The 115,343-nt window shown below is 59.5% G+C and carries 103 protein-coding genes, 4 pseudogenes and 1 riboswitch (2 of these 108 only partly in view); of the genes and pseudogenes, 67 read left to right on the top strand and 40 right to left on the bottom strand.

The features are described 5' to 3' along the window. From rfbD to IPP88_05425, 5 genes are all read right to left on the bottom strand, one after another. A protein-coding gene (gene rfbD, locus IPP88_05445) for a dTDP-4-dehydrorhamnose reductase (GenBank protein ID MBL0122183.1) crosses the window boundary here: on the bottom strand, window positions 1-525 show its 5' portion. The gene continues 384 nt to the left of window position 1, outside the view; 525 of the gene's 909 nt are visible here — the first part of the coding sequence; it begins with the start codon at window positions 523-525; the stop codon falls past the left edge of the window. After that, complete coding sequence (rfbC, locus tag IPP88_05440) at window positions 525-1,076, bottom strand: dTDP-4-dehydrorhamnose 3,5-epimerase (GenBank protein MBL0122182.1); 552 nt, start codon at window positions 1,074-1,076, stop codon at window positions 525-527. The genes rfbD and rfbC overlap by 1 nt, the downstream gene beginning before the upstream one ends. Window positions 1,077-1,085: 9 nt before the next feature. Further along, complete coding sequence (gene rfbA, locus IPP88_05435) at window positions 1,086-1,967, bottom strand: glucose-1-phosphate thymidylyltransferase RfbA (GenBank protein MBL0122181.1); 882 nt, start codon at window positions 1,965-1,967, stop codon at window positions 1,086-1,088. Beyond that, window positions 1,964-3,034 carry a dTDP-glucose 4,6-dehydratase gene (rfbB, locus tag IPP88_05430; protein ID MBL0122180.1) on the bottom strand — a complete coding sequence of 357 codons (1,071 nt, stop codon included), beginning with the start codon at window positions 3,032-3,034 and terminating at the stop codon, window positions 1,964-1,966. The genes rfbA and rfbB overlap by 4 nt, the downstream gene beginning before the upstream one ends. A 110-nt stretch (window positions 3,035-3,144) precedes the next feature. Continuing rightward, window positions 3,145-3,915, bottom strand: a complete 771-nt coding sequence (locus tag IPP88_05425) for a glycosyltransferase family 2 protein (GenBank protein ID MBL0122179.1) — start codon at window positions 3,913-3,915, stop codon at window positions 3,145-3,147. Between the two features lie 100 nt (window positions 3,916-4,015). Here IPP88_05425 and waaC point away from each other — a divergent pair, with 100 nt between their 5' ends. Beyond that, a complete protein-coding gene (gene waaC, locus IPP88_05420; protein ID MBL0122178.1) occupies window positions 4,016-4,996 on the top strand; it encodes a lipopolysaccharide heptosyltransferase I in 981 nt (326 codons plus the stop codon). A 4-nt stretch (window positions 4,997-5,000) separates the two neighbouring features. Further along, entirely contained in the window at window positions 5,001-6,284 is a 1,284-nt protein-coding gene (locus tag IPP88_05415) for a 3-deoxy-D-manno-octulosonic acid transferase (protein MBL0122177.1), read from the top strand. A gap of 6 nt (window positions 6,285-6,290) precedes the next feature. Here the strand turns inward: IPP88_05415 and IPP88_05410 are convergent, their stop codons facing one another. The 7 genes and pseudogenes from IPP88_05410 to IPP88_05380 form a co-directional block, all read right to left on the bottom strand. Then, window positions 6,291-7,616 carry a TolC family outer membrane protein gene (locus IPP88_05410; GenBank protein MBL0122176.1) on the bottom strand — a complete coding sequence of 442 codons (1,326 nt, stop codon included), beginning with the start codon at window positions 7,614-7,616 and terminating at the stop codon, window positions 6,291-6,293. A 106-nt stretch (window positions 7,617-7,722) separates the two neighbouring features. After that, window positions 7,723-8,040: a sulfurtransferase gene (locus IPP88_05405; protein ID MBL0122175.1), complete on the bottom strand. Its 318-nt coding sequence runs from the start codon at window positions 8,038-8,040 to the stop codon at window positions 7,723-7,725. A gap of 20 nt (window positions 8,041-8,060) precedes the next feature. Beyond that, entirely contained in the window at window positions 8,061-8,726 is a 666-nt protein-coding gene (locus tag IPP88_05400; protein ID MBL0122174.1) for a protein-L-isoaspartate O-methyltransferase, read from the bottom strand. 96 nt (window positions 8,727-8,822) lie between these two features. After that, window positions 8,823-9,467: a TetR/AcrR family transcriptional regulator gene (locus IPP88_05395; GenBank protein ID MBL0122173.1), complete on the bottom strand. Its 645-nt coding sequence runs from the start codon at window positions 9,465-9,467 to the stop codon at window positions 8,823-8,825. 107 nt (window positions 9,468-9,574) lie between these two features. Then, window positions 9,575-10,681: an ABC transporter permease gene (locus tag IPP88_05390; protein MBL0122172.1), complete on the bottom strand. Its 1,107-nt coding sequence runs from the start codon at window positions 10,679-10,681 to the stop codon at window positions 9,575-9,577. Then, window positions 10,572-11,638: pseudogene (locus IPP88_05385) on the bottom strand (ABC transporter ATP-binding protein). Before IPP88_05385 ends, IPP88_05390 begins: the two are co-directional and overlap by 110 nt. Then, window positions 11,635-12,579: an HlyD family efflux transporter periplasmic adaptor subunit gene (locus IPP88_05380; GenBank protein ID MBL0122171.1), complete on the bottom strand. Its 945-nt coding sequence runs from the start codon at window positions 12,577-12,579 to the stop codon at window positions 11,635-11,637. The pseudogene IPP88_05385 and the gene IPP88_05380 overlap by 4 nt, the downstream one beginning before the upstream one ends. A 136-nt stretch (window positions 12,580-12,715) precedes the next feature. Next, window positions 12,716-12,818, top strand: a riboswitch (TPP riboswitch). Window positions 12,819-12,864: 46 nt separating this feature from the next. Between IPP88_05380 and thiC the strand changes: the two genes are divergently transcribed. The 9 genes and pseudogenes from thiC (at window position 12,865) to metW (ending at window position 22,585) form a co-directional block, all read left to right on the top strand. Next, window positions 12,865-14,760: a phosphomethylpyrimidine synthase ThiC gene (gene thiC, locus IPP88_05375; GenBank protein MBL0122170.1), complete on the top strand. Its 1,896-nt coding sequence runs from the start codon at window positions 12,865-12,867 to the stop codon at window positions 14,758-14,760. 146 nt (window positions 14,761-14,906) lie between these two features. Continuing rightward, window positions 14,907-15,722: a hypothetical protein gene (locus tag IPP88_05370; protein MBL0122169.1), complete on the top strand. Its 816-nt coding sequence runs from the start codon at window positions 14,907-14,909 to the stop codon at window positions 15,720-15,722. 269 nt (window positions 15,723-15,991) lie between these two features. Then, window positions 15,992-16,609 carry a bifunctional phosphoserine phosphatase/homoserine phosphotransferase ThrH gene (thrH, locus tag IPP88_05365; protein ID MBL0122168.1) on the top strand — a complete coding sequence of 206 codons (618 nt, stop codon included), beginning with the start codon at window positions 15,992-15,994 and terminating at the stop codon, window positions 16,607-16,609. 149 nt (window positions 16,610-16,758) lie between these two features. After that, the gene (locus IPP88_05360; GenBank protein ID MBL0122167.1) at window positions 16,759-18,000 is read left to right on the top strand and encodes a GTP cyclohydrolase II; all 1,242 of its coding nucleotides are present in this window, start codon (window positions 16,759-16,761) and stop codon (window positions 17,998-18,000) included. A 24-nt stretch (window positions 18,001-18,024) separates the two neighbouring features. Continuing rightward, a pseudogene (locus IPP88_05355) lies at window positions 18,025-19,276 on the top strand (URC4/urg3 family protein). A gap of 32 nt (window positions 19,277-19,308) precedes the next feature. Then, window positions 19,309-19,950: a uracil phosphoribosyltransferase gene (gene upp, locus IPP88_05350; protein MBL0122166.1), complete on the top strand. Its 642-nt coding sequence runs from the start codon at window positions 19,309-19,311 to the stop codon at window positions 19,948-19,950. Beyond that, complete coding sequence (locus IPP88_05345) at window positions 19,874-20,605, top strand: TetR family transcriptional regulator C-terminal domain-containing protein (GenBank protein ID MBL0122165.1); 732 nt, start codon at window positions 19,874-19,876, stop codon at window positions 20,603-20,605. Before upp ends, IPP88_05345 begins: the two co-directional genes overlap by 77 nt. 298 nt (window positions 20,606-20,903) lie before the next feature. After that, the gene (locus tag IPP88_05340; protein ID MBL0122164.1) at window positions 20,904-22,007 is read left to right on the top strand and encodes a homoserine O-acetyltransferase; all 1,104 of its coding nucleotides are present in this window, start codon (window positions 20,904-20,906) and stop codon (window positions 22,005-22,007) included. Further along, the gene (gene metW, locus IPP88_05335; GenBank protein ID MBL0122163.1) at window positions 22,004-22,585 is read left to right on the top strand and encodes a methionine biosynthesis protein MetW; all 582 of its coding nucleotides are present in this window, start codon (window positions 22,004-22,006) and stop codon (window positions 22,583-22,585) included. Before IPP88_05340 ends, metW begins: the two co-directional genes overlap by 4 nt. Window positions 22,586-22,822: 237 nt before the next feature. Here the strand turns inward: metW and IPP88_05330 are convergent, their stop codons facing one another. Together IPP88_05330 and xth (IPP88_05325) are read right to left on the bottom strand one after the other, a co-directional pair. Next, window positions 22,823-24,775, bottom strand: a complete 1,953-nt coding sequence (locus IPP88_05330; GenBank protein MBL0122162.1) for an ATP-binding cassette domain-containing protein — start codon at window positions 24,773-24,775, stop codon at window positions 22,823-22,825. Window positions 24,776-24,799: 24 nt separating this feature from the next. Continuing rightward, window positions 24,800-25,573 (bottom strand): exodeoxyribonuclease III, encoded by a 774-nt coding sequence (xth, locus tag IPP88_05325; protein MBL0122161.1) that lies wholly within the window; start codon window positions 25,571-25,573, stop codon window positions 24,800-24,802. Window positions 25,574-25,634: 61 nt separating this feature from the next. On the opposite strand from xth (IPP88_05325), the gene pyrE reads away from it, so the two are divergent. From pyrE to IPP88_05310, 3 genes are all read left to right on the top strand, one after another. Then, window positions 25,635-26,297, top strand: a complete 663-nt coding sequence (gene pyrE, locus IPP88_05320) for an orotate phosphoribosyltransferase (protein MBL0122160.1) — start codon at window positions 25,635-25,637, stop codon at window positions 26,295-26,297. An 18-nt stretch (window positions 26,298-26,315) separates the two neighbouring features. Beyond that, a complete protein-coding gene (locus tag IPP88_05315) occupies window positions 26,316-27,179 on the top strand; it encodes a DUF4124 domain-containing protein (GenBank protein MBL0122159.1) in 864 nt (287 codons plus the stop codon). Between the two features lie 63 nt (window positions 27,180-27,242). Next, window positions 27,243-27,884, top strand: coding sequence for an FMN-binding negative transcriptional regulator (locus IPP88_05310; protein MBL0122158.1), 642 nt, complete (start codon window positions 27,243-27,245; stop codon window positions 27,882-27,884). A 70-nt stretch (window positions 27,885-27,954) separates the two neighbouring features. Here the strand turns inward: IPP88_05310 and gatB are convergent. The 3 genes and pseudogenes from gatB to gatC form a co-directional block, all read right to left on the bottom strand. Further along, window positions 27,955-29,424: pseudogene (gatB, locus tag IPP88_05305) on the bottom strand (Asp-tRNA(Asn)/Glu-tRNA(Gln) amidotransferase subunit GatB). After that, complete coding sequence (gene gatA, locus IPP88_05300) at window positions 29,421-30,941, bottom strand: Asp-tRNA(Asn)/Glu-tRNA(Gln) amidotransferase subunit GatA (protein MBL0122157.1); 1,521 nt, start codon at window positions 30,939-30,941, stop codon at window positions 29,421-29,423. Before gatA ends, gatB begins: the two are co-directional and overlap by 4 nt. A gap of 7 nt (window positions 30,942-30,948) precedes the next feature. Further along, entirely contained in the window at window positions 30,949-31,248 is a 300-nt protein-coding gene (gatC, locus tag IPP88_05295; protein MBL0122156.1) for an Asp-tRNA(Asn)/Glu-tRNA(Gln) amidotransferase subunit GatC, read from the bottom strand. 417 nt (window positions 31,249-31,665) lie between these two features. Between gatC and IPP88_05290 the strand changes: the two genes are divergently transcribed. From IPP88_05290 to lipA, 12 genes are all read left to right on the top strand, one after another. Further along, entirely contained in the window at window positions 31,666-32,712 is a 1,047-nt protein-coding gene (locus IPP88_05290) for a rod shape-determining protein (protein ID MBL0122155.1), read from the top strand. Window positions 32,713-32,823: 111 nt separating this feature from the next. Then, entirely contained in the window at window positions 32,824-33,756 is a 933-nt protein-coding gene (mreC, locus tag IPP88_05285) for a rod shape-determining protein MreC (GenBank protein ID MBL0122154.1), read from the top strand. Continuing rightward, window positions 33,756-34,286, top strand: a complete 531-nt coding sequence (mreD, locus tag IPP88_05280; protein ID MBL0122153.1) for a rod shape-determining protein MreD — start codon at window positions 33,756-33,758, stop codon at window positions 34,284-34,286. The genes mreC and mreD overlap by 1 nt, the downstream gene beginning before the upstream one ends. 21 nt (window positions 34,287-34,307) lie before the next feature. Continuing rightward, on the top strand, window positions 34,308-36,227 hold the full coding sequence (gene mrdA / locus IPP88_05275; GenBank protein MBL0122152.1) for a penicillin-binding protein 2: 1,920 nt from the start codon (window positions 34,308-34,310) through the stop codon (window positions 36,225-36,227). Then, window positions 36,205-37,314, top strand: coding sequence for a rod shape-determining protein RodA (rodA, locus tag IPP88_05270; protein ID MBL0122151.1), 1,110 nt, complete (start codon window positions 36,205-36,207; stop codon window positions 37,312-37,314). Before mrdA ends, rodA begins: the two co-directional genes overlap by 23 nt. Window positions 37,315-37,814: 500 nt before the next feature. Continuing rightward, window positions 37,815-38,696 (top strand): septal ring lytic transglycosylase RlpA family protein, encoded by an 882-nt coding sequence (locus IPP88_05265; protein ID MBL0122150.1) that lies wholly within the window; start codon window positions 37,815-37,817, stop codon window positions 38,694-38,696. A gap of 21 nt (window positions 38,697-38,717) precedes the next feature. Continuing rightward, window positions 38,718-39,911 (top strand): D-alanyl-D-alanine carboxypeptidase, encoded by a 1,194-nt coding sequence (locus IPP88_05260; protein ID MBL0122149.1) that lies wholly within the window; start codon window positions 38,718-38,720, stop codon window positions 39,909-39,911. 127 nt (window positions 39,912-40,038) lie between these two features. Then, entirely contained in the window at window positions 40,039-40,278 is a 240-nt protein-coding gene (locus IPP88_05255) for a hypothetical protein (GenBank protein ID MBL0122148.1), read from the top strand. Further along, window positions 40,224-40,943 (top strand): aminotransferase class IV, encoded by a 720-nt coding sequence (locus tag IPP88_05250; protein MBL0122147.1) that lies wholly within the window; start codon window positions 40,224-40,226, stop codon window positions 40,941-40,943. Before IPP88_05255 ends, IPP88_05250 begins: the two co-directional genes overlap by 55 nt. 27 nt (window positions 40,944-40,970) lie before the next feature. Next, window positions 40,971-41,273, top strand: a complete 303-nt coding sequence (locus IPP88_05245; GenBank protein MBL0122146.1) for a DUF493 domain-containing protein — start codon at window positions 40,971-40,973, stop codon at window positions 41,271-41,273. Between the two features lie 28 nt (window positions 41,274-41,301). Then, window positions 41,302-41,937, top strand: coding sequence for a lipoyl(octanoyl) transferase LipB (gene lipB, locus IPP88_05240; protein MBL0122145.1), 636 nt, complete (start codon window positions 41,302-41,304; stop codon window positions 41,935-41,937). Between the two features lie 70 nt (window positions 41,938-42,007). Next, a complete protein-coding gene (gene lipA, locus IPP88_05235; protein MBL0122144.1) occupies window positions 42,008-42,970 on the top strand; it encodes a lipoyl synthase in 963 nt (320 codons plus the stop codon). A 443-nt stretch (window positions 42,971-43,413) separates the two neighbouring features. Here the strand turns inward: lipA and IPP88_05230 are convergent, their stop codons facing one another. Both IPP88_05230 and IPP88_05225 read right to left on the bottom strand, forming a co-directional pair. After that, a complete protein-coding gene (locus IPP88_05230; GenBank protein ID MBL0122143.1) occupies window positions 43,414-43,932 on the bottom strand; it encodes a hypothetical protein in 519 nt (172 codons plus the stop codon). Between the two features lie 50 nt (window positions 43,933-43,982). Next, window positions 43,983-45,014 carry a cyclic nucleotide-binding domain-containing protein gene (locus tag IPP88_05225; protein ID MBL0122142.1) on the bottom strand — a complete coding sequence of 344 codons (1,032 nt, stop codon included), beginning with the start codon at window positions 45,012-45,014 and terminating at the stop codon, window positions 43,983-43,985. Between the two features lie 76 nt (window positions 45,015-45,090). On the opposite strand from IPP88_05225, the gene IPP88_05220 reads away from it, so the two are divergent. Beyond that, complete coding sequence (locus tag IPP88_05220; GenBank protein MBL0122141.1) at window positions 45,091-45,840, top strand: class II glutamine amidotransferase; 750 nt, start codon at window positions 45,091-45,093, stop codon at window positions 45,838-45,840. After that, on the top strand, window positions 45,837-46,013 hold the full coding sequence (locus IPP88_05215; protein ID MBL0122140.1) for a hypothetical protein: 177 nt from the start codon (window positions 45,837-45,839) through the stop codon (window positions 46,011-46,013). The genes IPP88_05220 and IPP88_05215 overlap by 4 nt, the downstream gene beginning before the upstream one ends. 94 nt (window positions 46,014-46,107) lie before the next feature. On the opposite strand, the gene IPP88_05210 is transcribed toward IPP88_05215, so the two are convergent. After that, window positions 46,108-46,446 (bottom strand): NIPSNAP family protein, encoded by a 339-nt coding sequence (locus tag IPP88_05210; protein MBL0122139.1) that lies wholly within the window; start codon window positions 46,444-46,446, stop codon window positions 46,108-46,110. A 6-nt stretch (window positions 46,447-46,452) separates the two neighbouring features. After that, on the bottom strand, window positions 46,453-47,355 hold the full coding sequence (locus IPP88_05205; GenBank protein ID MBL0122138.1) for a hypothetical protein: 903 nt from the start codon (window positions 47,353-47,355) through the stop codon (window positions 46,453-46,455). Between the two features lie 5,139 nt (window positions 47,356-52,494). Here IPP88_05205 and IPP88_05200 point away from each other — a divergent pair. Both IPP88_05200 and IPP88_05195 read left to right on the top strand, forming a co-directional pair. Then, window positions 52,495-53,001, top strand: coding sequence for a (2Fe-2S)-binding protein (locus IPP88_05200; protein MBL0122137.1), 507 nt, complete (start codon window positions 52,495-52,497; stop codon window positions 52,999-53,001). Then, window positions 52,998-55,184, top strand: coding sequence for a xanthine dehydrogenase family protein molybdopterin-binding subunit (locus IPP88_05195; protein ID MBL0122136.1), 2,187 nt, complete (start codon window positions 52,998-53,000; stop codon window positions 55,182-55,184). Before IPP88_05200 ends, IPP88_05195 begins: the two co-directional genes overlap by 4 nt. A gap of 72 nt (window positions 55,185-55,256) precedes the next feature. On the opposite strand, the gene IPP88_05190 is transcribed toward IPP88_05195, so the two are convergent. Beyond that, entirely contained in the window at window positions 55,257-55,580 is a 324-nt protein-coding gene (locus tag IPP88_05190) for a hypothetical protein (GenBank protein MBL0122135.1), read from the bottom strand. 320 nt (window positions 55,581-55,900) lie between these two features. Here IPP88_05190 and pepF point away from each other — a divergent pair, with 320 nt between their 5' ends. The 10 genes from pepF to IPP88_05140 all read left to right on the top strand — a co-directional run bounded on the left by pepF (window position 55,901) and on the right by IPP88_05140 (window position 66,402). Then, window positions 55,901-57,727 carry an oligoendopeptidase F gene (gene pepF, locus IPP88_05185; protein ID MBL0122134.1) on the top strand — a complete coding sequence of 609 codons (1,827 nt, stop codon included), beginning with the start codon at window positions 55,901-55,903 and terminating at the stop codon, window positions 57,725-57,727. Window positions 57,728-58,024: 297 nt separating this feature from the next. Then, window positions 58,025-60,091: a ribonucleoside triphosphate reductase gene (locus IPP88_05180; GenBank protein MBL0122133.1), complete on the top strand. Its 2,067-nt coding sequence runs from the start codon at window positions 58,025-58,027 to the stop codon at window positions 60,089-60,091. Further along, the gene (locus IPP88_05175; protein MBL0122132.1) at window positions 60,088-60,276 is read left to right on the top strand and encodes a hypothetical protein; all 189 of its coding nucleotides are present in this window, start codon (window positions 60,088-60,090) and stop codon (window positions 60,274-60,276) included. The genes IPP88_05180 and IPP88_05175 overlap by 4 nt, the downstream gene beginning before the upstream one ends. A 1-nt stretch (window position 60,277) precedes the next feature. Next, window positions 60,278-60,976, top strand: a complete 699-nt coding sequence (locus IPP88_05170) for an anaerobic ribonucleoside-triphosphate reductase activating protein (protein ID MBL0122131.1) — start codon at window positions 60,278-60,280, stop codon at window positions 60,974-60,976. A 269-nt stretch (window positions 60,977-61,245) separates the two neighbouring features. Further along, window positions 61,246-62,250 (top strand): U32 family peptidase, encoded by a 1,005-nt coding sequence (locus tag IPP88_05165; protein MBL0122130.1) that lies wholly within the window; start codon window positions 61,246-61,248, stop codon window positions 62,248-62,250. 20 nt (window positions 62,251-62,270) lie between these two features. Continuing rightward, window positions 62,271-63,188, top strand: coding sequence for a U32 family peptidase (locus IPP88_05160; protein MBL0122129.1), 918 nt, complete (start codon window positions 62,271-62,273; stop codon window positions 63,186-63,188). After that, window positions 63,185-63,706, top strand: a complete 522-nt coding sequence (locus IPP88_05155; GenBank protein ID MBL0122128.1) for an SCP2 sterol-binding domain-containing protein — start codon at window positions 63,185-63,187, stop codon at window positions 63,704-63,706. Before IPP88_05160 ends, IPP88_05155 begins: the two co-directional genes overlap by 4 nt. Before the next feature lie 459 nt (window positions 63,707-64,165). Further along, window positions 64,166-64,906 (top strand): cyclic nucleotide-binding domain-containing protein, encoded by a 741-nt coding sequence (locus IPP88_05150; GenBank protein MBL0122127.1) that lies wholly within the window; start codon window positions 64,166-64,168, stop codon window positions 64,904-64,906. 262 nt (window positions 64,907-65,168) lie between these two features. Further along, a complete protein-coding gene (locus tag IPP88_05145) occupies window positions 65,169-65,912 on the top strand; it encodes a hypothetical protein (protein MBL0122126.1) in 744 nt (247 codons plus the stop codon). A 181-nt stretch (window positions 65,913-66,093) separates the two neighbouring features. After that, the gene (locus IPP88_05140) at window positions 66,094-66,402 is read left to right on the top strand and encodes a hypothetical protein (GenBank protein ID MBL0122125.1); all 309 of its coding nucleotides are present in this window, start codon (window positions 66,094-66,096) and stop codon (window positions 66,400-66,402) included. A 200-nt stretch (window positions 66,403-66,602) separates the two neighbouring features. Here the strand turns inward: IPP88_05140 and IPP88_05135 are convergent, their stop codons facing one another. From IPP88_05135 to IPP88_05125, 3 genes are all read right to left on the bottom strand, one after another. Then, a complete protein-coding gene (locus IPP88_05135) occupies window positions 66,603-68,369 on the bottom strand; it encodes an MFS transporter (GenBank protein MBL0122124.1) in 1,767 nt (588 codons plus the stop codon). A gap of 166 nt (window positions 68,370-68,535) precedes the next feature. Then, window positions 68,536-68,901, bottom strand: a complete 366-nt coding sequence (locus IPP88_05130) for an HNH nuclease family protein (GenBank protein ID MBL0122123.1) — start codon at window positions 68,899-68,901, stop codon at window positions 68,536-68,538. Between the two features lie 116 nt (window positions 68,902-69,017). Next, window positions 69,018-70,463, bottom strand: coding sequence for a deoxyribodipyrimidine photo-lyase (locus IPP88_05125; GenBank protein ID MBL0122122.1), 1,446 nt, complete (start codon window positions 70,461-70,463; stop codon window positions 69,018-69,020). Between the two features lie 38 nt (window positions 70,464-70,501). On the opposite strand from IPP88_05125, the gene IPP88_05120 reads away from it, so the two are divergent. From IPP88_05120 to IPP88_05080, 9 genes and pseudogenes are all read left to right on the top strand, one after another. After that, on the top strand, window positions 70,502-71,062 hold the full coding sequence (locus IPP88_05120; GenBank protein MBL0122121.1) for a YqgE/AlgH family protein: 561 nt from the start codon (window positions 70,502-70,504) through the stop codon (window positions 71,060-71,062). Then, window positions 71,055-71,498, top strand: coding sequence for a Holliday junction resolvase RuvX (ruvX, locus tag IPP88_05115; protein MBL0122120.1), 444 nt, complete (start codon window positions 71,055-71,057; stop codon window positions 71,496-71,498). The genes IPP88_05120 and ruvX overlap by 8 nt, the downstream gene beginning before the upstream one ends. Further along, entirely contained in the window at window positions 71,488-71,976 is a 489-nt protein-coding gene (pyrR, locus tag IPP88_05110) for a bifunctional pyr operon transcriptional regulator/uracil phosphoribosyltransferase PyrR (GenBank protein ID MBL0122119.1), read from the top strand. The genes ruvX and pyrR overlap by 11 nt, the downstream gene beginning before the upstream one ends. Window position 71,977: 1 nt before the next feature. Next, window positions 71,978-72,928 (top strand): aspartate carbamoyltransferase catalytic subunit, encoded by a 951-nt coding sequence (locus IPP88_05105; GenBank protein MBL0122118.1) that lies wholly within the window; start codon window positions 71,978-71,980, stop codon window positions 72,926-72,928. Between the two features lie 8 nt (window positions 72,929-72,936). Then, on the top strand, window positions 72,937-74,211 hold the full coding sequence (locus IPP88_05100; GenBank protein ID MBL0122117.1) for a dihydroorotase: 1,275 nt from the start codon (window positions 72,937-72,939) through the stop codon (window positions 74,209-74,211). 76 nt (window positions 74,212-74,287) lie between these two features. Next, window positions 74,288-76,348: a M3 family metallopeptidase gene (locus tag IPP88_05095; protein ID MBL0122116.1), complete on the top strand. Its 2,061-nt coding sequence runs from the start codon at window positions 74,288-74,290 to the stop codon at window positions 76,346-76,348. A gap of 44 nt (window positions 76,349-76,392) precedes the next feature. After that, window positions 76,393-76,935 carry a glutaredoxin family protein gene (locus IPP88_05090; protein MBL0122115.1) on the top strand — a complete coding sequence of 181 codons (543 nt, stop codon included), beginning with the start codon at window positions 76,393-76,395 and terminating at the stop codon, window positions 76,933-76,935. A gap of 23 nt (window positions 76,936-76,958) precedes the next feature. Next, window positions 76,959-77,729: pseudogene (gene xth / locus IPP88_05085) on the top strand (exodeoxyribonuclease III). A gap of 41 nt (window positions 77,730-77,770) precedes the next feature. Next, on the top strand, window positions 77,771-80,632 hold the full coding sequence (locus tag IPP88_05080) for an EAL domain-containing protein (GenBank protein ID MBL0122114.1): 2,862 nt from the start codon (window positions 77,771-77,773) through the stop codon (window positions 80,630-80,632). A 102-nt stretch (window positions 80,633-80,734) separates the two neighbouring features. Here IPP88_05080 and IPP88_05075 read toward each other — a convergent pair whose 3' ends face one another. Continuing rightward, window positions 80,735-81,931 carry an oxygen-independent coproporphyrinogen III oxidase-like protein gene (locus IPP88_05075; protein MBL0122113.1) on the bottom strand — a complete coding sequence of 399 codons (1,197 nt, stop codon included), beginning with the start codon at window positions 81,929-81,931 and terminating at the stop codon, window positions 80,735-80,737. Beyond that, the gene (gene rdgB, locus IPP88_05070) at window positions 81,931-82,521 is read right to left on the bottom strand and encodes an RdgB/HAM1 family non-canonical purine NTP pyrophosphatase (GenBank protein MBL0122112.1); all 591 of its coding nucleotides are present in this window, start codon (window positions 82,519-82,521) and stop codon (window positions 81,931-81,933) included. The genes IPP88_05075 and rdgB overlap by 1 nt, the downstream gene beginning before the upstream one ends. Window positions 82,522-82,662: 141 nt before the next feature. Between rdgB and gap the strand changes: the two genes are divergently transcribed. The 9 genes from gap to IPP88_05025 all read left to right on the top strand — a co-directional run bounded on the left by gap (window position 82,663) and on the right by IPP88_05025 (window position 92,267). Beyond that, window positions 82,663-83,676 (top strand): type I glyceraldehyde-3-phosphate dehydrogenase, encoded by a 1,014-nt coding sequence (gene gap, locus IPP88_05065; GenBank protein MBL0122111.1) that lies wholly within the window; start codon window positions 82,663-82,665, stop codon window positions 83,674-83,676. Between the two features lie 215 nt (window positions 83,677-83,891). Next, a complete protein-coding gene (locus tag IPP88_05060) occupies window positions 83,892-84,425 on the top strand; it encodes a hypothetical protein (protein MBL0122110.1) in 534 nt (177 codons plus the stop codon). 31 nt (window positions 84,426-84,456) lie between these two features. After that, window positions 84,457-85,638, top strand: coding sequence for a phosphoglycerate kinase (locus IPP88_05055; protein ID MBL0122109.1), 1,182 nt, complete (start codon window positions 84,457-84,459; stop codon window positions 85,636-85,638). 79 nt (window positions 85,639-85,717) lie between these two features. Then, window positions 85,718-87,157: a pyruvate kinase gene (gene pyk / locus IPP88_05050; GenBank protein ID MBL0122108.1), complete on the top strand. Its 1,440-nt coding sequence runs from the start codon at window positions 85,718-85,720 to the stop codon at window positions 87,155-87,157. Window positions 87,158-87,254: 97 nt separating this feature from the next. Next, a complete protein-coding gene (locus IPP88_05045) occupies window positions 87,255-88,556 on the top strand; it encodes a glycerate kinase (GenBank protein MBL0122107.1) in 1,302 nt (433 codons plus the stop codon). Window positions 88,557-88,736: 180 nt separating this feature from the next. Then, window positions 88,737-89,801: a fructose-bisphosphate aldolase class II gene (locus IPP88_05040; GenBank protein MBL0122106.1), complete on the top strand. Its 1,065-nt coding sequence runs from the start codon at window positions 88,737-88,739 to the stop codon at window positions 89,799-89,801. A 9-nt stretch (window positions 89,802-89,810) separates the two neighbouring features. Next, on the top strand, window positions 89,811-90,752 hold the full coding sequence (locus tag IPP88_05035) for a DUF3667 domain-containing protein (protein ID MBL0122105.1): 942 nt from the start codon (window positions 89,811-89,813) through the stop codon (window positions 90,750-90,752). A 19-nt stretch (window positions 90,753-90,771) separates the two neighbouring features. Further along, the gene (locus IPP88_05030; GenBank protein ID MBL0122104.1) at window positions 90,772-91,641 is read left to right on the top strand and encodes a phosphoribosylaminoimidazolesuccinocarboxamide synthase; all 870 of its coding nucleotides are present in this window, start codon (window positions 90,772-90,774) and stop codon (window positions 91,639-91,641) included. Further along, window positions 91,638-92,267: an HAD family phosphatase gene (locus tag IPP88_05025; GenBank protein MBL0122103.1), complete on the top strand. Its 630-nt coding sequence runs from the start codon at window positions 91,638-91,640 to the stop codon at window positions 92,265-92,267. Before IPP88_05030 ends, IPP88_05025 begins: the two co-directional genes overlap by 4 nt. 444 nt (window positions 92,268-92,711) lie before the next feature. Here the strand turns inward: IPP88_05025 and IPP88_05020 are convergent, their stop codons facing one another. Further along, window positions 92,712-93,710, bottom strand: a complete 999-nt coding sequence (locus IPP88_05020) for an NAD(P)H-quinone oxidoreductase (GenBank protein ID MBL0122102.1) — start codon at window positions 93,708-93,710, stop codon at window positions 92,712-92,714. Window positions 93,711-93,713: 3 nt separating this feature from the next. Next, the gene (locus tag IPP88_05015) at window positions 93,714-94,643 is read right to left on the bottom strand and encodes an ROK family protein (GenBank protein MBL0122101.1); all 930 of its coding nucleotides are present in this window, start codon (window positions 94,641-94,643) and stop codon (window positions 93,714-93,716) included. A gap of 96 nt (window positions 94,644-94,739) precedes the next feature. Here IPP88_05015 and IPP88_05010 point away from each other — a divergent pair, with 96 nt between their 5' ends. The 3 genes from IPP88_05010 to aspS all read left to right on the top strand — a co-directional run bounded on the left by IPP88_05010 (window position 94,740) and on the right by aspS (window position 98,669). Next, the gene (locus tag IPP88_05010) at window positions 94,740-95,573 is read left to right on the top strand and encodes a polyphosphate kinase 2 family protein (GenBank protein ID MBL0122100.1); all 834 of its coding nucleotides are present in this window, start codon (window positions 94,740-94,742) and stop codon (window positions 95,571-95,573) included. A gap of 135 nt (window positions 95,574-95,708) precedes the next feature. After that, window positions 95,709-96,776 carry a DUF502 domain-containing protein gene (locus IPP88_05005; GenBank protein MBL0122099.1) on the top strand — a complete coding sequence of 356 codons (1,068 nt, stop codon included), beginning with the start codon at window positions 95,709-95,711 and terminating at the stop codon, window positions 96,774-96,776. A gap of 120 nt (window positions 96,777-96,896) precedes the next feature. Beyond that, window positions 96,897-98,669 carry an aspartate--tRNA ligase gene (gene aspS / locus IPP88_05000; GenBank protein ID MBL0122098.1) on the top strand — a complete coding sequence of 591 codons (1,773 nt, stop codon included), beginning with the start codon at window positions 96,897-96,899 and terminating at the stop codon, window positions 98,667-98,669. A 148-nt stretch (window positions 98,670-98,817) separates the two neighbouring features. Here the strand turns inward: aspS and IPP88_04995 are convergent, their stop codons facing one another. Both IPP88_04995 and IPP88_04990 read right to left on the bottom strand, forming a co-directional pair. Beyond that, window positions 98,818-99,093 carry a hypothetical protein gene (locus IPP88_04995; protein ID MBL0122097.1) on the bottom strand — a complete coding sequence of 92 codons (276 nt, stop codon included), beginning with the start codon at window positions 99,091-99,093 and terminating at the stop codon, window positions 98,818-98,820. Window positions 99,094-99,103: 10 nt separating this feature from the next. Continuing rightward, a complete protein-coding gene (locus tag IPP88_04990) occupies window positions 99,104-100,174 on the bottom strand; it encodes a hypothetical protein (protein MBL0122096.1) in 1,071 nt (356 codons plus the stop codon). A gap of 316 nt (window positions 100,175-100,490) precedes the next feature. Here IPP88_04990 and IPP88_04985 point away from each other — a divergent pair, with 316 nt between their 5' ends. Further along, window positions 100,491-101,423 carry an isoaspartyl peptidase/L-asparaginase gene (locus tag IPP88_04985; GenBank protein MBL0122095.1) on the top strand — a complete coding sequence of 311 codons (933 nt, stop codon included), beginning with the start codon at window positions 100,491-100,493 and terminating at the stop codon, window positions 101,421-101,423. 38 nt (window positions 101,424-101,461) lie between these two features. After that, window positions 101,462-102,058 (top strand): GNAT family N-acetyltransferase, encoded by a 597-nt coding sequence (locus IPP88_04980; protein ID MBL0122094.1) that lies wholly within the window; start codon window positions 101,462-101,464, stop codon window positions 102,056-102,058. Here the strand turns inward: IPP88_04980 and IPP88_04975 are convergent. Then, entirely contained in the window at window positions 102,007-102,969 is a 963-nt protein-coding gene (locus IPP88_04975; GenBank protein ID MBL0122093.1) for a DMT family transporter, read from the bottom strand. The genes IPP88_04980 and IPP88_04975 overlap by 52 nt on opposite strands. An 84-nt stretch (window positions 102,970-103,053) precedes the next feature. Here IPP88_04975 and nudB point away from each other — a divergent pair, with 84 nt between their 5' ends. Genes nudB through clsB form a run of 3 tightly spaced genes read left to right on the top strand, consistent with a single transcriptional unit; the run spans window position 103,054 to window position 105,468 of the window. Then, window positions 103,054-103,515, top strand: a complete 462-nt coding sequence (nudB, locus tag IPP88_04970; protein ID MBL0122092.1) for a dihydroneopterin triphosphate diphosphatase — start codon at window positions 103,054-103,056, stop codon at window positions 103,513-103,515. Window positions 103,516-103,522: 7 nt separating this feature from the next. Then, window positions 103,523-104,314 (top strand): endonuclease/exonuclease/phosphatase family protein, encoded by a 792-nt coding sequence (locus IPP88_04965; GenBank protein MBL0122091.1) that lies wholly within the window; start codon window positions 103,523-103,525, stop codon window positions 104,312-104,314. Beyond that, on the top strand, window positions 104,311-105,468 hold the full coding sequence (clsB, locus tag IPP88_04960; GenBank protein ID MBL0122090.1) for a cardiolipin synthase ClsB: 1,158 nt from the start codon (window positions 104,311-104,313) through the stop codon (window positions 105,466-105,468). Before IPP88_04965 ends, clsB begins: the two co-directional genes overlap by 4 nt. A gap of 14 nt (window positions 105,469-105,482) precedes the next feature. On the opposite strand, the gene IPP88_04955 is transcribed toward clsB, so the two are convergent. From IPP88_04955 to ubiB, 8 genes are all read right to left on the bottom strand, one after another. Further along, window positions 105,483-106,265 carry a response regulator transcription factor gene (locus tag IPP88_04955; protein MBL0122089.1) on the bottom strand — a complete coding sequence of 261 codons (783 nt, stop codon included), beginning with the start codon at window positions 106,263-106,265 and terminating at the stop codon, window positions 105,483-105,485. Between the two features lie 73 nt (window positions 106,266-106,338). Next, window positions 106,339-108,618, bottom strand: a complete 2,280-nt coding sequence (locus IPP88_04950) for a histidine kinase (GenBank protein ID MBL0122088.1) — start codon at window positions 108,616-108,618, stop codon at window positions 106,339-106,341. A gap of 352 nt (window positions 108,619-108,970) precedes the next feature. Next, a complete protein-coding gene (locus IPP88_04945) occupies window positions 108,971-109,759 on the bottom strand; it encodes a response regulator transcription factor (protein ID MBL0122087.1) in 789 nt (262 codons plus the stop codon). 1 nt (window position 109,760) lies between these two features. After that, window positions 109,761-110,831, bottom strand: a complete 1,071-nt coding sequence (locus tag IPP88_04940; GenBank protein MBL0122086.1) for a histidine kinase — start codon at window positions 110,829-110,831, stop codon at window positions 109,761-109,763. Window positions 110,832-111,000: 169 nt separating this feature from the next. Beyond that, window positions 111,001-111,291 carry a hypothetical protein gene (locus IPP88_04935; GenBank protein ID MBL0122085.1) on the bottom strand — a complete coding sequence of 97 codons (291 nt, stop codon included), beginning with the start codon at window positions 111,289-111,291 and terminating at the stop codon, window positions 111,001-111,003. 177 nt (window positions 111,292-111,468) lie between these two features. Next, window positions 111,469-111,702, bottom strand: coding sequence for a hypothetical protein (locus IPP88_04930; GenBank protein ID MBL0122084.1), 234 nt, complete (start codon window positions 111,700-111,702; stop codon window positions 111,469-111,471). 233 nt (window positions 111,703-111,935) lie between these two features. Beyond that, complete coding sequence (locus IPP88_04925; protein ID MBL0122083.1) at window positions 111,936-113,417, bottom strand: sodium:solute symporter family protein; 1,482 nt, start codon at window positions 113,415-113,417, stop codon at window positions 111,936-111,938. Between the two features lie 80 nt (window positions 113,418-113,497). Next, complete coding sequence (gene ubiB, locus IPP88_04920; GenBank protein ID MBL0122082.1) at window positions 113,498-115,048, bottom strand: ubiquinone biosynthesis regulatory protein kinase UbiB; 1,551 nt, start codon at window positions 115,046-115,048, stop codon at window positions 113,498-113,500. A gap of 214 nt (window positions 115,049-115,262) precedes the next feature. On the opposite strand from ubiB, the gene IPP88_04915 reads away from it, so the two are divergent. After that, on the top strand, window positions 115,263-115,343 hold the 5' end (the start) of the coding sequence (locus tag IPP88_04915; protein MBL0122081.1) for a ribonucleoside-diphosphate reductase, adenosylcobalamin-dependent. The gene runs 3,900 nt beyond the window's last position; only the first 81 of its 3,981 coding nucleotides appear in the window; it begins with the start codon at window positions 115,263-115,265; its stop codon lies beyond the right edge, outside the window.

Genomic DNA, 115,343 nt, shown 5'->3' with positions numbered 1-115,343 from the left:
CTCGTGTGCGAGACGCAACATGGTCAAAAAAAAATTCTGCCGGCGATTGCCGTAGAGCCAGCTCGTACGGAGTACCAGATGCGATTTCGCCACCGCAGTCACGGCTTGTTCGCCGGCCAACTTGGTGCGTCCATAGACACTTTGCGGGGCGGTCGCATCATCCTCTTGGTAAGGTATCGTTGCGTTACCATCGAAAACGTAGTCAGTCGAATAGTGAATCAAGGGCGCGCCCAGGCGGTTGGCTTCTTCGGCGAGGATACCCGGCGCATCACCATTGATAAGTCTCGCAAGTTCGGGCTCGCTCTCCGCTTTGTCAACGGCAGTATAGCCGCCAGCATTCAGGATCAGCGATGGACTGACTTCCCGGCAACGCGCGCGTATGGCATCCGGCATTGACAGGTCCAGGCCCACTCGATCAAATGCGAACACCTCGCCCAGTGGCGCAAAGGCACGCGCGAGTTCCCAGCCCAATTGTCCCTCGCGACCGGTAATGAGGATTCGGGGCCGACCGACGGAGACTGTCATCACGCAAATACGTCGGCGTCGGCAAGCCGCTTGCCGCCCAGGTCTGCCGGCTTGAGTTGCGGCGGGCCGACTTCATCAAGCGGCCACTGAATACCAAGCGCCGGGTCATTCCAGAGTAGACACCGGTCGTGTTGCGGCGCGTAGTAATCGGTCGTTTTATACAAAAACTCGGCGTTGTCAGACGTGACGAGAAATCCATGCGCGAAGCCTGCTGGCACCCAGAGCATGCGTTTGTTTTCAGCCGACAAACGCACAGAGACATGCTTGCCAAACGTGGGCGACAGCCGGCGCATGTCGACGGCCACATCGAAAACCTCGCCCCCCACCACCCTCACCAATTTGCCTTGTGGCTGCTGAATCTGATAATGCAATCCCCGCAGTACGCCCTTTGCCGACTTGGAGTGATTATCCTGAACAAAGCCGACGTTCACGCCGGTGGCATCCCGAAACGCGCGTTCGTTGTAACTTTCGAAAAAGAACCCGCGCGCGTCGCCATGGACTCGGGGCTCAATGATCTTCACGTCGGCGATGGCGGTATCGATAATGTTCATCAGCCCCCCTTAAAACACGCGCTCGGTGAGCATTTGCATCAGGTACTGGCCGTAGCCGTTCTTGAGCATTGGCTTGGCGAGGACTTCAATATCGGCGGTTGAAATCCAGCCGCGGCGATAGGCGATTTCTTCGGGGCAGGCGACCTTGAGGCCCTGACGGCGCTCGATAGTGGCGATGTACTGCGACGCCTCCAGCAGCGACTCGTGGGTGCCGGTGTCCAGCCAGGCCATGCCGCGGCCCATTACCTCGCAGGTCAGTGCTCCCTGCTGCAAATACAGGCGATTCAGATCGGTAATTTCAAGCTCCCCGCGTGCGGATGGCTTCAATGTGGCCGCCAGTTCACAGACTTGACTGTCGTAGAAATAGAGACCCGTCACGGCATAGCGCGATTTGGGACGCGCGGGCTTTTCTTCCAGTGAAATCACCTTGCCATCCGCGTCAAATTCCGCCACGCCGTAACGTTCGGGGTCATTGACTGGATACGCAAATACCGTCGCACCACTGGATTTATCGCGCGCTCGTTGCAGCGAGAGCGAGAGATCGTGTCCGTAGAAAATGTTGTCGCCAAGAATCAGCGCTGAGTCATCATCCGCCAGGAACTCCTTCCCGATGAGGAACGCCTGTGCCAATCCGTCTGGCGAAGGCTGGACGGCGTAGGAAAGCGACATGCCCCACCTCTTTCCGTCGCCCAGCAATTCCTGAAAATGCGGGGTATCGTGCGGCGTGGAAATGATGAGGATGTCTTGAATGCCCGCCAGCATCAAGGTTGACAGCGGGTAATAGACCATCGGCTTGTCGTAGATCGGCAACAACTGCTTGGATACCACCTGCGTGACCGGATAGAGACGCGTGCCGCTTCCACCCGCGAGAATTATTCCCTTTCGCTTCATGCGCTGACTTTCGTTCCATATTGTTGTTGCATCCACTGCCGGTAGTCGCCGCGGGTCACGGCTTGCGTCCAAGCTTGATTGGCGAGATACCATTGCACGGTCTTGCGTATGCCGCTGTCAAAGGTCTCTTTGGCGCGCCAGCCGAGTTCCCGCTCAAGTTTGCTTGCATCGATGGCGTAACGCCGGTCATGACCGGGACGGTCGGCGACGAAAGCAATTTGGGTTGCGTAACGCTGTCCGTCGGATCGGGGTGCCAATTCATCCAGCAACGTGCAAATGGTGTTCACCACCTCCAGGTTGGTGCGTTCATTGCGCCCGCCGACATTGTAGGTCTCGCCCGGGCGTCCATTTGCCAATACCTGTTCAATGGCAGCGCAATGGTCGGTCACGTAGAGCCAGTCACGCACGTTCTTGCCATCCCCATAGACAGGCAGCGTTTTCCCCGCCAAAGCATTCAGGATAATGAGCGGAATCAGCTTTTCCGGAAAATGATATGGGCCGTAATTGTTCGAGCAGTTCGTCGTCAACACCGGCAGGTGGTAGGTGTGGTGGTAAGCGCGCACCAGATGATCAGAAGCAGCTTTTGACGCCGAGTACGGACTGTTGGGCTCGTACTTGTGTTGCTCGGTGAAAGCCGCGTCCGCCATCCCGAGCGAACCGTAGACTTCGTCGGTCGAGACGTGCAAAAACCGGAACGATGCTTGTTCAATTTGAGGCAGCGTTTCCCAATAGCCGCGAACTTCTTCGAGCAGGTTGAACGTACAGACCACATTGGTCTGGATGAATTCGCCGGCACTGTGGATCGAACGGTCGACGTGACTTTCGGCGGCGAAATTGACGATGGCTTTTGGTCGTACTTCGCGCAATAGCGCATTCAACAACGCCCTGTCACCGATGTCGCCTTGGACAAATCGATAGCCGGGATCATCCGCCACGTCGGCCAGCGACATCAGATTGCCCGCGTAGGTTAGCTTATCGAGGTTCAATACCGGCCCGGCATCGTTGGCCAGCCAGGCGTGAATAAAGTTCGAACCGATGAAACCGGCACCGCCTGTAACGATAATCATGAAGTTTCCCGAATGCCCGAGTACTTTTCGACGCCGCGACAAATGTCTGCATCTGATGTCAGACGGCCATTTTAGCAGTGCCCCCGCACCTGGCCAGAGGCTGAATCGCCTCAGGACGCCTTGTTTCGAAGCTCTATCAGCTTGGCATACTTTGCGAAAGCCGCGAAACAGCCCACAGCCACATGGGCGAATCCCGGTCCGCCGTCAAGGAATCCCAGGCGCAGGAAGTAGAACTTGATGAAGCGCGCCAGCGGACTGAGGAACAATTTTAGATACCCGGCGCGCACGCCCTGCTGAAACAGCGCTTCCGCATGCAACGATGAATAGCGGTTCTGTTTTTGCAGGTAGGTGGTGACATCTTCGGCCGAGTCGTGCAAAAGATCACCTTGTAACTCGCCGACATCGGCCGTCGTGATCACCGCTTCGTGCACCGGGTCGTTACTCCAGCTCGCGTGCTGCCGGTGAAACAACCGCAACGACCAGTCAGGATAACCTTCACCGTGCGTGAGCCACTTGCCCAGGAAACGATTGCGTCGCGGCATACGAAACGCCTTGTGTGCCGCCGCCGTCGATGTCACCAGGGCGGCACGAATACTGGACTCGAGTTCGGGGGTGACGCGTTCGTCGACGTCCAGGCATAGCACCCAGTCGTGCTTCGCCTGCGTCACGGCAAACTGTTTTTGCTGGCCGAAGCCCAGCCATTCTTTTTCGATTACCCGCGCCCCCATCACATCCGCAATCGCGCGAGTCTCATCCTCTGAGCCCGAATCCACAACTAGTACTTCCTGGGCAAAACCGACGCTTTCCAGACACGCGCCAATCAGCGAAGCAGCGTTCTTGGCGATGATAACGACAGAAAGTGGTATTTTTTGTGCGGGCACGGTATCGGAAGATCAAAAAGTACGTCAGAAAGTCCATCAGGTCGGTTGTCGCGTTGAGACGAATTGTAATCGACCGCAGCGGCTCCGTTACAATCGGGCGATGCGTGTATTGCTGGTCAAGCTTTCGTCATTAGGCGACGTGATCCACAACCTGCCGGTTGTCAGCGATCTGGCCCGCGCACGTCCGGATGCCGAAATTGACTGGGCGGTTGAGTCACCCTATGCGGAAATTGTCGCCATGCATCCGGCAGTAAAGAACATACTGCCGATCCCAATGCGCGCACTCAAGAAGCATTGGTGGTCTGCCGCGGCATGGCGCGATTTTTTGGCCAGCCGCTCGTGTCTCACCGGACAGCGCTACGAGCAGATTCTGGATACGCAGGGCCTTATCAAAAGCGCCTGGGTGGCCCGCTGGGCGGACGGACCCGTCGCCGGCTACTCGGCAAGCTCGGTACGTGAGCCAATGGCGGCGCGCTTGTACGACCAACGCATTGGTATTCCCCGGGAACAACACGCAGTCACGCGCAATCGCATGCTGGCGAGCAGCGCGTTCGGCTATGCGCTTTCCGAGCCGGTCGATTACGGACTTTCCGCACCGGCAATGTCACCCGCGTGGTTGCCGGTGACGCCTTACGTGGTTTTCTTGCATGCCACCAGCCGCACCGACAAAATGTGGCCCGACCGCGCATGGGTTGAGCTTGGTACGCGCCTGCTGGCGCGCGGGTTCAGCATATTGTTGCCGTGGGGAAACGACCAAGAACGGCAAACCGGCCAGCGAATTGCCCAAGCGCTTCCGCACGCAATTGTGCCGCCGCGCATGACGCTGACTGAGGCCGCCGCCATGCTGGCGCATGCCACCATTGTGATCGGAGTGGACACAGGCCTCGCACATTTGGCCGTCGCGTTGGGGCGGCCAACGATTGGCATTTACATTTCCACCCAGCCGCGACTGACGGGATTACTTGGCGGCGATATGGCGATCAATCTCGGCGGAGGCAGCCAAAAGGCACCTTTGATGCCGGATGTCGACGCCGTCTGGCAGGCGCTACTGCCTTGCTTGAATTCGCCGGAGCAGAGATAAATCCATGCTGCGCCTCGTCTACTCTCTGCTGCTACTACTGTTGATACCCCTGATACTTCTGCGCTTGCTTGTGCGTGGTTTCCGGCAGCGCGGTTATTGGGAAAACATGGGCGAACGCTGGGGGCGATATAGTCAAGCGCCACGCCGCACCAGCCTCTGGATTCATGCGGTGTCAGTTGGCGAAATGCGTGCCGCACAGCCCTTGATCAATCGCCTGCGATTGACCTATCCCGGTCGCCCGATAGTCATCAGTTGCATGACCGTCACGGGTCGCGAAACCGCGCGCGAGCTATATGCCGATACCGTCGAGTGCATTTATCTGTCTTACGATTTCTTCCGCTTGCATCGGCGATTCATTGCTCACTTCAGGCCCTCGGTCTTGATGATCATGGAAACCGAAATCTGGCCGAACTTGCTGGCCGCATGTCACGCCGAAAATGTGCCTGCTGCCCTTGTAAACGGGCGCCTTAGCGAGAGATCCAGGCGTGGGTACGCGCGCTTTGCGCCGGTCCGTGCACTGATTCGCGACGCACTGCAGTCGCTCCGCGCGGTGGGGGCGCAATCAACTGCGGACGCCGAGCGTCTGGCGTCACTTGGCGCGACTAATCCGTTTGTCACCGGCAACATCAAATTTGACATGCCAGTCGATCCTTCGCTCGCTACGCGTGGTCGCCAGTGGCGCGATGGCCTTGACGAGAAAAAGCGCGTGCTGCTGGCGGCCAGCACCCGTGAAGGCGAAGAGAAGTTGCTGCTCGATGCTTACCGGAATGTTTTTTCTGTCGTGGAGCGCAAGCATCTCCTGCTGGTGCTGGTGCCACGTCATCCTCAGCGATTTGATGCGGTGTACAAGTTGATATTGCTGGCTGAGCTCAGTGCCGGGCGCCGAAGTCTGGTTGACCGCCTACCTGCCGATGTCGAGGTCTGGCTTGGTGACTCGATGGGTGAGATGGCCGCCTACATTGCCTTGTGCGATGTTGCGTTCATCGGCGGTAGCCTGCTGCCGTTGGGCGGGCAGAATCTCATTGAGGCCTGCGCACAAGGCAAGCCGGTCATCATGGGGCCATCCACCTTCAATTTTTCGGACGCTGCACGGCTGGCGAGCGAGGCGGGCGCAATGCGGCAGGCCAGCGACGCATATGCCGTCATGCGCGCGGCCAGGGAGTTGCTTCTGCACGAGGATATTTGCGAGACGGCATCGCAGGCCGCCTTTGCTTTTGCTGGCGCACACGCGGGCGCGACTGAAAAAACAATGGGGCTGATCGCCCCATTGTTGAATGCAAAGATCTGACAGGGACTACTTCGCCAACAGCCGATTTACTTCAGCCAAATCGTCTTCTTTTAGGCGGCCTGCCGCGGACTTCAGGCGCAATTGCGAAATAATAGTGTTGTACCGCGCCTGCTGAAGATCGCGCTGCGCCTGGAACAGTTGCTGCTGCGCGTTCAGGACATCCACATTGGTGCGCACGCCGACTTCCTTGCCCAGGACCGTGGCATCAAGCGACGATTTGTTTGACACCAGTGCGGCTTCCAGTGCCTTGACCTGCGACACGCCATTGGTGACGCCAAGATAGCTCTGACGAACGTTTTGTGCGACCACGCGCTTCGTGTTCTCCAGATCCTGTTCAGCCCGGTCCTTGTTGGACAGGGCCTGACGAATCCTCGACTGTGTGCCGCCTCCTTGATAGAGAGGAATATTGAGGGTCAACCCGATCACGCCGGTTTTGGTGTCAACCAAGGAGTTCAGTGAACCCGTCGCGGTCGTGAGTGGGGAATTACCGTTTGAGTAGCTGCCGGTCAAATCCACCGTCGGCCAATGTCCCATCTTGTTTCGGGAAACTTCCTTTGTGGCGATTTCATGGGCCAGACGCAGTTGGGCAATAACGGGGCTGGCTTCTTCGGCGGCTTTGACCCATTGCTCCATTTCGTTCGGTTGTGGCAGTGCCAACCCGGGGTTGTCTCGCAATGGCGCCAAAGTGGCGGGCATCTTGCCGATCAACTGCTGAAGAGCGCGCTTTTTGATTTCCAGATCATTCAAATCGGAGATTTCCTTGGCCACGCCCAGATCAAATTTCGCCTGCGCCTCGTAGGTGTCGGTGATGGTCGCGGTACCGACTTCGAAATTGCGTTTTGCCTGCGCGAGTTGCTCGCTGATCGCGGTTTTCTGTGCGCCGGAAAGAGAAACGTTGTCCTGCGCAAGCAGGGCGTCGAAATAGGCCTGCGCGGCTCGCACGATCAAATTTTGGCTGGCATCGGCAAACACGGCTTCGGATTGTTTGACCTGCAATCCGGCCTGGTCCACGGCGATCCAGTTCTGCATGCGAAACAGTGGCTGTGAGAGCGACAAAGTGTAGCTGTGTGCATTGTAATCCAGGTTGGGGAATCCTTCCGTTTCGCGGTGATTGCGGTTCATCCCCGCCGCAAGGCTGATGGATGGCAGCACGCCGGCGCGAGCCTGCGGCAATGCCTCTTTGCCGGATTCATAGGCATAGCGGGCAGAGGAGTAGACGGGATCCTGTGAGAGCGCGTCGCGGTAGACGTCGATCAGATCAGCGGCAAATAGTGGTGTGGTCGCAAAGAGTGCCGCGGAGAGTGTTACGCGGAATTTTGCCTGGCGCGTCATGGAAGGTATGATTTTCATTGTTGGCTTTCTGGGTGCCCTGGAATTCATTCGCCAAAGTTCGCAATGGCAAGAATGTGTTGGACGTTTTTGGAGTTGGCAACGGATTTCAGTAAACAGGCACGGCCGGGTCGATATTGCGTGCCCACGCGTCGATACCACCGTGCAGATTATGCAGGTTCGCGAAGCCTTGGCGCTGCAAGAATGCGATGACTTGCAGACTTCGCACCCCGTGATGACAAATTACGACCGTGGGATGCGACTTGTCGAGATCATCGACCCGCGTCGGGATCTCGCGCATGGGCAGATGCTGGCTGCCGTCGATCCTTGCCAAATGCCATTCCCAAGGCTCGCGGACATCGAGCAACAAGGGCCGTTCATTGGTATCGGCAGTCGTCAGCGCAGTCTTCAGCTCCTGAACGGTCATTTGTTGTAGGGGTATCCGGGCTAGAAATTGAAGCGCGATGGCTGCGCCGCGTTGATCAGCGGCGGTATCACGGTTTCGAATATTTCCACTGACGCAAACTGGTTCTCAACGGTTTTGGTGATCAGCGTGGCCTTCATTGCCGGTGCATCACCGACCACGGCGAAAAAACGCCCACCCACATTCAGCCTCTGAAGATACGCTTGAGGTACCGTCGGAACCGAGCCGGTCAGGACGATGACATCGAATCTGGCTTGCGCGTCGAGGAGCGTGTCCGGAGACTGCGCGGCGTCACCGATTTTGAGCACGACATTGGTGATATTTGCTGCATGGAGCCGGGTAGCCGCACTCTTGCTGAGATCTTCAAAATACTCGATGCTTGTGACGTGTTTGGCGCACTTGGCCAGCAAAGCGGTAAGGTATCCGCTGCCTGTGCCGATTTCCAACACGGTTTCACCCGATTTCGGCGCCACTTCCTGCAAGAGACGCGCCTCAATTTTGGGCGGCATCATGGCCTGATCATGGCCAAGCGGGATTTCCATGTCGGTGAACGCAATGGCGCGATAAGCCATTGGCACGAAATCTTCACGCTTGACGGTGAAGAGCAAATTGAGCACATCCTGATCCAGCACCTCCCACGGGCGAATCTGCTGCTCGACCATATTGAAACGCGCTTTCTCGAAATCCATGGATGTCATTTGAGGTGCCTGCCGGTTGTCGTGATGGTTGTTTTCGGTGCGATATCTTAACAAAACTGGGCCGACATTCGTGACGGTCTGCAAGGGCTAGGTTTTTTCGGCGGCCAGTGCATGCAGCAACATGTCGGTGTGAGCGTCGAGAAATGCGGTGGAATCCATTTGGTGCGTGCCGCACAAATCAAAGGAATTCCGCCACAGCATCAACATGATGACGGGCGCACACGCGACGATTGGCGCGTAGTCCAGCGCGACCTTGCGAAACTCACCCGATGCAATACCGCGCTGGATAGCGGCGGCGAAAAGCCCTGTACCGCGTACGACGACTTCGTCGTGATAGAAATTGGCCAAATCGGGAAAATTTCCCGCTTCCGACATCATCAACTTCGTGATGCCCGCCAGTTTTGTGGCCCCTATTTGCGTCCACCAACTATTGACCAGTTCGCGTATCAGGTCCGCGCTGCTTCCCTGGAAGTGCTCCATTTTTTCAGCAAATTCGGTAATGCGTGAGACATAACCTTCGCGGATGACCGCTTTGAAAAGATCTTCCTTGCTATCAAAATAGAGATACAGCGTGCCCTTGGATACGCCTGCGCGACGGGCCACATCGTCAAGTCGGGTCGCGGCAAATCCACGCTCGACAAACAGATCCAGTGCGGCGGCAGCGAGTTCGCCCGGCCTTGCATCTTTGCGGCGCTCCCAGCGCGGTTCAAGTATTTTTGCAGCGGATGACATGAAGTTTCATAACTGACCAATTGGTCATTAAGATACTCGCGCGCGCTAGCGTCGTCAAGTTTCTCTCGATGTGCGCCAGCGGAACAGTGGCCTTCAATACTCGTGGACTAGTCCAACGTCTGTCGGTAGCGCTTTAGCGCCACAGCGCCGGCTACGGCCATGAACACCGCAATCGGCCATAGTTCCGGCAGCACTTCAGCTAGCCCGTTACCTTTCAATAATATCCCGCGCACAATTCGCAAAAAATGGGTCAGCGGCAACGCCTCACCGATTACCTGTGCCCAGTCCGGCATCCCGCGAAACGGGAACATGAACCCGGACAAAAGCATCGAAGGCAGGAAGAAAAAGAAAGTCATCTGCATCGCCTGCAACTGGTTTCTCGCAACAGTGGAAAAGGTAAACCCAACCGCTAGGTTGGCAGCAATGAACACGACCAAGGCTACGCTCAACAGCACGAGGCTACCCACCATCGGCACGCCGAATAACAACTTGGCCGCCATCAGAATCAGGCTCACCTGCAGGTAGCCGACAATAATGAACGGCGCGATCTTGCCGACCATCACCTCAAGCGGCCGCACCGGTGTGGCCAGCAGGTTTTCCATGGTGCCGCGCTCCCGCTCACGCGTCATGGCCAATGCAGTCATCATGATCATGGTCATGGTGAGAATCACTCCCATCAGGCCGGGCACGATGTTATAGCGCGTGATTCCTTCCGGGTTGTAGCGGCGCTGAACGCGCAGGTCCACCGGCAACTCAGCGGTCTGCAAAGATTGCAGCGGTCCGGTCAATTCGCGGTTGAGCGACTGGCGCACAATCTGGGTTAGCGCCGCCAGCGCATTGCCGGTGGCCGAGGGATCAGTGGCATCAGCCGCCAATAGTAGTTGCGGATGTTCGCCGCGCTGCAGTTTCCGCGAGAAGTCGGGCGGGATGACCAGCGCGAATTGCACCTCGCCGCGCTTGAGCAAGTCCTCCGCTTCGGCTTCGCTCGCGACCCGATGGGTAAACTTGAAATATTGCGAGTTTTCGAGTCCGCCGACCAACGAGCGCGTGAAGGGACTCTCATCGGCGGCCACCAGCGCAGCCGGCAGGCCCTTGGGATCGGTATTAATGGCAAACCCGAACAACACCAACTGAAGAATCGGCACGCCAACGATCATGGCGAAGGTGAGCCGGTCGCGCTTCATTTGCACGAACTCCTTCATCAAGACCGCCATGAAACGTCGCCAGGAAAAGAACCCACTCACTGGAAATTATCCTGGCAGTACTCATCAGGCCGATGAATACGTCTTCGAGCCTGGCGCGATTTCCGTCCACACCAAACCGGGCCTGCGTGCGAAGTGGCGCCAGCGACTGTTTCAGCGTCGCCGCGTCACCGCCGCTGACATGCAGCGTGGTGCCAAAGGGCACCACCATGTCCACTCCGGGCAGGGGCCGCAATGCCCGCGCCAGCGCATACAAGCCCTTCTCCAGTCACCGCCCACGTGGAAAGGCCAGACTGCGCGACCACTTCGGCGGCGGTGCCCTTGGCGAGTAAGTTTTCCGTATGCGATATACGCGAGTTCGTGGCAACGCTCGGCTTCGTCCATGTAGTGCGTCGACACCAATACCGTCAACCCTTCGGCGGCAAGGTCATGGATCTGGTCCCAGAATTCGCGCCGCGCCTTCGGATCAACGCCGGCCGTGGGTTCATCCAACAGCAGCAATTTCGGCGTGTGCATGAGGCAGGCGGCGAGCGCCAGGCGCTGCTTCCATCCTCCAGACAGCGCGCCGGCCAATTGATCTTTACGCGCGGCAAGGCCAAGTCGATTGAGGGTTTTGTCCACTGCGCCTTTGCGATCTTTGACCCCATATACGCGGGCGATAAAGTCGAGGTTTTCGCGAATGCTCAGATCTTCGTAAAGCGAGAAACGCTGCGTCATGTATCCGACCTCGCGCTTGATTTTCAGCGCGTCGCGGCGAATGTCAAAACCCAGGCATTGCCCTTCACCGGCGTCCGGCGTGAGAAGGCCGCAAAGCATACGAATCGTGGTGGTCTTGCCACTTCCGTTCGGACCAAGAAAACCATAAATCTGCCCGCGCTCGACCTTGATGGAAAAATTGTCCACCACTGCGCGGTCGCCATAGCGCTTGGTCAAGCCCTTCACATCAATTACAGCGGGCCGTGTGTTCACAGCTTCACTTCAACCGGTTGTCCGGGGTGCAGCTTGACCGCGTCTTCAGCTTTTGGCCGCGCCTCGACCAGAAACACCAATGTCGCGCGATTTTCTTTGCTATAAATGAGCGGCGCGGTGTATTCCGCCTGCGGCGAAATAAAGCTAACCGACGCCGAAACCGGTGCGGCGCAGCCATCGCAGGTGACTTGTACGGCTTGCCCGACCTTGATGGTACTGAGCAGTTTTTCCGGAATGAAGAATCGCAGCTTGATATTTTCCGGCGGCAGCAGTGACACCACCGGCGCGCCGGCCTGTACCCATTCACCGCGCGTGTACAACGTGTCCACGACAGTGGCGGCCATCGGTGCGCGTTGCGACTTTTGTGAAAGTTTCCAGTCGGCCTGCACCAGAAATTCGCTCGCTGCCTTTACCTCTGCGGCAGCCGCAGCAAGTTCGGCGGGCCTGCCGGCGAGCTGTGCGACTTTGAGTTGTGAATTCAATTCCGCGACGCGCGCGCGGTCGCGTTCGAGGGCAGACCGCGCCTCATCGAGTTTTGTCGGAGACAGGAACTTGGCCGCGACCAGCGGCTCGGTGCGCGCGAGTTCAGATGCGGAAAGTTTCTGCGCGGCATCGGCCTGGGCAAGTTGGGCACGTACCGCCGCGATTTCATCCGGGCGCTTGCCGGTGCCGATATTGCTCATCAGCGCTTCCGCACGTTTGAGCCGCGCGGCCGCCTCGTCCCGTGCGGCGCGCTCGTTCTCCTGTTCCAACGCGAACAGCGGTGCGTTAGCCGCGACCTGATCGCCGCGCTTGACGTTCAGCACTGCGAGGCTGCCGGCGAAGGGCGCCGCCAGGCGGACATATTCGCCTTCGGCGTAGCCGGGATACACATCGGTGGTGCTTTTTTGACAGCCCAACAAGAGGACCGCAAAAACGCCCATGAAAAATACATGCTTCATTTGCTTGCTCCCTGATGGGATTGGGGATTCGCAGGAATATGGCAGCCCAATAACCGCGACGTTTGTCATTATGCGGCCATGGCAATGATTCTTGATGAACGCGGTTTGCGCGCCGTGGAGCGTTCGCGTATCGTATGCGGATCGCTAGGGGTTCCGTGTCGCCAACTGGCACACGGATGAGAGACACCCTCGAACCTGAACCGGCTGATACCGGCGTAGGAAAGCGAAGCAGATAGGCTTGATTTCTATCACTTCGCGCTTCCGCAATTGTTTATGGAGCGCAACATGAATGCTGTAGTTTCCACTTCCGTTTCCACATCCGCGAAATTCCTCGAGTCCACGGCTCATGTCGACGAAGCAGCGGTTCAACCCCTGCCCAATTCGCGCAAAATCTACGTTGAAGGCTCGCGCCCCGACATCCGCGTGCCAATGCGCGAAATCTCGCAAAGCGACACACCTACCGGTATGGGCGGGGAGAAGAATCCGCCAATCTTCGTCTACGACACGTCCGGTCCATATACCGATCCGAAGGTGAAGATCGACGTCCGCTCGGGCTTGTCCCCTTTGCGCGAAAGGTGGATCGTAGAACGCAACGACACCGAACAACTCACCAGCATCACTTCACAATACGGTCTTGCGCGCCTGCACGACCCGAAGCTTGCCGACATGCGCTTCAACCTGAAGCGCCATCCGCGACGCGCCAAGTCCGGCATGAACGTCTCGCAGATGCATTACGCACGCAAGGGCATCATCACGCCGGAAATGGAATTCATCGCCATCCGCGAAAACCAGCGGCGCGATGGACTGTCGGAGCTGCTCACCAAACAGCATCCCGGCGAATCTTTCGGTGCCTCGATTCCAAAATTGATGACGCCCGAATTCGTCCGCGACGAAATCGCCCGTGGCCGCGCGATCATTCCCGCCAATATCAATCATCCGGAATCGGAACCGATGATCATCGGCCGCAATTTTCTGGTGAAGATCAACGCCAATATCGGCAATTCGGCACTCTCCTCGTCCATTCACGAGGAAGTGGAAAAAATGACCTGGTCCACCCGCTGGGGAGGCGACACAGTGATGGACTTGAGCACTGGCAAGAACATCCACGAAACCCGCGAGTGGATCATCCGCAATTCGCCCGTGCCGATTGGCACGGTGCCGATCTACCAGGCGCTGGAGAAAGTCGATGGCAAGGCGGAGGAACTGACCTGGGAAATCTTCAAGGACACGTTGATCGAGCAGGCCGAGCAAGGCGTGGATTACTTCACCATCCATGCCGGCGTGCTGCTGCGCTACATCCCGATGACCGCAACGCGCATGACCGGCATCGTTTCTCGCGGCGGCTCGATCATGGCCAAGTGGTGCCTCGCGCATCACCAGGAATCGTTCCTCTACACACACTTTGAGGACATCTGCGAAATCATGAAAGCGTACGACGTGTCGTTCTCGCTGGGCGATGGATTGCGCCCCGGTTCCGGCTATGACGCAAACGATGAGGCGCAGATCGGTGAGCTGAAAACGCTGGGTGAACTCACGCAGGTGGCGTGGAAGCACGACGTGCAGACCATGATCGAAGGTCCCGGCCACGTGCCGATGCACCTCATCAAGGAGAATATGGACCTGCAATTGAAATATTGCCACGAAGCGCCCTTTTACACGCTCGGCCCGTTGACCACCGATATCGCGCCCGGCTACGACCACATCACGTCGGCCATCGGCGCGGCGATGATCGGTTGGTATGGCACCGCAATGCTTTGCTACGTGACACCCAAGGAACACCTCGGTCTGCCGGACAAGAGTGACGTGAAGGACGGCATCATGGCCTACAAGATCGCCGCCCACGCCGCCGATCTCGCCAAGGGTCATCCGGGCGCGCAGATCCGCGACAACGCACTCTCCAAAGCCCGCTTTGAATTTCGCTGGGATGATCAATTCAATCTCGGCCTCGATCCGGAAAAAGCCAAGGAATTCCACGATGAAACCTTGCCGCAGGAAGGCGCCAAGCTCGCGCATTTCTGCTCGATGTGCGGCCCGCATTTCTGTTCGATGAAGATTTCGCAAGACGTGCGCGATTTCGCGAAAGCCGAAGGACTGAGCGATGAAGCGGCGCTAAAGAAGGGGATGGAAGTAAAGGCGGTCGAGTTTGTAAAGAAGGGCGCGGAGATTTATCACAAGGCTTAGTAAACAGGCGCAACAAGCAGGAAAACCCCACCCGCGTGACAAGCCATAGTATTCGGCCGGCGCGCATCTCACGGCTGTATGATGCGGCGTTCGGGTTTGAACTCAATTCAAGACAATTCTTACGGCAACCTCAAGACAGGACTCCCATGAAGATTCGCTCAACTTTATTCGCACTCGCAAGCGTTGCAATACTCTCAGCCTGTACGACTGCCCAGGTCAGTACACCACCCCTGACAGTCTCGACCGAGGTCAAATCCCTGCTCTGGGTCGGCAACAGTTTTTTCTATTACAACAATTCCATGCATGGCCATGTCGGACAGCTCTTGTCGGCCAGCGGCGCAAAGGGCCTGCGCGCGAGTTCGGCAACCATCAGCGGTTCCGGCATCAACTGGCATGACGTCGAGGCGCACTTCAAGCCGGGCGGCGTCGCGAGCTACTCTTTTGTCGGTGACAATGAAGTCAAGTTCAATACGTTTGACAAGCCCTTTGACGGCGTGATGATGATGGATTGCAGCCAGTGTCCGATTCACCCGAAGCTGCAGTCGATCTTTTACGAATACGCCGCCAAGCACAGCGCCACCGCGCGCAAGCATGGCGCCGCACCGATTCTCTTCATGTCATGGGCGTATCAGGACAAGCCGGAAATGACCGCACAACTCGCCGCCGAATATGTCAAAGCGGGCAAACAGAACAATGCGCTCGTGGTGCCTGCAGGCCTGGCATTTGCCAAGTCAATCGCCGCCCGACCCGATCTGAATCTTTATGCTACCGACAAGCGCCATCCGAGCTTGATGGGAACCTATCTTGCCGCATGCACGGTGGTCGCGTCGGTTTACAAGACCAATCCAAATGGCCTGAAATACACAGCCGGTCTTCCTGCCGATGTCGCGACATTCCTGCAGGGTATCGCCTGGGATACGGCGCAGGCATTTCATGCGAAGGAAGGGCGCGGCGGACTCTGATCGCCATTTCCTCCGCGCTGCATCGCGCCAGCAGGCTGTTGGAATTATTGAGAACTCCCCATAAGTGCAGCGCGTCCCCTCACGACCCTTCTCTGGGGGGATGCGAGGTGAGCAAGGCGACGCGATCTCTGTCGTGAAATACGGAAGCATCAATAAAGAAACGAAAAATGTCGACCGCCGCCGCAATCGGCGCGCGTCGGCACGCGCTAGGAGCGGTTACAGTCCGCCAGCCGCTGAATTGGCCGATCAACCCGCCGACTGGAGCCCCCGTGCACATTGCCTGCCTTGACCTTGAAGGTGTACTTGTCCCTGAAATCTGGATCGAATTTTCCAGGCGAACTGGCATCCCGGAGTTGTCGCGTACCACGCGCGATGAGCCCGACTACGACAAGCTCATGGGCTTTCGCATCGCGCTTCTCAAGCAACACGGGCTGGGGCTTCCCGATATCCAGCAAGTGATCGCCGGCATGGCGCCGCTGCCTGGCGCCATTGAATTCGTCGCCTGGCTGCGCGAACGCTTTCAGGTGACGATTCTGTCCGACACGTTCTATGAATTCGCCATGCCGCTGATGCGTCATCTCGGCTATCCCGCCCTGTTCTGTCACAAGCTCGTCATCGACGAAAGCGGCATGGTGAGCGGGTACCGCCTGCGGATGCCCGACCAGAAACGCCACGCGGTGAATGCGTTCAGAGCGCTTAACTTCCGCGTGATCGCGGCAGGAGATTCATACAACGATACCGCGATGCTCGGCGCGGCGGACGCAGGAATTTTCTTTTGCCCGCCGGCGAATGTGATTGCCGAGTTTCCGCAGTTTCCGGTTACGCGCGATTACGATGCGTTGCGGGCGGCGTTTAGTGAGGCGGCGGCGCGGCTTCCTGTTGCATAGGGCATGCCGTTCGGGGATCCGGGCGTTTCTTCGCTTCGTCTGGCTTGACGCACGTTTGTCACTTGCAATCGGCCCCGTTCCCAACTCGCGAAGCCGAAACGCAAATCACGCTACAATCCTGACCACCCGGTCAGCATTGGAGACGCCGCATGTCCGATCACATCGTTCTCAGTTCGCATCCGAAAGCACGGCGCGCCGGTTCGTTTTTTGATATCCGCTGGGGTGCGCCGACGGCGACTGAACGCGGGCCGGTCATCGCCAGCCTCACCGATCCGACGCAGCGTAACGCGATCGGCACGCACTCGGGCGCGTACGCGGTCTATCGTGCGCTGGCGGTGGCATCGGGTGCGCTACAGCGCGATCACCGTCCCGACCTGACGGACACCGCGCCGGCCGAGTCGATCGGCCCGCATCCGCAGTGGGCTGACCCCGACAAAATCGTGTCGATGGACCCGTGGGGGCATCTCATCGCCAGCGCGTTCGCGGCGGAAATTGCCTCGGGTGCTGACGTGCGGCCGACGATTGCGATCACCAAGGCGCACATCAACATGCCGGAATTGAAGGCCTCCATGGTCGCCGGCAGACTGAAGCCTGACGGCGACATCCTCACCGCCAATGGCGATGTGAAAGTCACCAAGGCGGCGATCGATCCGGTGTGGTATTTGCCCGGCCTCGCGAATCGATTCAAGGTCAAGGAAAGCGCATTGCGACGCGCGCTGTTTGAACAAACCGCCGGCATGTTTCCCGAATTGGTGACACGACCAGACCTGAAGGTTTTCCTGCCGCCTATCGGTGGCATGACGCTCTATTTCTTTGGCGACGTGAACAAGCTCGGCAAGCCCGAAACGAAAATCGCCTGCCGCCTGCATGACGAATGCAATGGCTCGGATGTATTCGGCTCCGACATCTGTACCTGCCGCCCTTACCTCGCCCATGGTATCGAAGTCTGCATCGATATGGCGCAGCGAGGCGGTGTCGGTGTGGTGATCTACAACCGCAAGGAAGGCCGCGCGCTGGGTGAAGTCACCAAGTTCCTGGTGTACAACGCGCGCAAGCGCCAGGCGGGCGGCGACCGCGCCGAGACTTATTTCGCGCGCACCGAGTGCGTCGCGGGCGTGCAGGACATGCGCTTTCAGGAGTTGATGCCCGATGTGTTTCACTGGCTGGGCATCACCCGCATCGACCGTTGGGCATCGATGAGTGACATGAAGCATGGCGCGCTGGTCGAGCAGGGCATCGAGGTCGTTGAGCGCGTGCCGATCCCCGACGAACTGATTCCGGCAGACGCCAAAGTCGAAATGGACGCGAAAAAAGCCGCCGGTTATTTTTCCAATTACATGCCCGATGCGGAAGAGCTCGCCGTTTCGAAGGGTCGCGGACTGGAAGAATGAGCTTCGCGGTGCGGGGTCGCCAACATGAGTGATGCGCGGGGCTGGCATACGTATGTGCCGGATGATCATCCTGCCGCGGCCTTGTTGAACGCAAAAGCCGTGCGGCGTCATTGCGAACAGATCATGGCGCATGTGGTCAAGGGTGATTCCCCTTACTTCATCTGGCACGCGGAGCAACTGCCCGCGACGGCAGCCTACGTGACAGAAGTGATTCGCGAGCGCTATCCAGACTTGTCGGTTCCGTATCACAGCCGCTGGCGGCACTTTGAAGCGGGCGGCGTGGATCGATGGGGCGAAATCAGGCGTGTGCACGGACTCGATGCACTAGAGCAGAAAGATGAACGGGCGCGCGTACGCATTGATCTGGTCATCCCGAGCGTGTTACTTGATGCGGGCACCGGGTCCGGATTGGCGATTTCACGATGCGGCAACCGGTCAGACGCTGTCCCGCTCGGAAGGTCTCGGCGTTGCCAGCCTCGCGTTGTTTACGGCGGGCACACTTTCCGGCGACGGCTCGCAGCCGTTGCGCAGCGATGCGAATGCGCTGTCACGCATCCAGCCGGACGATATTGCCCATGCGTTTCAGGTCAGCGCCGGCAACCCGTTGGTCGGATTGGACGGACGCGCGGCATTGCTCGCGCGGCTCGGGGATATCGCCACCGCCACGCCCGCCGTGTTTGGTTCTCCAGCACGACTCGGCAATCTGTACGACTACCTGAAATCGCACGCGACCCATAATAAAATCGAGGCGGGTTTCATTCTCGCAACGGTACTGCGCGCATTGGGACCGATGTGGCCCGGTCGCATGATGTTCGAAGGTGTATCGCTGGGCGACTGCTGGCCGCATCCCACCGCCGAGGGCGGACGCGTGCCGTTCCACAAGCTCTCGCAATGGCTCACCTATTCGCTGCTTGAGCCGCTCGAAGAAGCGGGGCTTACCGTGACGGGTCTCGATGACCTCACCGGCCTGCCGGAATATCGCAATGGCGGATTGCTGCTGGATCTCGGCGTCATCGAGGCGCGCGATCCCTCGTTTCAGACGCGTTCATTGGCGGTGGACGAGCCCGCCATCGTCGAGTGGCGCGCGCTTACGGTGGCCGGACTGGACCGGCTTGCACCATTGGTACGCAATGTGCTCGGCCTCACGGCATCGCAATTCCCACTGGCGCGCGTGCTCGAAGGCGGCACTTGGGCCGCAGGCCGCAAGATCGCCGCGCAAAAGCGGGCCGGTGGCGCGCCGCCGGTTCAAATCAATAGCGACGGCACGGTTTTTTGATTTGCCGAAAAGAAGCAAAAAAGGAGAACACGATGCACCCCGATTTCCCGAACCTGACTGTCATCTCGCATCCATTGATGCAACACAAACTCACGTTTCTTCGCCGCGAGGAAACCTCAACGGCAGGATTCCGCCGTCTGGTGAAAGAAATCAGCCAGATGCTGGCCTACGAAGTAACACGCGATCTTCCCACCGAAAATATCCGCATTTTCACGCCGATGACCGAGATCGAATCGCCGATCATCAGCGGCAAGAAGCAGTGCATCGTGTCGATCATGCGCGCCGGCAACGGCATGCTCGACGGCATGCTGGAACTGCTGCCGCTCGCGCGCGTGGGACATATCGGCTTGTACCGCGCGCCGGAAACTCTGGAGCCGGTGGAGTACTACTTCAAGGTGCCGGACGACATTGCCGATCGCATGGTCATCGTCGTCGACCCCATGCTCGCGACCGGCAATTCAGCCGTGGCCGCGTTGAATCGCCTCAAGGAATATGGCGTAACCAGTCTGAAATTCGTGTGCCTGCTGGCGGCGCCGGAAGGCGTGAAGAATCTGCTGGAACACCACCCCGACGTACGCATCACCACCGCCGCGCTCGATGAAAAACTTAACGACCACGGCTACATCGTGCCGGGACTGGGAGACGCCGGTGACCGGATCTTTGGCACGCGCTGAGGCGCTGCGCGCAGCGGCGGAAAGCCCCGTCGCATTGCGCCGCAAGGAGCATATCCGCCACGCAGCGGAGTCGGATATTCTCGCTGCTGCTGAGGCGGTGTTTGCCCGCGCCGGTTTTTCCGGCGCCACCATGGCCGCCATTGCGGAACTCGCCGACTTGCCGAAGGCGAATCTTCACTACTATTTCCGCACCAAGGCGGCGCTCTACCGCGCGGTGCTGGACCACACGCTGAGCCTGTGGCTGGCGCAGACCGACGGCATCAGGAACGACGCCGATCCGGCGCAGGCGCTGGGCGATTACATTCGCGCCAAGATGCGCTTGACTGCCACCCACCGCGATGCCTCGCGCGTGTTCGCCAACGAAATGCTGCACGGCGCGCCGCATATCGGCGGCTACCTGCGCAATGAACTCAAGGCGCTGGTGGACGAGAAATCGCGGGTCATCGAACATTGGGCGGACAGAGGTTTGATGGATCGCATCGATGCGCGTCACTTGTTCTTTACCATCTGGGCGGCGACGCAGACCTATGCCGATTTTCAGCCGCAGGTTTGTGCGGTGCTTGGAAAATCACGACTTACGCGGGCGGAGCTTGATCATGCTACGGAGCAATTGGTGACGTTGGTGCTCAAAGGCTGCGGCGTCCGTGATAGGTGAGTGACCGTAGGATGGGTTGCAACTTTTCAAACTCAAGCACTGGCGCTCCTTTCCGATGGTTTTCGGCCGGAACGCCGCGCCAGATGGCGTCTTTGGCAGTTTTATCGATTTGACATGACGCCACACTTGGCGTAACTTTGGAACTGCGCCGATTTGACGATCAGCTTGCGGGCGCGGAGGCCAGAAGGCGGCCCCCAATAAATCCGGCTAAAGCGGCTATCTGAATTCAGAAAGCCCGATAGCAAAAGCTGTCGGGCTTTTTTGTTTTGTTCATCCAGATCGCACAGATCGTCATGACATGATCGCAACACCACAGTCCGCGCATTTCGCCGAGCCGCTGCCGCTGGCCAGCGGCGCGACCTTGCGCGCCTACGATCTGGCGTTTGAAACCTACGGCACGTTAAACGCCGACAAATCCAATGCCATCCTGATCTGTCACGCGCTCAATGCCTCGCACCATGTCGCGGGCACGTACGAGAACGAACCCAATAACGTCGGCTGGTGGGACAACATGATCGGCCCGGGCAAGCCGGTGGATACCAACCGCTTCTATGTCATTGGCGTGAATAATCTCGGGTCTTGCTTCGGCTCCACCGGTCCGCTGTCGACCAATCCCGACAACGGTCGCCATTACGGCGCGGATTTTCCGCTGGTCACGGTGGAGGATTGGGTCGATTCGCACTTGCGATTGATCGAACAACTCGGTATCGGCAAATTGGCCGCGGTGATGGGCGGCTCGCTGGGCGGCATGCAGGCGATGTGCTGGGCGTATCGCTACCCGGATCGCGTGGCGAATTCACTGGTGATTGCGGCGGCACCCAATCTGTCGGCACAGAATATTGCCTTCAATGAAGTCGCGCGCCAAGCGATCATGACCGATCCGCAATTTCATGGCGGCGCCTTTGGCGACCTGCATGTGAAGCCCAAGAACGGCCTCACCGTCGCGCGCATGATCGGACACATCACCTATATCTCCGACGACCAGATGGAAAGCAAATTTGGCCGCGGCCTGCGCGAAGGGCTGAAGTTTTCCTTTGAACCGGAGTTTCAGATCGAGTCCTACCTGCGCTACCAGGGCGAAAAATTTTCCGAGTATTACGACGCGAACACCTATCTGCGCGTCACCAAGGCGCTGGATTATTTCGACCCGGCGCGTGACTACGGCGGCAACCTAGCCATGGCGCTGGCGCCGGCAAGCGCGAAATTCCTGGTGATCTCATTCACCACCGACTGGCGATTTTCACCGGCGCGTTCGCGTGAAGTCGTCAAGGCGCTGCTGCACGAAAAGAAGAACGTGACCTACGCGGAAATTGAAGCGCCGCACGGCCACGATGCGTTCCTGCTTGATGATCCGCAGTACCTCGGCGTGGTAAGGGCGTTTCTGGCGAGGGTCGCGACGTGATCACCCGCAAAGACTTTGAAGCGATCTCCAACTGGATCCAGCCCGGCACCTCGGTGCTGGATCTCGGCTGCGGCGACGGCTCATTGCTGGTGAATCTGCAGGAGACCCGCAACATCATCGGCTACGGTATCGAGAATGACGACGCCGGCATTCTGCAATGCGTGGCCAATGGCGTGAACGTGATTCAGTCCAACCTCGAATCCGGCCTGAAGGAAATCGACGACGGCGCGTTCGACTACGTGATTCTTTCCCAGACCCTGCAGGCGATGAAACGCACCGAAGCCGTCATCGACGAAATGCTGCGCGTCGGCCGCGAAGCCATCGTTACCTTTCCCAATTTCGGCTATTGGAAACACCGCTGGCAAATTCTCAATGGCCGCATGCCGGTCTCCGACAATCTTCCCTACCAGTGGTACGACACGCCGAACGTGCACATGTGCACGGTGGCAGATTTCGATGCGTTCTGCGCACGGAAGCACTTGCGGGTGCTGAGCCGATTGGTGATGAACCATGATCGCGAGCAACCGGTGCTGCCGAACTTGTTGGGGACGCTGGCGCTGTATCGCTTCGCGAAGTAGCCTGGCTGACCAGTACACCAAGTACGCCGAGGGCTTCCTCAACTCCACACCGCCCACCCTTGACTGACAGCTACGCCGTTCCGGCACCACGACTTGGCTGGTCAAAAAAACTCTTCACGCACTCAATACTGATCCGCGTGTTCACCGGCTTCGCTTCGGGCCTTCCGTTGTTCTTCCTCATCACCTTGGTCCCGGTGCGGCTGCGCTCGGACCAGCTGGACTTGATGGACGCAGCAACTAGGCGGTGACTTCTTCCAGCTTCTGCTGAACCTCAAGCCATTGCCATTCGAGCGCGGCAATACCATCGGCGACTTCGCCCTGACGCTTGAGGAAATCCAGCATCAGGGTTTTGTTTTCTTCGGCATAGGCGTCTTCCTGCGCGAGCCAGGTTTCGATGTCGGCCTTCTCGCGGTTTAGCGTGGCCATTTCCTTTTCAAGCTTGTTGCGCTTGTCTTCCAGCGGTTTTTTCGCGGCATAGCTTTGGCGCCGGATTTCGGCTTCCGCGCGCTTCTGCGCCTTTCGCCCCGATCCATCCAACTCCAGCATGGGTGCGCCTTCCAGGCCTTTTTCGCCTGAAACACCGCGTGTTTGCTGGCCTTTGCCCTTTTGATGCGCAATGGCGTACGTGCGCGCCCATTGCTTGTAATCATCGAGGTCGCCATCAAATTCGGCGACTTTGCCGTCCGCCACCAGCCACAAGGTGTCGGTGGTGGCTTTCAGCAAATGCCGGTCGTGCGCGACCACGACCAGCGTGCCATCGAAATCCTGCAACGCTTCCGCCACGGCTTCGCGCATGTCGATATCAAGGTGATTGGTCGGCTCATCGAGCAACAGAAGATTCGGTTTTTCCCAGACGATCAGCGCCAGCGCCAGGCGCGCTTTTTCGCCTCCGGAAAACGGCGCGATGGGCTCCATCACCCGGTCACCACGAAAATCGAAGCCGCCCAGGAAATTGCGGAATTCCTGTTCGCGCACATTCGGGTCGAGGCGCTTCATGTGCTGCAGGCAGGATTCCTCGCGCCGCAATTGCTCGACCTGATGCTGCGCGAAGTAGCCGATCTTCAGCCCCTGGCCTTCGTAGCGCCCACCACGCTTCAGCGGCAGCGTGCCCGCCAATGATTTCACCAGCGTGGATTTGCCCGCACCATTGGGGCCGAGCAGGCCGATCTTGTCACCGTAAAACAATCGCCATTCGACGTTCTGCAGGATGTCGCGATTCTCATATCCGAGTGTCGCTTCTTTCAGATGCAGCAACTGGCGTGGCTTGGCGTCGGGCTCGCGAAATGAAAATTCGAACGGCGAATCGACGTGCGCGGCGGCGATCAGCTCCATTTTTTCCAACGTCTTCACGCGGCTCTGCGCTTGCTTGGCCTTGGTGGCCTTGGCCTTGAAGCGATTGACGAACGACTGCAAGTGCGCGATCTGTTTTTGCTGTTTCTGGTGCTGGGCCTGCTGGACGGAGAGCTGCAGCGCGCGGGTCTTTTCAAACGCCGAATAGTTGCCGGTGTACTCGTTCAGTTTCTGGTTGTCGACGTGGATGACCTTGTTCACCACCGCATCCAGAAAATCGCGGTCATGGGTGATCAGCAGCAGCGTGCCGGTGTAGGCCGCCAGCCAGTCTTCCAGCCACATCACGGCATCGAGATCGAGGTGGTTGGTGGGCTCATCGAGCAGCAGCAGGTCGGAGCGGCACATCAGCGCCTGCGCGAGGTTGAGCCGCATGCGCCAGCCGCCGGAAAATTCCGCCACCGGACGATTCTGCTGTTCTTCATTGAAACCCAGGCCCGACAGCAGCGCCGCGCCACGCGACTTCGATACATAACCGCCGATGTGGTCGTAATGCGCATGCAGTTCGGCGATCTTTTCGCCGGATTCGTGTTCGAGTTCCGCCTTCGCCAGATCACTTTCGACCGCGCGCAATTCGGTATCACCGTCGAGCGCATAGTCGATCGCGTTGCGGTGGCTTTGTGGCGTTTCCTGCGCGACGTGGGCGATGACCCACTTTGACGGCATATCGACTTCGCCAGCGTCCTGATGCAACAGGCCGCGCAGCAACGCAAACAGGCTGGTCTTGCCGCAGCCGTTCGGCCCGATCAGGCCAACTTTGTGGCCGGGGAACAGGGTGAGGTTGGCGCCCTCGAACAGGCGCTTGGGGCCGCGGGCGAGGGTTAAATTGGTAATACGAATCATAGAATCACAATGCAGGCATTTCTTTTATAGGGTGTAGTCGTAATCGATACACAGCGGCGCATGATCGCTGAAGCGTTCCGCCTTGTAGATGCGCGCATATTCCGCTACCGCCGCGATGCCTGGCGTGGCGATGTGGTAATCGATGCGCCAGCCGACGTTTTTTTCCCAGGCCGCCCCGCGATTCGACCACCATGTGTATTGATCCGGCAGCGGTATCAGGCGGCGGAATACGTCCACATACCCCACGTCGTCGAACAATTTGGTCAACCATTCGCGCTCCTCGGGCAGGAAGCCGGAGTTCTTCTTGTTGCCGCGCCAGTTCTTGAGATCGATTTCCTTGTGCGCGATATTCCAGTCGCCGACGATGATGACCTCGCGGCCGCTCTTCTTGAGCTTCTGCAGATAAGGCATGAAGACTTCAAGAAAGCGGAATTTCTTGGCCTGTGCGGCTTCCGACGCCGATCCCGACGGCAGATACAGTGTAATGATCGACAGATTGCCGAAATCAGCCTGCAGGTAACGGCCCTCGGCATCGATCCACTTGATGCCGGTGCCAATCTGCACACGATCCGGCTCGCGTTTGCAATACAACGCCACGCCGGCATAGCCCTTCTTGTCCGCGGAGTGATAAAAAGCGTGCCATTTCTTCCATGGCCGCGCCTCGTCCGGCACATCGGCTTCCATCGCCTTGATTTCCTGCAGACAGATGACATCGGGCTTCTGGCGCTTCAGCCAGGTGAACATGCCCTTGGAGGTGGCCGAGCGGATGCCGTTGCAATTGACTGTAATGATGCGCATGGTTGAATTTGGCTGACGAAACCGCGATTATGAGGGATTTACCGCAAAGCCCACTGAACCCATGACTGCCCCGACCGACTTTCGCCAGCAATTCGTTGAATTCGCCATCCGCCAGAACGCGCTGTGTTTTGGCGAATTCAAGACAAAGGCGGGACGGCTTTCCCCCTATTTTTTCAATTCCGGACTGTTCAGCGATGGCGCGTCATTGGCGGCGCTGGGCCGTTTCTACGCTAAGGCGGCACTGGCCTCGGGCATCAAAATCGACACCATTTTCGGCCCCGCCTACAAAGGCATCACGCTGGCCGCGGCCATGGCGGTGGCACTTGCCGAAATGGGGCACAACCTGCCGTTTTGCTTCAATCGCAAGGAAGCCAAGGATCATGGCGAGGGGGGATTGATCGTCGGCGCCCCGCTCAAGGGCAATGTTTTGATCGTTGACGACGTGATTACCGACGGCGCCTCCAAGCGGGAATCGGTCGAAATGATTCGTGCGGTAGGCGCGACGCCAGTAGGCGTACTAATTGCTTTGGATCGACAGGAGCGCGGCGTCAAGGACGGCAACACACGTTCCGCGGCGCAGGAGTTCGCGCAAATGTACGGTGTACCGGTAATTGCTGTCGCCACCCTGGACGATATCGTTGCTTTTCTAATGCGTCAGGGAGACGAAAACGATAAACTCACCAAAATTCAGGCGTATCGCCAAAAATATGGCGCCGACCTTTAACCATAAAATTCAAAGCGCATGAAATTCATTACTTTTACTACTTTGTCTGTTTCGCTGGCGGCAGCAATCGCCGCCATGCCAGCCCATGCCTTGTTTAAATGTGTAGACGAGAGGGGTGTTACCCTCTACGGCGACACCATGCCGCCCCAATGCGCCAAGAAGGCCATCACCGAGATGAGCAAGCAGGGCAGCGTGATCAAGCAATACGACGCACCGCTAACCGCCGAGCAACTGAAGGTTCAGGATGACGAACGGGAACGCCGCAAGGAGCACGAAAAGAAGTTGACTGAACAGCGGCTGAAAGATCATGCCCTGATCGCCACCTACGGTTCTGAGCGGGAATTTGACATGGCACGTGACAAGGACCTCGCCACGCTGGAAGCGCGCAAGAAGACGCTCGCCTCGCGCAATGAGGATATCGACGCGAATTTCACCAAGCTTCAGAACGAGATGGAGTTCTACAAGGCCGGCAAGAGCAAGGCGTCCAAGAGCAAGGAGGCGCCGCCGCAATTGGCGCAGGATTTCAATCGCGCCAAGACCGATCGTGCGAATCTCGACCGTGAACTTGCCAAGGTCGATACGGATCGGGCCGCGGTCACGGCGCGCTACGATACGGAGAAGTCGCGCTGGAAGAAACTCAAAGGCGGCATGCCGGCCGGAACGCTGCTCGACGATAAAGGTGAAATCGCCGTCAAACCTGAACTGCCCACGCAGATTGTGGGCCAATCGACGATCATTCCGGGGCGGCCGAAAGGCATCGCCACCTGCGAAGGCAAGATCTATGAGTGCTCACTCGGTCTCTCCTATACATGCCGCGCGCCCAACGTGGGCGGCCCCGGTATCAATGTAAAAATTGTGGCTTGCCTCGAGACGCGCCGCTGATATCCCGACTCATCAAGCTTTTCAGCGCGCCGGATTGGCGCGCTTTTTCATCCGGCAACCGCCATGGCCATGTATACCCCCGCACACTTTGCCGAATCGGACGGCGAGCGCGTTGCAGCGATAATCGAACGCTACGGATTCGCCACCCTTATCTCTGCCGCTGGCGAAAACGTGCATATTACCCATGCCCCGCTGTTGCTCGATCGCGATCGTGGTCCGCAAGGCACATTGGTCGGCCATATCGCCCGGACCAATCCGCATGCGACCGCGCTAGCCGATGGCGACACCGTGACGGCACTTTTTCATGGTCCGCACGGCTACGTTTCCCCCACGTGGTATGAGGCACCGGGCGTGCCGACCTGGAACTATGCGGCTGTGCACGTACATGGCACGGTGCGGCGCGTGGATGATGCCGGCGCCAAGTGGCAGATCATCACCCGCTTGTCGGCGCAATATGAAACGGGTTCGGCGAACCCGTGGAATCCGGAATTGAAGAAAGAGCAATGGTGGAAGATGCTGGATGCGATCGTTGGTTTTGAAATCGCTATCACCGCCGTCGAAGCGAAGTTCAAGCTTTCACAAAACCGCCCACGGAAGGACCAGGAGAACGTGATTGCGCGCTTTGGGGCAGACGCGCATCCGGACAGTCACGCCATGGCGGCGATGATGCGGGAAAACCTGGAACGGAAAGAAATCAACAAATAACCGCCCTTTCCGCGAAGACGGAAATGACGAATCGTGGATGGCCGCGAAGATACACGGGCAGCGGCGCGACTCAGGATGAAAGTTTCCTTTTGAGAATCTCGGTCACCTGCGCCGGATTCGCGGTCTTGTTGCTGGCTTTCATCACCTGGCCGAACAGCGCGTTAAGCGCCTTTTCCTTGCCGGCTTTGTATTCTTCAACCGATTTTGGGATTGGCGGCGATCACCTCGTCGACCATTTTTCGATGGCGCCGGAATCGGACACTTGCTTCATGCCGCGCTTGCCGATGATGTCGTCTGCCTCGCCTTCGCCGGCCCACATATAGCCGAAGACCTCTTTGGCCATCTTGCCGGAAAGTGTGCCATCAGCGAGGCGTTTCAGCAGTTTCGCCAGCGACTTGGGCGCAATGCGACTCTGGGCAATATCGAGGTCATCGCGATTAAGTGCGGCCGCCAGATCAGACGTCATCCAGTTGGCGACCTGTTTGGCCGCCGCCAGTTTCTGGCCGGCATCAAACGATTCCAGCGCGGCGACGAAGTAGCTCGCGTGAGCGCGCGTAGAGGTCACCCAACTTGCGTCGTACGCCGACAGGCTGAATTCACTGACCAGGCGGTCGCGCATTTGTTGCGGCAACTCCGGCATTCCCGCGCGGACCTCCTCAATCCAGGACGCAGAAATCTCCAGCGGCAACAAATCCGGATCCGGAAAATAGCGATAGTCCATCGCATCTTCCTTTGAACGCATCGAGCGCGTTTCGTCACGCTCGGCATCATAAAGCCGCGTTTCCTGTACCACGGCGCCGCCGTCTTCGATCAGTTCGATCTGGCGATGAATTTCGTACTGGATCGCCTTTTCCAGGAAACGGAACGAATTGACGTTCTTGACTTCGCAACGCGTACCGAGTTTGGCCTCGCCCTTCCTGCGCACGGAAACATTTGCATCGCAGCGGAAAGAGCCTTCCTGCATATTGCCATCGCAGATATCGATCCAGGTAACGATGCCGTGCAACGCACGGGCATAGGCAACCGCTTCCTCGGCGGAAACCATGCAGGGTTCGGTGACAATCTCCAGCAGCGGCGTTCCCGCACGATTCAAATCGATACCGGAAACGCCCATCGTCTCCAGGCCTTCGTGCAAGGACTTGCCCGCGTCTTCTTCGAGATGCGCGCGGGTAAGTTCAACGATTTTTTCCACGCCACCCACGTCAATCCGGACCTCGCCACCCACTACCACCGGCAACTCGTACTGGCTGATCTGATAGCCCTTGGGTAGGTCGGGATAAAAGTAATTCTTTCGCGCAAAAATGGAGCGCTGCGAAATCTTCGCGTTCACCGCCAGGCCGAACCGGATTGCGCGCTCCACCGCGCCCTTATTCAGAACGGGCAATGTGCCTGGAAGGGCGAGATCAATCACACTGGCTTGCGTGTTGGGTGGTGCGCCATATTGCGTCCGCGAGCCGGAAAAAATTTTCGACGCGGTAGACAGCTGCGTGTGCGTTTCCAGGCCGATCACGACTTCCCAGCCCGCCGGAATGTTACTCATTTGAATGCCTCCGGTATTCGGAGGTGCCAGTCGGTGACTTGCTGATACTGATGCGCGATCGCCAGCATGCGGCCCTCATCGAAATAATTACCGATGATCTGCAGACCAACCGGCAAGCCGCCGAGGTCGAAACCGCAGGGTGCGGACATCCCGGGCAAACCGGCGAGACTCACGCCCAGCGTGAAAATGTCTTCCAGATACATCGCGACGGGGTCACTCGATTTTGCGCCGATGCTCCATGCCGTCGTCGGCGCGACAGGCCCCATGATGAAATCGCAGGACTTGAATGCATCCTGAAAATCCTGGCCAATCAGCCGGCGAACGCGTTGTGCCTGCAAATAATAGGCATCGTAGTAGCCGTGCGACAGTACGTAAGCGCCGGTGAGAATACGCCGCTTCACTTCCGCCCCGAAACCCTCGGCGCGCGAACGCTCGATCATGTCATTCAAGTCGCGATATTCCTGTGCGCGATGCCCATAGCGCATCCCGTCGAAGCGGGAAAGATTGCTCGAGGCTTCCGCCGGGGCGAGAACGTAATACGCCGGGATCGACAACTTGGTTCGCGGTAGCGAAATGTCGACGCGCGTGGCGCCGAGTTTTTCAAATTCCCTTAGGGCTTCTTCCACGCGATCCGCCACATCGGTCGCGAGACCATCGCCGAAAAACTCCCTCGGAACGCCAATACGCACCCCTTGGAGAGGCGCGCCAGCGCTGGCGTTTGAGGCGCATGCCTTGGAGAAGGCCGCCAATACTGGCGTTTGGGCCTCCGGGGTATTTAAACTCGTGGAATCGCGTTCATCGAATCCAGCCATGGCATCGAGCAGCAGCGCGCAATCCGCCGCACTGCGCGCCATCGGCCCGCCCTGATCCAGGCTGGAAGCAAAGGCAATCATGCCGTAACGCGAAACCCGGCCATAGGTCGGTTTGATGGCGGTAATGCCGCACATCGCGGCGGGTTGCCGCAATGAACCGCCGGTATCGGTACCAGTTGCGGCGGGCGTGAGCCCGGCGGCGACGGCCGCGGCCGAACCGCCCGACGAGCCTCCTGGAATTTTCTCCGGATTCCATGGATTCCTGACCGTGCCGAATGCGGAATTTTCATTCGACGAACCCATGGCGAATTCATCACAGTTAAGCTTGCCCAGGCACACCATGCCCGCGCCGGTTGGCGCCGCTGTTCCAAGTTTCTCGACCACGGTGGCATCGAACGGCGACACGTAGTCGGCGAGCATTTTCGATCCTGCCGTTGAGCGCCAGCCTTGCGTGACAAAAATATCCTTGTGCGCGACGGGAATGCCGGTAAGGGATCCCACCTCACCACGGGCGATGCGGGCGTCGGCGTCCTGCGCCTGAAGCAGCGTGAGTCCGCGATCGACGTGCAAGAAGGTATTGAGCGACAGCGCCCGCTCGGCGCGCGCCAGAAAATGCTCCGCCAACTCGGTCGCGGAGACTTGTTTCGCATCCAGCGCCGCGCGTAACGCGGCAAGCGACAATCGCGATGCGTCCGTTAATGGCATGCGCGCCTCACTCGAGAACCTTTGGCACCAGGAACAGTCCATTCTCCTGCGCCGGCGCATTGGCGAGGTTGGCGCTGCGCTGATCAGTTTCCGTCACGCGATCCTCGCGCAGGCGTTGGGCCATCGGCTGTACGACATCCAATGGATGCGACAGCGGCTCGATCCCCCGCGTGTCCACGGCCTGCAGTTCGTCAATCAGGCCGAAGATACCGTTCAGTTGCGATTGCAGCAGCGTGACATCGTTGTCTGACACAGCTATTCGCGCCAGACGCGCAAGGCGTTTCAAATCGTCGGTGTGGAGTTCCATGAAAAAACGGGGCAGGAGTCAGGTTTGTCGGCGATGTTCACAACCGCACGGCTGGGTTACCGAAAGGGTCGCGGAAAGAAAGCCAGCTTCCCCGCGAAGCACCTCTTTTGTGCCCGCAAAACACACGTTTTTGGCATGCTTTTTGGTGCGTTGATACGGTATTATAGGCCACTTGCCGATTTGCCCATGTTTGGCTAGGGGAAAAACGGACAAAACAGACCCAATTTTTGGCAACCGTCACCGTGAATTTCGGCGCACCGGCGGCGTTTGCAGGCAGGTCCGCAACTTGATGCATTGATCCGGCAATACCGGATTGATCGGCAGGCCGGATCAACTCCTCACCCCAACCCTCTCCCGAAGGAGAGGGCGAGAATTGCGGCACACAAGGACCTGTGTGCCGGAGACAAGAAAGGCCACATGTTTTCGCTCTTCCCGAAATATTTCACCACCGATCTCGCGATCGATCTGGGTACCGCCAATACGCTGATTTATTTGCGCGGCAAAGGCATTGTTCTTGACGAGCCGTCGGTCGTCGCAATTCGGCAGGATGCCGGGCCGAACTCGAAGAAAACCATCCAGGCGGTCGGCTTGGCCGCAAAAATGATGTTGGGCCGCACGCCCGGCAACATCACCGCCATCCGGCCGATGAAAGATGGCGTGATCGCCGACTTTCACACTACCGAGCACATGCTCAAGTTCTTCATCAAGAAGGTGCATGACGCGCAGTGGTATCGCCCGAGTCCCCGCATTGTGATTTGCGTGCCCTGCGGTTCCACTCAGGTTGAGCGCCGTGCGATTCGTGAATCCGCCGTGGCCGCGGGTGCATCGCAAGTATTCCTGATCGAAGAACCGATGGCCGCGGCCATTGGCGCTGGCTTGCCGATCGCCGAACCGACTGGCTCAATGGTGGTTGATATCGGCGGCGGCACCACGGAGGTCGGCGTGATCTCGCTGGGCGGCATCGTTTATTCCGCGTCGGTGCGCGTGGGTGGCGACAAGTTCGACGAGGCCATCATCAATTACATCCGCCGCAACTACGGCATGCTGATCGGAGAATCGACGGCCGAGAAAATCAAGAAAACCATCGGCTCCGCGTTCCCGGGATCGGAAGTGCGCGAGATGGAAGTAAAGGGCCGCAACCTGGCCGAGGGCATTCCGCGCTCGTTCACCATTTCATCGAACGAAATCCTCGAAGCGCTGACAGAACCGTTGAACTCGATCGTGTCCGCCGTGAAATCCGCTCTGGAACAAACGCCGCCTGAACTCGGCGCCGATATCGCCGAAAAAGGCATGGTGCTCACCGGCGGCGGCGCGTTGCTGCGCGATCTCGATCGCCTGCTGGTGGAAGAGACCGGTCTGCCCGTCATCGTCGCCGACGATCCGCTCACCTGCGTGGTGCGCGGTTCAGGCCGGGCGCTGGAAGAGATGGACAAGCTGGGTTCGGTTTTCACCAACGAGCTTTAATGAGTACTTTCTCCGTTCGCCTAGCGCGCAGCGGAGCGAAATCGACACGCTGCCCAGCCGGCGTGCCGATAGCTCGGTGGAACAAGAACGTTCCCGACACCTACCGCTAGTATGTCCGCATACCAGGAAAACTTTTTCGCCCGCGGCCCCAGCGCACTCGCCCGCCTGACATTTTTTTCGCTCATCGCGATTGCCGTGATGGTCGCCGATCATCGCTTTCAGGCCCTTTCGGTGGTGCGCCTCGGCGTATCGGCTGTGATTACGCCCATTGAGCAAGCGCTGCGTTTTCCGGGAATCTTCGCCCGAAATACCGGCGAATATTTTTCCGATCAGAAACGGCTGCTTGAAGAAAACGCCCGCCTGAAGGCAGAGGTGCTGGAGCTTGCTGCCGCCAGCCAGCAATCGTTGCTGATTCGGGCGGAGCAGACTTACCTGGGCGAGCTTGCCGCGGTCGACAAACGCTTCGGCGACCGTGGAATCGTCGCTGAAATAATCCGCGACGCCCGCAACCCTTTTGCCCGCAAGATCATCATCGACAAGGGTATTTCGCAAGGCCTGGCGAGCGGCCTCGCCGTCATCGACGGCAAGGGCGTGGTGGGACAAGTGACCGCTGTCGGCTTGCTGTCCTCGGAGGTCACCCTGACGACCGAGAAGGACCAGGCGGTGCCGGTAATGGTGGTACGCAATGGCGTACGCGCCATCGCTGTTGGTACCGGCCGCGAAGGTACGATCGATGTGCCGTTCATTCCGGTCGGGGCGGATATCCAGGTGGGTGATGCCCTCGTTACGTCGGGCATCGACGGCACTTATCCGGCGGGACTCTCAGTTGCACGCGTGACCCTGGTGGACAAGAATCCGGCGTTTCCGTTTGCACGCATTTCCGCCAATCCGGCGGCCGGCACCGACCAATATCGGTTTGTAAAAGTGCTGACGCAGCAAGAATTGCGCGAGTACCCGCGCCCGGATGTGAAGGCCGACGAAAAGCTTCCGCCGCGCGAGCGTGGTAGCGCCGGCAAGCGTCGCGAAGGCCGTGAGGGTAAATGATGGACCTCTCGCCCATTTCCCACGAACCAATGCGTCCACTGGCGCCATTGCGTTTGCTGGGCGGCTCGATCATCTGCGCGCTGATTTTGAATCTGCTGCCCTGGAGTGGCGCGCTGCTGCGCGCGCATCCCGACTTTGTGTTGCTGGTGCTGCTTTACTGGAGCGTGAACCAGCCGCGCAGCATTGGCCAAGGCTGGGGATTTTCGCTCGGACTGCTGATGGATGTAGCGGATAGCGTCCTGCTGGGGCAGCATGCGTTGGTGTATGTGGTGGCGATCTATCTAGCCCAGCTGTTGCGTTTACGAATATTGCAGCTGAGCTTGCTTGAGCAGGCGCTGCATATCGGTGCGATCCTGATATTCGCACAGGCGATCGTTGTCCTGTTGAATCTCTCACTTGGACGGGAATTTCCCGGCATGCTGCTGGCGGTTTCGCCGGTGTTGGCCGCGGTCTTGTGGCTGCCGATGGATTTTGTGGCGACCTTGCCCCGATTCCGGCGCGCGTCAAACTCAACGACGACGATGCGTTAGCTTGCAGAATCCCGAAACAAGATGATCGGCACCACCATCAAGAATCGCGAGGCGGAACTTACCGTGTTCCGCACGCGCGCCCTGTTCGCGGGGCTTTGCGCGCTCATCGCCTTCGCCATTCTGGCCGGCCGCATGATGTACCTGCAGGTCATCAAGCGCGAGTACTATCACACCCTCGCCGAGGCCAATCGTATCTCGGTGTTGCCGGTGGCGCCGAACCGCGGATTGATCCTCGACCGCAATGGCGAGGTGCTGGCCGCCAATTATTCCGCCTACACACTTGAGGTGATGCCGTCGAAGGTCGGCAATCTCGACAAGGCGCTCGACGAGCTCGCAACAGTCATCGACATTCAGCCACGGGACCGCCGCCGCTTCAAGAAATTGCTGGAAGAGAGCAAGAACTTCGAGTCCCTGCCGATCCGCACCCGCCTTACCGACGCGGAAATTGCCCGCTTTGCGGTGAACCGATATCGCTTTCCGGGTTTCGACATTCAGGCGCGCTTGTTCCGCAACTACCCTTTTGGCGAAATCGCTTCGCACGCCATCGGATATATCGGCCGCATCAATGTTTCAGAAGTAAAAAAAATCGAATCCAGCGGACTTGCCGCCAATTACAAGGGTACTGACCACATCGGCAAGCTGGGCATCGAGGGCAGCTACGAAATGGAGTTGCACGGCACTACCGGGTCGCGACAGGTGGAAATCGATGCGGGCGGCAGGCCGATTCGCTCACTCGCCAGCAGCGCGCCACAGTCCGGCAACAATTTGACGCTGACGCTTGATATCAAATTGCAGAAAGTCGCCGAGCAGGCGTTTGCGGATTTTCGCGGCGGCCTCGTAGCCATTGATCCCCGAAATGGGGAAGTATTGGCGCTGGTGTCCAAACCAGGATTTGACCCGAACCTGTTTGTCGATGGCATCGATCCGGTCAATTGGGATTTGCTGAATAATTCGCCCGACAAGCCGCTGCTCAATCGCATCCTCAGCAGTGCCTATCCGCCGGGCTCCACGATCAAGCCGTTTTTGGCGCTGGCCGCGCTCGAATCCGGCAAACGCACGCCGGCGCAGAGCATCCGCGATCCCGGCTATTTCGCTCTGCCCGGCGTTGCGCATCGCTGGCGCGACGACAAGGAAGGTGGCCATGGAGTCGTCGATATGGCCAAGTCGATCGTGGTGTCCTGCGACACCTACTACTACCAGCTCGCGTCCGAAACGGATATCGACAAGACGGCTGCGTTCATGGGAATGCTGGGATTCGGCGGGAAGACGGCGATCGATATCGATGGTGAAGTCATCGGCGTATTGCCGTCGCGTGCGTGGAAAGAAAAACGTTTTGCGCGTGCGGCTTCCGACGGTCGAAAGTGGTATCTGGGTGACAGTATCTCGGCGGGCATCGGCCAGGGTTACAACGCCTTCACGCCCATGCAACTGGCGCACGCCATCGCAACCATTGCAAACGACGGCGTTGCCCACCGACCGCACCTGGTCAGGAGTGTTACTGATTCGGCGGCCGGAAACATTCGTACCGTCGCCGCGGACCCGCCGCAGAAGTTGCCGCTGAAGCCTGAAAACGTGGCGATCATCAAAGATGCACTCATTGGCGTTACCCGGGATGAGGGCGGCACCGGCGTTCGCGTATTCGCCAAGGCCGGCTACGTCAGCGGCGGGAAAACCGGTACCGCGCAGGTGTTTGGATTGAAGGGCGAAAAATATCGGGAAAGCAAAGTGCAGGAGCGCTTGCGCGACCACGCCTGGTACATCGCTTTTGCGCCCGCAGAACAACCTGTTATCGCGATGGCCATACTGGTCGAAAACGGCGGTTTTGGCGGAACCACCGCCGCACCGATCGCGCGCGAAGTGCTGGATTATTTCCTGCTGGGCAAGCAACCGGATCCCAAGAAATTGAAGCTGAAAAAAGATGAGCCTAAAGACGCTGATTAACCGGGTATTCGATGCGCTGACCCGCCGCCTCGACGGCCCGCTCATGGTCACGCTGATCGTGCTTGCGGCACTGTCAATGACGGTGGTGTTTTCGGCCAGTGGCGGTCAAACTTTCGACCGCTCGCTGGGTCAGCTGCGCAATTTCGCGGTTGCACTGGTGGCGATGTGGATCGTCGCGAATATTCCGCCGCAAACCCTGATGCGCCTCGCGATTCCGATTTACATCGCCGGCATGATTCTGCTGATCAGCGTTGCCCTGTTCGGCGAGATCCGCAATGGCGCGCGCCGCTGGCTGCACATCGGCGTCATCATCCAGCCGTCCGAGATCATGAAGATCGGCGTGCCGCTGCTGCTGGCCTGGTATTTTCACCGCAAGGAAGAGGGGCTCGCTCTCACCGACTACGCCGTTGCCGGACTGATGCTGATGCTGCCAACCGGGCTCATCATGCGCCAGCCCGATCTCGGCACATCCATCATGATTTTCGCGTCGGGATTTTTTGTCATCTTTCTGGCCGGACTATCCTGGAAGATCATCGTCGGCGCCGGTGTTGCCGTTGCTGCCGCGCTGCCGTTTGCGTGGAACATGATGCATGACTACCAGCGACAGCGTATTTTCACGCTACTGGATCCGACGGAAGATCCGCTGGGTGCCGGCTATCACATCATCCAATCGACCATCGCCATCGGCTCAGGCGGCGTGCTCGGCAAAGGCTGGCTGAACGGCAGCCAGGCGCAACTCGATTTCATTCCCGAGCGCTCCACCGATTTCATTCTCGCGGTATTCGGCGAGGAGTTTGGATTGCTGGGCAACTTGCTGCTGTTAACGCTTTATCTCATCGTGATCGGGCGCGGGTTGATGATTGCGATCAACGCGCCGACCACATTCTCCCGATTGCTGGCGGGCGCGATTACGTTGACATTTTTCATGTATGCCTTTGTCAACATCGGCATGGTCACAGGCATCTTGCCGGTGGTGGGTGTACCGTTGCCGTTAATCAGTTATGGCGGGACGGCGATCCTGACGATGCTCGTGGGCTTCGGGATATTGATGTCGATATCGACCCACAAGCGGTTGGTGTCGACGTGATGGTGGTTTTCCTGGCGATTCGATGCGTAGATCGCCATTTGGCGGGGGGTTTCGGGCGTTTACGGCCTGTAAGGCTCGCCAGTGCTAGAGTTTGGCATTCTGTTGGTGCCGCCATTTCCGCGCAGACGGGAGTTCAAGTTTCACGTAAGGCCTCCGCATTCACTTTTCCCCAGATCGATGCCGGGGGTAGCCCGGCGGCTACTCACTGTTCTTGCTTCGCCAAGAAAAGTAAGCAAAAGAAGGCGACCCCAGGTTCGTCGCCCTTCGGGTTCCCTGCGCGGCTCACAAACGCGGGCCGCAGCGGAACTCGTGGCTCGAATGTGCCGTTGCGCAAATGGTTCAGATTGTGCTCGCCACTCAAACAGTCCTCGCTGACTTCCCCCGCGTTTGCTGCGCTGCTCGGCGGCTCTCATGGGGACCCTTCTCGCATTGCGGCTACAGAGATAAGCAAGTCTGTCGCCCCGGATTTGGTCCGGCGCCCAATACTTGTTGTGCTTGTAATGGCGCTTTTGTTGGCGGGCTGCGGTGGCACCCCAAAGAAAACCGAACCGCCAAAACAATTCATCGGCAAACCCGGCGCCTACTACCTCGACGATGGCCCCGGCGACAACGCGCCGCTGAACCTCGACGCCATCGCCGACGCCACGCCGAAAATGGAACCCCTGCATCGCGGCGCAAACCGGCCCTACACGGTCTTCGGAAAGACTTACGTGCCCAATGTGTCGAGCGAGCCGTTTCGACAGCAGGGTGTGGCATCCTGGTACGGTCGAAAATTCCACGGCAGCATGACGTCCATCGGCGAGACCTATGACATGTATGCGATGACGGCGGCGCACCCGACGTTGCCGTTACCGTCGTACGTGCGTGTAACGAATCCCGCCAACATGAAATCGGTGATATTGCGCGTAAACGATCGCGGCCCGTTTCATTCTGATCGGGTCATTGACTTGTCCTATACCGCTGCGGCCAAGCTCGACATCGCCCGCAAGGGCAGCGGATTCGTCACCGTGGAACGGGTGTTCCCGGGCGATACCCGAGTCGCCGCCGCGTCCATACCATTGCCGTCGCTACCGCTTTCGCCAACATCGCTGCCGCCCGTGACACCATCGCCGTCCCCAACCATCACCACACCTGCCATTGTTCCGGAGGCAGGTGACCTTTACCTGCAACTCGCGGCGTTCAGTTCGCCGGAAAATGCCGAAATCTTTCGCGCGCGCATGAGCCGCGAACTCGAATGGAACCGCGAGCCCATTCAGGTTGTCCAGAAAGACAACCTGTTCCGCGTTCGCATGGGCCCCTACAAGTCGCGCGAGGAAGCCGACGCGATCGCGGCACAGGTCAGGCAATCCCACGATTTTTCACCCGTCATTCAAAAACCATAGCCCCTCAACATCAGGATCACAATGAAATCTGCAAGGAACTTCGCCGCCCTCTTTTTCACGGCCGCATGTGTCGCGCCCGCTCTCGTTCTAATGCTCGCTCCTTCCCCAGCCGCCGCGCAAATAACCGTCTCGCTTACCGACGTCCCGGCACCACAAATCGCCGCACGTGCCTACGTGCTCTTTGATGCCTCCAGCGGCCAGACTCTGGCGCAGCAAGCCGCCACCGACCGCTTCGAACCTGCCTCGCTCACCAAACTGATGACCGCCTACCTCGTCTTCCAGGCGCTGAAGGACAAGAAGCTCACGCTCACGCAAACCGTCACCGTGTCCGAGCGCGCGTGGCGCGCGGAAGGGTCGCGCATGTTCATCGATCCAAAACAGACGCCGGCCGTGGAGCCGCTGATTCGCGGCATGATCATACAGAGCGGCAACGATGCCTCCATCGCGCTGGCGGAGGCGGTCGCCGGGTCTGAGGACCTGTTCGCGCAAATGATGAACAAGCAAGCGCAGAAGCTCGGCATGAAAAACACCAGCTTCACGAATGCGACGGGCCTGCCGGATCCGCATCACTATTCGACAGCCGAGGATCTCGCGTTGCTCGCCAACGCACTGATACGCGATTTTCCTGCCGAGGTCGGCTACTACAAGGAACGTGAATTTGCCCACAACAAGATCACGCAGCCGAACCGCAACCGCCTGCTCTGGCTCGACCCGACAGTCGACGGCCTGAAGACCGGCCATACCGAAGCGGCAGGCTATTGCCTGATCGCCACGGCAAAGCGGGGGGATGCTGATAAATCGCGCCGCCTGATTTCGGTCGTACTGGGAACTACGTCGGATGTCGCGCGCACCCAGGAGAGCCAGAAATTGCTTAACTACGGTTACCAGTTCTTTGATGCGCAACGGCTGTATAAAAAGAACGATGCCATCGCCACGCCGGAAATATTTAAAGGCACGCAGAACGCGATCAAGCTCGGTTTCGATCGCGATATCTGGCTCACGCTACCCAAGGACAAATTCACCGGATTGAAAGCCACGCTGACTACCACCCAACCCCTGATCGCGCCGTATTCGCCCGGCCAGAAAGCGGGCGTAATGAAATTGACGCAAAATGACAAGTTGATCGCGGAAATCCCTGTGGTTGCGCTGGAGAATGTGCCGGTTGCCGGCTTTCTGGGGCGCGGCTGGGATGCGATCAGGTTGCTTTGGAAGTAGCGATTTTATTTATTGCTCGTTGACCCCTCACCCTGCCCTCTCCGAGGGTTCCAAAAGCCCTTCTCCCCGGGGAGAAGGGTTGGGATGAGGGGTAAGCGAGCTGACCTGCCAAGAGAAAGAACCAACCATGACCACCTCAATGTGTCTCCCCACCGTCTATCTCAACGGCGAATTCATGCCTTTTGAGAATGCGAAAATCTCCCCGCTGGATCGCGGCTTCATTTTTGGCGATGGCGCATACGAAGTCATCCCGTTCTACGCCAGTCGCGGCCTGCGCGCGGTCGAACACCTGGAAGCGACTGCAACGCAGCCTTGGATGAGCTGCAAATCGATAACCCCTATCCACTCGCACAATGGGAATCGCTGATCGCCTCGCTGGTGGACCAAAATGGCGGCGGCAATGTGGGTGTCTATATTCAAGTCACGCGCGGCGTCGCCAAGCGCGATTTTCCGCCGCCCAAGGGCCTGAAGCAGACCGTGTTCATGATGGCCAATCCACTCGCAACGCCGAAGCCCGAGATTTACGAAAACGGTATTTCGTGTGTCTCGCTGGACGACAGCCGCTGGTTGCGCTGCCAGGTCAAGGCGACTGCCCTGCTCGGCGCGGTATTACTGAAACACGAAGGCAACCAGGCTGGCGCGGATGAGGTCGTGTTGTTTCGCGACGGCTATCTCACCGAGTCCTCGGCCTCCAACATCGCCGCGGTCAAGAATGGCGTCATCCTTTGCCCGCCGATGGATAACCTTATTCTGGGCGGCATCACCTATGAACTGATGATTGAACTCGCGCGCAAGCACAGCATGCCGCTGGAAATCCGCCGCGTGCATCGCCGCGAGGTGAAGAAAGCCGACGAGTTATGGATCATGTCCTCTACCAAGGAAGTCGTACCGATCGTGAAACTCGACGACAAACCCATCGGGCACGGTGAAAATGCGGGGAAACCCGGTGCTGTGTTCAAGCAAATGCGGAAACTCTTTGATGAGTACAAGCGTAACCTCCCCGCGGCGCCTTCGTTAAAGGCTGCCGAATAAGGCGGCCGAATAAAGAGAAGATGCAAAATGAGCGATCATCCGAAAATCATTGGTGATGCCGACTTGGAAACGACGGAATCCCTGCTCCAGTTTCCGACGACATTTCCGATCAAGGCGATGGGCCGGCGCGAGGATGGATTTGCCCAGGCGGTGCTGGAAATCGTCCTCAAGCACGCGCCGGACTTCGATGCCAAGACGCTCGAAATGCGGCCCTCGAAGAACGGAAATTTTCTGTCCGTGACCGCGACAATCAACGCCACATCCAAAGCGCAGCTGGACGATATTTATCGGGGACTGACTTCGCACCCGCTGGTGTTGATGGCGCTATAGGAAATTTGCCGTGAAGGCTTAAGTAGACATGCACAACTTACCTCTTATCAAACACTTGGGCGTCGTCCCCTACGAACCCACCTGGCGCGCCATGCAGGCCGCCAATAAATCGCGCTCCGCCGCCACGCCCGATGAATTCTGGTTGCTCGAACATCCGCCCGTCTTCACCCTCGGCCTCGCCGGCAAGTACGAGCATGTGCTGGCCCCCGGCGACATTCCCGTCATCAAGATCGACCGTGGCGGCCAGGTTACCTATCACGGCCCGGGGCAACTGGTGGTGTACCTGTTGCTCGACATGAAGAAGCTCGGTTACGGCGTCAAGATGCTCGTAAGAAAAATTGAACAGTCAGTGATCGATCTGCTCACCGAATATGGCATCGACAGTTATCGCCTCGCCGGCATGCCAGGGGTCTACGTCAACCTGAACGACGCCGACGCCAAGATTGCCGCGATTGGTTTGCGTGTCGCCAATCACGCGACTTACCACGGCCTGTCATTGAATATCGATATGGACCTGGAGCCGTTCTCGCGTATCAACCCCTGTGGCTACGAGGGCCTGGCGGTGACGCAGGTACGGAACTTCGGGGTGACCGATAAAATGAATGTGATCGGCGAAAAACTGGTGTCACGTCTGAAAGCCAATCTTTACGAGCTGGCAAACTGAGCAAAGCGAACGATCATCGCGATTACGCGAGGCGCTCATTCGCCTGCGCTGACAAACAACGGGAATCATCATGGCCGAAGCCGGCGTCAAACAGAAATCCGAATCCAAAACTGCACGCATTCCCATCAAGGTCGTCGTGCAAAATGCGGCTGAACGCCTGAAAAAGCCCGACTGGATTCGCGTCAAGGCAGGTTCGGCTTCGACGAGTTTCTACGAGATCAAGCAGATCCTGCGCGACGCCAAGCTGCACACCGTCTGCGAGGAAGCCTCGTGCCCCAATATCGGCGAATGCTTCGGCAAGGGAACCGCGACCTTCATGATCATGGGCGATCTCTGCACGCGCCGCTGCCCGTTCTGCGATGTCGGTCACGGCCGACCGTTGCCGCTGGATCCGGACGAGCCGCGTCACCTGGCGGAGACGATTGCGAAGATGAAATTGAAATATGTGGTCATCACCAGCGTCGATCGCGACGACCTGCGCGACGGCGGCGCCGAGCACTTCGTCAACTGCATTCGCGAGACTCGCGCGCTGTCGCCACACACCCAAATCGAAATCCTTACGCCTGATTTTCGCGGCCGCCTAGACCGCGCGCTCGGCATCCTGCGTGCCGCCCCGCCGGACGTGATGAATCACAATCTCGAAACCGTGCCGCGGCTGTACAAGCAGGCGCGCCCGGGTTCAGATTACGCGCATTCCCTGAAGCTGCTGAAAGATTTCAAAGCCGAACATCCCGGCACACCGACCAAGAGCGGGCTGATGGTGGGGCTCGGCGAGACTAACGAAGAAATTCTGGAAGTGATGAAAGATTTACGCGCGCATGATGTGGAAATGCTGACCATCGGACAGTATCTGCAGCCGTCCGGGCATCATCTGCCGGTGTTGCGCTATGTGACGCCGGATGAGTTTGATATGTTCGCGCGGGAGGCCGGGAAGATGGGGTTCAAGCATGCGGCGTGCGGGCCAATGGTGAGGTCTTCATATCATGCGGATCAGATGGCGCATGAGGCGGGGTTGCCAGCAACTTCAACTTAGGCCAAGCCACTGCATTGGCTTGGCGTTCAGCGGGCGTAGAGCGGGCTCTGCGAATTCCCCGCTTCACCCCCGGACTAAATCCGGGGTGACAGCGGTAGTGGACTACCCGGGTCCCGATGAGAGTCGCCGAGTAACGCAGAAACGACAGGAGCAGTCCGCGAGGACTGTTTGAGGGCGAGCACAAACGAAATCTCTTGCTTGATTCATCCACGAGCCCGAGTTCCGCAGCGGCCTGTCGTTCCGAGGTGAGGCAGGGTGTTGCGCGCCTGCAACCGGGCTGCGTTGCGGGGGACGAACCTCGGGTCGCCTTCTTTTGCTTACTTTTCTTGGCGAAGCAAGAAAAGTGAGTAGCCGCCGGGCTACCCCCGGCAACCACCCGCAATCAAATGCCGCAGGCAACCCTTTGCAATAACCTGGATTCGCGTCGCCACGGGAACGACGAATCAGCGCTTGCCTAACTCGTTCAGCCGCCCATTCTTCAGCACCAGTTGGATAGCAACCTTCCCGCTCGGTGCATTCGCCGCATCACCCTTCACATTTTCCAGCGCCGGAATCGAAATGCTGGTCTCACCCGACTTCTGGTTGTGCGTGACCTTCGCCTCCAGGCGCTCAATGGCACGTACCCCAGGCGCACCCACCCGGACAACATCAACAAGCCGATAGTGCTGGGGATACGGGGTCTTGTTTTCCGGCACGAAAACCGCAAAGTACTGCATGGTGCGACGGCTGGCGCCATAGCGCTGTACGCCGAAAACGGCCAGCGCGATTTCATCACCGGGTCCACGCATGACCGGCTGGATCATTCGGCCATCCACTTCTTCAATTTCATCCCACGCGCCATACAGCTTCGCCAGCCGCTGTAGCTGGAAAACCAGCGGTTCGGGAAGTTGATCGGCAAAAGCCGTCCCGGCAGTCAAGACGCCCGCCAGGCAAAAGCAGGTAAGAAACACTCGCCATTTCATGGATTCCTCCGCATTTCAATCAGTGGTTCCGTGACACCCGCCATCGCCGCCTAAATTCCCGCCTGAGTCACGCGTGAAGTCAGCGCCTCGCTCAATCGCGCCTGCGTCACCAGTCGCGACAACTGCGAATTGCTGCGCGCCAGCGATTGCAGCAAATTCCGATGAATGGCGTGCTGTATTTTTACCGCCGCACCGGATGTGCCGTTGTAGAACGCCATGAAACCGGCGGCGGGAAATTCCAGCAACAGGACGTTCTCGCGGGCACGGGCGTTGGCGCCATGCGGCTTGCCCGCCAGCACACTCATGTAACCGACCAGCATTCCCGGGCCGAGCAAGGCCATGCGCCGCTCGTGGCCATCGAGGCGCGCATTGACTTCGACCGCGCCGCGCACCACCAGATAGCAGGCATTCGCAGGTTGTCCGGCAACGAACAGCCATTGTCCCCGCGCGACTTCCAATACGTTTGCCGCTGCGGCGGCAATATCGATTTCGTCAAGCGAAAAGCCGTCGAAAAACGGCAGCGCCGGTAGAAAACTGCGGTGGTCAAACGACGCACGCCGCAGGCGAGGCACGTCGGCAAGCGGATCGCCAGCAGGCAGCGCCATCGTCACGGGCTTGTCCTCCGGCGCGGGGCAACTGAGCAATTCGCCATTGAGCGCGCCCAGGCGCGCAACCAGCCCGGACGTGATGGTGCGCTGGATCGCCAGCGCGACAGGATTTCGTCCGGCGGTCAGCGCGCGAAACGCCTCGCGCTCGATGAACCAGCCATCGACATCGCTCACGGCCATGACATTGGCGCTGCAGTGGCCGTGTTCCAGCAGCGCCATTTCGCCGAACATCTCGCCTGCGCCCAGCACCGCCACCGTCTTCGCGCCGCCGCCCGGCAGCGACACGCGTGCTTCGACTTTTCCCATCCGCAGCACATAGGCGCCGCGCGATTCTTCGCCCTGTTGCACCAACCGGCTGCCTGATGTGAACGAAACAGGCTCGGCCACCGCCAGCAATTGCGCCGCGGCGGCCTCGTCCAGCCCGCGACAAATCGCAGTGGCGCAAAAAGCGTCGAGAGTGTCGGTGGCGTTCATGGCAAGATAGCGCAATACATTTAGCGAAGAGTTTACACGGGCGCAAGAATTGGCCCGTCACAATCTGCCCCTGACCATGTGCCGCGCACTGCTCTATCTGGGCCAGCCCGTCCTGCTGGACAACCTGCTGTATCAGCCCGATTCCGCGCTGGTAAAGCAAAGCTACATGCCGAAGATGCTGCACCTGCTGAACCTCGCCGGCTTCGGCCTGCGCGCATGGGACCCGCATTCGCACGCGCCGGACGCCCCTTTTACCTACGGCTCGTCGTCGCTGCCGGTATTCGATCGCAATCTGAAGAACCTCGCCGAAAAAGTGCGCGCCACCTGTGTGCTCGGGCACGTGCGCGGCGTGGCCTACAGCACCGTCGTCGATATCTCGCTGCAAAACGTGCACCCGTTCCAGTTCCCCGGCGTGCTGCTGGCGATGGCGCACAACGGCGATCTGGCGCGCATGTCCGAGATGAAGCCGCTGCTGGCGAAACACGTCAATCCGAAATACCTGCCGCATATTCGCGGCACCACCGACAGCGAATGGATCTACGCGCTCATCGTCTCTGCGCTGCCGGATCCGAATCGCCGCGCGACACGTGATGAGCTGCTGACCGCCATTGAAACCGCGCTGAAGTTGATTCGCGCTGTCCGCGCCCAACTCGGTATCGCGGTGTCCTCGTCGGTCAACCTGTTCATGACTGACGGTCACCAGCTTGCCGCCGTGCGTTACTGTTTCGACTTCGGCTGCTACGCCACCAATGACCCGCGCGCGTGCAAGAAGCCAACATCAATTTCCTGTCACTCTGGTACACGCTCGGCCGCGACTACGGCATGAACGAAGGGGAGTGGCGCATGACGGGCGGCGCAGCGAACGCGGATTCCATCATCGTCGCCTCCGAACCACTGACCAAAGACACGTCGACCTGGGTTGAGGTGCCGGAGTATTCGGCGCTGCATGTGGAGCTCACGGGCGGGACACCGGCGGTGACGGTGCGGTACCTGGAGTAGAACCGGAAATACCAGCACCGGCGAGCCTTTCGGGCCATTTTTGCTCCAAGCGTCGCGCCAGCTATAGACTTTCGACCTCAGTGCCGGACCAAGACTACAACCGTGATTGGCGAATAGCATCAATGGCCCCAATGGTAAGCCATAGGACAGTATTGGCGTCGGTTTGAATCAATTCAATGATGGCCTCGCGAGGGCCGTTTCTCCATGCGTCTGTCGAGTAGAAGGCAGCCTGTGATTGCTTGAGGTCATCGAGGTCGCTGTAAGCCCGAATCAGAAAGTACGCATCCGGGTCGTGAAGAGATTGCCCGAAAGCGACTACTTCCATGCCCCACTCTTTGAGAAGGGGGACGCTCTGGTTGGAAACCAGGTCGTGGAACTTTGGGCCACTTCCGGGCTTTAGAATGTAGGACCGAATTTCGACGAGGCGTTTCATGGCGGCCTAACGAGACTGAAGGGAGCAAACTTGATTGATATTAGCCCTCATTTCGGAAGATAGCCGCTCTACTGCCGGGGGAGATGCGTTGATTGCGCCGACAAAAAAGTAGCCGTCGTAATCGGGCAACAACCGCCGATCAAGTTCTACCAGCTTCGGCGAAGAACGGTCATTCATGGGGAACATTCCGCGCTTGACACCGCAGCTGGACTTTCCCTCTGTATCGTTTGCGCAGAACCACGCGGAGCCCCCCGCGTGTTGCATAAGTAGAGAAATGATTTTTACTTCGCTCATCAAGTTGACGGCCGATCGAAAGGAGGCGTCAAACGGTGCGCCCTCGGCCTTTCTATTGTGCATGTTTCCTACAAGCAACATTATGGTTGCGTCAGGTTCGGCGTGTAACGCGCTTTCCAGGTTTAGGGCCATGATCTTGTCGCGAGTGATACCTGGCGTAACTTGACTGGGCATCGCGTCGATCGCCAGCACACGTACTTGCCGTCCTCTCATGCGAAGCGCGCGCGCGAACTCAATGAGAGTCACCATCGCCTTGCTTGAGCGGCCATCTTGAAATTCCCTGTTCCAGAACCTGCTGGTTCTCATCGAGGCAAGGAATTCGACCTCAGAGCCGCCGCTGACGAATGCATCGATCGTTGGCTGCTCAGATCCAGGGATTTCGAGGCCAAGCAAGGTCGGTTTCTTTGCATTCGCGAGAGCGCAGAGCAGTCTTGCGGCAAATGCCGGCGCCTCCATCGTGCCATGCGTTTCGCCCAGCGCGACGAGTCGAGCTTCGCGAATTCGTGTGGGTACTTCCGATAGGCTGAGGCATTGGCCCATCGCAACGCCGGAGATTGCGAACAGCGCGATTGAGCTAAGTGCAAAACGGTAAACGGAAATGTATGGGTAGTTCATCTGATGGCTACAGACGCTGTAGAAAAAGTCCCCGACGCAATGTTCGGGGTAAATATGGGAACGCGTTCACCACTGAGCGCCGCGTGCTATGCTTCCCGTAGTGGAGTCGCGTAGCGCTAACGACGCTCAAAGGGCAACCGGCCCTCACCCTGCCCCGCCAGGTCACACAGTTGGGCAACTGCTGGTGCGCGACAATAAACGTTGGGCTCTTGTAACGCAATAAGGCAAGCTGACCGAGAACACCGAACGAGTCTTGGCTGTACATGGTTGAAGATCAGTTCAACCTGCTCCAGATGCGCGAGATCGGGTGGAGTTGGAGAAGCAGACGAAAAGCCAGCTAGACGCTAACGGAGCGGCCTCGCGGCGTCCCGGCGAGGGAACGGGCCGGGCCGGGGGGCAACCCAGTCCTTGAGCGAAACAGCTCAGCTCCTCGCTTAACATCGGCCAATTCGGCACCGCCAGATAACTACGCATTTGGGCGCGAAGGCGCGAGCTTGGGCGGCCGGCACTGCAAGATTCTTCGAAAGTGCCTGTAGCCAGTGCCTGCATTACGGCGCCGGATAGCTCACCCGAAGGCATAAGTGCCCTTACTGTGCCAAGCAGCTTTGTGGCGGGGTCTTGATCTCACTAGTACGGCCTCTGAGACCTGAGAAAACACGCGCACGGCAAGGCGACGTCGCGAAGCCCGCCCAACCCTCGTCGGCCTTTTTTTTTTTTTTTTCCCCTCCGGGGGGGGGGTCCCCCCCCCCTTTCGCGGTTTCCCCCTCCCGGCCCCCTCCCCCGGGTTCCTCTTTGAACGGGAGCTTGACCTGCAACGTTCAACACCCGCCCTCCTGCTGAGTAAGTACCAGCCCACCATTCGATGGACTCTCTGGTCCTTGAGCGTGGCAATGATTTGGTCGCGTGTTCTGGGTTGGAAATATCAGGCAAAGCCGGACGCCGCAATCTCTTTCAGGAATGCCCCCGCAAGCCGTACCGGACTGACCTGAACTCTTTAAAGGGTTAAGAGAGGCCAACCGTCACGGTCACCCTTGCGGATGTGAGTCCGGAGCGCGGTTCGTAATATGCAGCTCACGGCCACATTCTTCCATTCCAACAGTGTGCGGCAGGTCGGCAGCTCAACAATGTGCTCACCTTGGGACAGGGCGGGCCGGGCGCTCCCCGCGGGCCGGCCCGCCCGAGGGCGGGGCGCCGGGCCCCCGCCGAGGCAACAAATAATTCCGCCGTGGCGGGCGTGGCGTCGGGGGGGGGGGGGTGCGTTGGGGGTCGCCCGCCCCCGGGGGCCGGTTTTGGGGGGGGGGGGGCCCGGGCCCCGGCCCCGGCCCCCGCCCGGCGGCTGAAAAATCCCGGGGGGGGGGTCTCCCCGGGGGGGGGGGGGTGTGGGGGGGGTGTTTTTTTTCCGCGGGGGGGGGGGGGGCGGCGGGGGGGGGGGAAATTTGGGCGGCCCCCCCGCCGGTGATGTCGCGCGAGGACTTGCGCCGCCAAGAAAGCAAAGACCCTCCGCGCCGTCCAAAAAAAACCCCCCCCCCCCCCCCCCCCCCCCCCCCCCCCCAAACCCCCCCCCCCCCCCCAAACCCCCCCCCCCGGGCCCCCCCCCCCCCCCAACCTCCCCCCGGCCGGCCCCCCCCCCCCCGGGAACCCCCCCCCCCCCCCGGGGCTCCCCCCCGGCCCCCCCCGCCCCCGCGAAACCAAAAAACACCCAAAAATACCAAAGGGGGGGGTGAAACCGAAGAAGGACGGCGGGGGAGGGGGAGGGGGGGGGCCGGGGGGGGGGGAGCCGGGGGGGCGGCGCCCCCCCCCCCCCCCCGGGCCGGCCCCCCGGGGGGCCCCCCCCCCCCCCAGGCCCCCCCGGAAAACCACGGCCCCCCGGCCCGGACAAACCCCCCGCCCCCCCCCCCGGGGGGAGGCGGCGCCCCCCCCCCCGGGGGAAGGGGGGGCGCCCCCCCCCCCCCCCCCAAGGGGACGGTACCCGGCCCCCCGCCCCGGGGCCTTTGAGCCCGTTTTTGGTGTTCTTTGGGGGTCCCCGGGGGGGGGGGCCCGGGGGGAAAACCGGGGGGGGGGGGCCCCGGGAGGGGGGGCCCCCCGCCCCCCCCGGGGGGCCCGGGCCCCAAACCCCCCACCCCCCGGGAAAACAAAAAGGGCGCCCCCAAAACCCCGGGGGCCCCCCAAAAAACGGGCCCCCCCCCAAACACCCCAACAGAAACACAAACAGTCCTGCGGGGCCCGGAGGGACCGGAAACCCCCACCAAAAAAAAAAAAACCTTACCCTTTCCGGCTCCCCCCCTTCGCCCCCCCCCCCCCCCCCCCCCAAACCCCCCCCCCCCCCCCCCCGCCCGCCCCGGGAAGGGAAGGAAAAAAAAAACAAAAACGCCCGGCCCCTCCCGTTGTCCCCCCCCCTTTTTTCCCCCCCCCCCCCCCCGGGAAAGGGCCCCCGGCCCCGGGCCCGGGGGGTGCGGACTTCCCCCCCCCCCCCCCCCGGCACCCCGAGAAAAAAGGCCGGGAAAACCCGCCGGCCGGCGGCCCCGGAAACGAAAAAAAAACCCCGAAAACAAACACCAAAACCCCGGCCGCCGGCGGGACCCCGGGGGGGCGGGGGGCGGCGGGGCCCCGCCCCCCCCCGGGGGCAAGGCCCCCGGGAGGGGGCGCCCCCCCGGGAGCCCCCCCGGACCCCCCCCCCCCCCCCCCCTGCCTCCCCCCCCCCCCCCCCCCCCGGGCCGGGGGGCCCCCCCCGCCCGGAAACCGCGGCACCCCCCCCCCCCCTTTTTTTTTTTCCCCCCACGGCCGCCCCCGGGGGGGCCCCCCCCAATAAAGGGGGAAAGCGGGGGCCCTCCCCCCCGCGGTGTGGGGCAAATACAAAAAAACAAAAAACAAAAAAAAAAAAAAAATGTTGTTTGGTGTAAATTTGTTGATTGAAAAAAATTTTTTTTAAAAAAAAAAAAAAAGAAAAGGAAAAAAGGGAGGGGAAACCCCAACCAAACCCCCCCCCCCCCCCGCCCCCCACAAGGGGGGGGCCCGGGGCCCCCGGCACGCCGGGGAAAAAAAAGACCCCCCCCCGCCCCCCCCCCGGCGGGCCCCCTAAAAGGCGGGGGAAGGGGGGGGGGGGGGGGGGGGGGGCGGGGGGGCGGGGGCCTCCCGCGGGCGGAACCGGGGGGGCTGTGGGGGGACCAAAGGGGAAAATTGGAGGGGGGGGGGGGGGGGGGGGGGGGGGGCGGCCCGGTGGAACCCCCGCACCCCGCCCCCGACCAAAATCCGGGGGGGCGGGGGGCCGGGGGGGGGGCGGGGGTCCGGGGGGTTGGGCGAAAAAAAAGGGGGGGGCCGGGGCCCCCCCCGCCCCCCGCCCCGCCCCCGGGCCCCCCCCCCGGAAACCGGGGGGGGGGGGAACAAAAGGGGGGGGCCCGCCCCCCCCCCCCCCCCCCCACCCCCCACCCCCCCCCCCCGGACCCCCCCCCCCCGGGGGGGGGCCCCCGGGGGCCCCCCCCGGCCGCCCCGGGGGGGGAGTAAAGGGGAGGGAAAAGGCCCCGGGGACCGCCCCGAAAACCCGCGGACCAGGGCCCCCCGGGGGGCCCCGGGGGGGGGCAAACGGGGACCCCCGGGGGGGCCCCCAGAAAGGGGCCGGGGGGAAAGGGAAAAACGCCGCCAGGGGGGCCCGCCCCCCCCGAGGGGGGGCGGGGCCAAGAAAAGGGGGGGGCGGCAAAAAAAGGGGGGGGGAAAGCCGGGGTCCTGAGGCCTCTTTGCCCCCCCCGGCCCCCCCGGGGTCCGGGGGGGGGGGGGGGGGGGGGGGGGGGAAACCCCGGGGGGGCCGGGGGGGGGGGGGGGGGGGCGGGGGGGCCGGGGGGGGGGGGGGGGGGGGGGGGGCCGGCCCCCCGGGGCCGGGGCCGGGGGGCCGGGGGAAGGGGGGGCCCCCGGGGGGGGCGGGGGGGGCCCGGCGGGCGCCCCCCCCGCCCCCCCCCCCCCGACCCCCCCGGCCCCGGCCGGGGGGGGGGGGGAACACGGGAAAAAAACGGGGGGAAGGGGGGGGGGCCGGGCGGGCCGCGCCGGCGCCCGGCTCCCCCCGGGCCCTTTTTGAAGGGGGCCAAAAGGGACAGGGGAAGCCGGCCCCCCCCCCCCCCCAAACCCCCCCCCGGGGGGCCGGCCCGCCCCCCCCGCCCAAAACCCCCCCCCCCCCCCCCCCCCCGGGGCGCCCCCCCCCGGGAAGGGCCCCGGAACCACCCCCCGGGCCCCCCCCCGGGGGCCGCCCCCCCCCCTGGCCCCCCCCGGGGCCGCCCCCGGGCGGGGCCGCCCCCCGCAACCCCCCCCTCCCTCCCCCCCCCCCCCCCGGGCCCCGGGGGGGGCCCCGCCCCCGGCCCCCAGCCCGGGGACGGGCGTGGCCCCCCGGTTCCCCCCCCCCAACCAACCCCCAAAACCCCCCATCCCGGGGGGGGGGGGGGGCCCCCCGGGCCCCCGCCCCGCGGCGGCCAGTTTTACGGGGGGCCCCCTGTTGGGGGGGGGGGGGGGGGACCCCCCCCCCCCGCCCCCCGGGGCGGGGGGTCCCCCCCCCCCCCCCGGGCCCCCCGGGGGGGGCGCCCCCCCCCCCCTTTTTTTCCTCCCCCCCCAAAGGGGGGGGGGCCCCCCCCCCCCCCCCCCCCCCCCCCCCCCCCCCCTCCCCCGGGGGGAGGCTTCAGTTCAAACTTTTGCATTGACCGCTAACTAGAAATGAACACCTGTCGAGGTGTACACAAACGGTGAAAAAAGTATTGCGTACATACAAGCTTCATGAATGGCTGCCTTAGCAATCAATGGCGTGATGCCAATTATCACACCCTGCATGAATTCAACAAACGCACCCGTCGCCGCATCGGCATTCAGCGATCAAACCCGATCGCCGCACGGAATCCTGCGGGGCCGCACAAAGTTACAAACACACGCACTGGCGCGGCGTTCCGGTCAATAATGGCTGAAACGCCGCACCAGTGCTTGTGTTTTGTTCCTAGTTGCTGCAATAGACCCGCCTTCAACTTCCGGCAGATTTGCTTTCGCCCTTCACCCTAAATAACATGCGATGGAACCACGACACGTTCGCCACGGTCTGCAAAGAGTGTGGACATCATCGTCACGCTTCACCCACGGTAATTCGATTGTTGAAAAAATGAGGAGCACGTCATGGCAAAACTGAATGTCAACGGCAAGATGCTGGATTATCAGGCGGACGAGGGAACACCGCTGCTCTGGGTGCTGCGTGAGCAGTTGGGGCTGACCGGCACCAAGTACGGTTGCGGCATCGCGCAATGCGGCACCTGCACGGTGCTGATCGATGGCGTGCCGATTCGCAGCTGTGTGCGCACGGCGGCGAGCCTCAAGCCGACGGAAAAAATCACCACCATCGAAGGGCTTTCGCCCGATGGCTCGCACCCGGTGCAAAAAGCCTGGGTGGCGCTGGATGTGCCGCAGTGCGGTTTCTGCCAGACCGGCATGATCATGGCCGCGACTGCGCTGCTGAATGCCAAGCCGAATCCCACCGACAAGGACATCGACGAGACGATGACCAATATTTGCCGCTGTGGCACTTACAACCGCGTGCGCGCGGCAATCAAATCCGTGGCGGCAGGGGGTGCGCTCAAGAAAGTGGACGCCAATGACATCATCCACACGGAAAGGAGCGCGACATGAATACGATTGCGCCGCCGAAAGTTTCACGCCGCCGTTTTCTGCAAGGCTCGGCCGCGACCGCGGGCAGTCTGGTCGTCGGCTTTCATGTTCCCTTTCTGAAGTCGGCCGAAGCGGCCGAGGGGTTGGTAGCCCCGGAGGTCAACGCATGGGTGGTGGTGAAACCTGACGACACCGTGGTGGTCCGCATCGCGCGCTCGGAGATGGGCCAGGGCACACTGACCGGCCTCGCGCAATTGGTGGCCGAGGAACTGGAATGCGATTGGGCCAGGGTGAGTACCGAGTATCCAACGCCGGGACAAAGCGTGGAGCGCAAACGGCCATGGGGAAGTTTCAGCACCGGCGGCAGCCAAGGCATTCGCGGGTCGCACGACTATGTGCGCAAGGGCGGCGCGACCGCCCGGATGATGCTGGTGCAGGCCGCCGCCGATGAATGGAAAGTACCGGCGGGTGAATGCACCGCCGCCAACAGCGTGATCACGCACACGGCATCGAAGCGCACCACCACATTTGGCAATGTGGCGAGTGCCGCCGCGAAGCTCACGCCGCCCACGGAAGTAAAGTTGAAGGACCCGAAAGACTGGAAGATCGCTGGCAAGCGCCTGGCGCGGCTGGATACCATCGACAAGACCACCGGCAAGCAGATCTACGGCATGGATCTCACCATGCCCGGCATGCTCAACGCGGCGATCAAGGATTGCCCGGTGTTCGGCGGCAAGGTGAAGAGCGTGGATGATGCCGCAGTGCTGAAGCGCCCCGGCGTGAAGAAAGTGGTGCGCGTGGGCAACTCGGCAGTCGCCGTGGTGGCCGATACCTGGTGGCGCGCCAAGACCGCGCTCGACGCATTGAAGATCGAATGGGACGAAGGCCCCCATGCGAAGGCATCCAGCGCGAGCATTGCCGAATCGCTGAACGCCGGTCTCGTTGCCAAGGACGCCGTGGTGGGAAATCAGGTTGGCAATGTCGGGCCCGCGATTGCGGCGGCGGCGAAAGTAATCGAGGCCACGTACTCGTACCCGTATCAGAACCATGCCTGCATGGAGACCATGAACGCCACGGCAAAATGGACGCCGGATCGTTGTGAGGTCTGGACGCCGACGCAAAATGGCGAGGCCGCATTGGCCGCCGCATCCGAAGCCGCGGGGCTGCCGTTGACGAAATGCGAAGTGTACAAAATTCACCTCGGTGGCGGTTTCGGCCGGCGCGGCATGACCGACTGGATACGCCAGGCGGTGGCGATCGCCAAGGAAATGCCCGGCACGCCGATCAAGCTGATCTGGTCGCGCGAGGAAGACATGGCGCAGGGGCGCTACCACCCGATCACGCGCTGCAAACTCACCGCCGGCCTCGACGCCGCAGGCAATGTGACCGGACTGGCGATGCGCATTTCCGGGCAATCAATCCTCGCGAGCGTGGCGCCGCAGAATATCAAGGACGGCAAGGACCCGCTGGTGTTTCAAGGGCTTAATGCAGCCGGCCCGGAAGCCGGGATTGGTTATACGTTTCCGGCGCTGATGATCGATCACGCCATGCGTAACCCGCATGTACCGGCGGGTTTCTGGCGCGGCGTGAATCTGAATCACAACACCATCTATCTCGAATGTTTTATTGACGAACTCGCCCATGCCGCCGGCAAGGATGCGCTGGAATTCCGGCGGAAACTGATGGCCAATCATCCGAAACATCTGGCGGTGCTCAATGCGGCGGCCGAGCGCGCTGGCTGGAGCAAACCTGCGGCGCCCGGCGTGTTCCGCGGATTGGCACAGGCGATGGGTTTTGGCAGCTACGTGGCGGCATGCGCGGAAGTATCGGTCAATGCGGCAGGCGAACTGAAGATCCATCGCATCGTCGCCGCAACTGATTCCGGTCATGCGGTGAATCCGCAGCAGATTGAAGCGCAGGTGGAGGGATCGTTCGCCTATGGCCTGTCGGCCGCGCTATACGGCGAGTGCACCGTCAAGGATGGCCGTATCTTGCAGAGCAACTTTCACGACTATCCGGCGATGCGCATGGCCGATATGCCCGCAGTGGAAACCGTCATCATGCCGTCGGGCGGATTCTGGGGCGGCGTGGGCGAGCCGACCATTGCTGTTGCGGCGCCGGCGGTGCTCAATGCGATCTTCGCGGCGACCGGAAAACGTATTCGCGATCTGCCTCTGAAGAATCACAGCCTCAAAAAGGCCTAGCCACAAACGCATCGGCGCGATGGCATCGCGCCGATACCGGAAACACTGCCGGCTCGCGCCGGAAGCCATCGGTCAATTCAAGCGCGCGCAACGTCCGTATGTCGGCTTCTCAGGAAGCTTGTCGCCGGTCTTCGCGGCGCGCTCCTGCATGGTCTTGTGGTGCTCGTCCATGTAGGCCATGCACGACTTCTTGTCCGTCATGCCGTGCATCTTTTCCCGATGCGCTTTCATTTCGTCAGCCGACATCAGCTTGCAGCCAGGTGGCGCGTCCTTTTCCTGGCACATGGGCCCTGGCCCACCACCACGCATTTGTCCGGGGCCGGGGCCAGGACCGCCTTGTGCAATTGCCTGCAGGGCGGCCAGGGAAAGCGTGGCGACGATCAATCGATATTTCATGGTCTGCTCCAATCAGTTGAAAAGCCCGATTAGTTTGCCAATGCCGCCAGCGAGCGTATTGACGGCAATCAAAGCCCGCGAGGATTCCCGGGATGCGTACAAGCGGCGATCCAGTCCGGGCAAGCTGGCGCCACCGAAGCCGGCACAAACCGTCACAAAGCGCGATTCATGACACGGGATAATGGCGAATTCCCGCCATCCATGCGGCCCGATCTTTCGACTTCTCAAAAGGATTGCTCAAGATGAAAAACAATCACGTCCTCCGCGCCATTTCCGCGGCCATTCTATTGACTCTGGCAAGCGGTGCCATCGCCGCTGGCATGACCAAACCCACGACGCAGAACCGCGCGGAGATACCCGCCCAGTATCGCTGGGACTTCACGCCGATATACGCGAACTGGGAAGCGTGGGACGCGGCGATGAAGGAACTGGACGGCAAGATCGATTCATTTGTCACGCTGAAAGGTTCGCTCAAGAAAGGTCCGGCCGCGGTCCTGAAGGCCTATAAGGCGTTCGACGAAATCGGCATGCTTCAGTACAAAGTCTACGGCTTCACGCACCTGCAGCGCGATGTCGATACGCGCAATCAGGACATCTCCGGAAAATCGCAGCGCGTCACCACCCTGTTCGCGAAACTGGGCACCGCCACCGCGTGGTTCACGCCCGAGTTGTTGAAAGTGCCGCAGGCAACAATGGAAAAGTGGATCGCGCAAACGCCGGCGCTCAAGCCGTACAAATTCACGATCGTCGATATCTATCGCCAGCAAAAACATGTGCTCGACGAGAAAGGTGAAAAGCTGCTGTCGTACGCCGCGCGCTTCAACGGTACGCCGACATCGACCTTTCAGGAACTCTCCACCTCCGACATCAAGTTCCCGAAAGTGACGCTGTCGGACGGCAAGGAAATCACCTTGTCGCCCGGCGTGTATCAAAGCGTGCTCGGCACCAACTATAGCCAGGCCGACCGTGCCAAGGCGTTCGATGCGTACCTGAAAACTTATGCGGCCACCACCAATACCTATGCGGCGATTTACAACGGCGTGATGCAGCGCGGCTGGTTCAATGCACAAGCCCGCAATTTCCCCACGACGCTTGATGCCGCACTCGACGGCAATGCCATTCCACCCTCGGTGGTGACGACACTCGTCGATACCGTCCGCAACGGTACCGCCCCACTGCAGCGATACATGAAGCTTCGCAAGAAACTGCTCGGACTCGACAGCTATCATCTCTACGACGGCTCAATTCCCATTTACAAGACCGACAAAGTCTATTCGTTCGAAGAATCGCGTGACCAAGTGCTCGCCTCTGTTGCGCCTCTGGGCACCGACTATGTCTCCAAGTACAAGAAGTTCATGTCGGGAAAGCAAGTCGATGTCTATGAAAATGACGGCAAGCGTAGCGGCGCGTACGTGAGTGGCGTCTATGGCGTCGGTCCTTACATGCTGCTGAACCATAACGACACGCAGGATGCATTGTTCACGCTCGCGCATGAGGGCGGTCATGCGATGCATACGATTCTTGCGTTTGAAACCCAGCCATTCGTAACGGCGGACTACACCATTTTCGTCGCGGAAGTCGCATCGACCACCAATGAGCGATTCCTGCTTGATCGCCTGCTGGAAGCGACGACTGAACCGAAAGAGCGTTTCCTGTTGCTGCAACACGCGGTCGATTCCATCGTCAGAACGTTTTACATGCAAGTGCTGTTTGCCGACTATGAACTGCAGGCGCACAAACTGGTTGAGGCGGGCAAGCCGATAACTGCGGAAGTATTGAACGGCATTTACATGAAGTTACTGAAGGACTATTACGGCGATTCAGTGGCCACGGACGATTTATTCAAATACACCTGGTCGCGGATTCCGCATTTCTACAATTCGCCCTACTACGTGTACCAATATGCCACCTGCTTCGCATCCTCGGCAAAGCTGTTCAAGGACATGACCAGCGGATCACCCGCCTCCCGCGCCGCGGCCACGGAGCGCTACCTCACGTTGCTGAAGAGCGGTGGCAACGATCATCCGATGAAGCAGTTGCAGAAAGCCGGCGTGGACCTGTCCAAGCGTGAGACCGTGCAGGCGATGGTTGACCAAATGGAAGAGTTGGTCGCCAAGATGGAAGTCGAGGCCGCGAAGATTCGTTGAATTCGCTCTTCACCCTGGCAAAGTCCAGCGTGGATGCGCCTTTCAGGCCAAAAATGCCCTGAAAGGCGCATCCACGCTGGACTTTTGCTATATTGCGCCACGCTTGTTGCGCAATCCCAAGCCGGGCGTAGGTCATGCTAGAAACTTGATTAAGTTTCCGCTGTAAATGTCTGGTGGGCCGCAAAATAGCGCCATTGCATGACCTAAATCATGGCTTGTTGAAATAGTTGAATGGATCGTTGACACCACTATATGTGGTGGATATTGTGTGCCTTCAACACAACACATGGACCACACATGTTCGATACAGAGGAGAAGCTTGATTCGGCCGCAGTCATTCTGCAGCGGGTCAAGAAACGCAATGGCGCCTCACTGCCATTTGATTCGCGCAAGATCACACAAGCAATCGTTAAAGCCGGACAGGCGACCGGCGAATTCGGCCCGGAGAAAGCCGGAGACATTACCGCCCAGGTCACGCGTGCACTCAGCCAGCGCTATGCGAGTGGCACCGCCAGCGTCGAGAACATCCAGGATATCGTCGAGCGCCAGTTGGTGGAAGAGGGGTACTTCACCACCGCACGTGCGTACATCGTCTATCGCGAACAGCATCGCAAACTCAGAAACGACCGCGAATGCGTGGTCGATGTCGGCACCTCGGTCAATGAATACCTGCAGCAACTCGACTGGCGGGTCAACGCCAACGCCAACCAGGGCTACTCGCTCGGCGGATTGATCCTCAACGTTTCAGGCAAGGTCATCGCCAACTACTGGCTGACGCACGTCTATCCGCCGGAAGTCGGCGAAGCGCATCGCGTGGCCGATGTGCACATCCACGATCTCGACATGCTCGCGGGTTATTGCGCCGGCTGGTCGCTACGCACCTTTCTGAATGAGGGTCTCAACGGTGTACCCGGAAAAACCGAAGCCAAGCCGCCCAAGCACCTGACCAGCGCGGTCGGCCAGATCGTGAATTTCCTAGGCACGCTGCAAAACGAATGGGCCGGCGCGCAGGCATTCAGTTCGTTCGATACTTACATGGCGCCTTTTCTGCGCAAGGACAAACTGACCTATCGCGAAGTCAAGCAATCGATCCAGGAACTCATCTACAACCTCAACGTGCCTTCGCGCTGGGGCACGCAGACACCGTTCACCAACCTGACCTTCGACTGGACCTGCCCAGAGGACCTGCGCGAGCAGATTCCCTACATCGCCGGCGAAGAAATGCCCTTCAGCTATGGCGAGCTGCAGGTGGAAATGGACATGATCAACCGCGCTTACATCGAAGTGATGATGGAAGGCGACGCGAAAGGCCGCGTCTTCACGTTCCCCATTCCCACCTACAACATCACACCGGATTTCGATTGGGATCACCCGAACACCGAGCTGCTGTTTGAAATGACCGCGAAATACGGCCTGCCGTATTTCCAGAACTTCCTCAATTCGGAAATGAAGCCGAACATGATCCGCTCGATGTGCTGCCGCCTGCAGCTCGACTTGCGGGAATTGCTGAAGCGCGGAAACGGCCTGTTCGGCTCGGCCGAGCAAACCGGTTCACTGGGCGTGGTGACGCTGAATTGCGCGCGCCTGGGCTACCTGTATGAAGGCAATGAAACCGCGTTGTTCGAGCGCATTGATCAATTGATGGAATTGTCCAAGACCAGTCTCGAAATCAAACGCAAGGTCATCCAGGGACATATCGACGCGGGCCTCTTTCCCTATACGCGGCGCTACCTCGGCACGCTCAGAAATCATTTCGCGACCATTGGCGTCAACGGCATCAACGAAATGATCCGCAACTTCACCGGCGACGCCGAAGACATCACCACGACCTGGGGACATCAGTTCGCGCTGCGGTTTCTCGATCACATCCGCGCACGGATCGTCGTATTCCAGGAAGAAACCGGTCACCTCTACAACCTCGAAGCGACCCCGGCAGAAGGCACCACCTACCGTTTCGCCAAGGAAGACCGCAAACGCTATCCCGATATCCTGCAGGCCGGTACCGCCGAAATGCCCTACTACACCAATTCATCGCAATTGCCGGTGGGCTTCACCGATGATCCGTTCGAGGCACTGGAGCGGCAGGATCCGCTGCAACGCAAATACACCGGCGGCACCGTGCTGCATCTTTATCTCGGCGAACGCGTGTCCACCTCGACCGCCTGCCGCGAACTGGTGAAACGCGCCTTCACGCGTTTTCATCTGCCGTACATCACCGTGACGCCCGCTTTTTCCATCTGCCCCAATCACGGCTATCTCGCCGGCGAACATGCGTTCTGCCCGAAGTGCGACGAAGCCATTCTCGCGCGCAAACGCGCCGCCACAACCGAAGTTCAGCCCCAGCCCGAAGGAGAACTCGCATGACTGCAAGACCCCAATGTTCAATCGCCAACGTCCATCCCCTGCTCTCCAATGACGAACGCCAGCCCTGCGAAATCTGGACGCGGGTGATGGGCTACCACCGGCCGGTCTCGTCATTCAACGTCGGCAAGAAGGGCGAGTTCTACGAGCGGCAGTATTTCGTCGCTGAAAAATCCGCGTGTGCCTGAAATACCGGACACACTCCGCGTCGCCGGCCTGACCCGCCTGTCCACCACCGACTTCCCCGGTCGACTGGCGGCGGTGGTGTTTGTGCAGGGCTGCGCATGGCGCTGCCGCTATTGCCACAACCCGGAAATTCAATCGCGCCTTGAGGCGCCCGCGATATCGTGGCACGGCGTACTCGATTTCCTCGATCATCGCAAAGGGCTGCTCGACGGCGTGGTGTTCTGCGGGGGCGAGCCCACCGTTGACCGCCACCTCGGCGCCGCCATTGAAGATGTTCGTCAACGCGGCTTCAAGGTCGGCTTGCACACCGCCGGCATTTATCCGGATCGCCTGCGCAAATTGCTGCCGAAGATCGATTGGGTTGGCTTTGACGTCAAGGCGCCGTTTGACGACTATGTGCATACCACCGGCGTTCCCGGCAGCGGCGAACGCGCCAGGGAAAGTCTCGATTACTTGCTCGCGTCGGGCGTTGCCCATGAGGTTCGCACGACGCGTCATCCGTCGCTGCTTTCATCCGGCAATCTGAAATTGATGGCGACCTCGTTGCGGCAACGTGGAGTGGAAAAATTTGCGCTGCAGGAATTCCGGCCCAACGGTTGCGCCGACGAGCGGCTGGATGCATGTCCGCCGCCGCTCGCAGACGATGATGTCAGTCACTTGAAGCAACTATTCCCGACCTTCATTTTGCGTCGCGCGAACTGACTCCTTTTGACTAGTGCTCGGTCGGGCGCGGGCGAACCTCATCGATTGGCGGCCATTTTTCACGATGATGTGATCTGGATCATGCCCGCGCAGGCTGGCGACATTCAATTGACCGCAGGTCATCACCATAATGGTGTCGAGATGATTTTTCGGAAGTTGACATGACAATCGTGGAAGAAGGCTTATCGGCCGCGGAAACGGCTACTCACGCATCGATACCCGCGGTCACCCGCTGCGGTACCGACGCCCGCAAGGAGCGCACGGAACGAATGAAGCTGGTCTGCCCGGCGGGCTCACTGCCGGCGCTGACAGCGGCGGTTGACAACGGCGCGGACGATGTATACATGGGCATTCGCGATGAGACCAATGCGCGCAATTTTGCCGGCCTGAATTTCGACGAGAAATCGATGCGCGAGGGCATTCGCTACGCGCATGCGCATGGCGTGCGGGTGCTGATGGCGCTCAACACATATCCGCAGCCGAGCACGTCGCAAAAATGGCAGCGCGCGGTCGACCTCGCGGTCGATTTCGGCGTGGATGCCATCATCGTCGCCGACATGGGATTGATGAATTATGCAGCGAACAAGTATCCGCAACTGCGTTTGCATTTGTCGGTGCAGGGATCAGCCACCAATTACGAAGCGATCAATTTCGTGCACGAACGATTTGGCATCACCCGCGCAGTGCTGCCGCGGGTACTGTCGATCCAGCAAATCGCGCAGGTGATTGTCCACACGCCGGTGGAGATCGAGGCGTTTGGTTTCGGTAGCCTGTCCATCATGGTCGAAGGGCGCTGCGCGCTATCGTCCTATGCCACCGGCGAATCGCCGAACACCCATGGCGGTTGCTCGCCGGCGAAAGCGGTTCGCTGGGAGAAGAAACCAGATGCCCCCGGTGTGCTGGATTCCCATCTGGGCGCGGTGCTGATTGATCGCTTCAGCGCCAATGAGCGTCCCGGTTATCCCACGCTTTGCCGTGGCCGCTTCAAGGTGAACGATGACGTCTATTACGCGTTTGAAGAACCAACGAGTTTGAATACGCTTGAGTTGTTGCCGAAGCTCGCGGAAATGGGCGTGAAGGCGATCAAGATCGAAGGGCGCCAGCGCAGCCCTTCTTATGTAGCGCTGGTGACTCGCGTTTGGCGCGACGCGATCAATGCGTGTGCCGCTCGGCCCGACGCCTATGCGGTGCGGCCCGACTGGCAAATCGCCCTCTCGCGCGTCGCCGAGGGCAATCAATGCACATTGGGTGCATATCACCGGACATGGAAATGATGGCAACCGCAATCCGTCCCCTGCGTATTTCGCTTGGTCCGCTCCTCTACTATTGGCCGCGCGACAAGGTGCTCGCGTTCTACAACCGGGTGGCAACCTGGCCGGTCGACAGCGTCTATCTCGGTGAAACCGTATGCAGCAAGCGCTACGAATTGCGCATGGACGACTGGCTGCAAATCGCCAAGCAATTGACCGACGCCGGCAAGGAAGTCGTGCTGTCGACGTGCGAGCTGATTGAATCGGAATCGGACCTGCGCACGCTTCGCAAAATTTGCGGCAACGGCGAATTCCTGGTTGAAGCCAATGATCTCGGCGCCGTGCATTTGCTGGCCGGCAAGGTTCCGTTTGTCGCCGGGCCATACCTCAATATTTATAGCCGCATGTCGCTGGAATTTTTTCGCGGGCTCGGCGCGTCCCGCTGGGTGATGCCGCTCGAACTGGGTCACGCGGGGCTGCAGGAAATTCTGCGCGAAGGTCAACTCAACATGGACACGGAAGTGTTTTCCTATGGCCGCCTGCCGCTGGCGGTATCAGCGCGCTGCTTTACCGCGCGCTACAACAATCTGTCCAAGGATGACTGCGGGTTTCGTTGTCTTGAACACCCGGACGGGCTCACTGTGTCCACGCAGGATGACGAAGCGTTTCTGGTGATGAATGGCTTGCAGACGCAGTCGGCGCGGGTCTACAACCTGATCGATCAAGTGCCAAGCATGATCGCGATGGGGGTGAGTCACGTGCGCATCAGTCCACAGTCGATGCAGACGGGTGACGTCGTCGCGCAATTCAAATCGATCGCACAGGGCGCGGCGTATGATCCCGCTGCGCCGGCACCGTGGGCGCCGGAAGTCTCGTGCAACGGCTACTGGCATGGACGACCAGGGCTGGAGCAGGTGGGCACATCCCGAAACAAACGAGTTGAAATAAAGGCTGCCTCATGATGAATCAAAGTGCGTCATTGCCACCAACGGCGTTGCCCCCATTCACGCGACCCTTGAGCCGCCTGGCCCGCCGATTGCCGCATCCCGGCTCAGCCATGTTCGCGGCCGGCCTGAACATGGTGCTGCGTCGCGATTTGCCGGCTGATGTTTATCTGCAGTTGATCGGACGGCACGTCGAGATTGCGGTATCGGACTGGGGCGTGCGTTTCCGGTTCGGTGTCACGCCCGATCGCTTTGCGCCGTTGCCACAGCAGGCGGCCATCGACCTCAGCATTACGGCAACCGCACGCGATTTCGCGTTGCTCGCCTCCGGCGATGAAGACGCGGACACGCTTTATTTCGACCGGCGCGTCGTCGTCGAAGGCGACACCGAACTCGCGTTGCTCATCAAGAACACGCTGGACGCGTTGCCGGCGGTGAAGACGCGCAAGCTGATTCGTTTCCTGCACCGCGGCATGGATCGCGCAAGGTCGTTTCGCGCGCGACGCGGCCTCAATGGCCGGTCGGGAAGCGCGTAAATCCCCTGCTTTTCTTCGCCCGCCACGTTCGCCGTGGACCCTTGATGACACGCTGACCATAAGCATGGGGATGCGCCCGCTTGCCTGACGCCGCGTGTTTCCTTGCGTTTGTTGTCGTTCTTTCGTAATTCCCCCTACGAAAAGGCCAACAAACCCCTAAATCCCGTTACTCCGTTGATCCATGTCAAAACCGCGCGTGCCGCGACCATTGATGATGGACGTTGATAGTGGGCAGATTGAGGGCGGTGCCGCTCTTTTGGCATCGACTCGGACTTTCCTGTCCCGCATGGGCAATTGATCAATTATTGGAATCAGCGTTTCGATGCCCGTTACGACGGCTACGTACTCGGGAATCAGTTCGCTGCATTCTTTGTTCAGGGGTTTTCCGGGTGATCTGTCTTTCAATCCAGGCTTTTCACCATGTTTCGATTCGCGCGATTTCGCGCAAGGATGGTTCAAGTGCCTAATAAAGCAATCAAGATCCTCGACATCGAGCCAACACCGCAACTGGCGGCATGTTCCCAGTGTGAACTGGGCAAGCTCTGCTTTCCGCACGCGTTACCGGCGGCATTTCGAACGCTTTTTCCATTGGTTCGTGAAAAGCGCACCCAACTCGCGCGCGGCGAATTCCTGTATCGCGCCGGCGATCCGCAGGCCGGCATCTATTCGGTCAAGGCCGGGTTCCTCAAGACGAGCATGCCGTTGCCGGATGGACAAAGCAAGATCGTCGGATTTCACGCGATGGGCGACGTACTGGGATTTGATGGCCTGGGCAAGGGTGCGCATACCACCGATGCCATCGCGTTGAATGGCTGCGAAGTCTGCGTGATTCCAATCGAAAAGTTCGACAAGTTGCTTGAGCACCCGGCCGAATCCACGCACGTGCGGCAATTACTCTCGCGCGAAATTTCACGCGTCGAAACACACGCCGCCGCCGTCGGCACGCTATCCGCCAAGCAGCTGGTGGCCATATTTCTGCTGGATATTTCCGGGCGCTGGGAAGAGCGTGGTTATTCAAAGAACGAATTTGTGCTCTTCATGAGCCGCAAGGAAATTGGCAATTATCTCGGCCTCACGTTTGAAACCGTCAGCCGCACCCTTTCGTATTTCCAGGCAAAAAAGTGGATCACCGTGCACGGTAAAAGCGTGCTGATCCGCGACATTCCCGCGCTGGAATCGCAGCTCGGGCACGCGACCTGATCCGCAGCGCGCCACGCAAACACTAGCACTGGCGAGGCTTCCCGGACAAAATGCCGCCAGGAAGCCCGTGTATGCTAGTGTATTGTCTTCTGCCGAGCCTCGCATGAGACGTCATTCCCGCCTGATGCAGGAATGACGGTGCTTTGCGGTCATGACGTTCCGCCAAACGGAACTCGCGCAGTCTGGCCATCAGTGCGTGTACTTCCATGGCGCAACTCGTTCGCTCGCTCGGCGACGGCGGAATCCTTGCTATGATTTCTGAATGAGCCAGTCTCCTGCCGACGTGAATAGCGACATCGCCATCTTCAACCCTCGTCCATCGATTCAGGAAGTGCGGCTCACCGCCGACCACTCCTGCCTGATCGTCGATGATGCGCTGGTGAATCCGGAGGCGCTGGTTCAGTTTGCTTGCGCCCATCGCGATGAATTCGGAACGTCGCAATATGCCTACCCCGGCATTGAACTCCCCATGCCCGCCGATTTCACCGACCGGCTGGAAGCGTTTTTTTCGCGATACATTCGCCGGCCGCTCAATGGCCGCCGTACGCTGCAACGGTACTGCCGGCTGTCGATGGTGACGCTGACGCCGGACCAGCTTCAACCCGTTCAGTCGATTTGCCACCGCGACAATCAGCGCGTCGAACCCGGCCAATGCATCGCCGCGTCGGTACTCTATCTTTTCCATGACAGTTCGCTGGGCGGCACCAGCTTTTACATGCCCAGGAAATCCGCTGAAGAAACCGAACGGCTTGTTCACGATGCCAAGACCCTCGACCGCGCGTCTTTCGCCAGGAAGTATTCGATCGAGCCGGGCTATTTTTGCGCGTCGAACGACTACTTCGAATTGGCCGGCACCGTGCCCGCCCAATGGAACCGGATGATTTTCTACGATGGCAGTATTTTTCACAGCGGCGACATCCGCGCGCCGGAAAAATTGAACGACGATCCGCGCGCCGGGCGACTGACACTTAACGGCTTTTTTACCTGTAGCCGAAAGGCCACCTGACGCAGGAACCGGCCTTCCAGAGCCCTCAAGGCAGCACCCGCCCCGACCGCGCCTTTGCCGCGGAAACGTCGGTAGCATTGATCGTGCCCGAGGTATCGAGGTCGAATTTGAATTGTCCGTATTCGCGGATTGCAGTGATCGCGCCTTGACACTCGCAATGTCACTGGCATAGACAACGCCCGTGCTGTACACATCTCCCGCCAGGAAACCGATCGTTGCTGTGGCATTGACGCCTGCACCATTGACGTTCGTCAGTGATACCGTTACACGCCGCTTATCTGGCACGCCTGGAAGCGTAGCCACTATTTCGCTGCCGCCAGGAATCGCGAGCACGCTGGCGATGGTGCCGGAAGCGGTATCGACGGCGCTCACGGTGCCTGTCGAGCAGCAATGTTGGACCGGTGTCGATCCAGTTCCAGGATGCGCGACCAATGCAGTCATGACGTTGCCCGCCGCGAAACATTTGACGATCTACCGTCACCGGTTTTGAAACCTCCCCGCAATTTTCCGTCAGGGAAAGTTCCGCATCAGGCAGTCTTAAATATCGTGTCTGACTGTCTGCTTTGGAGAAAACTTAAGGACCGATTTTGGTTGAAGGCCCAGACTGTCAATTGCAAGCCCGCTATCAACCCACAACAGTCCCCGGCCTTCCCGTATTGGCAGATTTTCATTCGCCCTTTTGTTTTCCGCTCATGTCGCCGCAAAACCCACGGCTTCGACCGGGTATAGCTCGGCCCAGGACTTGCTGGCGAGTTGCCAGAGCAGAACCGCGGCAATGAAAGGTAGCCCGTAATAGGCGAAGTCCATCCACTGCACAAGACTTTCTTTGGTGATGATTGGTGCCAGCCAGCCCGACAGCTTATCCAGATAGCTGCGGCTGAGCATCACCAGCAACAGGGGTGCGAAGCGTGTGCCAACGCGGGCCAATTGAGGGGACGATGCCCCCAATACCACGCTCCCGGCGAGCAGGAAAAGTGCCGAGGCGATGAAAACCAGCGTGAAAAAGGTGTTGGCAATCGGCAGCGCGGCACCGAGCCGGTCCTGCGCGAAATGCAGCGGCAGCCAGATCAGGCACATGAGCGCCAGGCCCCGTGCCAATGCCCGGGCGCGATCAGGGCCGAACGCATCGACGAACCCGCCCGCATCGCCAGCGCGCTTGCGCGTAAAGGGCAACACAGCCAGGAACATCAATCCAAAAAAGGCGTCGATCAACATTGTCTTCGGATAGCCCCAGGCTTCAATGGCGATGCCCTGCCAGGTCGCGCTGTAGGAAATTGCCAGGTTCGCCAACGCCATGTATGCCGTGAACTGCGTGGCGGCGACGACCGGGTTGGTGACATCCATGTAAACGGCCGTGGTGGTGCTGTACATCAACCCCTGGAACACCGAGTAGGAAAGCGTGGTGACCCAGAAGGCCAGCAGCAACATCTGCGGCACGTCGGGGCGCGTCGCACCCGTTGCCACCGGCATGATCCAGTCGTAATGCAACAGGAAGCCCATCATCGCCAGTACCGGCACGCTCATCAGGCTGATGTAGACACTAAGCGCCGCGCGGCGATCCACCTTGTCGGAGATGCGGCCACCGACGACGCAGCCCGTTGCCGCGAGGATAGTGCTCCACAGATTCAGCCACGCGACCTGATCGTCGTTCATGCCCAACTCCACGGCAAGATTGCTCTGCAACGCGAGGCCCATGCAGATTGCGCCTGGCGGCAACAAGGCCATGAACAAACCCGCGAATGCGCCACGAGTACCCAGGAAAGAGCGAAAGGCGTCGACCGCGAATTTGCGCATTTCTCGTCCGGCCGCGCGAAGCGCCGAGCCTCCAACGTTAAATTCGGTCTTAATCCGCGCCGCACTGGGTAACTCTTTCATCGGCAGCACGACAAACACCGTCACCAACATAATCGCGGCCGAGACAAAAATGAACGTGGCCTGAAAATCCAAATAAGCGGCGAGGAACAATGAGCCTGCCCCGCCCACCATCTGGCCGATGTTTGCGCCGGCAAACATCATCCCGCTCGCCGTGGCCCGCTCGTTCTCGGCCAAGGTGTTGACTGCCAGCGCATCGATTGCCACGTCCTGTGTCGCGGCAAACGTGTTGTGCACCAGCAGGATGATGGTGAACAGGCCCAATTGCTCGGGCAGCTTCAGCAGCATGGTCGACAACAGCGTGATCACCATCAGGATCTGCATTGCCAGAATCCAGCCACGACGCCGGCCCAGCCGTTCCGATGAAAAAACGTCCACGAATGGACCGAACGCCCACTTGAATGCCCAGGGCAAGTAGAACATCCCGACGAACGCGCCAATCTCGGCCGGCCCCACGCCCTGGCGGCGCAACTGGGTGGCCACCGCCGTGGCGGCAAAGCCCAGCGGGATCCCCTCGGTTATGTAGAGAAGAAAAAACGCAGCCAGGCGGCCACGCGACGAGGCAAACAGATTGGGCAGGCGCATGCGTTTATCCCGGTTGAAGTGGATGAAATCCAACAGTCTCAGTCAATGCACTATACCGAGGGCGTGTCTGGCCAACACCGCTTTTTGTCCCGCTACGACATACCGAGTATTTTTTTCGAATTTCGTTCTTGGCAAACCCCATCAAGACGTGCGCCTTGCATGCCGCTCAGCGTCGTTTCTTTGATTCCATCATCGCCTTCAAGTCCGCGAAGGGATTGAACGTGGACGCGGCTGGTGCGTTGCCGCTGTCCGTGCGTCCGAGCATATCCTTTACCTTCGAATGCTCATGCTCGTGGCAATAGGTGCAGAGGAGTTCCCAATTGCTGCCGTCCGGCGGGTTGTCATCGTGGTTGCTGTTCTTGTGGTGCACTTCCAGTTGCTGGAGATTGCTATGCGAAAACGTGCGTGCACATCCGCCACACACCCAAGGAAACAGCTTGAGTGCCTGGTCTCGATATCCCGCCGCGCGTTTTTCGGCGTTGCGTCGCGCGTCAAGGACTACCTGGTCCAACCGGTCATTCGCTTGTGCCATAAGGGCCTCATCTGCGGGCGCAGGGGCTTGCGCCTGTTTGTGGAACTCTAGCACGGACGCGCGTCCCAGGCTGTTTTGCCGCCGCAAGCCGCTTCAGTGCTTGTGTTTGGCCGTCTTTAGCCCTTTACGGATTTGTACAACGCCAGCGCTTTCTCGCGCTGCACGGCGTGATCAACCACGGGTCCCGGATAGTCCTTGCCGATCGCGATGCCGCGCGCCTGCTGTTCGAGTGGCGGCAAGGACCAGGGCGCATGAATGAACTTGTCGGGCATATCTTTCAACACCGGCAGATATTTGCGAATGAATTTACCCTTCGGATCAAAGCGCTCCGACTGCGTCACCGGATTGAAGATGCGGAAGTAGGGTTGCGCATCGCAACCGGTGGAGGCGGCCCATTGCCAGCCGCCGTTGTTGGCGGAAAGGTCGAAGTCATTGAGGTTGTCCGCAAAGTACTTCTCGCCCCAGCGCCAGTCGATCAGCAAATCCTTGGTGAGGAAACTGGCGACGATCATCCGCAGGCGGTTGTGCATATAGCCGGTGTCGTTCAATTGCCGCATTGCCGCGTCGATAATCGGATAGCCGGTGCGGGCCTCGCACCAGGCAGCAAACAATGCCTCGTCGTTGGGCCAATTGATCGCGTCATATTCGGCCCGGAACGCGGATCGTGCGACATGCGGATGGTGGTACAAAATCTGGAAATAGAAATCGCGCCAGATCAATTCCGATAACCAGGTTTCCGCGCCGATGTTCTTTTTCCGCAGGGTCTCCGCGTAAGCAATCGAGGCGAGCTGGCGAATGGAAATAGTGCCGAAGCGATTGTGCACTGACAAGTACGAAACACCTTTCACGGCGGGAAAGTCGCGCGCTTCCTTGTAGTCGTCGATGCGCTCGACGAAATCTTCCAGCAAGGCGCGCGCACCAGATTCGCCCGTATTGATACCCAGTGCCTTCAGGTTGGTGCCCTCGAAACCGATCGATTCCAGCGTTGGCGGCGGTTCGGATATCTTGGGAGTTACGAAATTGCCGGCGTATTCGAGAATCGGGTAAGACTTCAGGTAGTCATCGTTGACCCTCTTGAGCCACGCATTCTTGTATGGCGTAAATACGCTGTATGTGCCGCCGGCTTGCGTGAGGACTTCATCCTTTTCGAAGATCACCGTGTCCTTGCAACGCTGAAAGTCGATGCCGCTCTTCGCCAGGGATTCACCCACCCGGACATCGCGCGCAATCGCCTGCGGCTCATAGTCCGCGTTGGTAAAAACGCAATCGACTTTCAGTTGTTGTGCCAGTTCGGGAATCGCGGTATCGGCAAAGGCATGACGAATGATCAGATCGCCGCCGAGTGCCTGCAGCGAATGTTTCAGCTCGGCCACGCTTTCCCAGATGAATTCGACGCGCCGGTCACGCTTTGTCGGCAACGCTTCAAGAATTTCGCGATCGAATACAAATACGCAATAGACCCGTTTCGCCGAGGTCAGCGCTTGGTACAGCCCTGCGTTGTCGACGGCGCGCAAATCGCGGCGAAACCAGAACAGCGCCGAACGGCCGGCAAGAGTTTTCATAGTCAGGGATGGCGCAAGAAGGTAGAATGCGCAAGTGAATGGACAGCATTAATCTTACCAATCATTTCCTCATCGCCATGCCAAGCATGGCCGACCCGTATTTTTCCAAAACCCTGACCCTGATTTGCGAACACTCCGAAAAGGGTGCGATTGGGTTGGTCGTCAACAAGCCCATCGATGTCACGCTGGGCAGCTTGTTCGAGCAGGTCAATATCGAATTGAAGGATGAGGCGCTGCGCCTCGAAAACGTCTATTTTGGCGGCCCGGTGCTGATTGACCGCGGCTTCGTGCTGCACCAACCGTTGGCCGACTGGAGCTCCACGCTGAAGATTGATGACGATACCGGGCTTACGACGTCCAAGGACATACTTGAGGCCATGGCCGTGGGCTCGGGTCCAGGCCGCATTCTGGTGACACTGGGATATGCTGGCTGGGCGCCGGGACAACTTGAAGATGAAATCAAACGTAACGGCTGGCTGACGGTGGCCGCGCAGGCCAGGCTGATTTTCGATCTGCCAGCGGAAGAGCGACTGAACGCGGCGATGGGATTGCTCGGACTGAACTACGGAAACCTGTCGGATGTGGCGGGCCATGCCTGAGGAAATCGTCATGGCGTTCGATTTCGGCGAAAAACGAATCGGCGTTGCGGTCGGCAATACGGTTACCGCGCAAGCGCAGCCGCTGACGACCTTGCATGTTGAATCGAATCAGGATCGACTGGCGGCGGTGGGCAAACTGGTCGCCGAATGGCGGCCGTCGCGTTTCGTCATCGGCGAGGCGACATACGGCAACGAAACCGACGACGCGTCGATTCATCCGATCGCGCACCTTGCGCGCAAGTTCGGCAACCGCCTGAAAGAGAACTTCCGGCTCCCGGTCGAGTATGTGAATGAGTACCTCAGCTCCTCGGCAGCGGAACAGTTGCTGAACGAGCGCGGCATCAAGGGCATTGCGCAAAAAGAGCACATTGACGCTGTCGCCGCGCAAATTATTTTGCAAAACTACCTGGACGAAGCGAGCCGCCATGCAGCTTGATGCTGAACCACTGATCACCGCACTGGCCGAGAAAATCGGCACGCTCCCGTCCGATACCGCGATCATCGGCATCCATACCGGCGGCGCTTGGGCGGCGGAGCGCCTGCACGCCAAACTCGGCACGGTGTTGCCGCTGGGCAAGCTCGCCGTGACTTTGCATCGTGACGATTTCAGCAAGATCGGCTTGCATCCAACCAAGAAATCCACGGAGATGCCGTTCGACATCAATGGACGTCACCTCCTGCTGGTGGACGACGTGCTGAACACGGGCCGCACGCTGCGCGCGGCACTTAACGAAATATTCGATTTCGGCCGCCCGGCGAGCGTCAAGCTGGCAGTGCTGGTGGATCGCGGCCGGCGCGAGCTGCCGTTTGCGGCGGATTACATCGGTGCAACCATGACGCTGGACGCCTCGCAGGAACTGGTGTTGAAGAACGACAACAATCATCTGCGCTTTGATGTGCAGACGAAGGAATGAAATGTCTTACCACCCGCAACTCTCCGCTGACGGCAAGCTCAAGCACCTCCTCACCACCGAGGGGCTTCCCCGCCTCATGATCGAGAATATTCTCGCGACCGCCGACCAGTTCGTCAGCGTCGGCGACCGCGAAGTGAAGAAAGTGCCGCTGTTGCGCGGCAAGTCGGTATTCAACCTGTTCTTCGAAAATTCCACGCGTACCCGCACCACGTTCGAGATCGCCGCCAAGCGTCTCTCCGCCGACGTGATCAATCTCAATATCAATGCCTCCTCGACCAGCAAGGGAGAATCGCTGCTTGATACCATCGATAATCTCGCGGCGATGAATGCGGACATGTTCGTCGTACGTCACGCCGAATCGGGCGCCGCGCACCTGATCGCACAGCATGTGAAATCCGGCATCGCCGTGATTAACGCCGGTGACGGCCGCCATGCGCACCCGACGCAGGGTCTGCTGGACATGTACACGATTCGCCACTACAAGAAGTCATTCCACAATCTCAGCATCGCGATCGTTGGCGATGTGCTGCATTCACGCGTCGCGCGCTCGGACATTCACGCGCTGACGACGCTGGGCTGCCCGGACGTGCGCGTGATCGGGCCGAAAACACTCATTCCCACCGAGGTCGAGCGCATGGGGGTTTCGGTGTATCACGACATGCGACGCGGACTGGAAGGCTGCGATGTGGTGATCATGCTCAGGGTGCAGAACGAGCGCATGAACGGCGCGCTGCTGCCCTCCGCCAATGAATTTTTCAAAAGCTATGGATTGACCTCCGAAAAACTGGCACGCGCCAAGCCGGGCGCCATCGTCATGCATCCGGGGCCGATGAATCGCGGCGTGGAAATCGATTCGCCAATTGCGGACGGGCGCCAGAGCGTGATTCTCCCGCAGGTGACATTTGGCATCGCGGTGCGGATGGCAGTGATGGCGACGGTGACGGGGGCGTGAAAGACAGCATGAAAATCGAAATCAACAACGGACGACTGGTCGACGCGGCACACCAACTCGACCAGGTGCAGTCTCTTTTCCTTGACGACGGCAAGATTGTCTCCATCGATCGCGCACCCGACGGCTGGAAAGCCGAGAAGGTAGTCGATGCCAGCGCAAAGATTGTTTGCCCCGGCGTGATCGATCTCTGCGCGCGACTTCGGGAGCCAGGCCTTGAACACAAAGCCACATTGGAAAGCGAAATGCTGGCGGCCGTGGCGGGGGGCATTACCTCACTGGTGTGTCCGCCGGATACCGACCCGGTACTCGATGAGCCCGGGCTGGTCGAAATGCTCAAGCGCCGCGCCGCTGCGCTCAATCAGGCGCGTGTTTATCCATTGGGCGCGCTGACGACCGGCCTGCGCGGCGTGCAGTTGACCGAAATGGTTGAATTAACCGAGGCCGGCTGCGTGGGATTCACCAATGGCGACGAGCCGATCATTGACACGGTGGTGTTGTATCGCGCCATGCAATATGCCGCCACGTACGGCTACCCCGTATGGCTGCGGCCCGAAGATGCGCATCTCGCGCGCGGAGGCATTGCGCACGATGGTGAAGTCGCGTCGCGCCTCGGCCTCGCCGGCATTCCGGTGAGCGCGGAAACGGTGGCGATCTCCACGATCGTCACGTTGATGCGCGACACTGGCGCGCGGGTTCACTTGGCGCGACTGTCCAGCCGGTTGGGCGTGGAGTTGGTGCGCGCAGCCAAGGCGGAAGGCCTGCCGCTGACTTGTGACGTCGGCATCCATCACCTGCTACTCACCGATCGAGACATTGGTTACTTCGATTCTCAATACCGTTTCACGCCGCCGCTTCGCAGCCCCGCGGATCGCGATGCACTTTCGCGCGGTGTCATTGATGGCACCATTGATGCCATTTGTTCCGACCACACACCGATCGACGATGATGCGAAACATGTTCCATTTGGCGAAGCCGAGCCGGGTGCGACCGGGCTGGAGTTGTTGCTACCGCTTACGCTCAAGTGGGCCGAGCAGGCGGGCGTTTCTGTTGCTGCTGCCCTGCAGAAAATCACCGCCAATCCAGCTGCGTTGCTGGGGCTGGAAGCGGGGAAAATTGCGATTGGCGCCCCCGCTGATCTCTGCATCTTTGATCCCGCTGCGTTCTGGGCGCTGACACCACAAACATTGCGCAGCCAGGGCAAGAATTCACCCTGGATGCGACGCGAACTGCAGGTTCGCGTGACACACACGCTGATTGACGGAGTACTGGTTTTCAAGGCGTAGGAAGGCAAGGTCGGGGCGATCCGGCGCCAGTGCGCGGGACGCTATAATTGGCGTCCTTTTCGATGGAAAGCCGGTCATGAATGTTCCTGCGTCGCCACTTTCGGCCAATCCGTTGCTGAATTTTTCCGGCCTGCCGCATTTCGAATCGGTCACGGCTGCGCATGTCCGGCCTGCCGTCGATCAGTTGATTGCTGAATGCCGGGCGGTCCTGGCGACGCTGGCGAATTCTGCGCAAGTGCCTACCTGGGAAAACTTCGTCACGCCACTTGACGACGCGACCGAGCGAATGGCGCGCGCCTGGAACGTCGTGAGTCACTTGAATGCAGTGGTGAATTCCCCCGCGTTGCGTGATGCCTATAACGGCGCCCTGCCTGCGGTGACGCAATTCTGGAGCGCGCTTTCTCAGGACGAACGCCTGTTTGCCAAATACAAGCAGCTACGCGCGGGTGCGGCCTGGGCGAACCTCAGCGACGCACGGAAACAATCGCTGGAGAACGAGTTGCGCGACTTTCGCTTGGGCGGCGCCGACCTGTCGGTTGACAAAAAGGCACGTTTTCAGGCCGTGCAGGAAGAACTGTCGACCTTGATGTCCTCTTTCAACGACAACGTGCTTGATGCCACCAATGCCTATAGCCATTTCGTGGAAGACGAGACCGAGTTGGCCGGCCTGCCGGAAGATGTGAAAAGCGTTGCACGCGAGGCGGCGAAGAAAGACGGCAAGCCAGGCTGGAAGCTCACGCTGCACGCACCTTGTTACCTGCCAGTCATGCAGTACACCGAATTCCGTCCTTTGCGCGAGCGCCTGTATCGCGCGTACTCGACGCGTGCATCGGAGCTGGGAGCGGATTCGAAGTGGGATAACACGCACATCATCAAGCGGATTCTTGCGCTGCGCGCCGAGAAAGCAGCGCTGCTGGGCTACAAGAATTATGCTGACTTGTCGCTTGCCACCAAGATGGCCGATACGCCGCACGACGTCATCGTCTTTCTTGAAGACATGGCCGCCAAATCCAAACCGTTCGCGGAAAATGACTGGGCCGAATTGTGTGCCTTCGCGCGCGCGGAATTGAAGCTCAACGAAGTGGAAGCGTGGGATGTCGCCTGGATTTCAGAAAAGCTGCGTCAGCAGCGTTATGCGTTTTCGGACGATGAGGTGAAGCGGTATTTTCCTGAGCCGCGGGTGCTCGCGGGTTTGTTCCGCGTCATTGAAACCCTCTACGGTCTGGCTGTCACGCCGGCGATCGCGGAAACCTGGCACGCCGATGTGCGTTTTTTTGATTTGCGCGACAGGCAGGGAAATCTGGTGGGGCAGTTCTTCCTGGACTTGTACGCGCGAGAGGCGAAACGCGGCGGCGCGTGGATGGATGACGCCATCAACCGCCGCCGCAAACATGGCGCCCTGCAACTTCCGGTAGCCTACCTCACGTGCAATTTTTCCCCGTCGCTTGAAGGCAGGCCTGCACAATTCACCCACGATGAAGTGATCACGCTGTTTCACGAATTTGGTCACGGCCTGCATCAGTTGTTGACAGAAGTCGAGGAGCTTGGCGTATCGGGGATCAACGGTGTGGAATGGGATGCGGTCGAGTTGCCAAGCCAGTTCATGGAGAACTTCTGTTGGGAATGGGACGTGCTGAAGCACATGACCCAGCACGTCGGCAGCGGAGAACCATTGCCTCGGGAACTGTTCGACAAAATGATCGCCGCGAAGAATTTTCAGGCGGGAATGCAGTTCGTGCGGCAACTTGAATTTGCCTTGTTCGATATGCGACTCCATGCCGGTTTTGACCCTGTGAAGGATGATTTGCTGGCACTGGTAGACGAGGTACGAAGTGCCGTCGCGGTGGTGAAATATCCACCATTCAACCGCTCGCCGCATGCGTTTGCGCATATTTTTGGTGGCGGCTATGCGGCCGGCTATTACAGCTACAAGTGGGCAGAGGTGTTGTCGGCCGATGCGTATGCGGCGTTCGAGGAAACTGGTGTGTTGAATGCCGAAACCGGTGCGCGCTTCCGGCGCGAGGTTCTGGCGCGCGGCGGCAGCCGTCCGGCACTGGATTCATTCGCCGCCTTCCGCGGGCGCAAACCGGACATGGAGCCGCTGTTGCGCCATAATGGAATGAAGCTTGCGGCTTGAATCCTTGCGGTCGCAGGGTGCTTAATTATTCGAGGAGTTCCGCCATGCGTATATCCACATTCGCCATTTTTCTGCTGGCCTGCGTAACCGGCACGGCCGATGCACAGCTCTACAAATGGGTCGACAGCGACGGCAAGGTGACCTACTCGGATGTGCCGCCCCCGAAGGACGCCAAGGACGTGCGGCAAAAGGCATATGGTGACAACGTCACACCCTCGGACGACTTGCCATATAGCGTCATGGATGCCATCAAACGCAATCCTGTGACGTTGTTTGCCAACGCCTGCGGAGAGCCATGCGACAAGGCGCGCGCCCTGTTGAGCGCCCGCGGCATTCCCTTTACGGATCGCAACCCCGAGACCGATCAGGCAGCAATGGATGCCCTGAAGGAAGCTGCCGGCGGACTATCGGTGCCGACCCTTACCATTGGCGGACGGGTGATAAAGGGATTCGCTGACAGCGAATGGCATGACGCGTTGTCCAGCGCGGGCTATCCACGTACTAATCCAGGCGTTCGCGCAAAGCCGCCAGCGCCTGTCATACCTGTCAAGCCTGCCGCATCGGCCGCCCCGGCTGCAGCGAACTAGCGCCGCCGTCGCGGAAGCGCGCGATGAAACTCGCGACGTGGAACGTCAATTCCCTCAATGTTCGTTTGCCCCACGTTCTCGACTGGCTGCGTGCGCATCAGCCTGATGCACTTTGCCTGCAGGAATTGAAACAGGAGGACGCCAAGTTTCCATTGGCCGCATTTGACGAGGTCGGCTACCACGCCGTGTTCGACGGCCAGAAGACGTATAACGGCGTCGCCATCCTTTCGCGAGCGAGCGCCGAAGATGTCAGCAAGGGAATGCCGGGATTTGCGGACGAGCAGAAGCGGGTGATCGCCGCGACCGTTGAGGGTGTACGGATAATCTGCGTCTATATTCCCAATGGGCAAAGCATCGATTCTGACAAATACCAGTACAAACTGCGATGGCTGGATGCATTGGCTGTCTATGTGCAATCGCAGATTGCCGAGTATGGCGATGTGGCCCTGCTGGGTGACTACAACATTGCGCCGGAGGATCGCGACGTGCATGACCCGAAAGCGTGGGAAGGCCAGGTGCTTTGTTCCGAGCCCGAGCGCGCCGCCATGCGGCGATTGGTGGATCTGGGTCTCAGGGACAGCTTCCGCCTGTTTCCATAGCCAGAGAAGAGTTTTTCATGGTGGGATTACCGCATGAACGGTTTCAAACGCAATCTGGGATTGCGCATTGACCACATCCTGCTGACACCCGCAATCGCACTGCGTTGCGAGAGTGCCGCGATAGATATCGAGCCGCGAAAATGGGAGCGGCCCTCGGATCACGCGCCGGTCGTGGCCGTGCTGCGTGCGCCATAATTGAGCATGACCTGTCTGGCGCATCGCCGCAATCTCGCACCATGATCGCGACGCCTATTTCCAGCAGTGCCGTACGCGCGGTGCTATTGCGCTATGACATTCTCGATACGCCGCCCGAGCCGGCGTTTGATGATCTCGCGCAGCGCGCGGCCGAGGTGTTTGGCGCGACCATGGCGGGAATATCATTCTTCGACACCGGGGATGTGAATGCCGCCCGCTCGATGTCGTCGTCCGATGGGCTCGGGCGCGGCGCATGGCGAGAATGGTTCAAGTCGCGGGTGAATTTTCCGGTCGATTCAATGGCGCGCGAGCTTAGCTTTTTCCTGCCGAGCGCATCCGCGACGGAACATCGATTGCGCATTTTTGTGGTGCCGGATGCATTCGCCGATAAACGCTTTCGCGATCATCCGCTGGTTTCCGGTCCGCCACATATTTGCTTCTACGCTGGTGCGGCGATCATTTCCAAAGAAGGCGCGATAATCGGCGCGCTGTCGGTGTTTGACACGGTCGCGCGCGAAGCGGTGCCCCGCGAACTGGAAGCGCTGATCAACCTGGCGGAGCTGACCCGTGCCCGGCTCGAAGCGCGAGCCGAACGCCGCCTGGAAATGCGCCACGAGCGTCAACTAGGTGGCCAGCCTGGTCAAGTAAAGCCGGTGCCGGTGGCGCCCCCGCATTCAACTTTTATCAAGCCTGTTCCGGTGCCAAGCGAGAATACTGCCGCTCAACAACACATCGAACAATCAACACAGAAAGTCCTGCGGCTCGAGCAGTTGCTGGAAGATGAGATCGCCAGCCGCAAAGCCACCGAGGACCGGTTGCGCGATGAAAAGGATTTTTCGGACGCGACCATTCAGAGCCTCCCGGGTGCGTTTTTCATGTTCGATGCCGATGGAAAAATGTTGCGCTGGAACGCGAACTTTGCCGCCATTACTGGTTTCTGCGACGACGATATGCAGCAAAAACACGCGCTGGATTTTGTTGCCGAGAAGAATCGCACCGCCGTCGCCGATGCGATCAGGCGCATCTTTGACACCGGTAGCGAAGTCGTGATCGAGGCAGATATTCGCGGCAAATCCGGTGACGAAACACCCTATTCATTTCACGGTCTCGCGCTGGATATCGGTGGTCGGCGTATGTGCCTCGGTGTTGGTCGGGACATTACCGAGCGTATCCGCGCCGAACGCGAAGTCGCACGCGCCAAGGAGCGGCTAGACCTGGCGCTGGCGGGCTCCAATCTTGCCATCTGGGACTGGGACTTGACGGCTAACGAGGTGCATTTCAGTCAAGACTGGGAAGCGCTGCTGGGCGCCAAACCGGCCGACGAACCGGGAACGATTTTCAGCGGCGAAGAAGTACTGGCCTGGAATCACCCGGACGATAAAGAGCGCTTTCGTGAGGCGCTCACGCAGACCGCCAGAGGCGAGACTACCGACTTTCTGTGCGAGTATCGGGTGCCAGACCCGCACGGTGAATGGGTATGGATGCAATCCAAGGGCAAGGTGGCCGAGCGCGCAGAAAGCGGCCTCGCACTGCGCATGACCGGCACCACCGCCAACATCACCAAGCGCAAGCTCGCCGAAGATCGCGTTGAATTTCTCGCCACACGCGATCCCCTCACCGGATTGCCCAACCGCATGCTGCTGAATGACCGCCTCGAACAAGGCGTGGCGAACGCGGCGCGCAAGAAATCCCGCTTGGCCTTCATGTTCATTGACCTGGATCGTTTCAAGACCATCAACGACTCGCTGGGCCACGATGTCGGCGATGAACTGCTGAAGCGCGTTGCCGCGCGCCTTACAGCGTGCATTCGCGCCACCGATACCGTCGCACGCCAGGGCGGCGATGAATTCGCCGTGATCCTTGAGAACCTGCCGATTGCTGAAAGCGCCGATGCGCAGGAAGGCGCGCAAAACGTGGCCGACAAAATGATTGCGTCCATGGCCGCGCCGATCATGATTAACGGCCAGCATCTCAATACGTCCTGTTCGATCGGCATCAGCGTCTTTCCCGTCGACGGTCAGGACCCGCAGACACTGATGAAACACGCAGACGTGGCGATGTACGATGCGAAAGCCAAGGGCCGCAATAACTACCAGTTCTTCTCGCACGAAATGAACGCCCGCGCGCAGGAGCGGCTGTCGATCGAAAATTTCTTGCGCCTTGCCTTGCGTCGCGACGAGCTGCAGTTGTATTACCAGCCGCGCGTGTCGTTTCTCACCGGCCACGTCACCGGCGTGGAAGCGCTGATTCGCTGGCAGCATCCGCGCCGCGGGCTCATCACGCCCGACAAATTCATCGGTGTCGCCGAGGATTCCGGGCTAATCGTGCCGATGGGCGAATGGGTCATCGAACACGCGTTCAAGCAAATTGCCGAATGGCGCGAACGCAGTGGCCGCGATCTTAAACTCGCGGTCAATCTCTCGGTTGGCCAAATGTACGACGGCGACCGCCTGATTCGCGCCATCACCGCCAGCGCCACAGCCGCCAACCTCGACCCGACTGTGGTGGAGCTGGAGCTGACCGAAAGCATGCTGCTGAAAAACATGGACGAGACGGCGGAACTGCTGACGCGCTTGGGTAAGCTGGGCGTTGGGCTTGCGATCGACGATTTCGGCACCGGCTATTCCTCGCTCTCCTACCTGAAGCAACTGCCGGTCGATTCGATCAAGGTCGATTCATCTTTCGTGCGCGATATCGGCACCGACCCCAATGACGAAGCCATCATCCGCGCCATCATCGCCATGACCCATAGTCTGAAACTAAACGTGGTCGCGGAGGGTGTTGAACGCGAAGACCAGTACCGCGTGCTGCGCGATCTGGAGTGCGATGAATATCAGGGGTATTTCTTCTCGAAGCCGCTGCCTGCGGCGGAGTTCGAGGCGGAGTTTCTGGATTTGCAGTAGCCTGCGAAAATAGTATGAAGTCAAGCACTGGCGCGGCGTTCCGGCCATTTTAGTCCGAAGCGCCGCGCCAGTGCTTGAGTTTGATCGGCTGGCAGCGAGCTGCTATGGCAGGAACATTTCCAGCAGGTCATTCAGGAACAATCGCCCCTTGTCGGTCGGTTTCACGTTCACGTGATCCCGCGTGATCAGCCCCTTTGCTTCTGCCTGATCCAGTTTCGCGGTAATTGCGGTTACGGGTAAACCCGTGCGCTCGACGAACATCGCCAGCGAAAATCCCTCTGTCAGGCGCAAGGCGTTAAGCATGAATTCAAACGGCAACTCAGCGCGGGAAATCGTTTTGGTTTCCTCCGCGGCGTCGCCCAGCGCCGCCCGCTCCATGAAAGCCTGCGGTTGCTTGTAGCGCGCCTCGCGGGTGATGCGGTCAGGAAATGAAATCTTGGCGTGCGCGCCCGCGCCGATGCCGAGGTAATCTCCGAAGCGCCAGTAGTTCAGGTTATGGCGGCATTCCCGTCCAGGCTTGGCGTAGGCGGATGTTTCATAGTGCGTGTATCTCGCGCCACCCAGTTTGGATTCGATCATGGCTTGCATGTCCGCGGCCAGATCGTCATCAGGTAACGGTGGTGGAAATCGGTGGAACAGCGTGTTCGGCTCGAGCGTGAGGTGGTAGATCGACAAGTGCTTGGTGCCGAATGAAAGAGCAGTATCGATATCTTCTTCGCACTCCTTCAGCGTCTGCTTCGGCAGGGCAAACATCAGATCGAGATTGATGTTGTCAAAATTCGCCTGCGCAATCTCGATGGCGCGGTGTGCCTCGTTGCTGTTGTGAATGCGCCCCAGCGCCAGCAAGTGCGCCTCGTTAAAACTCTGGATGCCAATCGACAAGCGATTCACGCCTGCCTCGCGGAAGCCGCGAAACTTTTCTGCCTCAAACGTACCGGGATTGGCTTCCATGGTGATTTCCGCTTCGCTGTCGAGCGAGACGCGGGCGCGCACCGCGGCGAGAATTTCACCGATCGCCCGCGCGGAAAAAATGCTCGGTGTGCCGCCACCGAAGAACACCGTGTACACCCGCCGGCCCCAGATATTCGGCAGCGTGTGATCGAGATCAGAAATGAGCGCGTCGATGTATTGGCGTTCGGGAATTGCGCCGCTTCCCCCTTTCGCTTCGTGCGAGTTGAAATCGCAATACGGGCACTTGCGCACGCACCAGGGAATATGGATATAGAGCGCCAGCGGCGGCAATACCGTCAGCGCAGGACGGTCGGACATCGTGCCCGGCGCCATGATGGAAACAGACATCAGCGCCGCGTTCGCAATTTTTCGGCAAGCGCCTGCATGGCCTTGCCGCGATGGCTGATTCGGTTCTTGATGTCAGGCGACAGCTCCGCCGCGGTTAGGCCGTATTCCGGCAAGAAAAAATACGGGTCATAGCCGAAACCGCCCGCGCCGCGCGGTGTGTCGATCACTTCTCCGTACCATTCACCATCTGCGATAAGCGGGTGCGGATCGTCTGCGTGCATGACCAGCACCAGCGCGCAGTAATAGAATGCACGGCGGTCGGCATGTGACTGAAGTTCCGCGACAAGTTTTTCATTGTTGCGTTGATCGGATTTTGGTTCGCCCGCAAAGCGCGCCGAATAGACCCCGGGAGCGCCGTGCAGTGCGAGTGCGCAGATGCCGGAGTCGTCGGCCAGCGCCGGCAAGCCCGTTGCCCGGGAGGCATGGCGCGCTTTCGCCAGCGCGTTCTCGACAAAAGTGGCGTGGGGTTCCTCAGCCTCCGAGACGCCAAGCGTTGCCTGTGGGACCGCCTCGAAATCAAACGTTTGCAGCAGCGCGGCGAATTCGCGCAATTTGCCGGGATTGTTGCTCGCAATGATTATTTTGTTCATGGTTAGCCATTATCCCGCCCTTCGTGCGGCAATTCACACCCCCGCCATAGGTTGTTTGGGTGAGCGGGTGCGTTGCGGTAAAATGGAAATATTCGCTTTTCCCATGCAGTTTCCACCTCCACGCTCTCAGGAATCGACAAAATGACCATCAAAGTCGCCATCAATGGCTATGGCCGTATCGGCCGCAATATTCTCCGTGCCCACTATGAGGGCAACAAGAAACATGACATCCAGATCGTCGCCATCAACGACCTGGGTCCGGTGGAAACCAATGCCCACCTCACACGCTACGATACCGCACACGGCAAGTTCCCCGGAACGGTCACCGTTGACGGCGATTACATGGTCGTCAATGGCGACCGCATTCGCGTGCTGGCCCAGCGCGACCCGGCCCAATTACCCTGGGCAGAACTGGGTGTGGATGTCGTCATGGAATGCACCGGCTACTTTGCGACCAAGGAAAAGGCCTCCGCGCACATCAAAGGCGGGGCGAAAAAAGTCATTATCTCCTCGCCCGGCGGCAAGGATGTAGACGCCACCATCGTCTACGGCGTCAATCACAGCAAGCTGACATCGGCGATGACGGTCATTTCCAACGCTAGCTGCACGACCAATTGCCTCGCGCCGCTGGTGAAGCCGCTGAACGAAAAGATCGGTCTGGTCAACGGTCTCATGACCACCATCCACGCTTACACCAATGATCAAGTCCTCACTGACGTGATGCACGAAGATCTGCGTCGCGCACGCTCCGCGACCATGTCGATGATCCCGACCAAGACCGGCGCTGCGGCGGCAGTGGGCCTGGTGATGCCGGAATTGAATGGCAAGCTCGACGGCTATGCGATCCGCGTGCCGACCATCAACGTATCGGTTGTCGATCTTTCCTTTATCGCCGCGCGCGACACAACGGTCGATGAAGTCAATGCAATCATGAAAGCCGCCGCCGCTGAACCCGGCATGAAGGGCATCCTTGCCTATAACTCGGCTCCGCTGGTGTCGATCGATTTCAATCATGACCCACATTCGTCTTCTTTCGATGCAACACTGACCAAGGTGTCTGGCCGCCTCGTGAAAGTCAGCAGCTGGTATGACAATGAGTGGGGCTTTTCAAATCGCATGCTGGACACGACGGTCGCCTGGATGGCGGCAAAGTAACAGCGAAGGGACTGCAGCCGGTCAAGGCAAGGATAAAGCTGAACACAGGGCCGGGAATGGCGACTTCCCGGGCCCCTTTTTTGCGCGTCGGCAAGATCATCGATGCATTGCAGGCTGTCCCGCAAAGCTCGGCAGGCGGAAAAAAGCTATCCTGATCGTGCATCACCTGTGTCTCAACGCCACGTAAGCCAGTCCATCCGGCCGAGGAAGAGAATATGAAAACTGCAAATACCGTCTTGGTAATTCTCCTCGCCGCTGTGTGCGCAAGTTGCGGTGATCGCGCGGCACCGAAGCCGGAGGTCAAAGTTGAAAGCGCGTCAGAGGCGCTGAAGAACGACCAACGCGATATTGCGCAGCGGTTCTCAGAGCAGAAAGCCGCAGCCGACGCAAATTTTCAGCAGGATCGCGCGCGTGCCGATCGCCAGCAAAATGTGGACGCAATGGCCGCACTCGCGCAACGTCTGGGCGCGGGCATCAAGGAGGCAGGTACCACGGGTCGCAGCGACTTCGCGGGGCTCATCAAGAAAGTCGACGCCATCAAGGCTGACGCCAACGCGGTTGCAGTGGATGACTGTACCGGCAAGGTGCGGGCGAGTTTGCTTGAGGCTGTTTCGGCCACGGTCGACGCCTTCAACAGCTTCACCAAGGAGACTGGTGCAGCCAGCGAGGCATCGACGCAGAAACTCTCACAAGCTGCAGACCAGCTCGATGCGATAGGCCAGGAGCTACGCGCGTGTCGGTCTTCGTAGCGCCATTTTTTCACAAATCAATGGAGTTACCATGAACTTTCTCCGCCTGACTGATCTCGACCTCAAGAACAAACGCCTGTTCATTCGTGCCGACCTGAATGTTCCGCAGGACGACAGCGGCAATATCACCGACGACACCCGTATCCGCGCATCGATTCCGGCGATCAAGCTCGCGCTGGAGCGCGGCGCGGCGGTAATGGTGACGTCACACCTTGGCCGTCCCACCGAGGGCGAATTCAAGGCGGAAGATTCGCTGGCGCCAATTGCCAAACGCATGAGTGAATTGCTGGGATGCCCGGTGCCGCTGGTGGCCAACTGGGTGGATGGCGTTGACGTGACGCCCGGCCATGTCGTGCTGCTGGAAAACTGCCGCGTCAACAAAGGCGAGAAGAAAAACAACGACGAGCTTGCGCAAAGAATGGCGAAGCTGTGTGATATCTACGCGAACGACGCCTTTGGTACCGCGCACCGCGCGGAAGCCACCACTCACGGTATTGCCAAGTACGCCAAGGTGGCGTGTGCGGGGCCGTTGCTGGCGGCTGAGCTGGATGCGCTGGGCGCCGCGTTGAAGACGCCGAAGCGACCGATGGTGGCGATCGTCGCCGGCTCAAAGGTGTCGAGCAAACTGACCATCCTCAAAGCGCTCGCCGACAAAGTTGATCAGCTGGTCGTGGGTGGCGGGATCGCCAATACTTTTTTGCTTGCCAAGGAATTTCCCATCGGTCGGTCGCTCGCCGAAGTGGATCTGGTCAACGAAGCCAAGACGATCATCGACATGATGGCCGCACGCGGTGCGGCGGTGCCGATTCCCGTCGATGTCGTGTGTGGCAAGGAATTCTCAGCCACCACCCCCGCCGTCACCAAGCGCGTTGAAGACGTGGCCGCCGATGACATGATTTTCGATATCGGCCCCAAGACCGCCCAGACACTCGCCGAGATCATCAAGCGAGCCGGTACCATCGTCTGGAATGGACCGGTGGGCGTGTTCGAATTCGACCAGTTCGGCCACGGCACGGAAACATTGGCGCGCGCCATCGCCGATTCCCCGGCATTCTCAATTGCTGGCGGTGGCGATACTCTGGCGGCGATCGCCAAGTACGGCATCGCGGACAAGGTGTCGTATATCTCGACCGGTGGCGGCGCGTTTCTTGAATTTCTCGAAGGCAAGACATTGCCAGCGGTGGAAATACTGGAGCAACGCGCTTCCGCGTAGACTCGCCCGGTTGTCACGGCATCCAAGCTGCACGCGAGCTGGATACGTCCAGCCCCCTGAACCATTTACAGGAAATTTCATGCAACGTGCCACAAAAATTGTAGCCACCCTTGGGCCATCCACTTCTTCTCCTGAAGTACTCGAGCGGCTGATTGCCGCCGGTGTCGATGTAGTGCGCATGAATTTTTCGCACGGTACCGTCGACGATCACCAGGATCGCGCTGCGCTGATCCGGGAAATTGCTGCTCGGCACGGAAAGCAGATCGGTATTCTTGCCGACTTGCAGGGCCCGAAGATTCGCGTCGGAAAATTCACCGACAACAAGATCATGTTGAAAGCGGGCGACAAGTTCATCCTCGACGCGGATTGCGAACTTGGCGACCAGAACCGCGTTGGTATTGACTACAAGGAATTGCCGCGCGACGTAAAGGCGGGCGACCTGTTATTGCTTAACGACGGCCTGCTGGTGTTCGAGGTCATCATTGTCAAGAAGAACGAAATTCATTGCCTGGTGAAGCAGGGTGGCGTGTTGTCGAACAACAAGGGCATCAACCGCAAGGGCGGTGGACTCACCGCGCCGCCGCTGACCTCGAAGGATATGGAAGATATCAAGACGGCCGTTGCGCTGAAGGCCGATTTTCTCGCGGTGTCGTTTCCGAAAAGTGGCGCGGATATGTACATGGCGCGCGAGTTGATGCGGGCGGCCGGCGGCAATGCCATGCTGATCGCAAAAATCGAGCGCACCGAAGCCGTGACCAACGACGCGCTGCGCGACATCATGAAAGCCTGCGACGGCATCATGGTCGCGCGCGGCGACCTCGCCGTGGAAGTGGGTGATGCCGCGGTACCAGCGCTGCAAAAACGCATGATCCGCATGGCTCGGGAATTGAACAAGCTCACCATCACCGCCACGCAGATGATGGAGTCGATGGTGTCCTCGCCGATCCCGACACGGGCGGAAGTCTCCGATGTGGCTAACGCCGTGCTGGACGGCACCGACGCCGTGATGCTTTCCGCGGAAACGGCCTCGGGCCAATTTCCCGTGGAAACCGTCGAAGCAATGGCTCGTATCTGTGTGGAAGCCGAAAAGAGTGCGGACGTGAAACTCGACCGCGAGTTTCTTGATCGCGTGTTCACGCGCGTGGATCAGTCGATCGCCATGGCAGCATTGTTTACCGCGCATCACCTCAAGGTGAAATGCATTGCCTCGCTCACCCAATCGGGCTCGACCGCACTGTGGATGTCGCGCCTTAATTCCGGCGTGCCTATTTACGCGCTGACACCGGAAGCGGGAACCTTGACCAAGACCTCGTTGATGCGCGACGTTCGGCCGATTACGATGATCTACGACGGACACGATCGCGAGCAATTGATGAGCATTGCCGAGCAATGCTTGCTCGACAATGGCGTTGCTGCGATAGGCGACATCGTTGTGATCACCATGGGTGAACCCATCGGCCAATCCGGCGGCACCAATACGATGAAGATCGTGACGCTTGGCGAGCATCGCCGGGCGTGAAGATCTGGGGGAGACTCACATCGTGCAGCGATGTTAAGGCGACACCAAGATCTTCACGGCGTGCATCGTCGCGCTTGGCGATTCTGGAATCTGCAAGATGCGCACAACTGAAATAGATCGCAGACCGCTGTTGCGCCGTATGTTTGATGCCGCGGTCGCGGCGGCGCAGCCTGCGTTGTGCCTCCCGCCGCACCTGCCGCCGTGCCCAAAGGGACGCACGATCGTCATCGGCGCGGGTAAGGCATCGGCCGCGATGGCGCGCGCGCTTGAAGACCACTGGCACAGTCCGCTCGAAGGCCTCGTCGTCACACGTTATGGTTACGACGTGGCGTGCGATCGCATCGAGATTGTGCAGGCCGCGCATCCGGTGCCGGATGCCGCCGGCATCAAAGCCGCGCAGCGCATTCTCGAAATGGTAAGCGGCCTTACCGCCGATGATCTGGTGATCGCCCTCATCTCCGGCGGCGGTTCATCCCTGCTGGTGGCGCCAGGCCCCGGCCTCACGCTTGGCGACAAGCAGGCGGTCAACGCCGCGCTGCTAAAAAGCGGCGCGACCATTTCCGAAATGAACTGCGTGCGCCGCCACCTTTCATCGCTCAAGGGCGGGCGGCTCGCCGCCGCGTGTTATCCGGCGAAAGTCCTGACGCTGTTGATTTCCGACGTGCCGGGCGACAATCCGATCGACATTGCCTCCGGCCCGACGGTGGCCGACCCGACGACGTGCGCTGACGCGCTTGCGATCCTCGCGCGCTATCGCATTGACGTGCCGGGTGCGATGCGATCGCTGCTGGAAAGCGGCGGCGGCGAGAGCATCAAGCCCGGCGATCCGCGCCTGGACGGACATAACGTACGCATCATCACCGCGCCGCAAATGGCGCTGGAAGCGGCCGCGCAGGTGGCGCGAACCGAAGGCATCCCCACGTACATTCTAGGCGATAGCCTCGAAGGCGAGGCACGCGAGATCGGCAAGGCACTCGCCGGTATCGCGCGGCAGGTGACTATGCATGGCCAACCTTTTACGACGCCGTGCGTGCTGCTGTCCGGTGGCGAGACAACGGTCGCCCTCAAAGGAACCGGCCGCGGCGGCCGCAACGTCGAATTCCTGCTCTCGCTTGCAGTCGCCCTGGATGGCTTGCATGGTGTCCATGCGATTGCCTGCGACACCGATGGCGTCGATGGCGCCGAAGAAATCGCCGGCGCCTGCCTCGCGCCCGACACACTGGCGCGCGCGTGGGCGCAGGGTATCAATCCGCGCGCAAGCCTCGACAACAACGATGGCCATGGTTTCTTTCAGGCGCTGGGCGATTCGGTGATCACCGGTCCGACACTCACCAACGTGAATGACTTTCGCGCAATCGTTGTTGATGGGCCCAGCACTGGCGGGTTTTTCCAGACATAAATGCCTTGGACGGCGCGCCAGTGCTGAATATTGCCTGGTTGATCCAACGCAAAACGTGACGACGTCGAATGTGCGGAAATAACCGCATACCGCCATCACGGTAAAATTGAACATTCCCTATCGACCTGCTCATTTGTCCGGCAGGCCTTGCACTGCTCATCACACCCTCAGGAGATTGCCATGCCCCTCGTATCCATGCGCCAACTACTCGACCACGCCGCCGAAAACGGTTACGGCGTTCCCGCCTTTAATGTGAACAACCTGGAGCAGGTGCAGGCGATCATGGAAGCCGCGTCGGAAACTGACAGCCCGGTGATCATGCAGGCCTCTGCTGGCGCGCGCAAATATGCGGGCGAGACGTTTCTGAAATATCTGATCGAAGCTGCCGTCGATACTTATCCCGCCGTGCCCATCTCCATGCACCAGGATCACGGCCAAAGCCCGGCAATTTGCCAGCAGGCCATGCGTCTCGGTTTTTCCAGCGTGATGATGGACGGCTCGCTACAGGCCGACGGCAAGACCATCGCCAGCTTTGAGTACAACGTCGACGTGACCCGCCGTGTGGTCGAAATGGCGCACATGATCGGCGTGTCGGTGGAAGGCGAACTTGGCTGCCTGGGATCGCTGGAAACCATGCGTGGCGACAAGGAGGATGGCCACGGCACGGATTCCACCATGACGCGCGATCAGTTGTTGACGGACCCGAATGAAGCCGCCGATTTCGTCAAGAAAACCGGCGTGGATGCGCTGGCGATTGCCATCGGCACCTCGCACGGCGCCTACAAATTCACCCGCAAGCCCACCGGTGACATTCTCGCCATCGATCGCATCAAGCAAATCAACGCGCGCATTCCCAATACCCATCTGGTGATGCACGGCTCCTCCTCCGTGCCGCAGGATTTGCTGAAGATCATCCGCGAAAACGGCGGCGACATGAAAGAAACCTACGGCGTGCCGGTTGAAGAAATCCAGGAAGGCATCAAACATGGTGTGCGCAAGATCAACATTGACACCGACATCCGTCTCGCCATGACCGCGGCCATCCGCAAATTCATGAACGAGAACAAGGGTGCGTTCGATCCGCGCGACTATCTGAAGCCCGCACGCGCCGCCGCCAAGGAAATCTGCAAGCAACGCTTTCAGCAATTCGGTTGCGCCGGAAATGGCCCGAAGATCAAGGGCATCACGCTGGCGAAAATGGCGGAGAAATATGCGAAGGGTGAGTTAACGCAGGTCGTGAAGTAACGGCCTCGCGTGAAGGGCGGCGCTATTGCACACGGTGAAGTGGCGCCAGCCGAATTGGCGCCCCATTGCCGCAACTGCAGCCTTCCGCTCGGCGCCACACGCGGCAGATATTGCCCCAACTGCGGGCAGGAAACAACGCTGCATCCGCCGACATTCTGGGAATTTGTCCACGAATTCATCACCCACTATGTCGCGCTGGAGGGCAAACTCTGGCGTACCTTGGTATTGCTGTTTTTCAAGCCGGCCGAGCTGACCCGCGAGTATCGCGCCGGGCGCAAGCAGCGTTATATCTCCCCATTGCGGCTTTACATCACCGCCAGTTTTTTATTTTTCCTGGTGGTGAAGATAGCTGGCTGGGGAAGTTTTGTGCACGTCGAAACGACGACAAGTGAGACCGCGAAACCGACAAAGGGAATCTCATATTCGTTCAATTCCGAGAGGCCGCCCAGTGGCAAGCCACTCGATGATCTGGCAATACGGCAGGCCCAGATCAATCTGGAATGCGGGGCGTTTCAGGATGTATGCCGGCAATTTCAGACCCGGCTGGAGAAGAAATACACCGGCAAAACCACCGGGGATGTGATCGACATGCTCAGGGCGGGCATGCTTGCCAATGTTCCATATGCCTTGTTTCTGCTGCTGCCGCTGTTTGCCCTGCTGACCAAGTTGATCTATGTCCGGCGTGGAATTTATTTTGGCGAGCATGTGGTCTATGCGCTGCATATTCACGCCTTCACGTTTTTTGTGTTGCTGCTCAAGGCGATCCTGCCGCGCTACGTGGGTGATGTCGTGGTATTGGCCGCGCTGGTCTACTATTTCGTCGCGATGCAGCGGTTCTTCGGGGGACGCTGGTGGGCCACCACGTTGCGATATGCTGTCGTCGCCACCGTTTATCCCTTGTTGCTCGTGATGGCCACGGCAACCGTCGTTTTATATGTCTTGATTGCTTAAACTTGATTGCCTAAAGCCCATGTACGAATCCTCGATCAAATCCCTTCCCCTCGTTGCGCGCGGCAAAGTGCGCGACATCTACGCCGTCGGTGACGACAAGCTGCTGCTCGTCACCAGCGACCGTCTCTCCGCTTATGACGTGATCCTGCCGACACCGATCCCGCATAAGGGCGAGATCCTCGTTGCGCTGGCCAGTTTCTGGTTCGAAAAACTGCAGCACGTCGTGCCCAATCAACTGACCGGCATCGATCCCGAAACCGTGGTGGCGGCAAACGAGCGCGACCAGGTACGCGGTCGCGCAATTGTCGTGAACAAGTACAAGGTATTGCCTGTTGAAGCCGTGGTACGCGGCTACCTGGAAGGATCCGGCTGGAAGGAATACCAGGCATCGCAATCGGTATGCGGCGTGAAACTGCCAGCGGGCCTGCAGCGCGCCTCGAAACTGCCGCAGCCGATTTTCACGCCGGCCACCAAGGCGGAAGCCGGCGAGCACGACGAGAATATCGATTTCTCAACGTGCGAAAAAATCATCGGCGCGGCGCGTGCCGCCGAGGTTCGCGATACCGCGATTCGACTCTATTCGGAAGCCGCCGAATACGCGCTCACCAAGGGCATCATCATCGCCGATACCAAGTTCGAATTCGGTGTCGATGCCGGCGGCAACCTGCATCTCATCGATGAAGTGCTCACGCCGGATTCTTCGCGTTTCTGGCCGCTGGATACTTATACGGTCGGCGCATCACCCGAAAGTTTCGACAAGCAATACATTCGCAACTGGCTTGACGCCATCGGCTTCAATCGCAAGCCACCGGCGCCGCAAGTGCCACCGGAGATTGCCCAAAAAACCAGCGACAAATATCGCGAGGCGCTGGACAGGCTAACCAGTTGAGCGAGGTCGTCGATTTGCCTGACATCAAGGCGGTCCTGTTCGACTTTGGCGGCGTGCTGGCGGAATTGCGCGCGGAGGCCCACCTGCTGCCGCTGGTGGGCAATCGGCTGACGCGTGAGGAAATGTGGGCGATGTGGAGCGGCTCTCCCGCCGTGCGTGCGCACGAGACGGGAAAAATTGCCGCCGATGAATTCTCCGAACGCATCGTTGAAGAACTGGCGCTTGACGTTGCGCCGCAAGCGTTCCTGGCCGGATTTCGCGATTGGATCGTCGGGCCGTTCGCCGAAACGCACAACCTGGTACGCGATGTCGCGGCGCGCCACACCACTGCACTGGTATCAAATACCAGCGCCTTCCATTGGCCGGTGATCGAGTCGTTCGGTGTACTGCCACATATGCATCATGTGTTCGCGTCGTACCAGATCGGCCGCATCAAGCCGGATCGTGCTTACTTCGAATTTGTCATCGCGCAAATGGGTATCGCCGCACAGGAAGCCGTGTTCTTCGATGACAGTCCGCTGAATGTGGCCGCGGCGCGGGAATTGGGATTGCACGCGTATCGGGTTGAAAGCGCCCGCGAGGTGCGTGAGCAATTGACGCGGCTCGGGATGCTGGGGGCTGATTGATATCCGGCCGTTCCGGCGGAAGGTGAACGACGCTCGCCAAAAGGCGAGGGCAACCAGTTACGGCGCAGGTCGGTGAGGGTCGGCGTTGTGGCCGACTGCCTTGCACGATCTTGAAGTTGTCATCCGGCACCTCCGGCTTTTGATCTTCACTGTATTTCTTCCACACTTCGTCTGTCGCATTGCCGCTTGACGCCACCCTGTACCCCCGGCCCCACGAATGCTGTCCCCAGCAGCGCTTTCGCAAACTCGCATTTTCCGACAACAACCCCGGACTTCGTGATATCTCCTTCAGCAGCTCGCGCGTCCGCTCGCCCACATCACCAACTCAACCAATACCGGATAGCGATATTTCGCAATCCACACCAGGTGTACTTACAGCCCCATCTTGCAGGTGAGGCGCCAAAGTCGCTTCCAAGTCCGGACGAGTTGCGTTCGCTCAGGCTGCTAGTCCACCTTCAACATGATCTTCCCAATATGCGTGGACGACTCCATCAACTTATGCGCGTCGACAATTTCTTCCAGCGCAAAAGTCTTGTAAATCACCACCTTCACTTTCTTCGCCGCCAGCAGCGGCCACACCGTTTCTTTCAGTGACACGGCAATCGCCGCCTTCTGCTGATCTGGCCGCGCGCGCAGGGTTGAGCCGGTGATGGTCTGGCGTTTCATCATCAGCGGGCGAAAGTCGATGGTGGCTTGTCCGCCTTCCAGAAACGCGATGAAGCAGTAGCGGCCTTCCAGCGCCAGCACGCGCAGATTCTTTTCGATATAGCTGCCTCCGACCATATCCAGAATCACGTTCACGCCTTTCTTTTGCGTGGCGGTGGCAATCCCCGCGGCCCAGTCCTGCGTTTTGTAATTGAAGGTGTGATCGGCGCCGATGCTTTTGCAGAACACGGCTTTTTCTTCGTTACCGACGGTGGTGAACACCTCCGCGCCAAACGCTTTCGCGAGCTGGATGGCGGTGAGGCCGATGCCCGACGAGCCGCCATGCACGAGAAATTTTTCGCCTGCTTTCAGTTTGCAGGTGTCGAATACGTTTACCCAGACGGTGAAGAAATTTTCCGGCACCGCGGCCGCTTCGAGCATCGACAATCCGGCGGGAATCGGCAGGCAATGTGCGGCGGGTGCGGCGCAATATTCGGCGTAGCCGCCGCCGGGCGTGAGCGCGCAGACGTCGTCGCCGATCTTCCATTGTGTGACCCGGGCACCGAGGGCGGCGATGGTGCCCGACACTTCCAGGCCCATGACCGGTGACGCCGTGGGCGGCGGGGCGTAGCTGCCACCGCGCTGGAGGAGATCGGGCCGATTTACACCCGCGTAGTCGACTTTGATCAGTACGTCGTTTTCGCCAACCGGCGGCAGCGGGCCGGTGGCGATGTGCATGACTTCGGCGGCGCCGGGGCCGTTGGTGGCGACAAAGCGCATGGTGGAGGGGAGCGTCATTTTCTATTCCTTGGTAAGTTTTTGTTCATCATTCCACAACCACGCCGCGCCGCGCACGCCGCTGCTCGCGCCGAATTTCGGTGGCAGCAGCTTGGTCGCAACGTGATCACTAAAAACGTATTGCGTCCACCGGCGCGGCACGGCATCGTACCAGCGCGCGACATCAGAAAGTCCCCCACCCAGCACGATGACGTCCGGATCAAGCACGTTGATGATGGTCGCAAGACCGCGTGCGAGGCGGTCCTCATAAGCTTGCAGCGCCGTTTCGCATCGTGGGTCTGTTGCGGCTTGCTCAACGATCTGCTCGGCCGTGAGCGCACGTCCGGTATCTTCAAGAAAATGTTTCGCCAATCCAGGTCCCGAGAGCCAGGATTCAATGCATCCGCGTTTGCCGCAATAGCAGGCGTGTCCCGGCAATTCGGTCGAGGTATTTGATGGGGAAAATATCGGCAGCGGATTGTGCCCCCATTCGCCGGCGATGGCATTTGCACCCGTCAGCACCTGTCGATTGATCACGACACCACCGCCGACTCCGGTGCCCAATATGACGCCGAATACGACGTCGGCATCGGCCCCGGCGCCATCGATAGCCTCGGATAACGCAAAGCAATTGGCGTCGTTGGCAATGCGAATTTCGCGCTGCATGGCGCGCTGCAAGTCTTCCACCATTGGCTGGCCGTTGAGGCAGGTGGAGTTGGCATTCTTGATCCGGCCGGTCACGCGGGATACCGCCCCCGGTGTAGCGATACCGACGCTTCCCTCGGCGCTGAGCGCAGTTTCCGCTAGGCGCACCAATTGAACGATCGCCTCAACCGTCGCCGCATAGTCGCCTTGCGGCGTAGCGACACGCTGACGATAGCGTTCCTGTCCCGCCGCGTCGAGGGCGATGATTTCGATCTTGGTGCCACCCAGGTCAATACCGAGCCGGAACATGCTGTTTGTTGTGGAAGGGACGATGTGCGATTATGCCGCAACAGATTTCCTTCCCACTTTCCTGCCCCAACCTTTCACGCGGAGTGCGCATTCACCATGGCAAAAACTTCCGAATCCTCCAGCATCAAGAACATTCGCCCGATCATCGCGAACGGCAAGACTACGCTGGCGAGCATCGATACGGCGTCGACCTGCGGTTTCAAGGGCGACAAGGACGCGACCATCGCACTGCTCACGCAACTGAACGCGCAGCTGGTGGAATTGCAGAACGTGCTATATGCCGAGCACAAGCACAAGGTGCTGGTGGTCTTGCAAGCGATGGATACCGGCGGTAAGGATGGCGTGATTCGCAAGGTATTTTCCGGCGTCAATCCGCAAGGCGTGGACATCGCGAGCTTCAAGGCGCCGACCGCCGAGGAGTTGGATCACGATTACCTGTGGCGCGTGCATGCGCGCGTGCCGGCCAAGGGCCAGATCGTCGTATTCAACCGCAGCCACTACGAGGATGTGCTCATCACGCGCGTGCACGGCTGGATCGATGACCGCACCGCGAAACGGCGCTTGCGGCAGATCAACGATTTCGAGGCGATGCTGGTTGAAGAAGGCACGATCATCGTCAAATTCTTCCTGCACATTTCCAAAGGCGAGCAAAAGCAACGGCTACAGGATCGCCTGGACGACGCCGGAAAAACCTGGAAATTCAATCCGGGCGATTTGGCCGAGCGCGAAAAATGGGACGACTACCAGCGCGCCTATGAAGCCGCCATCAATGCCACCTCGAGTCCGCACGCGCCGTGGTATGTCGTGCCGGCGGATCGCAAATGGGTACGCGACCTATATGTATCTTCGGTGCTGGTGAGCGTACTGAGCAACCTGAAAATGCGGTATCCGGACCCACCGCCTGGGCTCGACAAAATCGTGATTAAATAATCGCTTTTGCGGCACCGCACAAGCGCGCTAAGTCCTTGTGTTAAAATGACAAGTTAGTCATTGCACCGCGTGCATTCGCGGTGCATTTTTTTCTGAAGTGTTCTATTCAGTCCAATTTCGTTCTAAAAGCGAGCCATGCCGATTTACGCGTACAAATGCTCGTCCTGCGGGAACACCCAGGATGTTTTGCAAAAAATGAGCGCCGCCGCGCTGACGGATTGCCCTGCCTGCGGCAAGTCCACATATTCGAAGCAAGTCACCGCGCCCCAGTTTCAACTGAAGGGCAGCGGCTGGTATGTGACGGATTTCAAAGGTGGCGCCAGCGTCGGGAAGGACAGCAAACCAGACAGCAAGACCGCGCCGGCCACCGCCGACACGAAGAAAGGAACCACCACCGATACCAAGAGCGAGACAAAGGCTGATTCGGGCGCCGCCAGCACGGCGCCCCTCCACGCCCGCGGCTTCTCCATCCAGTTCCGCGCCGGCAAAGCCTGTCGCCGCGTCCAGCGAATGATCATCAAGGATCATCCCGTGCGCAAATATCTGATCGCCGGCTTGCTTGTGTGGATCCCGCTGGTCATTACCGGCTGGGTGCTGAAGCTGCTTATCGATTTGATGGACCAGTCGCTGCTGCTATTGCCGGCCAGTTTCAAGACCGAAGCGTGGCTGGGGTTTCACGTACCGGGCATGGGCGTATTCCTGACCGTGGCCATCGTGCTGCTGACTGGCGTGGTCGCCGCCAATTTCTTCGGCAACAAAATGCTGATCTGGTGGGATTCGGTGCTGCAACGCATCCCGATCGTGCGCTCGATCTACGGTGGCGTGAAACAGATTTCCGACACGTTGTTTTCGCCCGAGGGCAAGGCGTTTCGCAAAGCCGTACTGGTGCGCTACCCGCAGCACGACACGTGGACAGTGGCGCTGCTGACGGGCGAGCCGCAACATGAAGTGACCGACCACCTTGGCCGCGAAAATTATTCGGTCTTCGTGCCCACCACCCCGAACATCACGGCCGGATTTTTTCTGATCGTGCCCAAGTCGGAAGTGCTCGAACTGAAGATGAGCGTGGACGAGGCGCTGAAATACATTATTTCCATGGGTGTCGCTGAGCCGCCGCGGCCCAATCCAAAACAAAATCCCAATCACCGCAACGGGGCCGAGATGAAAAAATCCGGCACCGACCCCAATACGAAGCCGTTGTAATCGCAAGATTGCAACGGCGCCCGGCCCTGATTTTTCGCTGATCGCGCACGCGATCGCCCCCACTTTCTTGCCATCCTCCTCTACTTATCTCGGGATGACACCACTTTGGATATTTGTGCCATGAGAACCAACTACTGCGGCTTCATCGACAAGCAATACCTCGGACAACAAGTCACGCTGTTCGGCTGGGCGCACCGGCGTCGCGACCACGGCGGCGTGATCTTCATCGATCTGCGCGACCGCGAAGGCCTGGTGCAAGTGGTCATCGACCCGGACACCGCGGCGGCGTTTCAGACGGCCGACAAGACCCGCACGGAATTCGTGCTGAAAGTCATCGGTAAGGTTCGCCCACGCCCGGACGGCACCATCAACACCAACCTGAAAAGCGGCGAGATCGAAGTACTGGCTTCGGACGTGGAAATACTCAACGCCTCGCTGACCCCGCCGTTCATGATCGATGACGACAACATCAACGAGGAAGTGCGTCTCAAGTATCGCTATCTCGATCTGCGCCGTGACGTGATGCAAAAGAACCTGCGCATGCGCTATCGCATCGCCATGGCGGTGCGTCAATATCTGGATGCGCAGGGCTTCATCGATATCGAAACGCCGTTCCTCTACAAATCGACGCCCGAAGGCGCGCGCGAATTTCTGGTGCCGTCGCGCATCCACGACGGCAGTTTCTACGCGCTGCCGCAATCGCCGCAGCTGTTCAAGCAATTGCTGATGGTGGCGGGTTTTGATCGTTACTACCAGATCGTGAAATGTTTCCGCGACGAAGATTTGCGCGCCGATCGCCAGCCGGAGTTCACACAGATCGATATCGAAACCTCATTCCTCACCGAGCGCGAAATCCAGGACATCATGGAAGGCCTGGTGAAGGCGATGTGGAAAGCCGGCGTCGGCGTGGACCTGCCTGACTTCCCGCGCATCACCTATGCGGACGCGATGGCGAAGTACGGTTCGGACAAGCCTGATCTGCGCGTGAAACTGGAACTGACCGAGCTGACCGACATCGTCAAGGACTCCGGATTCAAGGTGTTTGTCGATGCCGCCAACGCCAAGGGCGGCAAGGTTGCCGCGCTGTGCCTCACGGGCGGCAACACCATGTTCGCCCGCAAGGAACTCGATGACCTCGCCACCTTCGCCGCGATTTACGGCGCGAAAGGGCTCGCTTACATCAAGGTCAACGACGCGACCAAACTCAGCGCCGAAGGCCTGCAATCGCCGATCGTGAAATTCCTGTCCGAGGAAACGCTCGGCAAGATTCTCGCGGCATGTAACGCCAAGACCGGCGACATCATTTTCTTCTGCGCCGACAAAACCAAGGTGGTGTACGACACGCTGGGCGCGCTGCGCATGAAGCTCGGTCACGAAAAAGGCTTTGCCGACGGCGGCTACAAACCGGTGTGGGTGGTGGATTTTCCGGCGTACGAATACGACGAGGAAAACCAGCGCTACGCTTCCGCGCATCACCCGTTCACCGCGCCAAAGGACGAGCATATCGCGCTGATGGATACCGATCCTTCCAAGGTGCTGGCCAAGGCTTACGACGTGGCAATGAACGGCTGGGAACTCGGCGGCGGCTCGGTGCGGATCCACAATCCCGAATTGCAGCAGAAGCAATTCAAGGTGCTGGGCATTTCACCCGAAGATCAACGCGCCAAGTTTGGTTTCCTGCTTGATGCCCTCGAGTACGGCGCACCGCCGATGGGCGGCATCGCCTTCGGCCTGGATCGCTCGGTGACGATGATGTGCGAAAAGTGGGATTCGATCCGCGACGTGATCGCGTTCCCGAAAACGCAGCGCGGCCAGGATTTGATGATCGACACGCCGTCGCAGGTGACGGACAAGCAGTTGCGGGAGTTGCATATCAAGTTGCGGAACGATTAGGCGCACGAAGCCACGACCTGCATTAGCCTGCTGGGAAAAAATAACAAACTCCAGCACCGGAGCGCTTCCCGGGACATTTTTGACCCGAAAGGCGCACCAGTGCTGGAGTTTACTTTCCTCCCGCTGTCGATCACGTCGTCAGCCTCTGTTACTTGAACAATTCCGGATTTGTCTTGCGATACGCCTCGACGAGTTCGGTAATCGACTTGCCGCTCTTGGCGATACGTTCAAGGGCAATGGCCCGGTCGCCTTTCGAGAGTACTTTTTGAGTCAATTGAATGTTTTTCGCGAGACTCTCGCAACTGTATTCATTCCCGGTCAGGTCCGTCGTCGAGCGCCAGCGCAAACTCCACCACGGATTCATCGCGCAATGTCTGCAATCGCGCCGCGTCCCAGCCGATTTTTTCGCCGATATTATCGCCATGGCGCGCCCGCTAAAGAAACTCCTTTGTCCAACAGCATTTTTCGCAAGTGCATCGCAAACGTTTTCGCGCGCGGGGTCCTCGGATGGGGCGCGCACGCAATAGTTGTTCAGCGCCGCGTATGACTGCCAGGAAGCCATGCCGAGAAGTGATCTGGCGATCAGTGACCCGCACCAGCGGCGGTTGATTTTTCACCACCTCCGCTTCAAACAACGTGGCGAGCGACGGAAGGCGAAAGTCGTAACCGCTGGCGGCTGCGGCACGGCGCATGGCCTCATCCCGCGTCGCCAAATCCTTTTGTCTGACGGCCTCATTCGCCACCATCAACCATGCCGCCGCATTGTCAGGGTCAATCCGCGCCCAACCGATGTAGCTGATGGCGGAGCACGCATCAATTGGTGTATTGCCACAGGCATAGATCGCGGTCGCATAAATCGCGGGATCACGTTCATTCAACGCCATTTTTGCCAGCGCTTCGGCGACCGCCGCTCTCAATTGCGGCTTCCACTCCCACGCGTCACTTTCACACCGCATGTCACCATTGCAGCGCTTGGCCTTGATGCCCTCATCTATCGCGGCCCACTCGGCCTGGCGCGCCTGCACATACAGGCCCAACGCTTGATCGCGCAGTGAATTGCTTTGCATCAGTTTAGCGCTCGCTGCGGACAAAGCCGCGTTTGCCGCGCCTTTGCCCATCTCGCTGTGGTTGCGCGTCAGCCCATCTTGTTCCACCTGCTCAGCGAGAAAGAGCGCCGCGTCCAGATCGGACAATCCGCAGACTTCAACCCTTTTTCCTTGCAACAACGCCATGATTCTGGCGCGCAGTTTTTCCCAGTCGGATTCAGCCGAGCGCGACGCTGGCGAGAGCGCGACAGATGGCGGTTTCGCCAGCGTTGCGACAGGTGCGGCTGTATGTTCGGCACTCGCTGCGAATTGCGGGACGGCCCCCGGACGGTCAGACGCCACATCCGCTCGCGGCCAAAGCAGAAAAATTACGAGCGCGCACAGGGCGACGACAACGGCGATCAGCAAGTTTCGCTTCAATCGTGATCCTGGTTTGGGTTGCGCGGAGGGTTCAATCATCGACACGTGCTAGTTTTCTTGGGTGAGAAAGTAAACTGAGTATGCACACCTTTTGGAACCGTTTGCAGGTTATTGCTGGCAGACAACCCTTGCAGGTCGCGCTGCCCCCTGCATGGGGCAGCCGTCTCGCGGGCAATCCGCATGCGGATCGAAATCCCCGCTCAACCTCAAGCACTGGAGCGGCAGTTCTGGCATAAAGTGGCTGGAAGGCGCACCAGTGCTTGAGTTTTTCCGACCAATCGTCACGCCGGCGCCTCGCTTTCGACCTCAAGCGACCGCCCCTTATAATCCGTGCTTCAACTCTCGAAAGCACCAAATGACCATTGCCTTGATCGTCCACGGCGGCGCGGGGAGCTGGCGGCCCGGCTCGGATGACGACGCCATCAACGGCACAACGATTGCGGTCGCGGCGGGCCGCAAAATTCTTGAAGCGGGCGGCAGCGCGCTCGATGCGGCCTGTGCCGCCGCTGTGGTGCTGGAAGACAATCCCATCTTCAATGCGGGCACCGGTGCGGTACTCAACTTCGATGGCTTCGTTGAAATGGATGCGTGTGTGATGTTGTCCGACGCGTCACAGATCGGCGCGGTGTCGGCCATCCAGCGGGTGAAGAATCCGATTCTCGTCGCGCGGCAGGTGATGGAGCAGACCGACCACGTGATGCTCGCGGGCGACGGTGCCCAGCGTTTCGCGCGCGTGATGGGGCACGCGGACCATGACCCAATCACCCCCGCGCGCAAGGCCGACTGGCAGGACAAGAGAGCGAAGCTGGAAGTGGCGGTCGGCAAGGGTGGGAAGGGAGCGATGAAGATTCGCGATTTCCTGATGCGCCATCCCGAATATGCCGGCGGCACGATTGGCGCGGTGGCGCTGGATTCACGCGGCATCCTGTGCGCATGTACCTCGACCGGCGGCGTGACCATGAAGCTCGTCGGGCGCGTCGGCGACACGCCATTACCAGGATGCGGGACGTATGCGTCGAAGCTCGCGGCATCGTCGGCAACCGGCACGGGTGAATACGTGATTCGCGCGCTGGCCTGCCGGCAGATTTCCGATAACGTCGAGAAAGGCATGGGCCTCAAGGCGGCGATCGACGCCGTACTCGATGGCCTCGGCCGGGATTTCGATGCGGATGTCGGCTTTATCGGCATTGATGCAAACGGCAATGCCATCGGTGCACACCGGACACCACACATGCCGCACGCGTGGTTCTCCGGGTCGTCGGAGATTGTCGCGAGAATGAGGGCGTAGTGTGACGGCCACATTTACGTCGAGTCCACGCGTGCCTGATGCCTTCCAATAAGGATTTTCGTCGAAATATGACTGCACTCAATCTCATCCCGCAAACCCGCCAGACCCTGCTCGAAACGGAGCGCCTGATCCTGCGTCGCTATAACCGCGACGATCTTGACCGCCTCGATCGGCTGAACAGTAACGTGGAAGTGATGCGTTACATCGGCGATGGCTCGCTGCGCACGCGCGAGCAGACCTTGGCGTCGATCATTCGCACGCAACGGGTCTATGAATTGTTTCCCGGGCTGGGGTTCTGGATTGCGGAGGAAAAGCCCAAGCGCAAATTTGTCGGCGTGTTCGCGCTGATCTACATTCCCAAGACAGTGGAAGTAGAGGTGGGTTATCGACTCGCCAAATCCGCATGGGGCCGTGGGCTCGCGACCGAAGGCGCAAGTGCTCTCGTCCGATACGGCATACTTGAATTGGGACTTGATCGCGTGGTCGGGCTCACGCACCCGGATAACGCGGCGTCGCAAAACGTGTTGATGAAATCCGGGCTCGAGCGACGGGGTATGGGACACTATTACGACAGGGACCTTTGTTACTTTGTCGCGGACGGTTCGCGATTCTCACTCCAACCGAAGGCTACGTAAGCGCCCGAGGCCAGAAACACACCGACCGTAATCACGGCGATTCCCAGCACATCGCTGTTGCCGGGGATTTCTCCCAGCAACGGAATGGCCGCCAGCATAGCCAGCACCGGCACCAGTGACGCGAAGCTTGCCGCCAGGGAGGCACCGAGGATGCTTACCGCGCGTGTAAAGGCGACCAGCGACACAATCGACACGACAATGCCCTGGAAGAGCGTCTGGCCGATGATGGCCGACCACGGCGTCGGGCCAAGTTGATGTGGCAAGAACAGCAGGTAGATTGGCACGTACACTACCATCCAACCCACCGAGACGATGGCGGCAGCATGGATCGCATCGAGGCCCGCGCGGCCGGCGTGTCGCATGGCGACGGTAAAGATTGCCCAGGTCACGGAAGCGCCGATAAACAACAAGTGGCCTCGCCAGTGGCCGGTTTCAAAGTGGAACAAGCCGGCGCCGAGAATGGTAACAATGCCGATCGGAATCAACGCCAGACCGATACGGCGCACGCCGGAGATATGCTCCTTGAGGAAAATCAGCGCGAGCAATGCCGTCCATAGTGGCAACGTGCCGGGAATAAGCGCGCCAGCCTGCGCGGCAGGTGCGTACTGCAGCCCGCTTGAGGAAAGCAGTACGTAAGGCACACCTGCGCCACACACGACCAGCAGCCAGTTGACGATACCCATGCGCTCAATGGCGAACCCTCTGCGCCACACAATCGGCAACATCACCAGGCCCGCGCAGGTGAAACGCAGCGCGACCAGATCGTAAGGCGACATTTTCGAGACGACCGAGGTCACGCCGACACGCGTATAGAGAATCCAGCCGACCCAGATGGAGATCGCGGAGAGGCCCCACAGGGCGCCGCGAATGTAATCCGCGCGGGATACGTGATGCGATGCAGGAGTTGACACAGAAATGAGGACGCTTAAAGCAACATTTTATCAGCCGAAGTTATCCACGCCCGATACAATGAAAGCATCCGCCGCGAGCATGCCATGCAAAAGCCCTACAAGATTCCCCGTTCCACCCTGATCGTGATTTACACCGCCAAGCTGGAAGTGCTGCTGATCGAACGCGCGGATCATCGCGGCTACTGGCAATCCGTCACCGGCAGTCAGGATGAGGGCGAGACACTCGAGCAGACGGCGATGCGCGAATTGCAGGAAGAGACCGGCATTGATGCAACGCCATATTCCCTGGAAAACTGGCAAAAACAGAACGTGTACGAAATTTTCGCGATCTGGCGTCACCGCTATGCACCGGACGTGACGCACAACACCGAGAACGTATTCGGCTTGCGGTTGTCAGATCGAGTGCCGGTGACGTTGAGCGCGCACGAACACTTACAGCATGTCTGGCTGCCTTATGACAAAGCCGCGCCGCTGTGCTTTTCCTATACCAATCGCGACGCGATACTGGAAATTCCGCGCCGTTTGGCAATGAAACCGACCACGTAAGATCATCGTGACCAAACGCATCACCTTAGCTACCTACAACATTCACAAGGGCCTGTCCCCGCTCAACCGCAAACTGGTCATCCATGAAGTGCGCGATAAACTGCACGCGCTCAAAGCAGATATCCTGTTGCTGCAGGAAGTCCAGGGTGCGCACGCTGGTAACAAGGCGCGCTTTGTCGACTGGCCCGATCTGCCGCAGCATGAGCATCTGGCCGAAGGCCGCTATCGCGACATCGTCTACGGCCTAAACGCCAGCCACCTTCATGGCGACCATGGCAACGCCATTCTGTCGGCATTTCCGGTCATCAACTGGACCAATCAGGACGTCTCGCATCATCGCTACGAGAGTCGCGGGCACCTCATGGCGCGCATCGACATTCCCGGCTGGGCGACACCGCTCACCTGCGTGTGCGTGCATCTGGGGCTATTTCAACGCAGCCGGGCCATGCAAATCGAACGGCTGGCGGAATTCCTGCGCGCAAGCAGCGGGCGCGATTCACCGCTGATCGTTGCGGGCGATTTCAACGACTGGCGCGCGAAGAAGAGCGGCGTCAGCGATAGCCTGTTCCGCGAGCTGGGGCTGGAAGAAGCCTTCGAGCTCACCCACGGAAAACCCGCACGTACGTTTCCGGCGTTCATGCCGATGCTGACGCTGGATCGCATTTATGTGCGTGGACTGGTGGTGCATCAAGCACAGCGCCTGCAAGGCATGGTTGATGGCAACAAATGGCGGGGAATGTCCGACCATGCCGGCCTGTCGGTCACGCTTAGCCGGAAGTTGCCTGCGAACAAGCCGTGAATATCACTGCCGGCAATCAGATCACGCTCCTCAAAAACGGCACGGAATTCTTTCCGGCCCTGATTGCCGCTATCGATGCCGCGGCCGTCGATATCTGCATCGAGACTTACATTTTTCGCGATGACGCATCCGGCACCAGCATCGCCAAGGCGCTGGCGCGCGCAGTCGTGCGCGGGGTCGCGGTTAAGGTTTTGATCGACGGCGTCGGCTCGAAGAGCACGCCACCGGTTTTCTTTGACGCGATGCGCGACGCCGGTATCAGCCTGATGGTATTTCGCCCCGACCATCGCCTGTTCCACTTCCGCAAGACGCGATTGCACCGCAATCATCGAAAAATTGCGCTCGTCGATGGCAAGGTTGGTTTTGTCGGCGGCCTCAATCTCATCGACGACATGACCGATTCGCTATCGGAACATCCGCGGCTCGATTACGCGGTGAAAATAGAAGGCCCGCTGCTCACGAATATTTATAAATCCGTCCACCAGCTTTGGCAGTGGGTGGCGCTGCAACATTTTCGCCGTAAGCTCGCCGTCGAACCCGCCTTGCCGATGGAACCGGCCCCCGCCGGGAATCACCGCGCACTGTTCGTGGTGCGCGACAACTTTCGTCATCGCCATGCCATCGAGGCGCTCTACCGGCAGGCAATCACCCGCGCGCAATCCAGTGTACTGATCGTCTGCGCGTATTTCCTGCCGGGAAGGCGCCTGCGCCGGCGGCTGATCGAAGCGGCCGAACGAGGTGTCCAGGTAACGCTTCTGCTGCAAGGACGCGCGGATCATCCGCTGTTGCAGATGGCGACACGCGCACTCTATGCACAACTGCTCGGCGCCAACATCACCATTTGCGAATATCAAAAGAGCATGTTGCACGCCAAGGTCGCCGTGATTGACGACGCCTGGGCCACCGTAGGCTCCAGCAACCTGGACCCTTTCAGCCTGTTCCTAAATCGTGAAGCCAACGTGGCGGTGTTTGATGGTGACTTTGCCCGGCAGTTGCGCGAATCGGTGATGGCGGAACTCGATGCGGGCGCCATTACCTGCAAGGTTGAAGACTGGCACAAGCGCTCACTCTCGGCACGCGCGCAGTCATGGTTTGCGTATGGTCTGGCGCGCTGGGTGGCGGGGCTGATTGGTGTTTCCAAACGCTGGGAGTAGCCTCTCCCGCCGCGTCACATCTGCTTGAACAGATGCGAGAACGGCCGGCTGACGGTGAGATTTTCCTTGCGTCCCCGGACCTTCACCGTCGCCTGCCCGCGAAAATCGCGCGACACCGCTTCAATGGCGGCGGCATTGACGATGGTGGATCGATGGATCTGCCAGAACTTGTCGGCATCGATTCCGTCGAGGATTTCCTTGATCGGTGTCTTGATCAGGGCGTCGAATTCCTTGGTGGCGACCAGGGTGTATTTTTCGTCCGACTGGAAGAACAGCACATCCTCGATCGGGATCAAACGCAGATTGGAGCCGATGTTGGCCTTGATCCACTTGAGTTTTTCCGCTTGCGGATTCAATTTGGCGGACAGATGCGCGACCAGCGCTTCGAGATTCTGGGGTTCACCCGCTGACAGCGAACCACCGAGCCGCTCCTGCAGGCGGGTAATTGCCGTCTGTAAACGTTCGTCACTATAGGGTTTCAGCACGTAGTCGATCGCGCCGGTATCGAAGGCTTCCACGGCATATTGATCAAAGGCGGTGACGAATACGACGTGGCATTTGATCTCGCGATTGGCGGCGAGACTTTTCGCCACTTCCACGCCGGTCATTTCCGGCATCTGGATATCGAGGAACGCAAGGCGGGGCTTCAACTCTGCGATCGCCTCAAGTGCGGCTTCGCCATCACCGACGTCGGCAAGAATTTTCAACTCCGGCCACAGCTTGGTGAGCTTGGCCTTGAGCTGGGCGCGGAGGATGGGTTCGTCTTCAGCGATGATCGCAGTGATTTCGGTCGTCATGATTTAGTGCCTGTGGTTTTCAGCGGCCCGCTCGACGCCTATTGTCGCGCATCCCGAGCCATCACGGCGAGCCTTACAAATCATCCGTGATGTTCTTCTTTTTGTCGCGCTTCCGCCACCAGAACCAATACACGGCGAGGCCAATCAGGATGAAAGGCGCGAGCGCGGGGATGGAGGAAATGAGCACGATGAGCGGGATGATGACGATCAATCCGGCAAACAGTAGCCCCAGGCCATACAGCACGCCCACCACGATCACCAATACCAGTGCCACGGCGCCAAAACCGACCAGCAGGCCAACGGTGCCCAGCGCCATGCCTTCCAGCCCTGCCAGGTGAAGGTCACCCATGTGTATCGGCAACATACCGGTATAGAGGCCGGCAAGCGCCAGACCAAATACCACGGCCAGCGCAATCATCAACGTGATAAAGGTGACCGACATCACCTTCGCCCACACCCCATGCGTGGCCGCCACGGCATGGCGCGTGCGGCCCCACCATCCCTTGGGCGCGGGCTTCATCACACTGGCTGGCGCAGCGCCTGCGGAGTAGGCACCGTTCGCGCCGGCATTGCCGGTTTCGACAGGCACTTCGATGGAGGCAATCACGCCCTTCGGGTCATTCGATTCCAGCGTCAGCTTTCCAGCATCGCCATAAATCGCAATCAACCGCTCGCGAATGTTCGACAGCCCCACGCCACCGCCCGCCTGCGTCGGTGCATCGGTTAGCCCGCGACCGGTATCTTTCACCATCACGCGAATCCGGTCGCCGGCGGCCATAAACACGCGCTGCACGACTACGTCAATGCGCCCGCCTTCGCGCTGCGGTTCCAGTCCATGCTTGATGGCGTTCTCGACCAGCGAGGGCAGCATCATCGGCGGAAAGTTGATGCCGGCGAAATCGGCCGGGCAATCGATATCGAACGCCAGCCGATCACCCATGCGCATCTTGAGAATATTCAAATACGCCCGCACCAATTCGATTTCCTGGCCAACAGTCGACGTGTTCTCGCGCATCTTCGGCAGGGACGAGCGCAGGTACTGGATCAGGTGACCCGTCATCTGGTTCGCCGCGGCGGGATCCACCTCGGTCAGCGCCTGCACATTCGCCAGGGTGTTGTAGAGAAAATGCGGTTCCACCTGCGCCTGCAGGGTCTGCAGGCGTGCCTCGGTGATCTGGCGGTTGACGTTACTGACGTCGGCTTCCTGTTTCTTCTGCTCGGCAAAGGCGGTCGCACGGCGCGAGCGGTCAATGAAATATTTCGCCACCAGCAACATGATGAAGATCGGAATGAAGGTCAGCACGAGCGCCGATCCCACGCCGATGCGGTAAACATCGCCCGCAACTTTTGCATGGATATCATCGCGCAGTTCCGCCGACAGCGGCGGCAGGGGTGGCACGGCCGGCGTGGGCGGAATGTTGATCGCCACCTTGCCATCGTCGCCAATGTCGATATTGCCCTTGATGCGCGCGCCGCCGATATGGCCATCGAAATTCACGCCACCGTCGCTGCCCGGTTTGGCGGGCGTTGCGGGCGCTGTGGGCGTTGTGGGCGCACCAGGCGCTTTCAGCGCAGGCGGAACCTTGCTGGCGCCAGATGCCACGGACGCCGGCGGGGCGGGCGGCAAGGGGATCGTGATCTGCTTGTGCACCCCGTTTTCGTCGACGCTCGTCGTCACGCCGGGTTTCGCCGAACCGTCGTCGGTTTTGATGTCGATGGTCAGGCCGCCACCCGAATTTACACCGATCGACATGCTGCGGTTCCTGCTGTCGTCAACCTTCTTGACGGCATCTTTCATCGCCTGCTCTTTTTCTTTCGCGGCCTTAATCATGTCGTCGAAGGCCTTGAGTGCCGCGGTGGTGTCGGCGCCGGAGGATTTCAGTTTCTCCGTGGCATCGCGCTTGGCTTCTTCCACGGCCTCGCGCGCGTCGCGAGCGGCTTCAAGCGCCGATTCCGCCGCATCTTTTGCGGCGTCGAGTGCGGCATTCCGGGCATCACGGATGACTTCCGTCGCCGCATTCGTCGCTTCGCGCTGGGCGCTCAGGATTTCCTTGCGCGCCTGGGCGATTTCGGAAAGCGCGTGCGCCAGCTCCTGTTGCCGCGCCGGATCGCTCGAACGATCCTTGATGGCGCCGACGATGCCTTCGGCGACATTCAGCGCGCTGTCGCCCACGGCGCGATCGATCTCGCGCTTGATGGCGCGCCGCTCTTCCGGCGTGGCGCCACTGTCCGACAGGCGCATGACGTGAACCGGCGTGGAAAACAGCACCAGCAGCAGCAGGGTCGAAAACCCCAGCAGGATCATGGCCCACCAGGGAGTGCGGTGTATGAAGTTTCCGAAGGCTTTGAACATGTTGACTCGATTTTTATCAGTTTACGCGAGGGTCCGCGCGGGATGTGCGCGCTTCACCGCATGAATACAGCATAGGGACACGAGACGGTGCATTCAACGCGCGACAGGCGGATTGCAGAAATGACGGGATGGATTGCAGGCAACCGCGCTGGAAACCGGGTGCGCGGAGGGGCGCCGGGCGCTCAAGAGCGTAAACTGGTATGTGTTTTGCAAAACTCTAGCGCTGGCGCGGGTTGTGGCCATTTTTTGCCTGAAACGCCGCGCCAGTGCTTGTGTTTACGCATTTCGCGAACAGGCCCTATCGCTCTTTCTTGCGGCCGACTACGCCAACCTGCCTCTCAGCGCTCCGTGCCTACATCTGCTTGAAAAGATGCGTGAAATTGCGGCTGACCGTGAGCGTCTCGCTGCGGCCCTTGAGCCTGAGATCGGCCTGATCGCGCTCTCCTCGCACCACGCCGGCAATGGCACGGGTGTTCACCACCGTGGCGCGGTGAATCTGCCAGAACTGTTTCGGATCGAGCTCCGCGAGCAGTTCCTTGATGGGCTTCCGGATCAACACTTCCGAATCCTCCAGCACGACGCGCGTGTATTTTTCATCGGACTGGAAATACAGCACGTCATCGACCGGGATCAACCGCACGGTCTGGCCGACGCTGGCTTTGATCCATCGCAAATATGGCTCCGGGGGTAAACCCATCCGATGGGTGAGCTCTCGCAGTACGCTCGCCAGGTCCGGTTGACTGGTTTTTGCATTGGCTGAATTTTCTTTTGACTCAAGGCGCTCCTTGAGACGCGTCACGGTCTCGGTCAATCGTGCTTCGTTGAAGGGTTTCAGCACGTAGTCGATCGCGCCGCGCTCAAACGCTTCGACCGCGTATTCGTCGTAGGCCGTCACAAAAACGATGTGCGCCCGCTTGCTGCGGCCCCGCCCGATCAGGCGCGCCGCTTCAAGTCCGGTCATGACCGGCATGTGGATATCGAGAAACACCACGTCAGGCTCGTGCGCTTCGAACAGCGCAAGCGCCTCGGCGCCATTCACGGCCTCGGCGACCAACTCTAATTCCGGCCAGAGTTTGCCCAGTCGCGACCTGAGCTGTTCGCGCAACAGTGGTTCGTCATCGGCTATTAATGCAGTCACCACTTCAAGTACCGCCCGTATCCGGCTTAATTTCAATCCGCGCCACCACGCCGCGCGGTGTATTTTCTTCCAGCGTCAATTTGGCATTCTTTCCATAAAGCGCCTTCAGCCGCTCGCGGATATTTCGCAGTCCAATGCCCATGCCGACTGAATGCGATAGTCCCTGGCCGGTATCGGCCACGCTGACATCGAGCATTCCGGTGCCGGCAGATTGCGCCTGCACACGAATTTCACCGCCCTGTTGCAAGGGATCGATACCATGCTTGATGGCGTTTTCGACCAGCGTCAGCAACATCATGGGCGGGAACGGCGCGGCGCGCAATTCAACGGGTACATCGACTGACAACTGGAGACGCGGTCCCATGCGTATTTGCTGGATTTCCAGGTATGCCTTCGCCATGTCGGCCTCGCGGCCCAGCGTGGTGCCGCCTTCGCGCATCTCCGGCAAGGCGGCGCGCAAATACGTGATAAGGCTTTCCAGGGTCCGGGAGGCAAGTGGCGGATTGGATTCCACCAGGTGTTGCACGTTGGCGAGGGTATTGAACAGGAAATGCGGTTCGATCTGCGCTTGCATCAGCTTGAGGCGGGCCTCGAGTACCTGCTTTTCCAGTTCATGCCGTTCCGCATCGGCCTTGGCAACTTCCGCTGCCGCGCGCGCCGCCTGTTCGCGGTAGACCAGCAAGGTTGCCGCCAGCACACCGATGGCGACACCGGCGCCGGCAAAGATCACCATGCCCCAGAAGATTGCTTCGTTCGTCACCATCTCGCTCAGCGAGCGTCCGATGACGAGTCCCGAGGTGATGGTGCCGATGACCGCGCCCACCACCAGCGCGACGAATTGCGCCTGCACCAGTTTTACCCATTTTGGCTGAATGTACGCGTGCGCCACACCGATGACGATATAAGTGGTCAGCATCACCACGGCAACGATGAACAATCGCAGCCAGAGATACCAGAAGGCGACGTTGTAGGAAAAATAAGGCTTGATGATCGCCGTGGCGACCGTCGTCAACACCATGGCCAGCAGAATGCGCTGCCAGGTGAAATTGCGAAGAAATGTCAGAACCTTGTCCATACGCAAAGCTTATCGCGTCGCGTCGGCGGATGGGAACAACCTGCGATGGAGCGCGGAAAATCGGGGCCGGGCCGCGCCAGGGACCGGGAAATTCGTGGTGGACTACTTGGAAACTACACGTCTTGAAGTCAAGGATTGAGTCACCGTTTTCACGGATGCGCTTTTCGTATTACGGCATCGGCACGCGGTGGCTGGCTTTCCAGCGACCCTGGACGCCAGGTCGGCCGGTATTGTGTTGAAGGAACGCCAGATTTCCTGCCGTGGAAATCGCGGCAATCTTCGCCGTGACCCGCAAAGGGACGTCACCGGATGCCGCCGGTGTGCGGTCGGCTACCGAGGATTTCGCTGGTTCGCGTTGCCATGCCGCTTTCATCGCGTCGCCCAGGCGCGTCAGTATGGAACTCTGCGGCCCGCAGGAAGGGCGCGTTGATAAGTTTTGAAAAATGCGAACAGTGCTCATGATGGAAACCTGCAATCTTGTTAGGAGTGGAACAAATGATGACGGTAAGTTGTGAAAAACTGGTGACAGCCGAATGACTTTCTTCAGATTCGAAAAAAATACCCGGTCGCCTTGCAGCGACCGGGCAAACAGTCGAGGGGACGTCGACTAGGGAAATGCCACGAAAAATGGTGCGGATCAGGCCGTCGTCTGGATGCGGGGCGCGGTCACAATAATGGCCGCTTCACGGTACAGGACGGGTTGCATCGCGGTCGGCGTGGATACCGATTGCACGAGTTGGCCGGCTGAATTCATCACGGCTTGCGTGTCCTGGTTTTCCAGGACCGCGCTGAGGATTCCCATCCCAAGGCCGGTGGCGATCAGGGTGGTCATCAGGAAATTGTCTTTGCTGGTTTTCATTGCGTTGTTCATTTGTGCACTCCTTTTTTGTCTGGCGGCCAATACATGTCGTATTGGATTGACGCCAGATTAAAGTTCCCCGCCCGGTTGCTCAAACGGAAAGCGACGAAACGCAAAAAATGCCGTACGAGACGTTAAAAAGCGCGCGCAAATGCGCGAGGGTTGAATGCGGCAATGGAAAACGGCGCGGGTTTGGCTAAGCCGCGCCGTTTTCGTTGAGAGCGGTAAGAACCCGCTCTCCCTGATCAGGCGCGATGAGTGGCGCTGGGCGTCGAGTGATGCCGCTGATGTTCCGCCGCAGGATGGGCATGATGTTCATGCGGTTTGGTGATCAGCGAGCCGACCACCATGCCCACCGCTGCCATGATGATGCCGGCCAATTGCGCGGGAAACGCCTCGCCGAGTTGCTTGAACACGAGAAACACCAGCCACGTAAAAATGCCAAACACGATGGACGCGATCGCACCCTGGCGCGTCGCGCGTTTCCAGTACAGGCCGCAAACCAGGGGAATGAACGCGCCGACCAGTGTGACTTGATAGGCGCCAGACACCATTTCGTAAATCTGCGTGCCTTTCATCGCGATGGCATAACCCAGCACGCAGCAGGTGAAGAAAAACAGGGTCACGCGAAAGGCATACAGCTCCTGCTTGTCGGTCAGGCCCGGACGCAGGTGCTTGTAAATGTTCTCGACAAAACTCGTCGACGGCGCCAGCAATGTGGCGGACGCACAGGACTTGATGGCCGATAGCAGCGCGCCGAAGAAAACAACCTTTGCCCAGAAGGGCATCTGCGTGAGGATCAGGGTCGGCAGGATTTTTTGCGGGTCATTGGCGAGAAATTCCTTGGTCTCGGCAGGCATGATCAATACGGCGCAGGCAACGATGAACATGGGCACGAATGCAAATGCGAGATAGGCGAGCCCGCCAATCACCGCGCCGCGCGACGCGGTCTTGGCGTCCCGCGCTGACATCACGCGCTGGAACACGTCCTGCTGCGGGATGGAGCCCAGCATCATGGTGATGGCGGCCGCGAAGAAAAATACCACGTCCTTGAAATTCGCCGCCGGCATCATCCGGAACCAGTCGTTTGACTGTGCCAGCGCCAGCACCTTGTCGGCGCCACCGGCCATGCCGCTCGAAATATAGGCGATGTACGACAGTCCAATGATCAGCACGATCATCTGGATAAAGTCGGTCCACGCTACTGCCAGCATGCCGCCGAAGATCACGTAGATCAGCACCGACAGCGTGCCGATGACCATCCCGGCTTCGGTGCTGATCGCGCCGTCGGAGACGACATTGAAGACCAGCCCCAGCGCCGTGATCTGCGCGGCGACCCAGCCCAGGTACGACAGGATGATCGCCACCGAACAGAATATCTCGACGCCCTTGCCATAACGCTTGCGGTAAAAGTCGCCAATGGTCAGCAGGTTCATTCGATACAGCTTGGCGGCGAAGAACAGGCCGACGAAGACCAGGCACATCGACGCGCCGAACGGATCCTCGACCACGCTGTTCAGTCCACCGGTAACAAACTTGGCGCTGATGCCCAATACGGTTTCCGCGCCAAACCAGGTGGCAAACGTGGTGGTGATAATCATTGCCAGCGGCAGGCTGCGTCCCGCCACGGCAAAATCGGCGGAAGTCTTGATTCGCGTACCGGCATAAACGCCGATCGCCAGGGTGCCCAGCAGATACAAGACGACAAGCGCGAGCAGGGCGTTCATTCAGAAATCCTCATTGGCCGGATGGGAAAAACCTCAGTGCCCAAAATTCTAGCAAATCAACAGCGTGCTGCCGCAGTCTTTCAGTAAACCCCGAACAGCAGATACACGTACATGCCCGCCACCATGGTGATCATGATCAGCAGTGCCAGCAGCACGTTGGACTGGAATCGTTGCGTGCGATTCAGGCGATTGACGGCTGCTTCAATGTCTTTCAGGCGCGCCGAAGGATCATTTTCCAGCGCCCGATGGATCAGGCGCGGCAATTGCGGCAACATGCCGGTCCATTGCGGACCCTCTTTCTTCAATTGCTTGACCAGGCCGCGCCAGCCCAGTTGTTCTGACATCCATTTTTCCAGAATCGGCTGCGCGACCGGCCGAAGATCGAGTTCCGGGTAAAGCTGCCGCCCCAAGCCCTCAATCTGCAATAGCGTTTTTTGCAGCAACACCAATTGCGGCTGGATTTCCATCTTGAATCGGCGCGAGACATCGAACAAACGCAACAGCACCGCACCAAAATAGATTTCGTTCAGCGGCTTGTCGAAAATTGGCTCACATACAGCTCGGATCGCGCCCTCGAATTCATCGACGCGCGTATCCTTCGGCACCCAGCCGGCCTCGATGTGCGCCACCGCGACGGCCTTGTAATCGCGGCTGAAGAAAGCAGCGAAATTACGCGCGAGATAATCCTTGTCCGCGTCGGAGAGCGTGCCCATGATGCCAAAATCCACGCCGGAATAAACGCCGTTCTTCAGCACGAAGATATTGCCGGGGTGCATGTCGGCGTGAAAGAAGCCGTCGCGGAACACCTGTGTAAAGAAAATCTTGACGCCGTCGGCCGCCAGCCGTGCCGCATCGATGTTGTGCGCCTTCAACTGTTCCAGGTCGTTGACCGGAATGAAGTCCATGCGCTCCAGCACCAGCACTTCGCGATGGGTGTAATCGAAATACACCTCGGGAACATATAGCAGGCGGCCGTCGGCAAAATTGCGTTTGAGTGCCGACGCATTGGCGGCCTCGCGCACCATGTCGAGTTCGTCATGGATGGTTTTGTCAAACTCGTCCACCACTTCACGCGGCCTGAGACGCTTGCCATCCTCAAACACGACTTCAACCAGGTCCGCCAATACATACAGCAGCGCCACGTCGCGGGCGATGGTTTCGCCAATACCCGGACGCACGATCTTGACGGCGACTTCGCGGCCGGCCAATTTACCGCGCCCGATGGTCGCGAAGTGCACCTGCGCGACCGACGCACTCGCCACCGGTGTCAGGTCAAACTCGCTGAACACGTCGTGATAACCGGTACTGGTGCTGTCGCCGTAGAGGCGGTTCAGGATCGCCGTCACTTCTTCCCTGGAAAACGGCGGGACGTTATCCTGTAGTGCCGTCAGTTCCTGGGTGATATCCGTCGGCACCAGATCGGGTCGCGTCGACAGCAACTGTCCGAACTTGACAAAAATCGGCCCGAGCTCTTCGAGCCCCTTGCGCAAGCGCACGCCGCGCGCTTCAGTGAATCCGCGCCAAAAAAATACGCCTCCGATCAGCGAACGGACGAATCCCTTCGGCAGGAATTCATCGAGACCGTAACGTACGACGACGGAGAGGATTTTGAGGAGGCGAAAGAAGCGCATGAAGGGGTGAATTCTACCTTGGCGCGTGCCTTCACCGCCACACTCGCGTGCATGATTCGCCCGGAAAATCGCCCTGCGGTTGATGGCGATCAACCCCGGCGGAGCCGGATGCCCGAGAATGATTTCCTCCCCGAACGGTCCAAACAGTTCAGAATTTGCATTCCTCACCCGGACACCCATGAAAACAATCAACACGCACAAAACCGCGCCAGGCATGGCGACTGCCGCTCCCCTGCCACCGCAAGCCATTTCCCGTGAAGTGCTGCTGGAAAAATACGCCAAGGATCAGGAAACG

This window comes from Betaproteobacteria bacterium, from assembly GCA_016720925.1.
In the GTDB taxonomy this organism is placed as follows: Bacteria; Pseudomonadota; Gammaproteobacteria; order Burkholderiales; family Usitatibacteraceae; genus UKL13-2.
The sequence above is the reverse complement of the archived record's forward strand: the minus strand, read 5'-3'. Positions and strand labels throughout refer to the sequence as shown.

Coding starts and splice junctions, on each gene's coding strand:
- rfbC (MBL0122182.1), bottom strand. CDS start 1,076: ATGAACATTATCGATACCGCCATCGCCGACGTGAAGATCATTGAGCCC.
- rfbA (MBL0122181.1), bottom strand. CDS start 1,967: ATGAAGCGAAAGGGAATAATTCTCGCGGGTGGAAGCGGCACGCGTCTC.
- rfbB (MBL0122180.1), bottom strand. CDS start 3,034: ATGATTATCGTTACAGGCGGTGCCGGTTTCATCGGTTCGAACTTTATT.
- waaC (MBL0122178.1), top strand. CDS start 4,016: ATGCGTGTATTGCTGGTCAAGCTTTCGTCATTAGGCGACGTGATCCAC.
- IPP88_05415 (MBL0122177.1), top strand. CDS start 5,001: ATGCTGCGCCTCGTCTACTCTCTGCTGCTACTACTGTTGATACCCCTG.
- IPP88_05410 (MBL0122176.1), bottom strand. CDS start 7,616: ATGACGCGCCAGGCAAAATTCCGCGTAACACTCTCCGCGGCACTCTTT.
- IPP88_05405 (MBL0122175.1), bottom strand. CDS start 8,040: ATGACCGTTCAGGAGCTGAAGACTGCGCTGACGACTGCCGATACCAAT.
- IPP88_05400 (MBL0122174.1), bottom strand. CDS start 8,726: ATGGATTTCGAGAAAGCGCGTTTCAATATGGTCGAGCAGCAGATTCGC.
- IPP88_05395 (MBL0122173.1), bottom strand. CDS start 9,467: ATGTCATCCGCTGCAAAAATACTTGAACCGCGCTGGGAGCGCCGCAAA.
- IPP88_05390 (MBL0122172.1), bottom strand. CDS start 10,681: ATGGCGGTCTTGATGAAGGAGTTCGTGCAAATGAAGCGCGACCGGCTC.
- IPP88_05380 (MBL0122171.1), bottom strand. CDS start 12,579: ATGAAGCATGTATTTTTCATGGGCGTTTTTGCGGTCCTCTTGTTGGGC.
- thiC (MBL0122170.1), top strand. CDS start 12,865: ATGAATGCTGTAGTTTCCACTTCCGTTTCCACATCCGCGAAATTCCTC.
- IPP88_05370 (MBL0122169.1), top strand. CDS start 14,907: ATGAAGATTCGCTCAACTTTATTCGCACTCGCAAGCGTTGCAATACTC.
- IPP88_05360 (MBL0122167.1), top strand. CDS start 16,759: ATGTCCGATCACATCGTTCTCAGTTCGCATCCGAAAGCACGGCGCGCC.
- upp (MBL0122166.1), top strand. CDS start 19,309: ATGCACCCCGATTTCCCGAACCTGACTGTCATCTCGCATCCATTGATG.
- IPP88_05345 (MBL0122165.1), top strand. CDS start 19,874: ATGAAAAACTTAACGACCACGGCTACATCGTGCCGGGACTGGGAGACG.
- IPP88_05340 (MBL0122164.1), top strand. CDS start 20,904: ATGATCGCAACACCACAGTCCGCGCATTTCGCCGAGCCGCTGCCGCTG.
- IPP88_05330 (MBL0122162.1), bottom strand. CDS start 24,775: ATGATTCGTATTACCAATTTAACCCTCGCCCGCGGCCCCAAGCGCCTG.
- xth (MBL0122161.1), bottom strand. CDS start 25,573: ATGCGCATCATTACAGTCAATTGCAACGGCATCCGCTCGGCCACCTCC.
- pyrE (MBL0122160.1), top strand. CDS start 25,635: ATGACTGCCCCGACCGACTTTCGCCAGCAATTCGTTGAATTCGCCATC.
- IPP88_05315 (MBL0122159.1), top strand. CDS start 26,316: ATGAAATTCATTACTTTTACTACTTTGTCTGTTTCGCTGGCGGCAGCA.
- IPP88_05310 (MBL0122158.1), top strand. CDS start 27,243: ATGGCCATGTATACCCCCGCACACTTTGCCGAATCGGACGGCGAGCGC.
- gatA (MBL0122157.1), bottom strand. CDS start 30,941: ATGCCATTAACGGACGCATCGCGATTGTCGCTTGCCGCGTTACGCGCG.
- gatC (MBL0122156.1), bottom strand. CDS start 31,248: ATGGAACTCCACACCGACGATTTGAAACGCCTTGCGCGTCTGGCGCGA.
- IPP88_05290 (MBL0122155.1), top strand. CDS start 31,666: ATGTTTTCGCTCTTCCCGAAATATTTCACCACCGATCTCGCGATCGAT.
- mreC (MBL0122154.1), top strand. CDS start 32,824: ATGTCCGCATACCAGGAAAACTTTTTCGCCCGCGGCCCCAGCGCACTC.
- mreD (MBL0122153.1), top strand. CDS start 33,756: ATGGACCTCTCGCCCATTTCCCACGAACCAATGCGTCCACTGGCGCCA.
- mrdA (MBL0122152.1), top strand. CDS start 34,308: ATGATCGGCACCACCATCAAGAATCGCGAGGCGGAACTTACCGTGTTC.
- rodA (MBL0122151.1), top strand. CDS start 36,205: ATGAGCCTAAAGACGCTGATTAACCGGGTATTCGATGCGCTGACCCGC.
- IPP88_05265 (MBL0122150.1), top strand. CDS start 37,815: ATGGCGCTTTTGTTGGCGGGCTGCGGTGGCACCCCAAAGAAAACCGAA.
- IPP88_05260 (MBL0122149.1), top strand. CDS start 38,718: ATGAAATCTGCAAGGAACTTCGCCGCCCTCTTTTTCACGGCCGCATGT.
- IPP88_05255 (MBL0122148.1), top strand. CDS start 40,039: ATGACCACCTCAATGTGTCTCCCCACCGTCTATCTCAACGGCGAATTC.
- IPP88_05245 (MBL0122146.1), top strand. CDS start 40,971: ATGAGCGATCATCCGAAAATCATTGGTGATGCCGACTTGGAAACGACG.
- lipB (MBL0122145.1), top strand. CDS start 41,302: ATGCACAACTTACCTCTTATCAAACACTTGGGCGTCGTCCCCTACGAA.
- lipA (MBL0122144.1), top strand. CDS start 42,008: ATGGCCGAAGCCGGCGTCAAACAGAAATCCGAATCCAAAACTGCACGC.
- IPP88_05230 (MBL0122143.1), bottom strand. CDS start 43,932: ATGAAATGGCGAGTGTTTCTTACCTGCTTTTGCCTGGCGGGCGTCTTG.
- IPP88_05225 (MBL0122142.1), bottom strand. CDS start 45,014: ATGAACGCCACCGACACTCTCGACGCTTTTTGCGCCACTGCGATTTGT.
- IPP88_05220 (MBL0122141.1), top strand. CDS start 45,091: ATGTGCCGCGCACTGCTCTATCTGGGCCAGCCCGTCCTGCTGGACAAC.
- IPP88_05215 (MBL0122140.1), top strand. CDS start 45,837: ATGAACGAAGGGGAGTGGCGCATGACGGGCGGCGCAGCGAACGCGGAT.
- IPP88_05210 (MBL0122139.1), bottom strand. CDS start 46,446: ATGAAACGCCTCGTCGAAATTCGGTCCTACATTCTAAAGCCCGGAAGT.
- IPP88_05205 (MBL0122138.1), bottom strand. CDS start 47,355: ATGAACTACCCATACATTTCCGTTTACCGTTTTGCACTTAGCTCAATC.
- IPP88_05200 (MBL0122137.1), top strand. CDS start 52,495: ATGGCAAAACTGAATGTCAACGGCAAGATGCTGGATTATCAGGCGGAC.
- IPP88_05195 (MBL0122136.1), top strand. CDS start 52,998: ATGAATACGATTGCGCCGCCGAAAGTTTCACGCCGCCGTTTTCTGCAA.
- IPP88_05190 (MBL0122135.1), bottom strand. CDS start 55,580: ATGAAATATCGATTGATCGTCGCCACGCTTTCCCTGGCCGCCCTGCAG.
- pepF (MBL0122134.1), top strand. CDS start 55,901: ATGACCAAACCCACGACGCAGAACCGCGCGGAGATACCCGCCCAGTAT.
- IPP88_05180 (MBL0122133.1), top strand. CDS start 58,025: ATGTTCGATACAGAGGAGAAGCTTGATTCGGCCGCAGTCATTCTGCAG.
- IPP88_05175 (MBL0122132.1), top strand. CDS start 60,088: ATGACTGCAAGACCCCAATGTTCAATCGCCAACGTCCATCCCCTGCTC.
- IPP88_05165 (MBL0122130.1), top strand. CDS start 61,246: ATGAAGCTGGTCTGCCCGGCGGGCTCACTGCCGGCGCTGACAGCGGCG.
- IPP88_05155 (MBL0122128.1), top strand. CDS start 63,185: ATGATGAATCAAAGTGCGTCATTGCCACCAACGGCGTTGCCCCCATTC.
- IPP88_05145 (MBL0122126.1), top strand. CDS start 65,169: ATGAGCCAGTCTCCTGCCGACGTGAATAGCGACATCGCCATCTTCAAC.
- IPP88_05135 (MBL0122124.1), bottom strand. CDS start 68,369: ATGCGCCTGCCCAATCTGTTTGCCTCGTCGCGTGGCCGCCTGGCTGCG.
- IPP88_05130 (MBL0122123.1), bottom strand. CDS start 68,901: ATGGCACAAGCGAATGACCGGTTGGACCAGGTAGTCCTTGACGCGCGA.
- IPP88_05125 (MBL0122122.1), bottom strand. CDS start 70,463: ATGAAAACTCTTGCCGGCCGTTCGGCGCTGTTCTGGTTTCGCCGCGAT.
- IPP88_05120 (MBL0122121.1), top strand. CDS start 70,502: ATGGACAGCATTAATCTTACCAATCATTTCCTCATCGCCATGCCAAGC.
- ruvX (MBL0122120.1), top strand. CDS start 71,055: ATGCCTGAGGAAATCGTCATGGCGTTCGATTTCGGCGAAAAACGAATC.
- pyrR (MBL0122119.1), top strand. CDS start 71,488: ATGCAGCTTGATGCTGAACCACTGATCACCGCACTGGCCGAGAAAATC.
- IPP88_05105 (MBL0122118.1), top strand. CDS start 71,978: ATGTCTTACCACCCGCAACTCTCCGCTGACGGCAAGCTCAAGCACCTC.
- IPP88_05100 (MBL0122117.1), top strand. CDS start 72,937: ATGAAAATCGAAATCAACAACGGACGACTGGTCGACGCGGCACACCAA.
- IPP88_05095 (MBL0122116.1), top strand. CDS start 74,288: ATGAATGTTCCTGCGTCGCCACTTTCGGCCAATCCGTTGCTGAATTTT.
- IPP88_05090 (MBL0122115.1), top strand. CDS start 76,393: ATGCGTATATCCACATTCGCCATTTTTCTGCTGGCCTGCGTAACCGGC.
- IPP88_05080 (MBL0122114.1), top strand. CDS start 77,771: ATGATCGCGACGCCTATTTCCAGCAGTGCCGTACGCGCGGTGCTATTG.
- IPP88_05075 (MBL0122113.1), bottom strand. CDS start 81,931: ATGTCTGTTTCCATCATGGCGCCGGGCACGATGTCCGACCGTCCTGCG.
- rdgB (MBL0122112.1), bottom strand. CDS start 82,521: ATGAACAAAATAATCATTGCGAGCAACAATCCCGGCAAATTGCGCGAA.
- gap (MBL0122111.1), top strand. CDS start 82,663: ATGACCATCAAAGTCGCCATCAATGGCTATGGCCGTATCGGCCGCAAT.
- IPP88_05060 (MBL0122110.1), top strand. CDS start 83,892: ATGAAAACTGCAAATACCGTCTTGGTAATTCTCCTCGCCGCTGTGTGC.
- IPP88_05055 (MBL0122109.1), top strand. CDS start 84,457: ATGAACTTTCTCCGCCTGACTGATCTCGACCTCAAGAACAAACGCCTG.
- pyk (MBL0122108.1), top strand. CDS start 85,718: ATGCAACGTGCCACAAAAATTGTAGCCACCCTTGGGCCATCCACTTCT.
- IPP88_05045 (MBL0122107.1), top strand. CDS start 87,255: ATGCGCACAACTGAAATAGATCGCAGACCGCTGTTGCGCCGTATGTTT.
- IPP88_05040 (MBL0122106.1), top strand. CDS start 88,737: ATGCCCCTCGTATCCATGCGCCAACTACTCGACCACGCCGCCGAAAAC.
- IPP88_05030 (MBL0122104.1), top strand. CDS start 90,772: ATGTACGAATCCTCGATCAAATCCCTTCCCCTCGTTGCGCGCGGCAAA.
- IPP88_05020 (MBL0122102.1), bottom strand. CDS start 93,710: ATGACGCTCCCCTCCACCATGCGCTTTGTCGCCACCAACGGCCCCGGC.
- IPP88_05015 (MBL0122101.1), bottom strand. CDS start 94,643: ATGTTCCGGCTCGGTATTGACCTGGGTGGCACCAAGATCGAAATCATC.
- IPP88_05010 (MBL0122100.1), top strand. CDS start 94,740: ATGGCAAAAACTTCCGAATCCTCCAGCATCAAGAACATTCGCCCGATC.
- IPP88_05005 (MBL0122099.1), top strand. CDS start 95,709: ATGCCGATTTACGCGTACAAATGCTCGTCCTGCGGGAACACCCAGGAT.
- aspS (MBL0122098.1), top strand. CDS start 96,897: ATGAGAACCAACTACTGCGGCTTCATCGACAAGCAATACCTCGGACAA.
- IPP88_04995 (MBL0122097.1), bottom strand. CDS start 99,093: ATGGCGATAATATCGGCGAAAAAATCGGCTGGGACGCGGCGCGATTGC.
- IPP88_04990 (MBL0122096.1), bottom strand. CDS start 100,174: ATGATTGAACCCTCCGCGCAACCCAAACCAGGATCACGATTGAAGCGA.
- IPP88_04985 (MBL0122095.1), top strand. CDS start 100,491: ATGACCATTGCCTTGATCGTCCACGGCGGCGCGGGGAGCTGGCGGCCC.
- IPP88_04980 (MBL0122094.1), top strand. CDS start 101,462: ATGCCTTCCAATAAGGATTTTCGTCGAAATATGACTGCACTCAATCTC.
- nudB (MBL0122092.1), top strand. CDS start 103,054: ATGCAAAAGCCCTACAAGATTCCCCGTTCCACCCTGATCGTGATTTAC.
- IPP88_04955 (MBL0122089.1), bottom strand. CDS start 106,265: ATGACGACCGAAATCACTGCGATCATCGCTGAAGACGAACCCATCCTC.
- IPP88_04950 (MBL0122088.1), bottom strand. CDS start 108,618: ATGTTCAAAGCCTTCGGAAACTTCATACACCGCACTCCCTGGTGGGCC.
- IPP88_04940 (MBL0122086.1), bottom strand. CDS start 110,831: ATGGACAAGGTTCTGACATTTCTTCGCAATTTCACCTGGCAGCGCATT.
- IPP88_04935 (MBL0122085.1), bottom strand. CDS start 111,291: ATGAGCACTGTTCGCATTTTTCAAAACTTATCAACGCGCCCTTCCTGC.
- IPP88_04930 (MBL0122084.1), bottom strand. CDS start 111,702: ATGAACAACGCAATGAAAACCAGCAAAGACAATTTCCTGATGACCACC.
- IPP88_04925 (MBL0122083.1), bottom strand. CDS start 113,417: ATGAACGCCCTGCTCGCGCTTGTCGTCTTGTATCTGCTGGGCACCCTG.
- ubiB (MBL0122082.1), bottom strand. CDS start 115,048: ATGCGCTTCTTTCGCCTCCTCAAAATCCTCTCCGTCGTCGTACGTTAC.